The sequence below is a fragment of the Rhizobium changzhiense genome, assembly GCF_013087625.1.
GTDB classification, from domain to species: domain Bacteria; phylum Pseudomonadota; class Alphaproteobacteria; order Rhizobiales; family Rhizobiaceae; genus Rhizobium; species Rhizobium sophorae.
In genome coordinates this window covers 113,982-227,144 of record NZ_JABFCQ010000007.1, presented here as the reverse complement: position 1 = coordinate 227,144, position 113,163 = coordinate 113,982, and the positions used below count along the sequence as shown (strand labels likewise).

At 62.0% G+C, this 113,163-nt stretch carries 107 protein-coding genes and 1 riboswitch (2 of these 108 running past the window's edge); of the genes, 57 read left to right on the top strand and 50 right to left on the bottom strand.

Going from position 1 to position 113,163, the window contains the following annotated elements; all coding sequences use genetic code 11:
- Positions 1-416, top strand: the final stretch of a protein-coding gene (locus G9X68_RS28555) for an amidohydrolase family protein (RefSeq protein WP_171605250.1). Its footprint begins 874 nt before the window's first position; 416 of the gene's 1,290 nt are visible here — the last part of the coding sequence; its start codon lies beyond the left edge, outside the window; the stop codon is at positions 414-416.
- Positions 417-667: 251 nt separating this feature from the next.
- Here the strand turns inward: G9X68_RS28555 and G9X68_RS28550 are convergent, their stop codons facing one another.
- A complete protein-coding gene (locus G9X68_RS28550; protein ID WP_171605249.1) occupies positions 668-1,366 on the bottom strand; it encodes a ribonuclease activity regulator RraA in 699 nt (232 codons plus the stop codon).
- Between the two features lie 27 nt (positions 1,367-1,393).
- Positions 1,394-2,179: an SDR family oxidoreductase gene (locus tag G9X68_RS28545; RefSeq protein ID WP_171605248.1), complete on the bottom strand. Its 786-nt coding sequence runs from the start codon at positions 2,177-2,179 to the stop codon at positions 1,394-1,396.
- A 97-nt stretch (positions 2,180-2,276) separates the two neighbouring features.
- Here G9X68_RS28545 and G9X68_RS28540 point away from each other — a divergent pair, with 97 nt between their 5' ends.
- The gene (locus G9X68_RS28540; RefSeq protein ID WP_171605247.1) at positions 2,277-3,149 is read left to right on the top strand and encodes a LysR family transcriptional regulator; all 873 of its coding nucleotides are present in this window, start codon (positions 2,277-2,279) and stop codon (positions 3,147-3,149) included.
- A 6-nt stretch (positions 3,150-3,155) separates the two neighbouring features.
- On the opposite strand, the gene msrA is transcribed toward G9X68_RS28540, so the two are convergent.
- A complete protein-coding gene (gene msrA, locus G9X68_RS28535; RefSeq protein WP_171605246.1) occupies positions 3,156-3,665 on the bottom strand; it encodes a peptide-methionine (S)-S-oxide reductase MsrA in 510 nt (169 codons plus the stop codon).
- Between the two features lie 187 nt (positions 3,666-3,852).
- Between msrA and G9X68_RS28530 the strand changes: the two genes are divergently transcribed.
- From G9X68_RS28530 to G9X68_RS28515, 4 genes are read left to right on the top strand one after another with little or no spacing between them, the layout of a single operon-like run.
- On the top strand, positions 3,853-4,998 hold the full coding sequence (locus G9X68_RS28530) for an extracellular solute-binding protein (RefSeq protein ID WP_171605245.1): 1,146 nt from the start codon (positions 3,853-3,855) through the stop codon (positions 4,996-4,998).
- Positions 4,998-5,888 carry an ABC transporter permease gene (locus tag G9X68_RS28525; RefSeq protein ID WP_171605244.1) on the top strand — a complete coding sequence of 297 codons (891 nt, stop codon included), beginning with the start codon at positions 4,998-5,000 and terminating at the stop codon, positions 5,886-5,888. The genes G9X68_RS28530 and G9X68_RS28525 overlap by 1 nt, the downstream gene beginning before the upstream one ends.
- Positions 5,885-6,712: an ABC transporter permease gene (locus G9X68_RS28520; RefSeq protein WP_171605243.1), complete on the top strand. Its 828-nt coding sequence runs from the start codon at positions 5,885-5,887 to the stop codon at positions 6,710-6,712. Before G9X68_RS28525 ends, G9X68_RS28520 begins: the two co-directional genes overlap by 4 nt.
- Positions 6,713-6,746: 34 nt before the next feature.
- The gene (locus G9X68_RS28515; RefSeq protein ID WP_171605242.1) at positions 6,747-7,826 is read left to right on the top strand and encodes an ABC transporter ATP-binding protein; all 1,080 of its coding nucleotides are present in this window, start codon (positions 6,747-6,749) and stop codon (positions 7,824-7,826) included.
- Between the two features lie 19 nt (positions 7,827-7,845).
- Here G9X68_RS28515 and G9X68_RS28510 read toward each other — a convergent pair whose 3' ends face one another.
- The 16 genes from G9X68_RS28510 to pehA form a co-directional block, all read right to left on the bottom strand.
- Entirely contained in the window at positions 7,846-8,679 is an 834-nt protein-coding gene (locus G9X68_RS28510; RefSeq protein WP_171605241.1) for an inositol monophosphatase family protein, read from the bottom strand.
- 104 nt (positions 8,680-8,783) lie between these two features.
- Positions 8,784-9,677 carry a ribokinase gene (locus tag G9X68_RS28505; RefSeq protein WP_171605240.1) on the bottom strand — a complete coding sequence of 298 codons (894 nt, stop codon included), beginning with the start codon at positions 9,675-9,677 and terminating at the stop codon, positions 8,784-8,786.
- A gap of 23 nt (positions 9,678-9,700) precedes the next feature.
- Entirely contained in the window at positions 9,701-10,348 is a 648-nt protein-coding gene (locus tag G9X68_RS28500) for a TenA family protein (RefSeq protein WP_171605239.1), read from the bottom strand.
- A 2-nt stretch (positions 10,349-10,350) separates the two neighbouring features.
- Complete coding sequence (locus G9X68_RS28495; RefSeq protein ID WP_171376392.1) at positions 10,351-11,193, bottom strand: BtpA/SgcQ family protein; 843 nt, start codon at positions 11,191-11,193, stop codon at positions 10,351-10,353.
- Between the two features lie 35 nt (positions 11,194-11,228).
- The gene (locus G9X68_RS28490; RefSeq protein WP_168307755.1) at positions 11,229-12,002 is read right to left on the bottom strand and encodes a glutamine amidotransferase; all 774 of its coding nucleotides are present in this window, start codon (positions 12,000-12,002) and stop codon (positions 11,229-11,231) included.
- Between the two features lie 36 nt (positions 12,003-12,038).
- Positions 12,039-13,118 (bottom strand): phosphotriesterase family protein, encoded by a 1,080-nt coding sequence (locus G9X68_RS28485; protein WP_171605238.1) that lies wholly within the window; start codon positions 13,116-13,118, stop codon positions 12,039-12,041.
- Between the two features lie 4 nt (positions 13,119-13,122).
- The gene (locus tag G9X68_RS28480) at positions 13,123-14,127 is read right to left on the bottom strand and encodes an ABC transporter permease (RefSeq protein ID WP_171605237.1); all 1,005 of its coding nucleotides are present in this window, start codon (positions 14,125-14,127) and stop codon (positions 13,123-13,125) included.
- Positions 14,124-14,945: an ATP-binding cassette domain-containing protein gene (locus G9X68_RS28475; protein WP_171605236.1), complete on the bottom strand. Its 822-nt coding sequence runs from the start codon at positions 14,943-14,945 to the stop codon at positions 14,124-14,126. Before G9X68_RS28475 ends, G9X68_RS28480 begins: the two co-directional genes overlap by 4 nt.
- Complete coding sequence (locus G9X68_RS28470; RefSeq protein WP_171605235.1) at positions 14,942-15,895, bottom strand: ABC transporter substrate-binding protein; 954 nt, start codon at positions 15,893-15,895, stop codon at positions 14,942-14,944. Before G9X68_RS28470 ends, G9X68_RS28475 begins: the two co-directional genes overlap by 4 nt.
- Positions 15,896-15,933: 38 nt before the next feature.
- Positions 15,934-16,956 (bottom strand): LacI family DNA-binding transcriptional regulator, encoded by a 1,023-nt coding sequence (locus tag G9X68_RS28465; protein WP_171605234.1) that lies wholly within the window; start codon positions 16,954-16,956, stop codon positions 15,934-15,936.
- 133 nt (positions 16,957-17,089) lie between these two features.
- A complete protein-coding gene (locus tag G9X68_RS28460) occupies positions 17,090-17,959 on the bottom strand; it encodes an ABC transporter permease (RefSeq protein WP_171605233.1) in 870 nt (289 codons plus the stop codon).
- Between the two features lie 11 nt (positions 17,960-17,970).
- Positions 17,971-18,900 carry an ABC transporter permease gene (locus G9X68_RS28455; RefSeq protein WP_171605232.1) on the bottom strand — a complete coding sequence of 310 codons (930 nt, stop codon included), beginning with the start codon at positions 18,898-18,900 and terminating at the stop codon, positions 17,971-17,973.
- Between the two features lie 3 nt (positions 18,901-18,903).
- Positions 18,904-19,905 carry an ABC transporter ATP-binding protein gene (locus tag G9X68_RS28450; RefSeq protein ID WP_171605231.1) on the bottom strand — a complete coding sequence of 334 codons (1,002 nt, stop codon included), beginning with the start codon at positions 19,903-19,905 and terminating at the stop codon, positions 18,904-18,906.
- A complete protein-coding gene (locus G9X68_RS28445; RefSeq protein ID WP_171605230.1) occupies positions 19,896-20,903 on the bottom strand; it encodes an ABC transporter ATP-binding protein in 1,008 nt (335 codons plus the stop codon). The genes G9X68_RS28450 and G9X68_RS28445 overlap by 10 nt, the downstream gene beginning before the upstream one ends.
- Positions 20,904-21,093: 190 nt before the next feature.
- Positions 21,094-22,728 carry an ABC transporter substrate-binding protein gene (locus G9X68_RS28440; protein WP_027667137.1) on the bottom strand — a complete coding sequence of 545 codons (1,635 nt, stop codon included), beginning with the start codon at positions 22,726-22,728 and terminating at the stop codon, positions 21,094-21,096.
- A gap of 34 nt (positions 22,729-22,762) precedes the next feature.
- A complete protein-coding gene (gene pehA / locus G9X68_RS28435) occupies positions 22,763-24,307 on the bottom strand; it encodes a phosphoric/sulfuric ester hydrolase PehA (RefSeq protein WP_171605229.1) in 1,545 nt (514 codons plus the stop codon).
- 325 nt (positions 24,308-24,632) lie between these two features.
- Here pehA and G9X68_RS28430 point away from each other — a divergent pair, with 325 nt between their 5' ends.
- The 4 genes from G9X68_RS28430 to G9X68_RS28415 all read left to right on the top strand — a co-directional run bounded on the left by G9X68_RS28430 (position 24,633) and on the right by G9X68_RS28415 (position 27,563).
- Positions 24,633-25,382 (top strand): AraC family transcriptional regulator, encoded by a 750-nt coding sequence (locus G9X68_RS28430; protein ID WP_171605228.1) that lies wholly within the window; start codon positions 24,633-24,635, stop codon positions 25,380-25,382.
- Positions 25,383-25,509: 127 nt separating this feature from the next.
- The gene (locus G9X68_RS28425) at positions 25,510-26,472 is read left to right on the top strand and encodes an alpha/beta hydrolase (protein ID WP_171605227.1); all 963 of its coding nucleotides are present in this window, start codon (positions 25,510-25,512) and stop codon (positions 26,470-26,472) included.
- A gap of 20 nt (positions 26,473-26,492) precedes the next feature.
- Positions 26,493-27,017 (top strand): nuclear transport factor 2 family protein, encoded by a 525-nt coding sequence (locus G9X68_RS28420; RefSeq protein ID WP_171605226.1) that lies wholly within the window; start codon positions 26,493-26,495, stop codon positions 27,015-27,017.
- 45 nt (positions 27,018-27,062) lie between these two features.
- Positions 27,063-27,563, top strand: coding sequence for a nuclear transport factor 2 family protein (locus G9X68_RS28415; RefSeq protein WP_017957470.1), 501 nt, complete (start codon positions 27,063-27,065; stop codon positions 27,561-27,563).
- 2 nt (positions 27,564-27,565) lie between these two features.
- On the opposite strand, the gene G9X68_RS28410 is transcribed toward G9X68_RS28415, so the two are convergent.
- The 6 genes from G9X68_RS28410 to G9X68_RS28385 all read right to left on the bottom strand — a co-directional run bounded on the left by G9X68_RS28410 (position 27,566) and on the right by G9X68_RS28385 (position 33,780).
- Positions 27,566-28,636: an ABC transporter ATP-binding protein gene (locus G9X68_RS28410; RefSeq protein WP_171605225.1), complete on the bottom strand. Its 1,071-nt coding sequence runs from the start codon at positions 28,634-28,636 to the stop codon at positions 27,566-27,568.
- Entirely contained in the window at positions 28,633-29,460 is an 828-nt protein-coding gene (locus tag G9X68_RS28405; protein ID WP_171605224.1) for a carbohydrate ABC transporter permease, read from the bottom strand. The genes G9X68_RS28410 and G9X68_RS28405 overlap by 4 nt, the downstream gene beginning before the upstream one ends.
- Positions 29,457-30,359 carry a carbohydrate ABC transporter permease gene (locus tag G9X68_RS28400; protein ID WP_171605223.1) on the bottom strand — a complete coding sequence of 301 codons (903 nt, stop codon included), beginning with the start codon at positions 30,357-30,359 and terminating at the stop codon, positions 29,457-29,459. Before G9X68_RS28400 ends, G9X68_RS28405 begins: the two co-directional genes overlap by 4 nt.
- Positions 30,360-30,536: 177 nt before the next feature.
- The gene (locus G9X68_RS28395) at positions 30,537-31,769 is read right to left on the bottom strand and encodes an ABC transporter substrate-binding protein (protein WP_171605222.1); all 1,233 of its coding nucleotides are present in this window, start codon (positions 31,767-31,769) and stop codon (positions 30,537-30,539) included.
- Between the two features lie 62 nt (positions 31,770-31,831).
- On the bottom strand, positions 31,832-32,734 hold the full coding sequence (locus G9X68_RS28390; protein WP_171605221.1) for a TIM barrel protein: 903 nt from the start codon (positions 32,732-32,734) through the stop codon (positions 31,832-31,834).
- Between the two features lie 11 nt (positions 32,735-32,745).
- On the bottom strand, positions 32,746-33,780 hold the full coding sequence (locus G9X68_RS28385) for a Gfo/Idh/MocA family oxidoreductase (RefSeq protein WP_171605220.1): 1,035 nt from the start codon (positions 33,778-33,780) through the stop codon (positions 32,746-32,748).
- Positions 33,781-33,995: 215 nt separating this feature from the next.
- Between G9X68_RS28385 and G9X68_RS28380 the strand changes: the two genes are divergently transcribed.
- Positions 33,996-35,039 carry a substrate-binding domain-containing protein gene (locus G9X68_RS28380; RefSeq protein WP_171605219.1) on the top strand — a complete coding sequence of 348 codons (1,044 nt, stop codon included), beginning with the start codon at positions 33,996-33,998 and terminating at the stop codon, positions 35,037-35,039.
- 62 nt (positions 35,040-35,101) lie between these two features.
- Here G9X68_RS28380 and G9X68_RS28375 read toward each other — a convergent pair whose 3' ends face one another.
- On the bottom strand, positions 35,102-36,439 hold the full coding sequence (locus G9X68_RS28375) for an LLM class flavin-dependent oxidoreductase (protein ID WP_171605218.1): 1,338 nt from the start codon (positions 36,437-36,439) through the stop codon (positions 35,102-35,104).
- A 322-nt stretch (positions 36,440-36,761) separates the two neighbouring features.
- Here G9X68_RS28375 and G9X68_RS28370 point away from each other — a divergent pair, with 322 nt between their 5' ends.
- A complete protein-coding gene (locus G9X68_RS28370) occupies positions 36,762-37,979 on the top strand; it encodes an SfnB family sulfur acquisition oxidoreductase (protein WP_171605217.1) in 1,218 nt (405 codons plus the stop codon).
- A 78-nt stretch (positions 37,980-38,057) separates the two neighbouring features.
- Here the strand turns inward: G9X68_RS28370 and G9X68_RS28365 are convergent, their stop codons facing one another.
- Entirely contained in the window at positions 38,058-39,266 is a 1,209-nt protein-coding gene (locus tag G9X68_RS28365; RefSeq protein ID WP_171605216.1) for an acyl-CoA dehydrogenase family protein, read from the bottom strand.
- A gap of 77 nt (positions 39,267-39,343) precedes the next feature.
- Positions 39,344-40,390 carry a substrate-binding domain-containing protein gene (locus G9X68_RS28360; protein ID WP_171605215.1) on the bottom strand — a complete coding sequence of 349 codons (1,047 nt, stop codon included), beginning with the start codon at positions 40,388-40,390 and terminating at the stop codon, positions 39,344-39,346.
- A gap of 236 nt (positions 40,391-40,626) precedes the next feature.
- Between G9X68_RS28360 and G9X68_RS28355 the strand changes: the two genes are divergently transcribed.
- From G9X68_RS28355 to G9X68_RS28305, 11 genes are all read left to right on the top strand, one after another.
- Positions 40,627-42,111 (top strand): sugar ABC transporter ATP-binding protein, encoded by a 1,485-nt coding sequence (locus G9X68_RS28355; protein ID WP_171605214.1) that lies wholly within the window; start codon positions 40,627-40,629, stop codon positions 42,109-42,111.
- Positions 42,108-43,169: an ABC transporter permease gene (locus G9X68_RS28350; protein ID WP_171605213.1), complete on the top strand. Its 1,062-nt coding sequence runs from the start codon at positions 42,108-42,110 to the stop codon at positions 43,167-43,169. Before G9X68_RS28355 ends, G9X68_RS28350 begins: the two co-directional genes overlap by 4 nt.
- A gap of 17 nt (positions 43,170-43,186) precedes the next feature.
- Entirely contained in the window at positions 43,187-44,584 is a 1,398-nt protein-coding gene (locus G9X68_RS28345) for an LLM class flavin-dependent oxidoreductase (RefSeq protein ID WP_171605212.1), read from the top strand.
- A gap of 219 nt (positions 44,585-44,803) precedes the next feature.
- Entirely contained in the window at positions 44,804-46,423 is a 1,620-nt protein-coding gene (locus G9X68_RS28340) for an ABC transporter substrate-binding protein (protein WP_171605211.1), read from the top strand.
- Between the two features lie 40 nt (positions 46,424-46,463).
- Positions 46,464-47,453 carry an ABC transporter permease subunit gene (locus tag G9X68_RS28335; protein WP_171605210.1) on the top strand — a complete coding sequence of 330 codons (990 nt, stop codon included), beginning with the start codon at positions 46,464-46,466 and terminating at the stop codon, positions 47,451-47,453.
- On the top strand, positions 47,450-48,283 hold the full coding sequence (locus G9X68_RS28330; protein ID WP_171605209.1) for an ABC transporter permease: 834 nt from the start codon (positions 47,450-47,452) through the stop codon (positions 48,281-48,283). The genes G9X68_RS28335 and G9X68_RS28330 overlap by 4 nt, the downstream gene beginning before the upstream one ends.
- The gene (locus tag G9X68_RS28325) at positions 48,280-49,074 is read left to right on the top strand and encodes an ABC transporter ATP-binding protein (protein WP_171605208.1); all 795 of its coding nucleotides are present in this window, start codon (positions 48,280-48,282) and stop codon (positions 49,072-49,074) included. Before G9X68_RS28330 ends, G9X68_RS28325 begins: the two co-directional genes overlap by 4 nt.
- Entirely contained in the window at positions 49,071-49,850 is a 780-nt protein-coding gene (locus G9X68_RS28320; RefSeq protein WP_171605207.1) for an ABC transporter ATP-binding protein, read from the top strand. The genes G9X68_RS28325 and G9X68_RS28320 overlap by 4 nt, the downstream gene beginning before the upstream one ends.
- 11 nt (positions 49,851-49,861) lie before the next feature.
- Positions 49,862-50,956, top strand: coding sequence for a pyridoxal-phosphate-dependent aminotransferase family protein (locus G9X68_RS28315; RefSeq protein ID WP_171605206.1), 1,095 nt, complete (start codon positions 49,862-49,864; stop codon positions 50,954-50,956).
- A 70-nt stretch (positions 50,957-51,026) separates the two neighbouring features.
- On the top strand, positions 51,027-51,890 hold the full coding sequence (locus G9X68_RS28310; protein WP_171605205.1) for a glycerophosphodiester phosphodiesterase: 864 nt from the start codon (positions 51,027-51,029) through the stop codon (positions 51,888-51,890).
- A gap of 128 nt (positions 51,891-52,018) precedes the next feature.
- Positions 52,019-53,674, top strand: coding sequence for a GGDEF domain-containing protein (locus tag G9X68_RS28305; RefSeq protein ID WP_171605204.1), 1,656 nt, complete (start codon positions 52,019-52,021; stop codon positions 53,672-53,674).
- Positions 53,675-53,720: 46 nt separating this feature from the next.
- Here G9X68_RS28305 and G9X68_RS28300 read toward each other — a convergent pair whose 3' ends face one another.
- The 7 genes from G9X68_RS28300 to G9X68_RS28270 are packed head-to-tail and all read right to left on the bottom strand — an operon-like array spanning position 53,721 to position 60,904.
- On the bottom strand, positions 53,721-54,530 hold the full coding sequence (locus tag G9X68_RS28300) for an inositol monophosphatase family protein (RefSeq protein ID WP_171605203.1): 810 nt from the start codon (positions 54,528-54,530) through the stop codon (positions 53,721-53,723).
- A complete protein-coding gene (locus G9X68_RS28295; RefSeq protein ID WP_171605202.1) occupies positions 54,530-55,534 on the bottom strand; it encodes a LacI family DNA-binding transcriptional regulator in 1,005 nt (334 codons plus the stop codon). The genes G9X68_RS28300 and G9X68_RS28295 overlap by 1 nt, the downstream gene beginning before the upstream one ends.
- Positions 55,518-56,297, bottom strand: coding sequence for a glycerophosphodiester phosphodiesterase (locus G9X68_RS28290; protein ID WP_171605201.1), 780 nt, complete (start codon positions 56,295-56,297; stop codon positions 55,518-55,520). Before G9X68_RS28290 ends, G9X68_RS28295 begins: the two co-directional genes overlap by 17 nt.
- Positions 56,297-57,352: an ABC transporter ATP-binding protein gene (locus tag G9X68_RS28285; protein WP_171605200.1), complete on the bottom strand. Its 1,056-nt coding sequence runs from the start codon at positions 57,350-57,352 to the stop codon at positions 56,297-56,299. The genes G9X68_RS28290 and G9X68_RS28285 overlap by 1 nt, the downstream gene beginning before the upstream one ends.
- A complete protein-coding gene (locus G9X68_RS28280; protein WP_171605199.1) occupies positions 57,352-58,194 on the bottom strand; it encodes a carbohydrate ABC transporter permease in 843 nt (280 codons plus the stop codon). The genes G9X68_RS28285 and G9X68_RS28280 overlap by 1 nt, the downstream gene beginning before the upstream one ends.
- Positions 58,195-58,196: 2 nt before the next feature.
- The gene (locus G9X68_RS28275; protein WP_171605198.1) at positions 58,197-59,498 is read right to left on the bottom strand and encodes a carbohydrate ABC transporter permease; all 1,302 of its coding nucleotides are present in this window, start codon (positions 59,496-59,498) and stop codon (positions 58,197-58,199) included.
- A gap of 59 nt (positions 59,499-59,557) precedes the next feature.
- Positions 59,558-60,904, bottom strand: a complete 1,347-nt coding sequence (locus tag G9X68_RS28270) for an extracellular solute-binding protein (RefSeq protein WP_171605197.1) — start codon at positions 60,902-60,904, stop codon at positions 59,558-59,560.
- 940 nt (positions 60,905-61,844) lie between these two features.
- On the opposite strand from G9X68_RS28270, the gene G9X68_RS28265 reads away from it, so the two are divergent.
- Both G9X68_RS28265 and G9X68_RS28260 read left to right on the top strand, forming a co-directional pair.
- A complete protein-coding gene (locus G9X68_RS28265) occupies positions 61,845-62,303 on the top strand; it encodes a YbaK/EbsC family protein (protein ID WP_171605196.1) in 459 nt (152 codons plus the stop codon).
- 84 nt (positions 62,304-62,387) lie between these two features.
- Positions 62,388-63,410, top strand: coding sequence for a Tim44 domain-containing protein (locus tag G9X68_RS28260; RefSeq protein WP_171605195.1), 1,023 nt, complete (start codon positions 62,388-62,390; stop codon positions 63,408-63,410).
- An 18-nt stretch (positions 63,411-63,428) separates the two neighbouring features.
- Here the strand turns inward: G9X68_RS28260 and G9X68_RS28255 are convergent, their stop codons facing one another.
- On the bottom strand, positions 63,429-64,460 hold the full coding sequence (locus G9X68_RS28255; RefSeq protein WP_171605194.1) for a hydroxyacid dehydrogenase: 1,032 nt from the start codon (positions 64,458-64,460) through the stop codon (positions 63,429-63,431).
- Between the two features lie 275 nt (positions 64,461-64,735).
- On the opposite strand from G9X68_RS28255, the gene G9X68_RS28250 reads away from it, so the two are divergent.
- The 9 genes from G9X68_RS28250 to G9X68_RS28210 all read left to right on the top strand — a co-directional run bounded on the left by G9X68_RS28250 (position 64,736) and on the right by G9X68_RS28210 (position 73,484).
- Positions 64,736-65,335, top strand: a complete 600-nt coding sequence (locus G9X68_RS28250; protein ID WP_171605193.1) for a HupE/UreJ family protein — start codon at positions 64,736-64,738, stop codon at positions 65,333-65,335.
- Between the two features lie 296 nt (positions 65,336-65,631).
- Positions 65,632-66,210, top strand: coding sequence for a GbsR/MarR family transcriptional regulator (locus G9X68_RS28245; protein WP_018448951.1), 579 nt, complete (start codon positions 65,632-65,634; stop codon positions 66,208-66,210).
- A gap of 4 nt (positions 66,211-66,214) precedes the next feature.
- Positions 66,215-67,960: a thiol reductant ABC exporter subunit CydD gene (cydD, locus tag G9X68_RS28240; RefSeq protein ID WP_171605192.1), complete on the top strand. Its 1,746-nt coding sequence runs from the start codon at positions 66,215-66,217 to the stop codon at positions 67,958-67,960.
- On the top strand, positions 67,957-69,648 hold the full coding sequence (locus G9X68_RS28235) for an amino acid ABC transporter ATP-binding/permease protein (RefSeq protein WP_171605191.1): 1,692 nt from the start codon (positions 67,957-67,959) through the stop codon (positions 69,646-69,648). The genes cydD and G9X68_RS28235 overlap by 4 nt, the downstream gene beginning before the upstream one ends.
- Before the next feature lie 75 nt (positions 69,649-69,723).
- Positions 69,724-71,304 (top strand): cytochrome ubiquinol oxidase subunit I, encoded by a 1,581-nt coding sequence (locus G9X68_RS28230; protein ID WP_171605190.1) that lies wholly within the window; start codon positions 69,724-69,726, stop codon positions 71,302-71,304.
- A gap of 6 nt (positions 71,305-71,310) precedes the next feature.
- Positions 71,311-72,465: a cytochrome d ubiquinol oxidase subunit II gene (gene cydB / locus G9X68_RS28225; RefSeq protein WP_171605189.1), complete on the top strand. Its 1,155-nt coding sequence runs from the start codon at positions 71,311-71,313 to the stop codon at positions 72,463-72,465.
- A 99-nt stretch (positions 72,466-72,564) separates the two neighbouring features.
- The gene (cydX, locus tag G9X68_RS28220) at positions 72,565-72,687 is read left to right on the top strand and encodes a cytochrome bd-I oxidase subunit CydX (RefSeq protein WP_024320108.1); all 123 of its coding nucleotides are present in this window, start codon (positions 72,565-72,567) and stop codon (positions 72,685-72,687) included.
- Between the two features lie 183 nt (positions 72,688-72,870).
- Positions 72,871-73,149, top strand: a complete 279-nt coding sequence (locus G9X68_RS28215; protein ID WP_171605188.1) for a CopG family ribbon-helix-helix protein — start codon at positions 72,871-72,873, stop codon at positions 73,147-73,149.
- Positions 73,149-73,484 carry a type II toxin-antitoxin system RelE/ParE family toxin gene (locus G9X68_RS28210; protein WP_171605187.1) on the top strand — a complete coding sequence of 112 codons (336 nt, stop codon included), beginning with the start codon at positions 73,149-73,151 and terminating at the stop codon, positions 73,482-73,484. The genes G9X68_RS28215 and G9X68_RS28210 overlap by 1 nt, the downstream gene beginning before the upstream one ends.
- A 79-nt stretch (positions 73,485-73,563) precedes the next feature.
- On the opposite strand, the gene G9X68_RS28205 is transcribed toward G9X68_RS28210, so the two are convergent.
- From G9X68_RS28205 to G9X68_RS28185, 5 genes are all read right to left on the bottom strand, one after another.
- Positions 73,564-75,567 (bottom strand): aldo/keto reductase, encoded by a 2,004-nt coding sequence (locus G9X68_RS28205; RefSeq protein WP_171605186.1) that lies wholly within the window; start codon positions 75,565-75,567, stop codon positions 73,564-73,566.
- A gap of 36 nt (positions 75,568-75,603) precedes the next feature.
- On the bottom strand, positions 75,604-76,686 hold the full coding sequence (locus G9X68_RS28200; protein WP_171605185.1) for an ABC transporter ATP-binding protein: 1,083 nt from the start codon (positions 76,684-76,686) through the stop codon (positions 75,604-75,606).
- A gap of 12 nt (positions 76,687-76,698) precedes the next feature.
- A complete protein-coding gene (locus G9X68_RS28195; protein ID WP_011649800.1) occupies positions 76,699-77,535 on the bottom strand; it encodes a carbohydrate ABC transporter permease in 837 nt (278 codons plus the stop codon).
- Positions 77,532-78,392, bottom strand: a complete 861-nt coding sequence (locus G9X68_RS28190; RefSeq protein WP_129416998.1) for a carbohydrate ABC transporter permease — start codon at positions 78,390-78,392, stop codon at positions 77,532-77,534. Before G9X68_RS28190 ends, G9X68_RS28195 begins: the two co-directional genes overlap by 4 nt.
- 87 nt (positions 78,393-78,479) lie before the next feature.
- Entirely contained in the window at positions 78,480-79,754 is a 1,275-nt protein-coding gene (locus G9X68_RS28185; RefSeq protein WP_171605184.1) for an extracellular solute-binding protein, read from the bottom strand.
- Between the two features lie 86 nt (positions 79,755-79,840).
- On the opposite strand from G9X68_RS28185, the gene G9X68_RS28180 reads away from it, so the two are divergent.
- The 8 genes from G9X68_RS28180 to atzF all read left to right on the top strand — a co-directional run bounded on the left by G9X68_RS28180 (position 79,841) and on the right by atzF (position 90,758).
- Entirely contained in the window at positions 79,841-80,758 is a 918-nt protein-coding gene (locus tag G9X68_RS28180) for a helix-turn-helix domain-containing protein (protein ID WP_168307808.1), read from the top strand.
- Between the two features lie 201 nt (positions 80,759-80,959).
- A riboswitch (guanidine-I (ykkC/yxkD leader) is annotated at positions 80,960-81,068 on the top strand.
- Positions 81,069-81,142: 74 nt separating this feature from the next.
- On the top strand, positions 81,143-82,216 hold the full coding sequence (locus tag G9X68_RS28175; RefSeq protein WP_171605183.1) for a putative urea ABC transporter substrate-binding protein: 1,074 nt from the start codon (positions 81,143-81,145) through the stop codon (positions 82,214-82,216).
- Positions 82,217-82,281: 65 nt separating this feature from the next.
- Complete coding sequence (locus G9X68_RS28170) at positions 82,282-83,100, top strand: ABC transporter permease (RefSeq protein ID WP_171605182.1); 819 nt, start codon at positions 82,282-82,284, stop codon at positions 83,098-83,100.
- Positions 83,097-83,927, top strand: a complete 831-nt coding sequence (locus tag G9X68_RS28165; RefSeq protein ID WP_171605181.1) for an ABC transporter ATP-binding protein — start codon at positions 83,097-83,099, stop codon at positions 83,925-83,927. Before G9X68_RS28170 ends, G9X68_RS28165 begins: the two co-directional genes overlap by 4 nt.
- A complete protein-coding gene (locus tag G9X68_RS28160) occupies positions 83,924-84,745 on the top strand; it encodes an urea amidolyase associated protein UAAP1 (protein ID WP_171605180.1) in 822 nt (273 codons plus the stop codon). The genes G9X68_RS28165 and G9X68_RS28160 overlap by 4 nt, the downstream gene beginning before the upstream one ends.
- Before the next feature lie 12 nt (positions 84,746-84,757).
- Positions 84,758-85,408, top strand: coding sequence for an urea amidolyase associated protein UAAP2 (locus G9X68_RS28155; RefSeq protein WP_171605179.1), 651 nt, complete (start codon positions 84,758-84,760; stop codon positions 85,406-85,408).
- 3 nt (positions 85,409-85,411) lie between these two features.
- Positions 85,412-88,948: an urea carboxylase gene (gene uca / locus G9X68_RS28150; protein ID WP_171605178.1), complete on the top strand. Its 3,537-nt coding sequence runs from the start codon at positions 85,412-85,414 to the stop codon at positions 88,946-88,948.
- 1 nt (position 88,949) lies between these two features.
- A complete protein-coding gene (gene atzF / locus G9X68_RS28145) occupies positions 88,950-90,758 on the top strand; it encodes an allophanate hydrolase (RefSeq protein ID WP_171605177.1) in 1,809 nt (602 codons plus the stop codon).
- Positions 90,759-91,027: 269 nt separating this feature from the next.
- Here atzF and G9X68_RS28140 read toward each other — a convergent pair whose 3' ends face one another.
- Positions 91,028-91,702, bottom strand: coding sequence for an FCD domain-containing protein (locus tag G9X68_RS28140; protein WP_171605176.1), 675 nt, complete (start codon positions 91,700-91,702; stop codon positions 91,028-91,030).
- A 338-nt stretch (positions 91,703-92,040) separates the two neighbouring features.
- On the opposite strand from G9X68_RS28140, the gene G9X68_RS28135 reads away from it, so the two are divergent.
- Genes G9X68_RS28135 through G9X68_RS28095 form a run of 9 tightly spaced genes read left to right on the top strand, consistent with a single transcriptional unit; the run spans position 92,041 to position 100,605 of the window.
- Positions 92,041-93,168 (top strand): BMP family ABC transporter substrate-binding protein, encoded by a 1,128-nt coding sequence (locus G9X68_RS28135; RefSeq protein ID WP_168307817.1) that lies wholly within the window; start codon positions 92,041-92,043, stop codon positions 93,166-93,168.
- Between the two features lie 20 nt (positions 93,169-93,188).
- Positions 93,189-94,316: an ABC transporter permease gene (locus G9X68_RS28130; protein ID WP_171605175.1), complete on the top strand. Its 1,128-nt coding sequence runs from the start codon at positions 93,189-93,191 to the stop codon at positions 94,314-94,316.
- Complete coding sequence (locus tag G9X68_RS28125; protein ID WP_064654449.1) at positions 94,316-95,242, top strand: ABC transporter permease; 927 nt, start codon at positions 94,316-94,318, stop codon at positions 95,240-95,242. The genes G9X68_RS28130 and G9X68_RS28125 overlap by 1 nt, the downstream gene beginning before the upstream one ends.
- 12 nt (positions 95,243-95,254) lie before the next feature.
- A complete protein-coding gene (locus G9X68_RS28120; RefSeq protein ID WP_171605174.1) occupies positions 95,255-96,271 on the top strand; it encodes a formamidase in 1,017 nt (338 codons plus the stop codon).
- 11 nt (positions 96,272-96,282) lie between these two features.
- Positions 96,283-96,984: a biuret amidohydrolase gene (biuH, locus tag G9X68_RS28115; protein WP_171605289.1), complete on the top strand. Its 702-nt coding sequence runs from the start codon at positions 96,283-96,285 to the stop codon at positions 96,982-96,984.
- Complete coding sequence (gene atzD, locus G9X68_RS28110) at positions 96,984-98,039, top strand: cyanuric acid amidohydrolase (protein WP_003538537.1); 1,056 nt, start codon at positions 96,984-96,986, stop codon at positions 98,037-98,039. The genes biuH and atzD overlap by 1 nt, the downstream gene beginning before the upstream one ends.
- 1 nt (position 98,040) lies before the next feature.
- Positions 98,041-99,591, top strand: a complete 1,551-nt coding sequence (locus G9X68_RS28105) for an ATP-binding cassette domain-containing protein (protein ID WP_171605173.1) — start codon at positions 98,041-98,043, stop codon at positions 99,589-99,591.
- Positions 99,591-100,259, top strand: coding sequence for a cysteine hydrolase family protein (locus G9X68_RS28100; RefSeq protein ID WP_171605172.1), 669 nt, complete (start codon positions 99,591-99,593; stop codon positions 100,257-100,259). The genes G9X68_RS28105 and G9X68_RS28100 overlap by 1 nt, the downstream gene beginning before the upstream one ends.
- Positions 100,252-100,605 (top strand): cupin domain-containing protein, encoded by a 354-nt coding sequence (locus G9X68_RS28095; protein ID WP_171605171.1) that lies wholly within the window; start codon positions 100,252-100,254, stop codon positions 100,603-100,605. Before G9X68_RS28100 ends, G9X68_RS28095 begins: the two co-directional genes overlap by 8 nt.
- 48 nt (positions 100,606-100,653) lie before the next feature.
- On the opposite strand, the gene G9X68_RS28090 is transcribed toward G9X68_RS28095, so the two are convergent.
- From G9X68_RS28090 to G9X68_RS28075, 4 genes are all read right to left on the bottom strand, one after another.
- On the bottom strand, positions 100,654-101,445 hold the full coding sequence (locus tag G9X68_RS28090) for an amino acid ABC transporter ATP-binding protein (RefSeq protein ID WP_171605170.1): 792 nt from the start codon (positions 101,443-101,445) through the stop codon (positions 100,654-100,656).
- Positions 101,442-102,110, bottom strand: coding sequence for an amino acid ABC transporter permease (locus tag G9X68_RS28085; protein ID WP_171376432.1), 669 nt, complete (start codon positions 102,108-102,110; stop codon positions 101,442-101,444). The genes G9X68_RS28090 and G9X68_RS28085 overlap by 4 nt, the downstream gene beginning before the upstream one ends.
- Positions 102,107-102,748 (bottom strand): amino acid ABC transporter permease, encoded by a 642-nt coding sequence (locus G9X68_RS28080; protein WP_171605169.1) that lies wholly within the window; start codon positions 102,746-102,748, stop codon positions 102,107-102,109. Before G9X68_RS28080 ends, G9X68_RS28085 begins: the two co-directional genes overlap by 4 nt.
- Positions 102,749-102,845: 97 nt before the next feature.
- A complete protein-coding gene (locus G9X68_RS28075) occupies positions 102,846-103,673 on the bottom strand; it encodes a transporter substrate-binding domain-containing protein (protein WP_168316101.1) in 828 nt (275 codons plus the stop codon).
- Between the two features lie 225 nt (positions 103,674-103,898).
- Between G9X68_RS28075 and hutC the strand changes: the two genes are divergently transcribed.
- The 4 genes from hutC to G9X68_RS28055 all read left to right on the top strand — a co-directional run bounded on the left by hutC (position 103,899) and on the right by G9X68_RS28055 (position 107,577).
- A complete protein-coding gene (hutC, locus tag G9X68_RS28070) occupies positions 103,899-104,606 on the top strand; it encodes a histidine utilization transcriptional repressor HutC (protein ID WP_168308102.1) in 708 nt (235 codons plus the stop codon).
- Positions 104,607-104,636: 30 nt separating this feature from the next.
- Positions 104,637-105,575 carry a LysR family transcriptional regulator gene (locus G9X68_RS28065; protein WP_171605168.1) on the top strand — a complete coding sequence of 313 codons (939 nt, stop codon included), beginning with the start codon at positions 104,637-104,639 and terminating at the stop codon, positions 105,573-105,575.
- Positions 105,576-105,685: 110 nt separating this feature from the next.
- Complete coding sequence (locus G9X68_RS28060; RefSeq protein ID WP_171605167.1) at positions 105,686-107,038, top strand: LLM class flavin-dependent oxidoreductase; 1,353 nt, start codon at positions 105,686-105,688, stop codon at positions 107,036-107,038.
- Positions 107,038-107,577: a flavin reductase family protein gene (locus tag G9X68_RS28055; protein WP_171605166.1), complete on the top strand. Its 540-nt coding sequence runs from the start codon at positions 107,038-107,040 to the stop codon at positions 107,575-107,577. Before G9X68_RS28060 ends, G9X68_RS28055 begins: the two co-directional genes overlap by 1 nt.
- Here the strand turns inward: G9X68_RS28055 and G9X68_RS28050 are convergent.
- Positions 107,554-108,717, bottom strand: coding sequence for an aminotransferase (locus tag G9X68_RS28050; RefSeq protein ID WP_171605165.1), 1,164 nt, complete (start codon positions 108,715-108,717; stop codon positions 107,554-107,556). The two genes, G9X68_RS28055 and G9X68_RS28050, sit on opposite strands and share 24 nt — an antisense overlap.
- Before the next feature lie 96 nt (positions 108,718-108,813).
- Between G9X68_RS28050 and speB the strand changes: the two genes are divergently transcribed.
- The gene (gene speB / locus G9X68_RS28045; protein ID WP_171605164.1) at positions 108,814-109,869 is read left to right on the top strand and encodes an agmatinase; all 1,056 of its coding nucleotides are present in this window, start codon (positions 108,814-108,816) and stop codon (positions 109,867-109,869) included.
- Between the two features lie 67 nt (positions 109,870-109,936).
- On the opposite strand, the gene G9X68_RS28040 is transcribed toward speB, so the two are convergent.
- The 3 genes from G9X68_RS28040 to G9X68_RS28030 are packed head-to-tail and all read right to left on the bottom strand — an operon-like array spanning position 109,937 to position 112,484.
- Positions 109,937-110,347: a VOC family protein gene (locus G9X68_RS28040; protein WP_171605163.1), complete on the bottom strand. Its 411-nt coding sequence runs from the start codon at positions 110,345-110,347 to the stop codon at positions 109,937-109,939.
- 18 nt (positions 110,348-110,365) lie between these two features.
- On the bottom strand, positions 110,366-111,463 hold the full coding sequence (locus tag G9X68_RS28035; RefSeq protein ID WP_171605162.1) for a Gfo/Idh/MocA family protein: 1,098 nt from the start codon (positions 111,461-111,463) through the stop codon (positions 110,366-110,368).
- Positions 111,464-111,473: 10 nt separating this feature from the next.
- The gene (locus G9X68_RS28030; RefSeq protein ID WP_171605161.1) at positions 111,474-112,484 is read right to left on the bottom strand and encodes a Gfo/Idh/MocA family protein; all 1,011 of its coding nucleotides are present in this window, start codon (positions 112,482-112,484) and stop codon (positions 111,474-111,476) included.
- 363 nt (positions 112,485-112,847) lie between these two features.
- Here G9X68_RS28030 and G9X68_RS28025 point away from each other — a divergent pair, with 363 nt between their 5' ends.
- On the top strand, positions 112,848-113,163 hold the 5' portion of the coding sequence (locus tag G9X68_RS28025) for a fumarylacetoacetate hydrolase family protein (protein ID WP_171605160.1). Its footprint extends 845 nt past the window's final position; only the first 316 of its 1,161 coding nucleotides appear in the window; it begins with the start codon at positions 112,848-112,850; its stop codon lies beyond the right edge, outside the window.

The window sequence follows — 113,163 nt, the reverse complement described above, 5'->3', positions numbered from 1 at the left end:
CTCGCGTGCGGGAGCTGATGGATGCTGGGCTCAATGTTTCCTTCGGGCACGACTGCGTCATGGACCCGTGGTATTCGATGGGGTCGGGCGACATGCTGGAGGTCGGCCATATGGCCATCCATGTCGCGCAAATGGCCGGCATCGACGACAAGAAGAAGATCTTCGACGCGCTGACCGTCAATTCGGCGAAGACGATGGGGCTTGCAGATTACGGCCTGGAAAAGGGATGCAGTGCCGACCTCGTCATTCTCCAGGCCAGCGACACGCTGGAAGCGCTGCGGCTGAAACCCAACCGCCTGGCAGTGATCCGCCGCGGCAAAGTCATCGCCCGCTCGGCGCCGCGCATCGGCGAACTTTTTCTGGACGGGCGCCCGGCACGGATCGACGGCGGCATGGATTACGTGCCTCGTTATTGAGATGTGGCGGTAGCTTCCGGAACAGCTTTAGATCGGAGTCAAACAAAAGGAGCCGCGAAGCTGAGGCCTGTCAGACTGCTGACAAAGTCGGCCAACTTCTCTTCGTCATGCTCGGGCTTGTCCCGAGTATCTGCAGCCGGTCCAGCAGATCCTCGGCACAAGGCCGAGGATGACGTCGAGTAAATGGGGAGGTTCGTCAACAAATCGAGCAGTGGAAGCCGCGACCCTTTCGATTCGCCCTGGCCTGGAGATTACTTCTTCGAAGCCTCATAAAGCGCCTTGGTTTCGGCGTTCATCGGGTAGAGGCCGGGCAACGGCGTGCCTTCATCGATCCTGGTCATGATCCAGGCTTCCACGCGCTCCTGTTCCGGCGCTTCGGCCAGCACCACTTCGAGCAGATCGGCCGGAATCAGCACCGCGCCGTCCTGGTCGACGACGATGATATCGTCAGGGAAAACAGCCACGCCGCCGCAGCCGATCGGTTGCTGCCAGGCGACGAAGGTGAGGCCGGCGACCGAGGGGGGTGCTGCGACGCCGCTGCACCAGACCGGCAGGTTGGCATCGAGCACGCCGGCAAGGTCGCGCACGACGCCGTCGGTGACGAGGGCTGCAACGCCTCTCTTCTGCATGCGGGCGCAGAGGATATCGCCGAAGATGCCGGCATCGGTAACGCCCATCGCGTCGACGACGGCGACACAGCCTTCCGGCATCGCTTCGATCGCGGCGCGTGTCGAGATCGGCGAGGCCCAGGATGCCGGCGTCGCCAGATCTTCGCGAGCCGGAACGAAGCGCAGGGTGAAGGCCGGGCCGACGATGCGCGGCTGGCCGGGCTTCAGGGGAACGGCGCCGCGGATCCAGACGTTCCGCAGGCCCTTCTTCAGAAGAACGGTCGTCAGGGTCGCCGTCGAGACGGTCTTGAGAATTGCTATCGCTTCAGCGCTGAGGGCCATCGGTGTTCGGTTCCAATTCGGTTTCTGTCAGATGCTCTGGATCATGCCGCCATCGACGCGGATCACCGAGCCGGTCAGATAGGAGGCAGGCTCGCTCGCCAGGAAGGTGACGACATTGCCATATTCTTCCGGCCGGCCATAGCGGCCGAGCGGAATGCTGCCGGTGCTCTCAGTGACAACGTCATCGATGGAGCGGTTTTCGCGTTTGGCCTTCTGCTCGTCGAGGAAGGTGATGCGGCCGGTGGCGATCCGACCCGGCAGGACGATGTTGACGGTGATGCCGTCGCGTCCGACCTCGCGCGCCAGTGTTTTCGACCAACCGACCAATAATAGGCGCAGCGCGTTGGAGATACCGAGATTGGGGATCGGCGCGACCACGCCCGACGAGGTCGAGGTTACGATGCGTCCCCATTTGCGCGCCCGCATCTGAGGCAGCACGCGATCGGTAATCGCGATGACAGAAAGCACCATGCTCTGGAAATACTGGTTCCAGACCGCCGGATCCTGGCCGGAGACAGTGGTCGGCGGTGGGCCGCCTGTATTGTTGACGAGGATATCGACCGGTCCGAACTGCCGTTCGATTGCAGCGACATGCGCATCGATCGAACCGAGATCGGAAAGGTCCCATTGCAGTGCCAGCGCCTTGCCGCCTTCGGATTCGATCGCAGCCGCGGTCTTCTCAGCGGCGGCGAGATCGATATCCGCCGCGGCAATTCTGGCGCCTTCGCGCGCAAGTTTGACGGCAATCGCGCTGCCCAGTCCGCCGCCGGCGCCAAGCACCAGGGCCGTCTTGTCCTTCAGGCCGAAATCCATTTCATCCATCTCCTCATAGGGTCGGGCCATCTTTCGGAGCAATGGATCGTAAATAAAATATGGCTTCTGCTTTGTTCAGGAGATAGAAAAACTATCGATGGACACACGTTTTCTCGAAACCTTTATCGTCGTTGCCGAGCGACACTCGCTGGCGGAGGCCGCCCAGCGGCTGAACCTTACGCCTGCCGCCGTTGCCCAGCGCATCCGCGCTTTGGAGGCCGAGCTCGGGGTGCGATTGCTGGTGCGCTCCGGCCGCGTGATGCGGCCGACGGAGGCGGGTTTTGCCATTCTCGAACGCTGCAGGGATCTGGTGCGCGATACACGCGACCTCAAGGCGATGGCCGGTACCGCGACGATTTCGGGCGAGATGCGGATCGGGGCGATCAATACGGCGCTGACCGGCCTCGTTCCCGGCATTCTCCACCGTCTCGCCCAGGAGTACCCGCTGATCGAAATCTTCCTCAAGCCGGGGGCGTCGATGGACCTCTATGCCGAGGTCCTGAACGGCGCGCTGGATGCGGCCTTCATCATCGAACCGCGATTTCCGATGCAGAAGACGCTGACCTTCAACAAGCTACGCCAGGAGCCCCTCGTCTTGATCGCTCCGCGGGACTGTGAAGGGGCGGATCCGCTCGAGCTGCTGCAAACCGCGCCGTTCATCCGCTACGACCGCAACCAGTGGGGTGGTCACATCGCAGACGAATATCTGCGCGAGATCGGCATCCGCCCGGTCGAACGTTATGAGCTCGACGCGCTGGAGGCGATCGCGGTGATGGTGGACCGCGGTCTCGGGATCTCGATCGTGCCGGATTGGGCGCCGCCGTGGCCGGCGGGATTAGATATCGTCAAGCTGCCCCTGCCCCGCTCGTCCGCTATGCGCACGGTCGGCATCGTTGTGACCCGATCCTCGCCACGGGCAAATCTCGTCGCCGCGCTTCTGGAAACCAGCCGCGCGGCGATGGGGCTCTGATCAAGTTCAGGCGATCTTCTGGCGGACCGGCAGTTTCCAGCCGGGCCGGACGAAATGGCAGGTATAGCCGTTCGGAATCCGTTCCAGATAATCCTGGTGTTCGGGTTCGGCCTCCCAGAAATCGCTGACCGGCACGACTTCGGTGACGACCTTGCCGGGCCACAGGCCGGATGCATCGACGTCCGCGATCGTATCCCTGGCGACGCGCTCCTGCTCAGGACTGACGTAGAAGATCGCCGAGCGGTAGCTCAAGCCGACGTCGTTACCCTGGCGGTTGCGCGTGCTCGGGTCGTGGATCTGGAAGAAGAATTCGAGAATTTCCCGATAGCTGATCCTTGCGGGGTCGAAGATGATCTCGATCGCCTCGGCATGGGTTCCGTGGTTGCGGTAAGTGGCATTCGGCACATCGCCGCCGGTATAGCCGACGCGGGTCGAAATCACGCCCTTGTATCGGCGGATCAGGTCCTGCATGCCCCAGAAGCAACCACCGGCGAGGACTGCACGTTCTTCGGTCATTGGATATCTCCTTTTCCGCAAGACATAGTATCTCCTGCCGCCGATTTCCACACGGCGCAATCAGCACAGCTGTGCAATTTCCCTGCCGATACGCCCGATCCTGTCATGTCGATGTTACGCGCCGGCGCTAGCAAGGCCTTGGACTATCCTGCGGAGGCTGAGCCTCGACACCTGATGGAGACGGATTATGAATAGACGCGAATTTCTGATCACATCGTCGGCGGCAGCCGGTCTGCTGGCTCTTCCGCGTTTCGCATCGGCTGCGGCCGGCACGATCGATCTCTACAGCGGTTCGGATGCCAACATCGTCGACCTCTGGAACAACGTCATCCGCCCGGCCTTCGAAAAGGCGCATCCCGGCGTTGCCCTGAAGGTGACCGATGCCGGCGACAATAATGGCCTGCGCGCCATCGCCGACCGTGCGCTCGCCGCGCTGAAGACGAAGACCGATCCGCAGGCCGACCTTTTCGAGCAGTTCGATCCGCGTCTGCCGTCCGGAGGCATCGATGCCGGGCTCTGGGTGAAGTTCTCCGCCGAGAACATCGAAGGCTACGACCATATCAACCCGCTAGCCTTCGATACCCCCTACTCCCTTCCCTATCGCGGTTCGCAGGTCCTTCTCGCCTACGACACGACCAAGCTCGATCCGAAGAATGCACCGAAGAGCTGGGATCAGCTCACCGCATGGATCAAGGCCAATCCGGGCCAGTTCATCTACAACCGTCCCGACAAGGGCGGTTCTGGCGGCAACTTCGTCCGCCGCGCTATCCATGAGGCCAATGGCCGCGATCCGAAGAAGTTCAAGGTCGACAATTTCACCGCCGACTTCGCCACTGAGACGCTGACGCCGGCCTGGAAGATCCTCAACGACCTCGCGCCTGCGCTCTACGACAAGGGCGCCTATACGGCCGGCAACACCCAGTCGATCCAACTGCTCGCCCAGGGCGTCGTCACCATGGTGCCGGTCTGGTCGGACCAGGTGCTGCAGGCGATCTCCCAGGGCGTGCTGCCTGATACGACCGGCCTTGTGCAGCTTACCGATCTCGCCCTTTGCGGTGGTTTCTCCAGCATCGCCGTGTTCTCGAACGGCGCCAACAAGGATGCGGCGCTCAAGCTTGCCGCATTCATGCTGACGAAGGAAATGCAGGAAGCGATCATCACCGAGATCGGCGGCTTCCCCGCCATCTCGTGGGATCACATCTCCGACGATCTCCGCAAGAAATATGCCGACGTCATTCCGGCGACCATCCCGACCTTCCCGGGCGGCGATTGGGAAAAGGCGATCGCCGACGGCTGGTACCGCAACGTCGCTCCGGGCATCAGCCGCACCTGATGTCCACGGATACTGCGCCGGCGGTTCTGCGCCGTCCCCGATCCATCAACAGGGGGAGCTCTATCGGGCTCCTCCTCGTTGCCCTGCCGGTCCTCCTGCTCGCATGGCTGATCGTCTTTCCGATCTTTTCGGCGGTCGTCGGCACGATCTTCGTTCGAGGTCCTGACGGCGCGACGGAATTCTCGCTTGCCTCCTATCGCTTCTTCTTCACCGATGGCTACAGCCTCGGCAATCTGTGGCTGACGCTCTGGACCACCGCCGTCTGCGGCATTCTGCTTCTGGCGATCGGCCTTCCGATCGCGCTATACCTCCGGTTCTCGCAAGGGCGACTTGCCGCCTATGTGCAGGCTCTTGCGATCTTCCCGATGTTCGTGCCGTCGATCATTCTCGCCTATGCGCTGATCAGGACGATCGGGCCGAACGGCACCGTCGACCTGTTGCTGAATTCAGTCGGCCTGCCCAAGCTGCGCACGCCCTATCTGACGCCGTGGGGGCCGGTCATCGGCCTCGTCTGGGACAACCTTCCGCTAACGGTGCTGATGCTGACCGCCGGGCTTTCCTCCGTCTCGAACAGCGCTATCGAAGCCGCCCGCGATGTCGGCGCAAGGCCGCTTCGGGTGTTCATCTCGATCATCCTGCCGCGCATGGGCAATTCCCTGCTGGTGACCGCGTCCTTCGCCGTGCTCGGCATCTTCTCCGCCTTCACCCTGCCCTATGTGCTCGGCTCCGCATCGCCGGAAATGATGGGGCCGTTCATGCAGCGCACCTTCGCCGATATGAACGACCCGCTGAACGCCATGACCCAGGCCGTCATCACATTCGGCTTCTGCCTGATCTTCGGCATCCTCTACATCAGGTCGATCGCCCGCAACCGCGAGGCCCGGCCATGAGTGCCGACAGATCGAGCTTCGGCCTGCGCTTCGACTGGATCGGCCTGCTCTTCGCCTGCCTGCTGACGCTGTTCATCGCGCTGCCGCTGATCGTCGTCGGCACATGGGCCTTCACCGAGGTCTGGCGTTACCCCTCGGTGATCCCGCAGCAGTTCGGCCTGCGCTTCTGGGGCCAGACGCTGGCGCGCGGGGATGTCTGGGACGCACTCTTCCTCAGCCTGCGGCTGACGACGACGGTCACCATTCTTTCCGCCGTCATCTGCCTTCCCGCCGCCTATGCCTTCGCGCGCATGCGCTTTCCCGGCAGGAACATCCTGTTCCTGTCGTTTCTGGCATCGCATGCCTTTCCGAAATTCGGCCTGCTCGTCGCCATTGCCGGTATCTTCCTGCAGCTCGGCCTGATCAGCACCTTCTGGGGCGTCGTGCTGATCCAGCTCGTCGGCACGCTGATGCTGATGATCTGGATTCCGGTCGCAGCCTTCCAGAATGTCGACCGGCGCATGGAAGAGGCAGCACGCGACGCCGGTGCAACGCCGCTGCGCGTCTTCTGGTCGATCACGCTGCCGCAGGCCGCACCGACGATATCAGCCGCGCTGCTTTTGACCTTCGTCGGCACCTTCTACGAGACCGAAGGCGCCTGGCTGATCGGCGCGCCCGAGATTCGCACCATGCCGGTGCTGATGATTAGCTTCATCAACAACCAGATCGTCGTGCAATACGGCGCAGTACTGTCAGTCATGCTGTGGGTGCCCTCCTTCATCGCGCTGATGTTTGCACGCCGCGTGATTGGCACCGGTGCCTTTGCGAGAGGCTTCGGCGCATGAAGCTTTGCGCGTCAGTTCAGGGAAGGGTTTGAGAATGGCACATCTGGCGATCGAGGGCGTTTCGAAGCTGTTCGGGACCACCTTTGCCGTTCGCGACTTCTCGCTCGAAGTCGGCGACGGTGAGCTCGTCTGCCTGCTCGGCCCATCCGGTTCCGGCAAGTCGACGCTTCTCAGAATGATCGGCGGCTTCGAGCGCCCGAGCGGCGGAACGATCCGCATCGACGCGAAGGATGTGACGACGCTGCCGCCCGAGCGGCGCCCGACCGGCATGGTGTTCCAGAGCCATGCGCTCTGGACGCACATGGACGTCTTCAACAATATCGCCTTTGGCCTGAAGCTCCGCCGGCTGCCGAAAGCGGAAATCCATGAGCGTGTCGAGGCTGCATTGGCGCTTGTCGGTCTTGCCGATTACGGCCGCCGGATGACGATGCAACTGTCAGGCGGCCAGCAGCAGCGTGTCGCCCTTGCCCGCTCGCTCGTGCTCGAGCCGAAGATCCTTTTGCTCGACGAGCCCTTCGCCAGCCTCGACCAGCATCTGCGTGAAAGGCTGCGGGAGGAGGTGCGCGATATCCAGCAGCGCCTCGGCATTACCACGCTCTTCGTCACCCATGGCCAGGACGAAGCCTTGGCGCTCGCCGACCGCATCGTCGTCATGCGCGACGGACGCACCGAACAGATCGCGCCGCCAAGCACCATCTACCGGCAGCCGCAGACGGCCTTCGTCGCCGGTTTCATCGGCTCGATGAATTTCGTCCAGAGCCGCGTTAGAAACGGTGTCTGCGAGCATCCGCTTTTCTCGCTTGCAATCCCCGTCGAGGACGGACCGGTGACGCTGGCCGCCCGGCCAGAAGCGCTGACGATCCGTCCCTCGGATCGGGCGGATGCCGCGACAGTCCATCGCGCCGTCGATTTCGGCACCCACAAGATGGTCGATATCGATCTTGCCGGCGGCAGCCGTCTGAAGGCGATGGTGGCGCCGGACGATCGCATCCGGGCCGGGATGAGGGTCGAGCCGAGTTTCGCCGGCTTTTTCGTCTTCCGCGACAACGAGCTCGTCCATCAGTCGATGCCGGCAAAGGGCGACGTTGAGATCGAAGAGCTGCTGCGGGTTTAACCGGGAGGAATGCGCCCGTTTACGCCTTGCTTTGGAAGCCTTCGAGCAGCCAGGGATGCAGCGCCTTGCTGGCGGCAAGGATATCGCTCTTTCCGACAACCTTAGCGCCGGAAAAACGGGTGACGATGCCGCCCGCCTCTTCGACCAGCAGCGCTGAGGCGCCGAAATCATGGATCGCGAGTCCGTCCTCGAAGAATCCGTCCAGCCGGCCGCAGGCGACATAGGCAATCGACAGTGCCGCCGAGCCGAGACGGCGCACACCCGCCGTATTCGCCATCAGCCGTTTGATGGCTTCGAAATAGGTTTCTTCCGCAACCGCCTTGACTTGGCCGGGGATCGGCAGGCCGGCGCCGACGAGCACATTCTCGATGTCGCCGACATTGGCGCAGTGGATGCGTTCGCCGTTGAGATAAGCGCCGCCGCCGATTTCGGCGCTGAAGAGCTCGTCCAGCATGGCGTCATAGACGACGCCCATGACGAGCCTGCCGCTTTCGACGATCGAGATCGTCATGCCGAAATGCGGAATGCCCCAGGCGTAATTGGTCGTGCCATCGATCGGGTCGATGTAGATAACAGGCGTGTCCGGACTCGCCGTGCGGTTGCCGACGGCTTCCTCGCCCTGGATGGCATAGTCCGGGAAGGCCTTCGCCATCTCGTCGACGATGATCCGCTCCACGGCGACATCGATTTCGGTCTGATAGTCGCGCGGCGCCTTGGCGAGCATTTCTGCCGACGTTCGTCGCCGCAGCGAGCCACGGGCAGTTTCGCCCGCCTTCAATACCGTTTCGGCAAGCACGACGAGACGGGACGAGGCGGTCGGGGAAAGACGCGCGGAAATCGGGGAAGATGTCATGAGAAAAGTCCGGATGCTGCTGATATGACGGAGTGAATCGCGAGGAGCCCATCCCTTCGCAGAGGCCGATGATGATTTTATGAAGCGCGCTCATACCGAGCGGATTATCTCAGGATCGCTTCAAGCTCGGAAATGGTCGGAAACGCCTTTCTTGTTCCATGTCTTGAGACGGTGACGGCCGCGGCTGCAACTGCGTGTTCGATGGCTAACCTGTCCAGCCGCTGTCCGCGCAGCGCGCAGGATGCAAGTGCTGCGGCCATGAACGTATCGCCTGCGCCCGTTGTATCCACAACATCGCAGATCTGGGCGGGCACTTCGATGCTATCGTGCCGGTTCACGAGCGTCGCGCCGTCGCCGCCCAGCGTCAGGACGATTTCGCGCAGCCCCCAGCTCAGCAGATATTCGGCTGCATCCCTGCCCGTGGCTCCCGTCAGGGCCTGCGCCTCACCCTTGTTGAGGAAGGCGATGTCGATCAGACCCCAAAGATCGGAGAAAAAGGAGCGCACCGGCGAGGGATTGAACGCGGTGATCATGCCGATCTCTCTTGCATGCTCCAGGATATCGCGGGTCGTCTGGTCGGACAGATTGCCCTGCAGCATTATGAAATCGCCGCGACCGGCCGTCGACAGGATCCGTCTGACATGGGACAGGGATAGGCTCTGCGCCGATTCCGTCGTCGTGACGATGGCATTTTCACCGCACGGCAGCCGGAAGATGATCGAGACGTCGCTCGATGCATTTTCCATTTCGATCAGTTCGCTCCGAAGCGGCTCGTCCGCGAGGTAATGGCGTATCATATCGGCCCTCGCATCCCTGCCGACGGGCGCCACCAGCGTTGTCGGCACGCCGCAGCGGGCCATGACGACCGCCTGGTTCGTGCCCTTGCCGCCGAGATCGCTTCCGCCGGCATTGCCGAGGATGGAAGCGCCGATAACGGGAAGTTCGGAAACGGCGATGGTTTCGTCGATAGCGACGTTACCGACTATGTAGGCGCGCATGTATCCGCTTTCGCAAGGTGAGGCTAAAGGTAAGGCGCATCGTGAAAATCGATCTCGAGTTGCATTGCCCGGCCGAAGATCGCGCTGAGCCGCGCTTTTTCATCCTCTTCCAGCGTTTCTCCTGCCATGTCGAGTTCATTCTTCAGCCAATGTGCCTGGGCGGCGAAATTCGGATCGACATGCATGTCGACCCATTCCTTCAGCAGCGGATCGCTGATCGGGCGGTTAGCTGCTTGCCTACACCAGGTCCAGTACATCCACTCAGCCGCAAACATCGCCGCGACCGTATCGAGGAAGCCACCCCGGCGGGCGATGTCAAGCATGCCCACGCGAAAGGCCTCGACTTCGGGAATGCGGGTATCGAAGGATGAGGGGTCGATCCCGCGGCTGGCGAAAGTGCGCTCGAAATAGGCGATCTGCTCGTTGGCAAGCGCGTCGAGAACCGCGATCAGCCAGCGCTTCTGCGGCATCGTCCTGGCGGTCGCTGCTGCATAGGCAAAGATCGAGATGGCGCTGTCGACAAAGGCGCCTTCATAGACGAGATAACGCTCGAAAGCTTCCTTGCTCAGCCTGTCGTTCTTGACGTCCTCGACGAAGCGGTGGCTCAGCATCGCGCCGAGGACGGCGTCGTTCTCGCGCAGGATACGGTCTGAAAGGCTTTCTGCTGCCATGCTCAGCCCTCCAGTCCCGGTTCGGCCGCCGCCCGGAAGGCGCGCACGCGCTCTATGTCGACCGGGTTCCACCAGACGCCGCCATGTTTCAGCGAAGACGCGACGATGACGCCATTGGTGCGGCTCAGAATATCGACGATATTGTCCTTGTTGACGCCGGAGCCGACGAGCAGCGGCAGGTGCGTCGCCCCGCCAATTTCCTCGATTTCCTCCATCGTGGCGGAATTGCCGGTTCGCTGGCCGGTGGCGATGACGCCGTCGGCATCGAAGAAGGCGAGATCTCGTGTCAGCTCTTGGATCGAGCGGTCGGCGACGATGGCGTGGCTGCCATGCTTGACGTGGCTGTCGGCAAAGACCTTGATGTGCTCGGCCCTCAGAAGCGAGCGGTAGCGCATGGCTTCGGCGGCCCTGCCCTCCATGAAACCTTCATTGGCGACATAGGCATTGGCCCATTGATTGACGCGGATGAATTTGGCGCCACCGGCCATGGCAATGGCGAAGGCGGGGATCGGCGCATTGGCCAGCACGTTGACGCCAAGCGGAATGCCGGCGGCGCGTGCGATCCGGTCGGTGACGACCGACATGAAGCCTGTCGTCTCGGGGCCGATATCCTCGGGCTTCGAGAACGGCACATCGCCGTGATTTTCGATGATCAGCCCATGCAGGCCCCCTTCCACGCAGGCTTCGGCGTCGCGCATGCACGCGTCGTAGATCGCATCCATCGCAGCTCCCCGGTAGCGCGGCGCGCCCGGAAAGGCCGGGCAATGGATCATGCCGATCAGAACCTTGTCCGTGCCGAAGATATCCCTGATGGCGTTGGACGGCCTGTCCGAAATTTCCTGCATGTCCTTCCCTTTCCAATTCCTGCGGCGCGCTGACTTCACGCCTGCTTTTCGGTGAGCCAGCCGAGGATGTTCTTCCAGAGCCGGCCGTAACCTTCCCATTCGCAGAAAGCGGGCGAGAGCCAGTGCGGGCCGATATCCGACGTCCAGGCCGCCGTCCGGCCAGTGCCATGCGTGCCGACGACGAGCAGCGGATGGCCGCCCTGATCCTCAGGCAGCCGGGCGACGATCTCGACATCGGCACGGTCGCGCACTTCGACCTCGTTGACGCCGAGAAGCACCGGCCAGGCGCCGTCGAGACCCCGCATCGTCGGATGCTCCGGCTTCACCACCTCGGCAATCGTGCCCTCGGGGATCTCGACGCGGTCGTCGTAAGGCAGGCAGGTGACGGGCAGCGTGTCTTCGACCGGGGTGCGCCGCCAGCGCGCCTTGCCGTCGATGCCCTGGAAGGAGAAATAGCCGCCGACCATCAGCAGGCCGCCGCCCTTCTCAACCCACGCCTTCAGAAGCTTCAGACGGTTCGGCACCGTGCGCGAATGCAGCCACACATCCGGCGGCAGCAGCAGCGAGTTGGCGCCGATATCGGAGAGAATGATGGCGTCATAGGCGTCGAGCCCGGCCATATCGAAGGGGAATTTCTCCACTGCCTCATGCGCCGGCATATAGGTGAGCTCGAAGGCGCTGCCGGCGAGCGCCTTCACCAGCGGTTCGGCGCCGAGATGGAAGGTAACGCTGCCGAACTGGTCGAAGCCTTTGTAATGCGTGGCCGAGCTGACCCAGCTCTCGCCGACAAGGAGGATTTTTTTTGTCATGGTCTGCCGTACCTGTGATCGATTGAATGGATGGAGCTACGCTCCGGCATGAAAGACGCGGCGCGGATTGCTGCGCATCATCTCGTCGAGAACCGTCCTGTCGAGCCCGTGCCGCTGAAGACGGGGAAGGAAGTGGCGAAGGATATAGGCGTAGCCGTTGCCGCCGTAATGCGTCAGCATCATCTTCAGAAAGACGTCATGAGACAGAAGAATCCGGTCGAGATAACCGGCCTCGACGAGACGAACGATCGCGCGCGCCGCTTCCTCGTCGCTCGGGCACTGCACCTGCTGGTCGGCATAGAAGAAATCCATGCCGATCATGTCGTATTCAATGAAGGCGCCACGCTCTGCCAACTCGCTCTGATAGGCAATGTCGTCATGTGACGGGTTCATGTGGCAAAGCACGGTGTGGCGGAGATCCGCCCCTTCTTCTGCCACCACGTCGAGCACGCGGTGGCCGAGGCGGAACCAACCTGGCAGATGCACCATCAAGGGAAGCCCGGTCAGCACTTGCGCCCGCGCAGCGCCGCGCAGCGATTTTTCTTCCTCGGCGGTGAAATCCGAGGAGATGCCGATCTCGCCGATCAGGCCGATCCTGACGCCGGTGCCGTCGACGCCTTGCCTCGCCTCGCGGACAATGTCCCGTGCGATGTCATCGACGCTCATTGCCGCGACGCCTTCCGGATGCGAGGAGCCGAGGTAATAACCCGCCCCCATCACGATGTTGAGACCGGATGCTTTCGAGATGCGTTGGAGCGCCAGGGGATTACGGCCGATGCCCTTGCAGGTTGGCTCCACCACGGTGCGGCCGCCTTCTGCTGCGAAATCCTTGAGCTCGGAGATCGCCAGCTGTTCGTCGTCGAGCGTGATATTGTGCTTGTTGACGAAGGGATCCTGCCTGAGTTCGCCGAGGATCTCCATGCAGACGAAGCTTTCGGCGAGATATTGCCGTTCCGGCGTCTTCGGCGCGTGCCACCAGCAGCGGCAGTCGTTGAGGATATGCTCGTGCATCAGCGTCACGCCGAGCGCATCCGCCGAAATCGGACCGGTGACGGTCATCACCTTGCCGGAGCGGACATGCGCTTCGGACAGGCTTTCTGCTGTCTGCTCGCTCATTGCTTCATCCTTTCCTGCCCAGCCGGAAATGGAAATTGGCGGTGAAGATGCGCGTGTTCAACCAGATCGCAACGAGGATGATGGCGCCGGTGACGATCTGGGTGAAGAACGGCGATATGTGCATCAGGATCAGGCCGTTGCCGATGACGGCGATGGTCAGCGTGCCGAGCACGGTGCCGAGGATGGTGCCGCGTCCGCCCATCAGCGACGTTCCGCCGAGCACGACGGCGGCGATCACCTGCAGCTCGAAACCGACGGCCGCATTGGACGAGCCGGAACCGAGGCGAGCGGCGATCAGCAGCCCGGCGACCGCGCAGGCGACGCCGGAGATGATATAGACCGAGGCGATGATCCATTTGGCGGGCATGCCGACGCGCCGCGCCGCCTCCGCATTGGAGCCGACCGCCACGACCTGCCGGCCATATTTGGTCGCGGTGATGACGACGTAACCGAGAATGGCGATGACGACGGCAATGACCGCCGGGATCGGGAAGCTGAGGATTTCACCCCGGCCGAGCGCGAAGAAGCCCGGCGCATCCTTGATCGGGATGGAATAGCCCTGGGTCAGATAGAGCGCCAAGCCGCGCAGGATCGAGAGGCCGGCAAGCGTGACGATGAAGGCGGGAATGCCCTGATAGGCGGTGAACCAGCCCTGGACCAGCCCCATGAAGGCGCCGAACACGAGCATGCCGATGACGACGGATGGCCAGGGAACACCCATTGCCATGATGATCGCCGCGACCGCATTGACGAGGGCGACCTGCGAGCCGACCGAAAGATCGATGCCGCCGGTGATGATGACGAAGGTCATGGCGATGGCAACGATCAGGATGGGGGCGGCCTGCCGCACGATGTTCAGGATGTTGCCGAGCGTGAAGAAGGTTTCGCTGCCGATCGAGAAAAAGATCATGCAGGCCAGAAAGAAAATGGCGATCGACAGGACCTGTGCGTGTTCGCCGAAGAAATCGGCGACGCGTGAGCCGTGGCCGCGTTCCGTATAAGCCGTCATTGTCTGGCTCCTTCACCGACGATCAGCCTGACGAGGTCTTCGAGATTGGTGCTGCCGATCTGCCGTTCGGCCACCTTCGTGCCCTCGTACATCACTGCGATACGGTCGCAGACCCGGAAGAGGTCCTGCAGCCGGTGGGTAATGAGGATCACCGAGACCCCGTTCGCCTTGACGCGATTGATCAGGGCCAGAACCGCTTCGACCTCGGCGACGGCAAGTGCTGATGTCGGCTCGTCCATGATCAGTACCTTCGGCTTGAAGGAGGCGGCGCGCGCAATGGCGATCGCCTGACGCTGCCCGCCGGAGAGCTGAGCGACCTTGCTGGTCAGTCTCGGAATGCGGATCTCAAGCGAATCCAGCATCTTGCGCGCTTCCGACAGCATCGTCCTGGTGTCGAGAAACGGCCCGCGGCTGAGCTCGCGGCCGAGGAAGAGATTGCCGACGACATCGATATGATCACAGAGGCTGAGATCCTGAAACACCATTTCGATGTTGCGCCCACGCGCATCCGCGGGGCCGGAAAAACGGACCTCCTCACCTTCCATGGTAATCGTGCCGGCATCGGGAATGTAGGTTCCCGAGATGATTTTCGTCAGCGTCGATTTGCCGGCGGCGTTGTCGCCGACAAGGCCCAGGCATTCGCCGGGGAAGATGTCGAGATCGACGCCGCGTAGCGCCTGGTGCGAGCCGAACGACTTGCGGATACCGCGCAGCGAGATGCGCGGGTCGGATCGGGTGCCGCCGGATGTGCCGGTTCCGAAGGGTGCGACCCCTCCGGAACCGGCGGCAGCGATGTCACGCTGTCCGCTTTCGATCATTTGAAGACAGCCCGGTATGGCTCGACATTCTCCTTGGTCACGATGGTGATCGGCACCGAGATCGTCTTGGTAACGGCTTCGCCGGCCGAGGCCTTGACGAGCGCGTCGACGGCGGCACCGCCCATTGCGGCCGGATCCTGCTGGACCACGGCGACGACGAAGCCGGCATCGATGCCAGCAATGGCTTCGGCAGTCAGATCCCAGCCGAACACCTTGATCTTGTCCTGCTTGCCCTGGCTCTGGACGGCAGCGATCGCCCCCATCAGGGCCGGCTCGCCGGTGGCGTAGATCGCGGTCAGATCAGGATTGGCGGTGATCAGGTTTTCGGCCGCCGCAAGCGCGTTGTCCTGGATGTTCTGTCCGTCGACGACGCCGGCCATTTCAATGCCGTCGACACCTTTCAGGGTCTTTTCAAAGCCCTCCTGGCGGATGTTCTGGATGAACGAGTTCAGCGCGCCGACAACGCCGAGCTTGGCTTTGCCGCCCATGTTCGCCTTGACGTAGTCGACGAAGTATTTGCCCATGTCGGCGCCGGCCGCGGCATTGTCCACGCCGATCTGTGCCTTCTGCGGACCATCCGGCAGAATGGCGTCGATGGCGACGACCGGAATGCCGGCATCGGCCGCCTGCTTGACCGCCGGCATGATGCCGTTGACATCGATCGCCACGACGGCAAGGCCGGAGACCTTTTCCTGGACGTAGGTTTCGATCGCGCTGTTTTGCGCGGTCGTCTCGTTGTTGGCGTTGAAGATCACCAGCTTGACGCCGGCGGCATCGGCTGCCTTCTGCGCGCCCTCATTCATCTGATTGAAGAAAAGCGCCTGCTGGTTGATCTGCACCAGTGCGATGGTCTTCTTTTCCTGTGCCGCAGCACTGGACAGGCCGATGAAGGTCAATGCCGTAAAGCCGGCGGCTGCGATCATCGTTCGTCTTGTCAAATTCAGTGTCATGTTCTCATCCTCTTTTGGTTTTTTGACGTTGCTGATTATTATTTCGCAGGCGGCGCAACGGAGTTCCGCACCACGATTTCGACAGGCAGGAGTTCTTCCGAGGCGGATGGTTTCCACTCGTGCCAATTGGTTTCCAGAAGCAGCTCCAGCGACCGCCTTCCGATCTGGCGCACCGGCTGGCGGATGGCCGTCAGCGGCGGCGCAAAGAGATGAAGCGGACCGACATCGTCGAAGCCGATGACCGAGATGTCGCCTGGGATCGAGATGCCTCGGCTTCTGAAGACCTCGACCAGCCCGATGGCGATCTCGTCGGAGCTGGCAAATATCGCCGTCGCCTTTCGGTCTCCGGAGAGATAGTCGAGCGCAGCCGCACGGCCGTATTCGATCGTATATTCGCCGGCATAACGATCGGCCCGGGCCCCGTCGCCATGCTGTTCCCTGAGCGCCTTCAGCAGGCCATCATAACGCCTGCGGGCGCTGATCATGCGCTCGTCGCCGCCGATGAAGAGGACATGGCGATGGCCTTGTTCGGCCAGATGCTGGCCGGCGAGATAACCGCCCTGCTCATTGTCGCAGAACAGCTTCGGCGCCTTCGAATCGGGAATGTCCTCGTCGACGATGATGACCTTGCCGCTGCCGTTGATCAGCGCGGCAAGCGCGCCGTCGTCGGGATGGTTGGTGACGAAAATCAGGCCGTCGACGTGATTGCGCTCGATCAGCTGCAGATATTCGATTTCGCGCCCCGGCCGGTTGAGCGTCGCGTGCAATGAGACGGCGAGCTTCTTTTCATCGGCCGCCTGCTCCACGGCGGCGACAAGGGTCGCGAAGAAGGGATTGGCGATATCGGGCACGACGAGGCCGATCGTGTCCGAGCGCCCCCTGCTTAACCGGCGCGCATGCGGGTTCGGCCGGTAGTTCAGTGTCTTGATCGCATCCTCGATGCGCTTCTTGGTCTGAAAGGGAAGATCGAGGCTGCCGTTGACGAAGCGAGACACTGTCGTGACCGACACGCCGGCGGCCGCCGCAACATCCTTCAAGCTTGGTGTCGTTCCCTTGGCCATTGACTAGACCTATTGTAAAGCGGTTTAGTAAAGCGCTTTACAAGACAATATCGATTACTCGCTGTTGTCAACAGCGATGAATGTTCAAGATCTGTTTTTCTTGCGAGCTGATGGAAGTCTCGACCGGAGGCCCTCAGGCGATCGTCGGGTCGAGCTTGTCGCGCAGCCAGTCGCCGGTGATGCTGATCGACAGCGTCGTCAGCATGATGACGAAGGACGGCGCCAGCATGATCCAGGGTGCACGGGTCAGATATTCGCGCCCGTAGCCGACCATATTGCCGAGGCTGGTCATCGGCGGCTGCACGCCAAGGCCGAGGAAGGAAAGGCTGCTTTCCATCAGGATGATCTCAGGAAAGGTCAGGGTCATCGAGACGATCAGCGTCGAGGCGATGTTCGGCAGGATATGCTTGAGATAGACATGGGCCGGCTTGGCGCCGAGTTGCGTGACGGCGGCGGCGTAACCTTGGCCACTGGCGGCGATGGCAAGGCCGCGGGCGATGCGCGCATAGCGTTCCCAGCCGTAGAAGCCCATCAGGCAGATAAGCAGCGGCAGTGAACTGCCGAAGAAGGCGAGCACGGCAAGTGCCATGATGAGGAAGGGCATGGCCGCCTGGAAATCGGCAAGCATGACGACGAGCTGCTCGACGACGCCACGGAAATAAGCCGCGAGAAAGCCGAGCGTCGTGCCGACGAAGGCTGAGATCAGCGTTGCCCCGAAGGCGATCAGCAGCGAGATGCGGATCGACACGATGAGGCGGGAGAGAACATCGCGGCCGAGTTCGTCGGTTCCAAGCCAATGCGCGGCATTGCCGGGCAATGACAGGCGGCTCTTCAGGTCGAAGGCGGTGATATTGTAGGGCCGGATCCAGTCGGCCGTAAGCGCGATCAGGATCACGACGGCGATCCAGGCAAAACCGATCATCACGAAAACGGGCACGCCGCGCTTCTTCTTCTCGCGCACTTCGTGGATGACGGTTGTCGGTTGAGCAGAGATATTTGTCATGATTCCGCTCCCTAATGCCTTGCCTGGTTGCTGCGCAGACGCGGGTCGAGATAGCCGTAAAGGATGTCAACGACGAAATTCGAAAACACCATGGTTGCTGCCACCAGCAGCAGGATGCACTGGACGACGGCGAGATCGCGGTTGGAGACGGCAACGACGAGAAGCCGGCCGACGCCCGGCCAGGAGAACAGCGATTCCACAACCACGGCCCCGGCGATTAGCGTGCCGACCATGAAGCCGGCGATCGTCACGATCGGGATCGCCGCATTCGGCAGCGCATGGCACCAGACGACGTTTCGCCAAGCAGTGCCTTTGGCGCTGGCGGTGCGGATATAGGGCTGGCCAAGCACCTCGATCATCGCGCTTCGGGCAAAGCGGGCAAGAATGCCGGCACCGCCGATGCTCATGGTGATGATCGGCAAAATGGCATGCATCCAGCTGTCCTGGCCGCCTGATGGCAGCAGGCCGAGCGTTACGGAGAAGATCAGCACCAGCACGAGGCCGAGCACGAAGCTCGGCATGGTGAAGCCGACCACCGCGCTCGCCATAACGGCGCGGTCGGTCGAGCTGTCGCGATGGAGGGCAGCGTAGACGCCAGCCGGAATGCCGATCACCAGCTTAAGGATGAGGGCCGGGATCGTCAGCTCCAGCGTTGCCGGAATGCGGTCGAGCACGAGCTGGATTGCCGATTGGCCGTCGCGCATCGAGATACCGAGATCACCGCGGGCGATCGCGCCGAAATAGCGCAGATACTGCACCCAGATAGGCTGATCGAGACCCCAGGCGGCACGGAAGGCGCGGATCGCTTCCGGCGGCGCTTCCGGACCCATGATCGTCAGGGCCGGGTCGCCGGAAAGGCGCAGAACGACGAAGGCGAAAGTCACCACCAGCACGATGGTCATCAGCGCGCGGAACGCCCTTATCAGGAAGAAACGGATCATGGCTCAGCTCTCCATGAGCGTTGAGACGGATGCGGGCGTGACGAGGTGGCAGGCAGCTTTGCGACCCGCCTCGATGGTGACGAGTTCGGGCGTCTCGACGCGACAGCGCTCGACCGCATGGCCGCAGCGGGGATGAAAGGCGCAGCCAGCAGGCCGGGCAGCGGGGTTCGGCGGTTCTCCCTGCAGGATGATACGGTCGCGCAGCGCCGTGCCGGGAACCGGAACGCTGGAGACCAGTGCCTGCGTATAGGGATGCAACGGGCTGCGAAAAATATCCTCCGAAGCTGCTTCTTCGACGATCCGGCCGAGATACATCACCGCGACTCGATCGGCGATGTTGCGTACGACCTTCAGGTCATGGCTGATGAAGGCCATGGCGATGCCGCGCTTTTCCTGCAGGTCGCGCAACAGGTTGATCACCTGCGCCTGGATCGAGACGTCGAGAGCCGAGACCGGCTCGTCGCAGACCAGAAGCTCCGGATTGGTGGCGATGGCGCGCGCGATGACGACGCGCTGGCGCTGGCCGCCCGAAAGCTCGTGCGGATAACGCTCCGCCTGATCGCGGCGAAGACCGACGGCGACGAGCAGTTCATCGACACGTTCGCGCCGCCCCTCCTCGCTTCCGACGGCATGGATGGCAAGCGGTTCGCCGATCTGAGCGCCGATCGAGATGCGCCGGTCGAGGGCTGCCAGCGGATCCTGAAAGACGAGCTGCATGCGCGCCCTCAGGCTACGCCAGCGCGGCGTTCTGAGTGCCGGCATCGCCTCGCCGTCGAAGCGGACGCTGCCTTCGGTCGGAGTTTCGAGCCCGAGCAGTAGCCGGCCCATCGTCGATTTTCCTGAGCCGGATTCACCGACGATGCCGAGCGTCGTCTTCGGTGCGACCGACAGTGAAACGCCGTCGACCGCCCGGACATGGCTCGGCTTTCCGAAGACGCCGCGGCGCACCGTATAGGTCTTGACGAGGTCGTTCGCTTCGATTAGCTGAGGTTCGCTCATGCCCATGCCACTCCCTGCTGTGCCTGCATGAGGTTCGGCTTCGATGCGGTGGCGCCGCCACTGAGCGGATGGAAGCAGGCGGTTGCACGGTCGTCGTCAAGTGCGACGAGCGGCGGCACCTTGTTATGACAGAGTTCCGAGGCATGGCCGCAACGCGGCGCAAAGGCGCAGCCGCCGGGCATCCGGCCGGGCTGCGGCACGGTGCCGGGGATCGGTATCAGCCGGTCGCGGCCGGCATCGATACGCGGAATGGCATCGAATAACCCGCGCGTATAGGGATGGCGCGGCGACCGGAACAATGATTCCGTCGGGCATTTCTCGACAATGTTGCCGGCATACATGACGCAGACGCGCTCGCAGATCTGCGACACCGCCCCGAGATCATGACTGATGAAGACGATCGCCATGCCGGTTTCCTCGCGGATCGAAATCAGAAGATCGAGGATCTGCGCCTGGATCGTCGCGTCCAGCGCCGTCGTCGGCTCATCGGCGATCAGCAGATCAGGATTGCCGGCGAGCGCCATGGCGATCATCAGCCGCTGGTTCTGGCCACCGGAAAATTCATGCGGAAAATTGTCGAAACGGCGCACCGCGTCGGGAATGCCGACCATTTCCATCAGCCGGACTGCCTCGTTGCGGGCGGCCCTGCCGGTCAGCCCGCGGTGCAGTTCGACGGCTTCGGCGATCTGGCGCCCGGCGCGGATGACAGGGTTGAGCGAGCTCGACGGATCCTGGAAGATCATGGCGATGCGGCCGCCGCGTATACTTTCGAGCTTCGTGCGCGACGCGCCGATCAGCTGATCGCTGCCGAGACGCACACTGCCGGAGACGGAAGCCTTTCCAGGCAGGAGCCCGAGTGCCGCCAGCCAGGTGACCGACTTGCCGCAGCCGGATTCGCCGACGAGACCCACCGCCTCGCCCTTCCCGATTGCCAGATCGACGCCGTGCAGGACTTCGACGCCGCTGAACGCGACCTTCAAATTGGAAATTTCGACCAATGACATTTCAGCCTTTCCTTCTTGCATTCCCGCCGGCCGTCAGATCCGAACGAGAGCATGATGTCGTCTGAAAACCGCTCACACTTTTCGGCATCATGCTCGTGTCTGTCGGGCTGGCCTGGTTTCCGGATAGCCGGTGCACCAAATGGCAGCGAGCCGGAGTTTCCCCCGGCTCGCTGATGTCGTCAGATCTTGATCAGGACCAATTGCCCTGGCGGAAGTCCATGGCAAAGGCCGATGCGGCCTTCCAATTGATCGACTTCGACTTGGCGGTGAAGACGGCGTTCTGGTGGAGAACGGTATAGGCGGGGTCTTCGCGCTCGCAGATCTGCAGCATGCGGGCGAAAGCGTCATGGCGCTTGGCGCGATCGGTGCTGGTCTCGAGGAAGGTCGACAGCGTGTTCATCTCGGCGTTGGTCCATTCGCCGACCTGTTGCTGCTGGCCGTTCGGACCGTGCTGGGCGACGATCGAGGAAACCGGATCGGGGAAGCTTGCGGAGTTCGACCAGTCGCGGACGGCGCGCGTCGGCGTCTTTTCGAGGATCTGCTGCCAGTTTTCCTTCATCTCGATCTGCACGTTGAGGCCGACCTGCGCCCACATTTCGACGAGGATCTGCGCCGTCGGGGTCTGGTTGGTATAGTAGTTGTTCAGCAGGCGATACGGGATCGGATCGCCCTTGTAGTTGGCTTCCTTGAGGAGCTGGCGGGCGAGATCAGGATTGTATTCCGGCACGGTCCAATCCTTGACCAGCATGTCGCCATAGAAATCCCACTGCAGGCCGGCCGGAACGCGCGTGCGGCCTGCCCAGAGCGAGTCGACGATCGCCTGACGGTCGATGGCATGCGTGAAGGCGCGGCGCACCAGCGGGTTGCCGAGCTGGGCATGGGTCTTGTCGAACACGGTCAGGCGGTGGTTGGTGATGATGCCGCCCTGGACTTCGAAGGCAGCGTTCTTTTCGATGCCTTCGATCTGGTCCGGCGGGATGTCGCTGGCGAGGTGATATTCGCCGGACAGCAGGCCATTGACGCGCGAGGCGACTTCCGGAACTTCGACGAAGCGGATCTGCTTCACCGGAGGACGGCCGCCCCAATATTCGTCATGCGCTTCGTAGATCAGGTAGGTGTCCGGCTTGAACTCGGCGACGCGGTAGGGACCGGTCGTGATCGGTGCGCGGGCCCAGTCGAGATAGCTCTTTGCCTCATCCCAGCCGCGGCGATTGGCGATGGCGCTGGCGGCAACTGAGATGCGGCCTTCCATCGTCACGTCAGGCGAACCGTTGACGAAGCGGACGGTATATTTGTCGACGATTTCGATGCCGAGCAGGGCTGGCCAGATACGGCGGGCGACGGCTGGAATTTCGACCGGCAGTTCCTTGCTTTCGCGGCCGAGCGGGTTCTTTTCGGTGACGAAGATCGTCTTGCCGGTGCTCGGCTGCGTATCGCCGAACATGCGTTCCTTGCTGAAGGAGAAGGCGACGTCTTCGGCCGTCATCTCGTCGCCATTGTGGAATTTGACGCCCTGGCGCAGTTTCAGCTCGACGGTCTTGTCGTCGATACGGCGCCATTCGGTGGCGAGCGACGGAACGGCCGAGAGGTTGCCGAGCCAGTCGAGGCCGATCAGGCTTTCCCACAGCGACGAATTGAAGATGCGCTGGCCGACATTCGACTGTTCGCGCAACGTATCCAGCGTGTTCGAGTTCGAGATCTTCTGGACGGCGATGGTGATCGAAGGACGGTTGTCGGCCTGGGCGATGGAAAAGCGCGGCAGGATCAGCGAGCTGGCGACGCCGGTGGCAAGGCCGAGAGCACCGCGACGGGTGAAGGTGACCATGGGAATATCTCCTTGGGTTCTCTGGTAAGTCGGATCAATGGCTGCGTTCGATCAGGCCTTCGGGGCCGGAGCGATAATGGGTCAGGGTTCTGTCGGCATGTTTCAGGCGCCAGGAGAGCGCCTTCTGCGCATAGTCCCGCACGAGCGCGGCATAGGCCGGATCGTCGGCGAGATTGGTGAATTCGTTCGGATCGTGCTGCAGATCGAAGAACAGCGGCGGCAGCGCTGCGAAATGAACGTATTTGTATCGCTCGTCCTGGATGACGCAGAGGCTGCAATCATTCATGCCGAGGCCGAGGAAACTCTGCGACTCGGAATAATAGACATCGCGGAAGTCGTATTCGTAGTGCAATTCGGTACGCCAATCCTGCGGCCGGCCCTCGCTCAGGAAGGGCAGCAGCGACAGGCCGTCACAGGCGTGCGGGATCTTTCCGCCGAGCCAGTCGAGAATGGTCGGCATGACGTCGATGCTCTCGGTGAAGCCGCTTTCGATCGCACCGGCGCGTGCATTTTCGCCGGCGTCCTTGATGACCAGCGGAATGCGGAAGCTCGGATCGTTGTAGCCGATCTTGCCGAGCAGGTGATGATCGCCGAGCTGCTCGCCGTGGTCGCTGGTGAAGATGATCAGCGTATCGTCCCACTGTCCGGTCTCATCGAGATAGTTAAAGACCCGGCCAAGGCAATCGTCGACCTCGGTGATCAGGCCGCAATAGGTTGCGCGCATCTGGCGCAGTTCCGCTTCGTCGAGCGTCGCACCTGACCCTTCGGCGCCCTGGAAGAAGGAGCCGCGGCGGATGCTGTCGACATAGAATTTCATCAACGGATGTTGTGCAGCCTCAGTGTCCGGGTTGGACGCGCGGATTGGCGCCGGCATGTCTTCCGGCCGGTACATGGCATGATAGGGAGCAGAGGCGACGAAGGGCGGATGCGGCCGGTAATAACCGAGATGCAGGAAGAAGGGCTTGCCGTCGCGGCCCTTGAGATAGGTCAGCGCCCGCTCGGTGAAGAAGGTCGAGTCCGAAAATTCCTTCGGAATGCGTGACGGACGGTCGGTGGCGCCGGCAACGGCATCTTCGCCCTCGGGCAGCCAGATATCAGGACGATGCTCCGGCAGCTCGAAGCCGTTCTGTGCCACCCAGCCGAAATAACCCTCCATATTGGGCTCGAAGGCGCCGACTGGATGGAAGCCGTCCATCAAGTCGCCAAGCACCCTGAAGCGCGGATCGTTTGGCGAAGTGGTGCGCGGATCCGGCACCGTCGTCGTATAGCCGATCAGCGCCGGGTCGTAGCCGACGCCGCGCAACGCCTTGCCGAGGTTGAGGTGGCGCTGGTCGAGCGGCACCGTGTTCTGCACGGCGCGATGGTTCATCAGATAGAGGCCGGTGAGCAGGCTCGCACGGGCCGGGCCGCAGGGAACGCAGGTCGTCACATGGTTCCTAAAGGTCACGCCCTCGCGACAGAGCCGGTCGAGATTAGGCGTCTTCAGGAAATCGTTTTTCCCGTCGGCACGCAGAACGTGCGGAACGAAATCGGCTCGCCATTGGTCAACGACGATGATGAGAACGTTTTTCTTTCGCATGGAGCCCCCATTTGTGCGGGGCTGTTTGAACCGCGATTATTGCAGCGCGATGACCACTTTTTCAACGTTCCATGACATTGAACGGATCGTGGGTTTCTTCGCGTTTATTCCATGGGCGTCATAAAATTGTAATACTTGCGACACAACAGCCGTTCACCGCGTGAGGCGGCTCCCCGGCTCTCGCTATCGGGCTTTCTTCGTCTTGCGGCTAATAACAATTGCTTTCCGGCGCCAAGGCAGCCGAAATCTGCATGGTTGAATTCCCGGCGTGACAAATTAGATTTGTCCCATGAGCGGACCGCGAGGAGTTTCGAGCGGAGATTGGTTGACGGCGGGCAGGCTGGATCTGCCTGCTGGCGGTGGTGCGTTCGCGATTCCCCGGCTGGCCATCGGCTTATTTCTGGTTGATCAGGCCCGGCACCGCATCGCCGTCGGTTCCGATCGTAAGCGGGTCGTGCCGCTGCGTGCCGGCGACGGCTGGATTCTGCCGGCCGGTTCGTCGGGCACCTGCGAATATGACGATAAGCTCTCGTTTCTGAGGGTGGATCTGTCGGACGCCTTGCTCAAGGATGTCGGTTTCGACAGGGCCGTCTTCAATCCCGTCGTCGGCAGCCTCGATCCGCTGCTGGTTCAATTCGTCCGTCACGCGGCCTCTCTTCGGGATGCACCGCAATCCCTCTATCGCGATACGATGCACCTTGCGGTTGCAGCACATTTAGCTCAGCTGCTCTCGCCTGCCCCGCTGTCATCCATTGGGGTCGAGGACCGGCGGCTGCGCCGTGCACTGGCATATATCAATGACAATCTTGCCGAGGATCTTTCCCTTGACGACATGGCTTCCGAGGCGGCAATGAGCCGGTTCCATTTCGTGCGCATCTTCACCGCGGCGCTCGGCACGTCGCCGCTACAATATGTCATCCGTGAGCGAATGGAACGGGCCAAGGTGCTGCTCAGGACCACGGGCGTTCCGGTTGCCGCCGTCGCCATCCGCGTGGGTTATGACGACGTGTCCCGCTTCGGTCGGCATTTCAGGCGCAGTACAGGGCTCACGCCGGCAGCGTTTCGCAGACGATAGCGCTCCGACCCAGAATGACAATAAACACATAATAAATGCCAAGTATCGCTCCGGCGCCTGCGCGCCGATGCTGCGAAACTCCTCCTCGTACCTGATTAAACCGGCGGTGACGGCGAGGAAATCTTCGATGAGACTATCGACCCTTTCTGCAATTGGGGCAGCCCTGCTGCATTCGACGGCTTTTGCGGCCGGCATCGAGACGCGTCCCGTCTCCTTCCAGAACGAGGGAGTGACGCTTGCCGGCACGCTCTATCTCCCGGCCGACTACAAGCCGGGCGAAAAGCGCCCCGGCGTTCTGGTGACTGGCGCCTGGACCTCGATCAAGGAGCAGATGTCCGGCCTTTACGCGGAGGAGATGGCCGAGCGCGGCTTCATTGCCCTCGCCTTCGATTTCCGCGGCTGGGGCCAGTCTGGCGGCAATATCCGTTTCAAGGAGGATCCGGCGGCCAAGACCGATGATATCGTGGCGGCGGCCGACTTCATGGCAACCTTGCCGGAAATCGATGCCGGCAAGATCGCCGGTCTCGGCATCTGCGCCTCGGCCGGTTATATGGCGGCGGCGGCTTCGGGCAATCCCGATTTCACCGCCATATCGCTGGTGGCGCCTTGGCTGCATGACAAGGCGATCGTCGAGCGGATCTATGGCGGCGCGGACGGCGTCGCCAGGCTGATCGCCACGTCCCGCGAGGCTGAGGAAGCCGAGCGCAACGGCCAGCCCCGGATGATCGTTGCCGCAAGCGCCAATGACAGCACGGCGCTGATGTACCAGATCCCCTATTATACCGAGCCCACTCGCGGCCTCACCCCGCAATATGACAACAAGTTTAATCTCGCCTCCTGGGAGCCATGGCTGACCTATGACTCGGTTGCCACCGGTGACCGCCTCGACAAACCGACGCTGATCGTCCACTCGGAAGCGGCCGCCGTTCCGCAAGGCACACATGCCTTTTTGGCGCGCCTTCATGGTGATGCGTCCGAAATCTGGCTCGACGGCGTCACCCAGTTCGACTTCTACGACAATCCCCAGCATGTCACGCGGGCGGCCGATGCCGTGGCCGCGCATTTCGAACGGATCAACAGAGGCTCCTGATAGCTGACAAGGAGATGACTATGAAAACCCTCGTTCTCACCGCGGCAGCCGGCGTGTTGCTGGCGTCGTTTACCACCAGGGCCGAGCCGATCGGTCCAGACGACCGGGTGGCCATCATCGATGCCATTACCGACATTGCCGCTGGCGCCGACCGCCACCAGTGGGACCGCGTGCGCGGCGCCTTCGCCGACACGGTGACGCTGGATTACACCGGCCTCTGGGGCGGCGAGCCGACCACCCAGCCGGCCGAAGCCGTCATCCGGCAATGGTCTGCCTTTCTGCCGGGCTTCGATCGCACGCTGCATCTCGTCAGCAACCACGCCATCATCGAAAGTGCCGGCCCGACAGCGGTGGCCGAGGCCGATTTCCAGGCAGTCCATCGGATCGGCGCGGAGAGCTGGGTACTGATGGGACATTATCGATATGACCTCACCAAGATCGACGGCACCTGGAAAGTCTCCCGGCTGGTGATGACGCCCGCCCACGAGACCGGCGACCGGACTCTGGTCAACAGGGCCGCGGAACGCGCCGGGCAGCCGGGCTGATCCGGCCTGCCACTCTCATTCCAATATACCTTCAAGGAGATCCGCATGCGCAGACCATCGCTCGTTCGAGCACTCTTCGTTTCAGTCGCACTCTTTTCCGGAGGAACCGTCATAGCCGCAAGCCCGGAAGAAAACCGCAAGGTCATCACCGACTACTACGCCGCCTACGGCAGCGGCGACATGAGCCGTGTCGCCGCGTTCTTCGCCGACGATATCGAATGGCACATTCCCGGCCATCATCCGCTGGCCGGCGTCAAACGCGGCAAGGAAGAAGTGGCGGCATTCTTCCAGCAGCTGGGCAAGGCCGGTTTCCGCGCCGAGCTGATCGCGTTGACGGCCGACGAGTACTGGGTGATCGACATGCATCGCGGCTGGTCGGGACGAGACGGCCTGGCCAATGTCGACACCATCTGGGTGCTCGCCTTCCGCATCGAGAACGGCAAGATCAAAGAGGCGCGCAACTTCTCCTATGATCAGGCGGCCGCCGACACCTTCTTCTGGCAGGCCTACCCGCTGAAACCCCTGCCCGACCGGCTGCTCGAATGAGCTTATACCAGGTGATTCGTCGACGCGTCGAAGAGATGGATTTGGTCCGGATCGACCGAAAGTCCGATCATATCTCCTGCCTTGACCCTGTCGCGGCGCGTCTCGACGATCGTCAGTTCCGGCTGGGTCTCTGCGACGATGAAGGTTGACGAGCCGGTCGATTCGACGAAGGCGATCGGCACATCGAAGCTGCCATGTCCAGGCTCGACGACGCCGATATGCTCCGGCCGGATGCCGGCGATGAGCTTACGCCCAGGCTCGATGGCGCGGGTGATCGCAAGCGTCTGCTTCACTGCGCCGAAATCCAGGATAAGGCTCTTGCCGCCTTCCGCGGCAATCGCGGGAATGAAATTCATGGCCGGCGAACCGATGAAACCGGCGACGAAGCGGTTTGCCGGGCGGTCGTAGAGGTCCAGTGGCGCACCCTGCTGTTCGATGATGCCATCGCGCATCACCACCACATGGTCGGCCATCGTCATCGCTTCGACCTGGTCGTGCGTGACGTAGACGAAGGTTGCGTGCAGCCGGTCGTGCAGCGACCGGATTTCCTTACGCATGTGGACGCGGAGTGCGGCGTCGAGGTTGGACAGCGGCTCGTCGAACAGGAAGGCCTTGGGATGGCGGATGATGGCGCGGCTCATGGCGACGCGCTGGCGCTGACCGCCGGAAAGCTCGCGCGGATAGCGCTTCAGGAGATGCGAAAGACCTGTCGTCGCCGCCACGTCCTCGGCGGCCTTTTTGGCCTCTGCCTTGGCAATGCCGCGGATGCGCAGGCTGTAGGTCAGGTTCTCCTCGACCGTCATATGCGGATAGAGCGCATAGGACTGGAAGACCATCGCGACGTCGCGCTTGCGCGGCGGCACGCCGTTCATCAGCTCGCCGGCGATCCTGAGATCGCCCGACGAAATGCTTTCGAGGCCGGCAAGTGAGCGCAGCAGCGTGGACTTGCCGCAGCCCGACGGGCCGACAAGTGCGACAAAGGTGCCCTTGGCGATCGAAAGGTCGATGTTCTTCAGGGCGTGGAAGGCGCCGTAATATTTGTTGACGCCGCTGAGCTCGATCTGCGTGGTCATTTGAGGGCTCCAGAGGTGAGGCCGGATACGATGCGGCGCTGCAAGAGAACGAAGATGGCGAGGATTGGCGTCACATACATCGTGGCGTAGGCCATGATGTTGTTCCACTCGTTGGTGTTCGGCCCCATGAAGGAGTTGAGGCCGACGCTTGCCGGCTGAAGCTCGGCCGCCTGGATCATCGACTTCGAATAGACGAATTCGCCGAAGGCCTGCATGAAGATCAGGATGGCGCTGACCAGGATGCCGTTGCGGGCGAGTGGCAGCACGATGTTGAAGAAGGCGCCGACGCGTGAATTGCCGTCGACGAGTGCCGCTTCCTCCAGTTCCTGGGGAACGCTCATGAAGGTGGCGCGCACCAGGATGACGAAGAAGGGCATGCTCTTTGCCGCGACCGCGATGATGACGGCAAGGCGCGGAGTGGAAAGCAGACCGATCTGCGAGAAGCCGACGAAGATCGGCGTGATCATCAGCGATGCCGGCAGGACCTGCAGCATCAGGATCAGGAACAGGCCGATATCCACCCAGACGTTGCGGTATCTGGCGAGCACATAAGCGCAGCCGACGCCGAGCAGCGTGATGAGCGCGACGGAGCCGAGAGCGATGACCAGCGAGTTCCAGAGGTAGCGGCCCATATTGCGGCTTTCCCAGACAGCGGCATAGGTGCCCCATTGGGGTGCCGCCGGCCAGAAGCTCGGCGGCGTCGCGAACATCTCCGAGCCGCTTTTCAGCGCGGTGATGTACATCCAGTAGAGCGGGAAGAGATAGATCGCCGCCATGACGATCGATATGGCGAGCATCAGGCGGTCGCGGTTCGTCGTATTCATCCGCGCACCTCGTGGCGCGTGGACCGGACATAGACGACCGACGCGAACATGACGAAGACGATCATGATGACGGAGATCGTCGCGCCCTTGGCGAAGTCGTATTGGCGGAAGGAGAGATCCCAGGCCCAGTATTGCGTGACATTCGACGAATTGTTCGGCCCGCCCGACGTGATCGCGGCGAAAAGATCGAACTGCTGCAGGGTGAAGATCAGGCCGAGTGCGATGATGGCACCGATGGTCGAGCGCATCATTGGCAGCGTGATCGTCCAGAAGCGCTGCCAGACATTGGCGCCGTCGAGTTCGGCCGCCTCAAAGAGATCGGCAGGAATGCCGGCGAGGCCGACGGAGAGCAGGATCATGTTGAACGAGGTGCCGAGCCAGATATTGGCGATGATGACGGCATAGAGCGAATAATGCGGGTCCGAGCGCCAGAAGATGTTGCCGGAGATGATGCCGCTTTCTTTCAGGATGAAGTTCAGCACGCCGAAATCGCCTGAGAGAATCCAGTTCCAGATGGCGCCGACGACGAGGCCAGGCATGACCCAGGAGACGAGGAACAGGCCGCGCATCCATGAGGCGCCGGGAAAATTGACCCAGAAGAACAGCGCCAGGCCGAAGCCGATCAGGAACTGGCCGGCGATGGAGCCGGTGACGAAGATGACGGTATTATAGAGGATCGGCAGCGTTTCTGGCTGCGCGAAGAGGTCGGTATAATTCTTGAAGCCGACGAAGGGACGCGAGAAGGTGCCGAGGCTGAACATGTCGACCTCCTGGAAGCTCATCACGACATTGTAGATCAGCGGCAGCCCCGCCATCAGGAACAGAAAGCTGAGCGGGAAGGCGACCAGCACGATATCGAAACCGCGACCGTCCCTGACGCTCATCAGGATCCTTTTCATGCGTCCTCCGATGCTCCGAACGGGGCCGCCTGGCGCATGATGCGGAAGACGGCCCCTGCCGGGAGGAAATGATGAGATGAACCGAGGTTCATCCGGTTAAAAGACGCGTTGCTTCCGGGTTCCTCTTCTCCCCGCCGGGGGAGAAGAGGGAGCAAGCGGCTCGCTCGCAGCCAATGATCAGCCTAGTACTGCCTTGATCTTGTCGGCTGCCTGGTCGAGCGCGTCTTTGGGGCTCATCTGGCCGGTGAGTGCCGCCTGGATGGCGTCCTGGATCGCCTTGGAGATCTTCGGCCATTGCGGATGCGGGCCGCGCGGCTTGGCGTATTTCAGCTGTTCGAGGAAGACCTTGAGGGCGGCATCCTTCAGCGGCTGGCCGGTCTCGGGGATCGAGATGTCGGAACGCGCCGGAAGCTGGCCGAAATTCTTGAACATCTTGTCGTCTTGCGAGGCGAAAAATTCGAGCGCCTTGAAGGCTTCGGCCGGATGTTTGCTGGTGGCGAAGATCGCCCAGTTGAAGTCGCCCATGGCCGACGAGCGTTCAGCCCCTTCCTTCGGGACCGGAAGCAGGGTGACGCCCCAGTCGAACTTCGCTTCCTGGCTCATGCGGTCGAGCTCCCAGGGACCCGAGATCGCCATTGCCGCATTGCCTGAGTTGAAGGTGCCGGTCGAATCCCACTGGCCGCGCGTCAGTGTATCGGGAGAAGCGAGCTTCTCGTCCATGATCGTCTTCCAGACCTCGAGCGCCTTCACCGCGCCGTCGGCATTGATGTTTTCATAGCTGCCGCCGCCCATCTGGGCCCAGGGAAGGAACTGGAAAGTGCCCTCCTCGTTGGCTTTGGCCGAGAAGGCGAGACCGTAGACGTTCTTGGCGGGATCGGTCAGCTTGCGCGCATCCTCGACGAGCTCGTCCCAGGTCTGCGGCGGCTTGTTCGGATCGAGGCCCTTCGCCTTGAACATGTCCTTGTTGTAGTAGAGCGCGATCGTGTTGGTCGCCTTCGGCACGCCAAAATACTTGCCGTCCCACTCGACCGATTTCAGCGGTCCCGGGAAATAGTTCTCCGGCTTGATGACGGTCGACTTGGCGATCATGTCGGTGAGATCGAGGAAGGCGCCGCGCGAAGAAAACAGCGCATGCTCCGGATTGTCGACGGCGATGATGTCGGGCGCCTGGCCGGTCGCATAGGCGCGCATCGCCTCGGTGACGACGTCGTCGAACTGGATCAGCCGATATTCGATCTTGATGCCGTTGTTCTGGGCATTGAACTCCTTGACGAGGTTCGGCGCCGGCTGGATGTCCCTGTCCAGCGACCAGAGCGTCAGCGTGACGTCCTCGGCCTTGGCCGAAAGGCCGGTGAGCGAAACGCCTGCAAGCGCGAGAGCGCCCAGAATTGCATATTTGCGGATAGCCATGGTTCTCCTCCTTTGTGGTTATCCCCGTTTCCGGCAATTCCTCCTTGCCGGCCACGATATCATCAGATCGGATCGACGACGAATTCGCCGCCCCGGGCATGCTTGAGGTGGTTCAGCGCATAGACCTGGCCGGTCATTTCAAGCGCATCGCGATAGACCGGGTCGTGCCAGCCTTCGATATCGATCGAGCCCGACCAGCCGGCAAGGCGCAGCTCGGAAATGATGTCGGTCCAGTTGCTGTCGCCGAAGCCCGGCGTGCGCATGAAGACGAACTTTTCCTTGCCGAAGATGCCGTGTTCCTTGATGACTTCCCAGCGGATGGTCGCGTCCTTGCCGTGGACGTGGAAGAACTTGTGCGCCCATTTGCGGATCTGCGGCAAAGGGTCGATCAGATAAACCATCTGATGGCACGGTTCCCACTCCAGCCCGATATTATCATCCGGCGTCTCGTTGAAAATCAGTTCCCAGGCATCGGGATTGTGGGCGATGTTCCAGTCGCCGCTTGCCCAGTTGCCATCCATGGCGCAATTCTCGAAGGCGATCTTGACGCCCTTGTCGGCAGCACGCTTGGCAAGCTCGCTCCAGATCTGTTTGTAGCGAGGCAGGCTGTCGGTCAGCGGCTTGCCGCGGATGCGGCCGGTGAAGCCGGCAATGCAGGTGGCGCCGAAATGATGGGCATTGTCGATGCAATCCTTCCAGCCCTGCAGCGTCTCAAGGTCGATTGCGGTCTCTTCCAGCGGATTGCCGAACATGCCGAGCGTCGAGATGGTGATGTCGCGGTCACCGATCGCATCGAGGCAGCGCTTGCCGAGTTCGGCAAGGTCCTGGCCCTTCGTCGTCTGCCAGAAGAAAGGCTCGAAGCTTTCGAAGCCCATGTCGGCGATCTCGCCGATGCGGGTTGCGGCATCGCCTTTGTTACCGCTGACCATGGTGCCGATACGAATGGATTTTGCAGAGTTGCTCACGTCACTTGATCCTATGCTGAAATTTCGACGCGCCTGCCCGTCTTGGCGCTTTCGATCGCGCCGAAGACCATGGCAAGGCTTCGGATATTGTCGGAATTGACCGTCTCGGGCCGTTTGCCGGTGCCGATCGCCGCGATGAAGTCGGCGATGACGCTGGCATGGCCATGGGTTTCCTCGTCATGTTCCGGACCGGGAACGTTTACGGCAACAAAACCGCGTAGAAGGCCGGGCTCTTCGCCGGCGATGGACGCCTTGAAATTCTCTTCGCCATCCCAGGCGAGCATTCCGTTCGAACCGACGAGGCGCCACTGGCTTTCCCAGCTGGTGCGCTCGCCCTCGGCGCACCAGGAGCCGCGATAGGTGAAGACGATGTCGTCGGAAAATTCGAAGATGGCATTGGCCGAGGCGCCGTGGCGGTACCATGAACCCTTCGGATTGCGCTCGACGCAATAGACGGCAAGCGGCTTCCTGTCGGCGACGTAACGGGCGGCATCGAAGGTGTGGATCGCCATGTCGAGAAGCAGCACGTTGTCCATCTCTTCGCGGAAGCCGCCGAAATGCGGCGCCAGGAAGAAGTCGCAATGGATGCCGGTGAGTTCTCCGATCGCCCCGCTGTCAACGAAACGGCGCAGGCGCCTGATGCCCGATATGAAGCGACGGTTCTGGATGACGGCATGGATGCGGCCGGTCTCGGCGGCAAGATCGATCAGCGCGGCACCCTCGGCAAGCGAGGCCGCCATCGGCTTTTCGCTAAGCACATGGCAGCCCGCCTTGAGGGCGGTGGAAACGATGTCGTAGCGTGCGGCCGGAATGACGATGTCGAAGACCAAGTCGGCCTTTGTGGCCGCGATGACGTCGGACAGGTCCGAACCGATGACGGCGCCTTCAAGGCCGAACTCCGCGGCGAGCTTCTCCGCCGTCTCCCGGTTCAGGTCGACGAGGCCGACGATGGTGATCGAGTCGGCCAGCAGAGGGTTGGAAGCAATGGCTCGCAACCAACCTTTGGACATAGCTCCGCACCCGCACAGAATGGCACTGAATTTCACGATTTCCTCCAGGGGAACGGTGTCAACTCTCCTCGTGACACGCACTCCGTAAACGTTTACGACTGTAGGCGAAAACATTTTGCGGTGTCAATAGACGGCAAATGGGAAATTACGGGCCCAGATCCGGACGGATCTGAATTATAGAAATGGAGCATGATGTCGTCCGAAAACCGCGCACACTTTTCGGCATCATGCTCCCGGGAAAATCGTCAGCGATGAAGGGGATTCGCCAGCTTGCCGAACACCTAAATATCTCGATCGGCACGGTCTCCCGCGCGCTGAACGGCAAGCCCGATGTCAATCAGGAAACCCGCCGGCGGGTGCTGGCGGCGGCCGAGGAGCTCGGCTATGTCGCGAACCAGTCTGGGCGGAGCCTGCGGCAGGGAGAGACGAAGGTCATCGGGTTGATGATCGAATCCAGCAAGGAGACGGTCGAGAATGCCGACAACTTCTTCCTTGGCGTCACCAGCGGCCTGCAGAGCGTCTTTGCCCGCCACAAGCTCGACCTCCTCATGCTGCCCTGCCCGAGCGATGAGGACCCACACGAATATCTGAAGCGGATGGTGGCGCGGCGTATCGTCGATGCGATGATCATCTCGGACACGCAGCGCGTCGACCGGCGCATCGACTTTCTGTCGCGGGCGAAGATCCCCTTCGTCGCGCTCGGCCGCAGCCTTTCGGCCAGCAATTCTCCATGGATCGATCTCGATTTCGAGGGCGTGGCCGACCACGCCGTCGAGCGGCTGATCGCGCTGGGCCACCGCCGGATCGTGATCACCGCGCCGTCGAGCGAGGTCAACCTCGGCTATCTCTTTATCGAAAGCTATCGCCGGGCGCTCGAGCGGCACGATATTCCCTTCGACTCGTCACTCGTCATCCGCGTCAAGTCGAGTGAACAGGGCGGCTATCAGGCCGCCCATGAGCTGCTGCTGCTCGAAGAGCGGCCGACGGCGGTGATCCTGATCTACGAGCTGATGGCGATCGGCCTTTACCGCCGCCTGATGGAATCGGGCGTCATGCCCGGCCGCGACCTTGCGGTGATCGGCTTCCGCGACGCTCCGCGCGCACGGTTCCTGCAGCCCTCGCTCAGTTGCTTTCGCATGTCACTCTACGATCTCGGCGTCGCGCTCGGCCGGATGCTTCTCGCCAACATGCCGGCCTATCGAGATTTCTATCCGGGAGGCGAGCGCAACATCATCTGGCCCCTCGAACTGATGCCGGGCGAAAGCGACGCGTTTCAGGTCCGGGTTACAGCTTGAGCGCTATGGGTTTGCTTCCGGAAGCGGAAGCGTGGCCCGTCCATTCCAGCGGTAGCGACGCTTCATGTGCCAGCAGGGAAGAACCGGTTCTCCGGCCGCGGCAATCCGAGATGTTCGCGCAGCGTCGTGCCCTCGTATTCGCTGCGGAACAGGCCGCGGCGCTGCAATTCGGGAACCAGCCGTTCCGTGACGTCGGTGAGACCCTGCGGCAGATAGGGGAAGACGATGTTGAAACCGTCCGAACCCTCCTCGTCAAGCCAGCGCTCCATCTCGTTGGCGATGCTGGCCGGCGTGCCGACGAAGGCGAGGCCGGCATAGCCGCCGTAGCGCTGTGCCAGCTGCCGCACCGTCAGATTTTCTCCGGCGGCAAGCTTCAGCACCTGGGCGCGGCCGGTCTTGCTGGCATTGGTGTCGGGAACATCGGCCGGCAGCGGCGCGTCGGGATCGAAGCCCGAAGCGTCATGGCCGAGTGCGATCGAAAGCGAAGCGATGGCGCTGTCGTAATGCACCAGGCTGTCGAGGGTGGCGCGTTTGGCACGTGCCTCGTCGATGCTGTCGCCGACGATGATGAAGGCGGCGGGCAGGATCTTCAGATGGTCACGGTTGCGGCCGTTGGCTTCCATGCGGCCCTTGATATCGGCATAGAGCGCCTTGCCGGCGGCAAGATCGCGCGGCGAACAGAAGACCATCTCCGCGGTCTCGGCGGCAAGCTGGCGGCCGGGGTCCGACTGGCCGGCCTGGACGATGACAGGCCAGCCCTGCGGCGGCCGGGCAATATTGAGCGGCCCGCGCACGCTCAGCTCCTCGCCCTTGTGGCCGAGCACATGCATCTTTTCCGGATCGAAGAACAGGCCGCTTTCCCGGTCGCGGATGAAGGCATCGTCGGCGAAACTATCCCAGAGCCCGGTGACCACATCATAGAATTCCCGGGCGCGATGATAACGCTCGCCATGCTCCACATGTTCGTCGAGGCCGAAATTGAGCGCGGCATCAGGGTTCGACGTCGTGACGATGTTCCAGCCGGCGCGGCCGCCGCTGATATGGTCGAGCGAGGCGAAACGCCGGGCAATGTGATAGGGCTCGTCGAAGGTTGTGGAGGCCGTGGCGACGAGGCCGATGCGCTCCGTCACCGCTGCCAGCGCCGAGAGCAGCGTGAAGGGCTCGAAGGAGGTCACGGTGTGGCTGCGCCTGAGCGCCTCGACCGGCATGTTGAGCACGGCAAGGTGATCGGCCATGAAGAAGGCGTCGAATTTCGCCCGCTCCAACGCTTGTGCGAAGGACTTCAGATGGGCGAAATTGAAATTGGCGTCGGGATAGGAACCGGGATAGCGCCAGGCGCCGGTATGCAGGCTGACGGGACGCATGAAGGCGCCGAGGCGCAACTGCCGTGAACGTGTCATGATTTTCCTCATGGATCGGGCAAGGCGGCCGCCCTGCCCCGCATTGGCGTTCTTTCTGCAACCGGCGCGGTGACGCACCTGACATCGGTTACGTAGGAGGTCCCCGTCGTCAAAACGAGACCGGGAGCGCCAGTTCTGGGCAGGAATTTTATTGCTTCCCAGGCGACCTCGTTGCATGAGTGTCGGACCGCAACACTAAACGGGGGCGGTCGAAGCCTGATAAGCAAACACTTTTTATTTTCCATTGCATCTATAGAATTTGTGCTCTTATCTCGACGCTTAATTTCTTTCACCGATAGGCTCGTCAGAATTGGAGACATCGATGAACACAGTGCTGAGGCAAGCAGATCAGATCCGGCCCGTGGCCGACCGTATCGGCAGCGATGATGAGGCGATCGCCACCGCCCGCAGACTGGCGGCGCAATTCGCCGCACGTGCCGCCGAGCGCGACGCCGACCGGATCCTGCCATTTAGCGAACTCGATCTTCTCGCCCAGTCCGGCCTTCTGGCGATCACCGTGCCGGCGCAATATGGCGGGCTTGACGTTTCCAACGCCGTGCTTGCCGAGATCACCGCGATCCTGTCTGAGGCGGACGGTTCGATCGGCCAGATCCCGCAGAACCATTTCTATATCCTCGAGGCGCTCAGAACCGACGGCGGCGAGGAGCAGCAGCGCTATTTCTTCGGCCGCGTGCTGGCCGGCGATCGTTTCGGAAATGCGCTATCCGAGCGCGGCACTAAGACGGTCGGCCACTACAATACGCGCATCACCCGCGACGGTCCCGGTTATCGGATCAACGGCCGCAAATTCTATTCGACCGGCGTCCTCTTCGCCGACTGGATCACCATCTTTGCGCTCGATCCGGAGGATCGGCTGACCATGGCCTTTGTGCCGAAGGGCACCGAAGGTGTCGAGATCGTCGACGACTGGGACGGTTTTGGCCAGCGCACCACCGGCAGCGGCACGACGATCCTCGACAATGTCTATGTCAGCGCCGATTCCGTGGTTTTCCATCACAAGGGCTTCGAGCGGCCGACGACGATCGGCTCCGTCGGTCAGATCATCCATGCCGGCGTCGATCTCGGTATCGCACGGGCGGCCTTTGCCGAAACGCTGGAGTTCGTCAGGACGAAATCGCGCGCCTGGATGGATAGCGGCCTTGAGCGAGCCTCAGACGATCCGCTGACGATCGCCAAGGTCGGCCAGATCGCCATTCGCCTGGAAGCTGCAACGGCTCTCGTGGAGCGCGCCGGGCACAAGGTCGATGCGGCGCAGGTCGAGACGACGGAGGAAAAGGTGATCGCGGCAACGCTGGCCGTCGCTGCGGCGAAGGTGCTGACCACCGAAGTGGCGCTGGAGGCCTCGAACACGCTTTTCGAGCTTGCCGGCACCTCGTCGGTACAAACAGGCCTCAACCTCGACCGCCACTGGCGCAATGCCCGCACCCATACGCTGCACGATCCCGTGCGTTGGAAATATCACGTCGTCGGCAACTACCATTTGAACGGCGTAACGCCGCCGAAGAACGGCGCGCTCTGAAATCTCCCCTCTTCCAACCGAAAACCCCACCGCCGGTGCCGGCAGTGGGGTTTTTGCTTTCGATGAATGATGGCCGCCTCAGCTATAGAGGCTGACCTCCGGTATCTTGTCGTTCAGCACGAATTCACCGACTTCCTTCGCCTTGTAGAAGACGGGATCGTGCAGCGTATGGGTGCGGACATTGCGCCAGAACCGGTCGAAACGGTATTTGTCGGCCGTTGAGCGCGCGCCCGTCAGCTCGAAGACGCGCGAGGTGATGTCGAGCGAGACATGAGTGGCGTGGACTTTGGCGGCATAGGCTTCCGCCGCCGCCTCGCCGCGCTCGCGCGCCGTCACATCGCGGCCGCGGGCAAGGCCCGCCTGCACGGCTGATGCCGCACTGTCGGCAAGGGCTGCCGAAGCCTTCAGCGCGGCGGTGAATTCGCCGACGCGTTCGAGGATATAAGGATCATCCGCCGCCCGCTCGACACCCGAGGTGATCCATGGCCGGGTCGTGTTGCGGACGTAATCGACGGCCGCCTGCAGCGCGCCTTCCGCGGTGCCGAGATAGAAATTGACGAAGACCAGTTGGATGAACGGCGTATTGAAGGTCGACAGCACCGGCGGCGCCACATCGGGTGCAGCCGGCGCGCCGACGAAATCCTCCTCGTAGACGGGGAAATCATGAAATTCGACGCTACCGCTGTCCGACAGGCGCTGGCCGATATTGTCCCAGTCGTCGTTGGCGACGTAACCTTGACGATTGGTCGGCACGGCGAAACCGGCGATCTTGTCGTCGAGCGTCGCGTTGGCATTGATATAGTCGGAGACCCGAGCCGCCGTGGAAAAGGACTTGCGTCCGTTCAACACATAGCCGTTGCCGCGACGGGTGAGCACCAGCCCGGGATCGCGGGGATTGACGGCTGCCCCCCAATAGAGGTTCCTGGCGACCGTATCGCTGCCCAGCGCATGGGCGCGCGCCGCATCAAGCGCCCAATAGATGTACTGGCTATTGACGTAGTGGTAGCCGAGCAGCTGGCCGATCGAGCTCTCGCCGCGGGCGAGAATGCGCACCAGCCTCAGCCCGTCGACCCAATCGAGGCCACCGCCGCCGATTTGCGTGGGATGCAGCGCATTGAGCAGCCCGGCATTCTTCAATTTGACGATCTCGGCGAGCGGTGGACGGCCTTCGCGGTCGAGGTCGGCGGCGCGCCGCGAAAGGTCGGCAGAGATCTCCTCGGCACGGGTAAAGAGGTCTTCTCGCGTCGGGTTGCGGCTGGCCGCAAAGATGACATTGGATTGGCTCATGGGCGGAACTCCAATTCTTCAAAAGATGATCCGGCGGGAGCCGCACGCTTCCGCCGGAAGGATCGAAGTGCGAGTTCTCAGAACAGCTTGTCCGGGATCCAGCTGGCGGTCGCCGCATCGCTCGTGCTGAAGGCCGGGATCTTTTCGGCCAGTTCCTCGATCGTCTTGACGCCGGCTGCGCGCAGGCTTTCCTGCGTCAGAAGCGTCGGCTTCACGGTGATTTGGTGAGGAACCGTCTGCCCGGCGATTTCGAGGGCGGCGGCGCGAATGGAGACGGCGCCGACGACGGCAGGATTGGTCGCGACGGTCGCAACCCAAGGGCTGCCTTCCTCGGTGATTTCCTGGATATCGGCCGTCGAGACGTCGGCCGAATAGATCTTGAGCTTGTTTGCTATGCCGAGGTCGTTGGCGGCAAGCTTCACGCCGCGGGCGAATTCGTCATAGGGGGCGAAGACGACCGAAATATCGGGATTGGCGGTCAGCACGGCCTTCGCCTGATCGGCAGTCGAGGTCGCCGTCGTGTCGCTGACATTGCCGAAGCGGGCCTTTTCGACCACCCCTTTATTGTCCGACTTGAACTTGTCCCAGACTTCGTTGCGGCGGTCGAGCGGCGCAAAGCCGGCGACATAGACATAACCGGCGTTGAAGTTCTCGCCGTTGTCCTTCACCACCTGTTCGAGCGCCAATGATGCGAGTTCGTGATCGCTCTGCTCCACCTGCGGAATCTTGGGATTGTTGAGGTTGACGTCGAAGGCCACGACCTTGATGCCCTTGTCGAGCGCCTGCTGCACGACGTCGCCGAGCGATTCCGGCAGGCCGTGGTCGATGATGATGCCGGAGACGCCGAGATTGATCGCCTGCAAGATCTGCTCGCGCTGTTCGGCGGCATCCTGCCGGCCGGGGAAGATGCGCAGGTCGATATCCAGCGCCTTGGCCTGGGCTTCAGCCCCTGCCTGGTAGGCCTGGAAGAAATCGCCGGCCGAAATGTAGCTGATCAGAGCCACCTTGACGCCGCCCTTGTCGAAGGGGGCCGGAGCGCCGGACAGGCCGTCGGCTTTTGCGCCTTGAATGAAAATGAACGGAATGACGGCGGCAGACAGTGCGAGCCGTGCGAGGGATTTCATCGTCGCGTTCCTTTTAGCAATCGGGAGCGTCGTCTGACAGGTCTGGCAGCCCTCGCGACGCATCGGATTATTTAGATATAATCTCTATGTTTTTAGTAGAGTAAATGATCCGATTTTATGGGCTGCGGGAGATTCTTTGTTTCCCGGGGACAGATTGTGAGGGAAAGGCGTGCCTGGAGTTCGACCGCCGGGACAGGGCACACTCCGGCTTCGATTGCAGTCCCGGACCTTTGTCGATGCCGCTTCTTCACATTGAAAATATCACCCGCAGTTTCGGGTCGACGCGGGCGCTGGCCGGTGCTGATCTTTCGATCGAGCGCGGCGAGATCGTGGCGCTGATGGGGGCAAACGGCGCGGGCAAATCGACGCTGGTAAAGATCCTTTCCGGCGTGCTTCCCGCCGATGGCGGCACGGTCAGCCTCGATGGCCGTCCCTTTGCGCCGCGCAGCCCGGCCGAAGCGGCAAGGGCCGGTGTCGTCACCGTGCACCAATCGACAGATCTCGTCGGTGCAGCCGGCCTGAGTGTTGCCGATGCCCTGCTGCTCAACCGCTTCGCCGATCGCAGCACGTCTTTCTTCGTTTCGCGTGCCGGCATCCGCCGTGCCGCGCAGTCCATGCTCGATGTCGCCGGCTTCAGCCTGCCGCTCGACCGTGATTTCGGTGAACTCACCAGCGCCGACCGGCAGCTGGTGGCGATCGCCCGGGCGCTTGCCAACCGCGCCGATCTCCTCATCCTCGACGAGCCGACGGCAAGCCTTTCCGGAGAGGAGAGCCGCCGGCTCTTCGACATTCTTCTCAGCCTGCGCAAGCGGGGCCTGGCGATCCTCTATATCTCGCACCGCACTGCTGATCTCGAAGCCATCGCCGACCGCGCGCTCGTCATGCGCGGCGGCCGCGTCGTCGGCACCTTCTCGCGGCCGATCGATTTTTCGAGCGCCATCGAGACGATGATCGGCCGCAGACTGGAGGCGGCTCGGCCGGATGCGCGGCCTGCGACCGGACCAGTGATTTTCGAGATGCGCGACGTCCGCCTGCTCTCTGGGGCCGCCTCCTTCGATCTGTCATTGCATGAGGGCGAGGTGGTGGCGGTGACCGGTGTGCTCGGCGCCGGCAAGAGCCGACTGTTGTCGGCAATCTTCGGGGTGACGGCGCTTGCCGGCGGCGCGATGTTCCTCGGCGGCCGGCCCTACCGGCCGAAAAACCCCGCCGAAGCGATCGCCGCAGGTGTGGCGATGGCAGCCGAAGACCGTCATCGTTCCTCGCTGATGCCGCCCGCATGGCCCGGTCATTCGCTGTCTGCGACGATCAGCTTGCCGCATCTTGGCAAATGGTATCCGCGCGGTTTCCTTGTCGGCGGCCGTGAACGACGCGAGGCCGAGCAGGCGATCGCCCGTCTCGGCATCAAGGCCGCCGGTCCCCTCGCCTCGGTCTGGTCGCTCTCCGGCGGCAACCAGCAGAAGGCGGTGATCGCCCGCTGGGAGGCGGAGCCGAGCCGGCTGCTACTGCTCGACGAACCCTTCCAGGGTGTCGACGTCGGCGCCCGTCACGACATCATCCGGGCAATCCGCGCCCGCACCGACCGGGCGACGCTGATCGCGACCTCCGATCCGGAGGAGGCCTATGAGGTGGCCGACCGCATCCTCGTCATCGACCGCCACGTATTGAGGCCTGCGGCAGACGGGGCCGCTCTTGCCTCCGCAATCCAGGGAATATCCGCATGACGACGATCGACGACGACACTCTTCCACAGGCAAGCGCCCGGCCGAAGGCATCGCCGCAAGCCGATAATGGTCGTCTTGCCGCCTTCGGGGCATTTCTCCGGGCGGGCGCGGTGTTCATCCTGCTGGCGCTGCTCGTCATCGCCTTCACCATCGCCGAGCCCGCCTTCATCAATATCGCCAATCTGATGAGCATCCTGCAGGCTGTGTCCGTCGTCGCCATCCTCGGCGCCGGCGTCACCGTCACACTGGCCGTCGGCGGTTTCGACCTGTCGATCGGCGCGGTCGCCGCATCGAGCGTGATGGCGGCGAGTTATGCGATGATCGTCTGGCACCTTGATGCCTATGCGACGGTGCCGCTGGTGCTCGCCTTTGGCGCCCTGATCGGCCTCGTCAACGCCTTCCTCATCGTCCGCCTGAAGGTGCCGGATCTGCTGGCGACGCTGGCGATGATGTTCCTGCTTTCCGGCTTACAGCTGATCCCGACCGCCGGCCGATCGATTTCGGCCGGCCTCACCCTGCCTGATGGATCGAAGGCGACCGGCGCCTACGACCCGGCCTTCCTGCTGATCGGCCGCTACAGCATCCTTGGCACCCTGCCCGTTTCCGTGGTGCTGATGGCGGTGGTCGCCGTCGTCCTCTTCATCCTCACCGAGCGCACCCGCATCGGCCGCTTGCTCTTTGCGACCGGCGGCAACGAGGTCGCCACCCGGCTTGCCGGCGCCTCGACGGTGCGGCTGAAGACGCTCGCCTATGTCCTATCGGGCACGCTGGCATCGCTCGGCGGCATCGTCATCGCTGCCCGCGTCGGGCGTGGTGATATCTCGTCCGGCGGCTCGCTGCTGATGGATTCGGTTGCCGCAGCCCTGATCGGCTTTGCCGTCTTCAATTTGCGCCGTCCGAACGTGCTTGGCACCATTGCCGGCGCCGTCTTCGTCGGCGTGCTGCTGAACGGCCTCACCATGCTGAACGCTCCCTATTACACCCAGGATTTCGTCAAAGGCGCCGTGCTCGTCGGCGCCTTAGCGCTGACCTACGGCCTCGGCCGCAGCAATCCCTAATTTCAAGGAAGAAAGACATGACCCGCGAAATCAGGCTGAACGCCTTCGACATGAATTGCGTCGGACACCAGTCGCCGGGGCTCTGGCGCCATCCGCGCGACAAATCCTGGACCTACAAGGATCTCGACTACTGGGTGCATCTGGCAAAGACGCTGGAGCGCGGCAAATTCGATGGCCTGTTCATCGCCGACGTGCTGGGCGTCTACGACGTGCTGAACGGCAATGTCGATGCCGCCCTTCGCCATTCGGCGCAGGTGCCGGTCAACGATCCTCTGCAGCTCATCCCGACCATGTCCTACGAGACCGAGCATCTCGGCTTCGGGCTGACGGCATCGCTCTCCTTCGAGCATCCCTACACTTTCGCCCGCCGCATCTCGACGCTCGACCACCTGACCAAGGGGCGCGTCGGCTGGAATATCGTCACCTCCTATCTCAACAGCGGCGCGCTCAATATCGGCCAGCCGGCGCAGACGAAGCATGATGACCGCTACGACCTCGCCGAAGAATATCTTGAGGTCTGCTACAAGCTCTGGGAGGGAAGCTGGGAGGACGACGCGGTCGTCCGCGACCGGGAAAGCGGTATCTTCACCCATCCTGACAAGGTCCACCCGATCCGCCATTCCGGCAAGCATTTCAGCGTACCCGGCATCCACTTGAGCGAACCCTCGCCGCAGCGCACGCCAGTGCTCTACCAGGCCGGCGCTTCCAGCCGCGGCAAGGATTTCGCTGGCGCCCATGCCGAGTGCATCTTCGTCGCATCCCCATCGAAAGCCGTGCTGAAACGTTACGTTGCCAATGTCCGCGAGGCGGCCGAACGCGTCGGCCGCAACCCGCGTGAAATCCTTGCCTTCAACCTGCAGACGGTGATCCTCGGCGAAACCGATGCGGAGGCGCAGCGGAAGTTCAACGAATACCGCAAATACGCCTCCTTCGAGGGCGCGCTGACGCTGATTTCCGGCTGGACGGGCATTGATTTCGGCCAGTTCGGGCCGGACGAAGTGCTGCGGCACCGCCATACCAATGCGGTGCAATCGGCCGTCGAGACCTTCACCACCATCGATCCCACCAAGGAATGGACGGTGCGCGAAATGGCCGACTGGGTCGGCGTCGGCGGTTTCGGCCCTGTTTTCGTCGGCTCGCCGCAAACGGTCGCCGATCTGATGCAGGAATGGATCGAGGATACCGATGTCGACGGCTTCAACCTTGCCTATGCCGTGACGCCCGAGAGTTTCGAGGATGCCGTCGATCTGCTGGTGCCGGAACTGCAAAAGCGCGGCGTCTACAAGACCGACTACGCCAAGGGAACGTTGCGGGAAAAACTCGGGGGAGCGGGGCCGCGGCTCGTCGCGCCACATCCGGGGGCGGCCTATCGCAACCTCGCCGGAGAACCGGTCAGACTTGCCGCCGGCGGCTGACCGGCAGTGATTGCCTACAGCACCGCGCGTCTTTTAGACGCGCAAAGGTCGCTGTAACACTTTGAATTACTGCATAATTCCTTAGAATTATGCAGTGGCGAATGCGCACAGGACAGAAAAATATCTCGCCCGGTCGGCGCATTCGAATTTAATATCTGTCGCAATGATCTTTTCGCCGCGAATATAGTGCGGCGAATTGTTCACTGATCAGGAGGGGTCATGACCGTACCATCTATCTCGCGGCGCACGCTGATGAAGGGCACCGCCCTGCTGCTTGCCTCGACGGCGCTCGCCCGGCAGGCGCTCGCCCAGACCGCGCAGACCACTCCCGCCGGCGGCCGGCTGATCGTTGCGGCCGATTCCGAGCCGAAGAACCTCAATCCTGCCATCGTCGCCTCGAACGGCGTCTTCTTCGTCGCCAGCAAGGTGATCGAGCCGCTCGCCGAAGCGTCGTTCGACGGCAAGGACGGGCTTTCACCGCGCCTCGCCACCTCCTGGGAAGGCTCGGCCGATGGCCTTTCCGTCACCTTCAAGCTCCGCGACGGCGTCACCTGGCACGATGGCAAGCCGTTCACCTCGGTCGACGTCGCCTTCTCGGCACTCAACATCTGGAAGCCGCTGCAGAATCTCGGCCGCCTGGTTTTCGCCAATCTCGAAGCCGTTGATACGCCCGATGATTACACCGCCATCTTCCGCTTCTCCAAGCCGACGCCGTTCCAGCTGATCCGCAACGCACTGCCTGTCGTCACCAGCGTCGTTGCCAAGCACATCTTCGACGGTACCGATATCGCCACTAATCCGGCCAACAATAAGCTCGTCGGCACCGGCCCGTTCAAATTCGCCGAACACAAGCCCGGCGAATATTACCGGCTGACGCGCAATGAAAACTATTGGAACAAGGAGCAGCCGAAACTCGACGAGATTGTCTTCCGCATGCTGCCCGATCGCGAGTCGGCGGGTGCTGCACTCGAAGCAGAGGAAATCCAGCTTGCCGCCTTCTCCGCGGTGCCGCTCGCCGATCTCGACCGCATCTCCAAGGTCGACGGCATCAAGGTGATCTCGAAGGGCTATGAGGCTTTGACCTATCAGCTCGTCGTCGAGATCAATCATCGTCGCAAGGAATTGGCCGATCTCAGGGTCCGTCAGGCGATCGCGCAGGCGATCGACAAGAAATTCGTGGTCGACACCATCTTCCTCGGTTATGCCGCGGCCTCGACCGGCCCGGTGCCGAAGAATGCGCCGGAGTTCTATACACCCGATGTCGCGACCTATGCGTTCGACCCTGCGGCCGCCAACGATATCCTCGACAAGGCAGGATACAGCCAAGGGCCTGACGGCAACCGCTTTACGCTGAAGCTTCGCCCCGCGCCCTATTTCAACGAGACGCGCCAGTTCGGCGATTACCTTCGCCAGGCGCTCGCGGTGATCGGCATCAATGCGGAGATCGTCAATGCCGATGCGGCCGCGCACCAGAAGGCGGTCTATACCGACCACGACTTCGACCTTGCCGTCGGTCCGCCGGTCTTCCGCGGTGATCCGGCGATCTCGACCACCATTCTCGTCCAGTCCGGCACGCCAGCCGGCGTGCCCTTCTCCAATCAGGGCGGCTACGTCAATCCGGAACTCGACAAGATCATCAAACAGGCCTCGGAGACTGTCGACACGGCGGCGCGCACCGATCTCTACCGCAAGTTCCAGCAGCTCGTCGTCGCCGATCTGCCGCTGATCAACGTCGCGGAATGGGGTTTCATCACCGTCGCACGCGACAGCGTGCTCAACGTCTCGGATAACCCGCGTTGGGCTGTCTCGAACTGGGGCGATACGGCGCTGCAATCGTGATAGGATCGACGGCAATTCTCTTCCAGAGGCCCTGTCCGGCGTGAGACGTGCAATCATCCTCCTGAGGCGCAGGGCGATCAGCAGCATTCCAGTGCTGCTGATCGTGGTGATCTTCACCTTTTTCCTGCTTGAATCCGCCTCGGGCGATGCCGTCGACGCCTATCTCGGCTCGATCGGCGGCGGCGATGCCGCACTTAGGCAATCGCTGCGCGAGAGCTACGGCCTCGACCAATCGATGTTCGCGCGCCTCTGGCTCTATCTTTCCTCACTCGCACGCTTCGATCTCGGCTGGTCGATCGCCTTCAACAGGCCGGTCGGTGCGCTCATCGCCGAACGCCTGCCCAATACGCTGCTTTTGATGGGCAGCGCAACAGCACTCTCCTTCGGCCTCGGCTCGGCGCTCGGCATCCTTGCCGGCGCGCGGCCGGGCAGCCTGCGTGACCGGCTGCTGTCGATCGGCTCGCTGATCGTCTATGCCATTCCGAGCTTCTGGCTCGGCCTGGTTCTGAGCATCGCCTTTTCAGTGAAGCTGCGCTGGTTTCCGATCGCCGGCGTCGAGACGATCGCTTCGGGAAAGACAGGATTTTCGCGCGCACTCGATATCGCCGATCATCTCGTTCTGCCGGTCGGCGCGCTCGCCCTGATCTATCTCGCTCTGTTCCTGCGGGTGATGCGCAGCGGCATGGCCGAGGCCTGGAAGCTCGATTTCGTGCTCTTCGCCCGCGCCAAGGGTCTGTCGCGGAGCCGGATCGTGCTGCGCCATGTCGCGCGCAACGCGTTGCTGCCCCTCGTCACCATGCTCGGGCTGCAATCGGCGGCCATGCTCGGCGGCAGCGTGGTGATCGAGAGCATCTTTGCAATCCCGGGTTTCGGGCGGCTAGCGCAGGAGGCGGTCAACGGCCGCGACGCGCCGTTGTTGATGGGCATCATCGTCACCAGCTCCGTCCTGGTCATCTCGGTCAATTTCCTCGTTGATCTCGTCTATGCCGCACTTGACCCGCGCATCGGGGCTTCGGAGGGCGGCGCATGAGCTGGCTGCGGCGCCTGCTACGCACGCCGGAAGGTGCGGCCGGACTTGCGATCCTTCTCGTCCTGCTTTTGGCCGGGCTGCTCGCTCCCGTTATTTCGCCGGGCGATCCGCTGAAAATTGCCGGCCGCGCCCTGCTGGCGCCGTTCACCGATCCGGGTTTTCCGCTCGGCACCGACCGTCTCGGCCGCGACGTGCTGGCGGGCCTGCTCTATGGTGCCAGAACCTCGCTTGCCGTCGGCCTGGCGGCTGCGTTTGCGGCCATGGTGCTGGGGCTCTGCGTCGGCATGGCGGCCGGTTTTGCCGGCGGCCTCGTCGACGAGGCGCTGATGCGCGTGGTCGATGCCTTTCAGATCGTGCCGGGCTTCCTGCTCGCCCTTGCCTTCGTCAGCACCATCGGCGTGTCGACACCCATTGTCGTCCTTGCCATCGCACTCGGCACCTGGGCCGATCCGGCCCGGTTGACGAGAGCGCAGGTGCTTGCGATCCGCGAGCAGGATTACATCGCCTCTGCAAGGGTGATCGGCATGCATCCAGCCGAGATCGCCTTCCGGGAAATACTGCCGAACGCGCTGCCGCCGGTGTTGGCGCTCTCCGCCACCATTGTCGCTGGCGCGATCCTCACCGAGGCAGCGCTGTCTTTCCTCGGCCTCGGCAATCCCAATATAGCCACCTGGGGTTCGATGATCGCCGAGGGTCGCAGCGTGCTGCGTTCGGCATCCTATCTCTCGATCATACCGGGTGCGGCCCTCGCCGTGACCGTGCTTGGCGTCCATCTCTTCAGCGAGGGTCTAGGCAAGGCGCTTGGCGATGACGGTGTGAGGGCGGCATGAGTAGGATTTTTGTGAGCCTGCGACAGCTTTCGGTCACCTACGGGCGCGGCAGGAGCGGTGCGGCCGCGCTCGACAATATCGACCTTGATATCGTCGCCGGCGAAAGGCTGGCGATCATCGGCGAAAGCGGTTCCGGCAAGAGCACGCTTGCCCGCGCGCTTGCCGGTCTGCTGCCGGAGGGAACGAAGGTCGGCGGTGAGATGTTCTGGCCCGGCCTTGGCCATCCGCCCCGCCCGGGGCGCGATTTCGGCTTCGTCTTCCAGGATCCGGGTTCCAGCCTCAACCCCGTCCTCACGGTCGGCGAGCAGGTTGCCGAGGGCGCCAGGCGCCATCTCGGCCTCAGCTGGAAACAGGCCTATATCAGGGCCGAGGAATTGCTTGAGCGGGTGAGAATACCGCAGCGGGACAGGGCGATGCGGTCTTTTCCGCATCAGCTCTCCGGCGGCCAGCGCCAACGCGTGGCGATCGCCGCTGCCATCGCTGCGAAGCCTGCGCTGCTGATCGCCGACGAGGCGACCAGCGCGCTCGACGTCGTCGTCCAGGCCGAGATCGTACGCCTGCTCGACGGGCTGGTGCGCGAGGACGGCATGACGCTGCTCTTCATCACCCACGATATCGCGCTGGCCTCCGGCTTTGTCGATCGCATCGCCGTTTTCCACAATGCGAGGCTGGTCGAGGCAGGCCCCGTCCGTTCGGTGCTTTCGGCGCCTGAGAGCGACTATACCGCCGCCCTCATCGCCAGCCATCGCGATCTCGCGACGCCACCGCTGATCGCTGAGGCGCTGCCATGAACGATGTGCTGCTCTCCGTCGAACACCTGTCGAAAGGATTTTCTTCTGCGGGTCGCCAGGTTGCCGCTCTCGACAATGTGTCGCTGACGATCGCGCCTGGGGAAACGCTCGGTCTCGTTGGCGCCTCCGGCAGTGGAAAATCGACGTTATCGCGCATCCTGCTGCGGCTTGTTGCGGCCGACGCCGGCTCGATCCGTTTCGAGGGAGAGGATTGGCTCGCGCTGAACGGCGCGCCTTTGCGCCGCCGGCGGGGGCGCATGCAGATGGTGTTCCAAGATCCGCTCGCCGCCTTCAATCCGCTGGCGACCGTCGGTGCGGCACTCGACGATCCGCTTCGCATCCACGGCGTCGCAAAAGACCGGCGCCCCGGGGAGATCGTCGAGCTGCTGGAGCGAGTCGGCCTCACCGCAGATCATGCCGGCCGTCCGGTGCGGGCACTCTCCGGCGGCCAGCGGCAGCGCGTGGCGATTGCGCGTGCGATCGCAACACGGCCCTCGCTGCTGGTGCTCGATGAGGCGGTCTCGGCGCTCGATGTGACCGTGCGCGGCAGGATCCTCGAGCTTCTGGTCGATCTGCAGAAAGAACAGGGCATTGCCTGTCTGTTCATTTCGCACGATCTTGCCGTGGTGCGCGCCGTCTCCCACCGCATCGCCGTTATGGATGGCGGGCGGATCGTCGAGACCGGCCCGGCAGCGGCGGTCGTTGCCGGGCCGCAATCGGAGGCCGCCCGTGCGCTCGTTGCTGCCGTCCCCCGTCTCGTGACCGATCCTTGCTGAAGGAAGTATCCATGTCCGATCTTGGTTGGAATCCCCTGCATGGCGTGCCCTCCTATCCCGCGGAGCGTTACGCCGTCCTTGCCGACAGGATCGGCGGCATATTGCGCTGCCGCAACGACATATTGCTGGTGCAGGCCGAGGCGGTGGTGGCGCTGGAGGCGGCCGCCGTCAGCCTTGCACGCCCCGGCCTTTCAGCACTCAATATCATCACCAGCCCCTATGGCGGGTGGTTCGGGCAATGGCTGCGGCGGGGTGGCGCGACGGTAGAGGATGTTGTCGCCGAGCCGGGCCTGCCGATCGAGATCGAAGCCGTTGCAAAAGCGCTCGACGCCGGTCCTCACATCGATGTGCTGGCGCTGGTTCATGCCGAATCCGCAAGCGGCATTCTCAACCCCCTGCCCGAAATACTGGCGCTTGCCCGGGCTCGCAACATCGTCACCGTCGTCGATGCGGTCGCCTCGGTCGGCGGCCATCAGTTCGAAGTCGGCGATCTCGGCATCGACATCGTGGTGATTGGGCCACAGAAGGCGCTTGGGGGCCCGGCCGGCGTGTCCGCAATTTCGGTCAGCGGCCGCGCCTGGGATCTGATCCTCAGAGACGGCGCCCCGCGCGAGTCGATCTTGTCTTTGGCCGATCTGAAGACCTGGATCGACGGCGGCCGGCGCGGCCTTCCGGGAACACCAGCGCCGCTGGAATTCTTTGCGCTGGAGACTGCGCTCGATCGCATCGAGGCCGAAGGCCTGGAGAATGTAGTCGCCCGCCATGTGCTGGCGGCATCGGCGACACGGGCGGGGCTTGCCGCACTCGGAGCCCCGGCATGGGTGTCGGCAGCAAAGGCTTCGAACTTGGTCACGGCAGTGCCGGTGCCAGAAGCGCTGCCGCCTGCCGCGCTGATCACCGCCGCCGAACGGCTGGGCGTCGAACTGACCGAAGGTGTCGGAACCGCGCCGGCCCGTCTCGTGCGGCTGAACCATACTGGTCCGCGCGCTGCATTCCAGCCGGTGCTCTCGAATGTCGTGGCGTATGGCGCGGCCCTCAGGCAGTCCGGCCACCCCGCGGATATAGCAGCCGCTTCGGAGGCGATATCCGCGGCCTATAGTCGATGAAATCCATATCGGCCCTTGATAATCACGTCTCGTCAAGGCAGGAAAGTGGCATCGCGGAGACTTGGTGCAAATGACGAGATTGCTGGATGCGCAGGGGCTGGAGATTTCGCATGAGGGGCATCGCACCCGCCTGAAATGGCACCGGTTGCGCAAGCGGTTTTCCGACCCGCTGTTTTCCGCCGAAGTGATGGCGGAGGGTTTTGCGGCGGGCGCCTCAATGGAGCTCGATCTGCGCGTCCGCGCCGACGGCGGTTTCGTCGTGCTGCACGACAGGGAACTCGAAGGCGAGACGACAGGACATGGGCCGGTCGCCGAAAAGAGCATCGGTGACCTCGGCGATATCAGGATGCAAGAGGGCGACCGGCCGCTGATCTTCAGCGAGGATCTCGCCGCCATGATGCAATCGACGCATCCAACCGCATTGCTGCAATTCGACATGAAGGACGACTACGAAGCGATCGGCGCCAGGGGCATCGCGCATCTGGCCGCGCATTTCCGGGATATCGCCGCCTCGGTGATCGTCAGCGGCGGCAGCCTCGATGTCATCGTCGCGGTCAAGGAGAAGCTTCCCCATCTCTTGCGCGGCATCGATCCGACGGACAAGCTCTACGACATCAGGAAGGCCAACGGCTGGAAGGCTGTCGAGGCGGAATTGCGTGCCGACCTGCGCGGCCCGACCGAACCGGACACGATCTATCTCCACTGGCCGCTGATCCTTGATGCCGCCAATGAAGGCCTCGACATGATCGCGCTCTGCCAGGACGAAGGCAAACGCGTCGATGCCTGGACCTTCACCCTGAAGGATCCGGAGGCCGGTTTCAGCGAGGAGGAATGGCTAGACTTTTCGACGCTGATGGCCCTGAAGCCGGATCAGATCACCACCGACGAGGCACCGGCGACCGAACGCGCCTGGCGCCGCCGCATGGCGGATTAACCGGCGAGCGTTCGAGCTTGATGTCGTCCAAAAACCGATCACACTTTTCGGCATTATGCTCTTAGTCGTATGTTTTGCGTAATTTGCATCATTTTAAGCTTCTGATGCTATGCATATCCAGCAGACAAATGTTGGTGTTCGATATGCAAGTTGTTGATACTAAAGCAATTGCGCCACAAGCACATTCCAGCTTGCAGGAAGCGTGGCATCTTGGGTGTACGGGCCGTTCGGTCGAGGCACTCACACTGGCCGGCGAAATTCTTGCCGATGCCAAGGCGCGGGGCGACGATCGGCTCGCCGCTCAATGCGACACCGACATTGCCTGGTACTGTTTTCAGATCGGCAAGGCCGAACTTGGACTGACGCATGTCCGCCGGGCGGTAGATTTCTGGAAATCAAACGAGGAACCCAAACAGGAATCTTATGCCCGGGCTTATTCCGGATGGTTGCTCTTGGAACTGGGCCTGCCCGAGGAAGCGATCGCAGAAGCCACCCGCGCGTTGGATCTGGCCGACAAGACCGCAGATTTGAAAGCGCAAAGCCTGGCGACCAACGTCATTGGAATTATCTTCTGGTACAACAAGCAGCCCGACCGAGCCATTTTGATGAGCGAGAGGTCCGTCGAGCTCGCAAGATTGATCGGCAACAAGACCTATGAATGCTGGTGGCTCATCAATCTCGGCGGCGCTCATTCGGAAGGCGGATATATCGCGGAGGCGCTTGGTCAGCCAGGGGAAGGACGCCAGATGCTGGTGAGAGCGCTGGAACTGACCGAACAGGCGCTCGACATCGCAACCAAGACCGGCGACAGCTGGGCTGCTCGCATCTGTCTCGGCAATAAAGCCGAGTTCCACAGTCACCTGGGCGAGCATGACAAGGCGCTCCAGTGCATGGTCCGCTACCGGCTATTCCAAGAGAGCAGCTATGTCAGGGACAGGCAGCAATATCTCTACACCTTGGGCCAGATCTACAACAATTCCGGAAAATTCGCGGAAGCCCTGTCGCCGCTGCTCGAGGCGGTGGAGCTGATCGACGACGGCGGCAGTTTCGATTCCTGTATCCAGATCTATCTTTATCTGTCGCAGGCCTATGAGGGGCTGGGACAGTTCGATCCGGCGCTGGCGGCCCATAAGAAATACCACCGGGCCTATTTGCGCAATAGCGCTGAGAGAACCCAGCAGCGCGCACGTCTCGCCGAAATCTACTATGAAACCAGGCGGTTCAAGGAAGTTGCCGAAACGGAGACGAAGCGCGCAGAAACGCTGGAGGCTTCCTATCAGAAATTGCAGGAGCAAACCGATATCCTTGCCAGTGCCGTCTATCTGGACACGCTGACCGGGCTTTATAACCGCAAATATCTCGACAGCCGCTTTAAGGAACTGACGTCTGAGAAGCGTCCATATTCCATCGCGATGTTGGATGTCGACCACTTCAAGTCGATCAACGACAACTTCTCTCACATGATCGGCGACCGGGTCCTGAGTACCATTGGAGCCATATTGCGCAGCCAGCTGCGGATTACCGATCAGGCAGTTCGCTTTGGCGGCGAGGAATTCGTCGTCCTGCTCGCCGGCGCTCCCCGAGGCGCCGCCGATGTCTGCCAAAAGCTGCGTTCGGCCATTGAACAGTGGGATTGGTCCGAGATCTGCAACGGGCTGCACGTCACCATCAGCATCGGTGTTGCCAGTGCCCTGTCTGGCAAGTCTCCGAACGAGATTTTGGCGATCGCCGATCAGAATCTCTACACGGCTAAAAAGAGCGGCCGCAATCGCGTTGTTTCGTAACGCTCGCAGTTCCCCAATCGGTGTCGCGTCTCTAGGAACGGTGTATCTAGAGCCCCTCGATGTCGAGGATGAAGGCGAATTCGCCGGCAAGCCCCGGCGAATGGGCGATGACAGGCCCGCCTTGCGCAAGTAGCTTGTAGACCGGCGGCATCGCCACCATCGCGCCGGCCTCCTCGGCGATCAGCGCGCCGGCGAGCATGTCCCAGGCATTGAGGTGGCGTTCGTAATAGAGATCTGCCGCACCCTCGGCGACGCGGACGAGGTCGATGGCGGCCGCGCCGGTGCGGCGGTAGTCCATGCCGCTTTCGTGAAGCCGCCGCAAGAGCGCCAGATGGTCGTCGAAACTCGTCTTGCGGGAATGGCCAAGAATAACGAGCGCATGGGCCGGATCGGCGGTCGCAGCCGCATGGACCGGAAGCCCGTCCTTGAAGGCCCCGCCGCCGCGGATGGCGTGAAAGACCTTGTCCTCGGTGGCATCGTAGACCACGCCGATCTCGACCGTGCTGCCGGCGACGAAGGTGATCGAGACGCCCCAGTGCCGGAAGCCTCTGATATAGTTGGTCGTGCCGTCGATCGGATCGACAACCCAGGTGCCGCTCTCACCCGATCCTCCGCCGCTCTCCTCGCCCATGAAGGTATCATCGGGAAAGCGCGAGATGAGCCCGTCGCGGATCGCTTGTTCGGCCCGCCTGTCGGCGATGGTGACGAAATCCTGCAATCCCTTGTTCTCGATGGCGAGCGTGCCGGGGTTGGAGTCGCGCCGAAACCGGGCCGCTTCCCGTCCGACCTTGAGGGCGACTGAGATGGCGACCTCTGATCGTGCGCGGATGGCGGCGGCATCGAATGCGGAACTCATCAGGCAGTCCTTCTTTTGATCAATGTCACCGGCGTGAATTCGACGCGCGCCGTCAGATCAGGTTCGGCCATCCGGCTCATCAGCATGTCGACGGTCTGTTCGGCCTGGAGGTCGCAGGGTTGGCGGATGGTCGTGAGGTCGTAGGCGGTCCAGCTCGCCTGGGGAATGTCGTCATGACCGATGATGGAGAGCGGCGGCGCATCATCACGGCTGCGGCCCTGCATGACGCGGTCGACCACGCCGCAGGCCATGTAGTCGTTGGCGCAGAACAGCCCATCGATGCCGGATGCGGCAAGTTCGGCTGCCGCATCATAACCGCTCCGGTAGTCGTTGATCCTGACCTGCAGGAATTGCGCCTCGACGCCGAGCTGCTTGCAGCGCGCGATGAAGGCCTCGCTGCGCCGCCGCGCCGTATAGGATATGGCAGGGGCGGCCATCACGGCGGGCTTTCGCACGCCGCTGTCGATCAGGTGGGTGGCGGCGAGATGGCCGGCCATGCGGTCGTCAGAGATGATGCGGTCGACGAAGGGGATATCGTTGCCCTTGTTGATCAGCACGATTGGTACGCCTTCGGCCGCACATTGCTCGCAAATCTCGGTCGGCGGCGCGTCCGAGGTGACGATGACGCCTGAGACGGCGTAATGCAGCAGCTGGCCGATGACCGTCGAAGTATCCGCCTCCGGCGAGGTCGGCAGCAGGATGGGGCGGAAATTGCGGGCGAGCAGCATTCTTGCCAGATGCTCGATCTGCAATGTGCGGAACGGATTGTCGAGGCCGGCGGCGACGACGCCGACGAGATCGGAGCGTTTGTTGGTCAGGCTTCGGGCGAGATAGTTCACCCGGTAGCCAAGTTCCTTGGCGGCCTCAAAGACCTTCTCGCGCGTCTTCGGCGAGACGCTGGCATCCGGCGTGAAGGCGCGCGACACGGCGGCGCGCGAGACGCCGGCCACACGCGCCACGTCGAAGGAGGTTACCTTGCGCGGTCCCTTATCCCTGTCTGCCAACTGCTTTTTCCTTGACTGCCGACGGCCGCATCAGATCGGGCAGATCCGTGCAGATGCCGAGAACCGGAAGCTTCATGAGGTCATCGAGAACGGCCGGCCGTTCCTCGTGCCAGAGCACGATCTCGCGGCCCGCATCGAAGGCGCGGCGCAGCAGCGCCTCGGTCACCAGATCCTGCGGCCGCTCGCCTGCCCTCTCCCAGCACAGATGCAGGATATCGGCGCCGGCCTCGTCGCCGAGCGTATGCGGATCGTGGCCGACGCGGATCAGCACCGAAAGCGGAAAATCGCAGGCCTCGTCGCTAAGTTCGCGCACCTGTGCCGTGTCGAACGAGCCGAGACAGGCGAAACGCTGGTTCATCTCGGCAAGGTGCTGCCAGCAGCGCATGCCGGTCCCAGGCGCCTTCAGCTCGACATAGAGACCGGTCCCGGTCTCGAGGCCGAGCGCGGCCACCTCCGAAAAACTCGGCACGTCGACACCGTCGAGCCCGGCAAGCTCGGCGGCCGTCATTTCCGAAATGCGGCGGTCGATGCCGAAGACGCGCTCGAGATGGTCGTCATGCGAGACGACGACCACGCCGTCGCGGGTCAGCTGCGTGTCGAGCTCCCACATCTCAGCGCCGAGTTCGGCAGCGCGGCGGAAGGCGGCGATCGTGTTCTCGCGTTCATGGCCGCTGGCGCCGCGATGGCCGATGCAGAAGGGAAGCCGGCCCTTGCCCGATGGCCAGCCGTAACGTTGGAAAAATGCCGAGAAATCACGGGTCATCAGAGCCTCCTGCCGGTTTCGTCGAAGACGAACACGCCGCGGCTGTCGATCGCCCAGCGGACATCGTCGCCGACATGGATATCGTTGCGCACCGGCTGGATCGAGCGCAGCAGCGGCCCGCCTGCAAGAGCCACGTCGTAGAGGTTCTCGCGGCCCTGCGTTTCGGCAAAGGTGACCTTGCCCGGCACGGCGATGTCGCCTGCCGGCGTAAAATGCTCCGGCCGGATGCCGAGCATCAGCCTGGTGCCCTCGGCGGCAGCGACGGTATCAGGCAAAGGGACTCGGATTTCGCTTTCCGGGATTGCGAAGGCGCCCTTGTCCACGACGCCGCGCAGGAAGGTGATCGGCGGATTGCCGAGGAAGCCGGCGACGAAGGCGGTCTTCGGATCATTGTACATTTCGGCCGGCGTGGCGATCTGGACGATCTCGCCTTCCTTCATGATGGCGATGCGGTCGCACATGCTCATCGCCTCCACCTGGTCATGGGTGACGAGGATGGCGGTGATGCCGGTCTCGCGCTGCAGGCGGCGGATTTCCGAGCGCATTTCGAGGCGCAGCTTGGCGTCGAGATTGGCGAGCGGCTCATCGAGCAGCAGCACGTCGGGCTTGCGGATCAGTGCGCGCGCCAGCGCCACGCGCTGCTGCTGGCCGCCGGAAAGCTCGGCCGGCCTGCGGCCCATCAGGTTGCCGATGTGAACGAGGGCGGCGATGCGGTCGACTTCCTTGCGGATCTCTGCTGCCGGCATGCCCTTCACCTTCAGCGGAAAGCCGATGTTCTCGGCAACCGTCATGTGCGGATAGAGTGCATAGGACTGGAAAACGACGCCGACATTGCGGGCCTGGCTCGGCAGATCGGTGACGTCGCGGTCGCCGAAGAGGATGCGTCCGCTGGTCGGCCGGTGAATGCCGCAGACCGCAAAAAGCGTCGTCGATTTGCCGCAGCCGGAAGGGCCGAGCAGCGCCAGCATCTCGCCGTCGCCGACTTCGAGCTGCATATTCTCGATGACCTTGGTGGAGCCGAAGCTCTTCGAGAAATTGTCGAGGAGGATGCGCATCAGCCTTTGCTCCCGCCGCCATAGATGTTCATGAGGTATTTGTTGAAGAGCGCGTAAGCGATCAGCACCGGAAAGAGGTAGAAGAGGCCGACGGCCTTGAACATGTTGAAATCGTAATTGTTGTCGTCAGCGAGGAAGCCCGCGAGATAGACCGACAGCACCTGAACCTGATTGCCCGGCGCCAGCACCTGCGGCAGGATGAATTCGCCCCATCCGGAGAGGAAGGAGAACAGGCCGAGCGCCATGATGCCGGGCTTGACCTGTGGCAGCACCAGGCTGCGCCAGACGCGGAAACGCGAGGCGCCGTCGACGACGCCGGCCATTTCGATTTCCCAGGGCACGGTGTCGTAGAAGCCCTTCATCAGCCAGATGCCGAGCGGCAGGTCGATCGCTGCCTTCACCAGGATGACGCCGATCAATGAATTGTAGAGCCCGATCATCTGCAGCACGATGAAGATGGCGATGATCAGCGTTACCGACGGGAAGGCGTGCAGCACCATGACGCCGGCAAGGAAGAAGCCGCGTGCCGGCACGTTCAGCCGTGACAGCACATAGCCCGCCATCGACGAGACGATGAGCACGACGCTGGTGGTGCAGGTTGCAAAGAGCAGCGTATTCACAGTCACCTGCCAGATGTTCGCCTTGCCCGCCGTCGTCTGCCACAGGAAACGCCAGTGATCGAGCGTCACGCCGGAGGGCAGCAAGGCATCCGGCTGCTTCACCGTCACGGTGTCGAGGAAGAGATAGACATACATCAGGAGCAGCGGCAGGCTGACGATGGTCAGCGCCGATATGACAGGCCAGCTGCGATAATTTGCCGAGGGCTGCGATCGTTCGGCCATGGTCAATCCTCGATCAGGGGCTTGGCGACAAGCGTGCCGTAGTTGAACACGCGCAGATAGAGGAGCGACAGCACCACACCGATGACGACGAGCACCAGCGCCATGGCGGCGCCCAACCCGTATTCCAGGTTGCCGGCATAGTTCCTCAGCGCAGTGTGATAGGCCGACAGTGCCCAGACCTCGGTCGCATTGCCCGGCCCGCCATTGGTGGCGAGCAGGATTTCATTGAAGGAGGCAAGCAGCGACAGCGTCTGATAGCAGGTGACGAAGAGGATCGGCCAGCGCATCTGCGGCAGGATGATGTAACGGATCTGCTGCCAGCGGGAGGCGCCGTCGACCTCGCTCGCATAGAACTGGCTTTTCGGAATGGCCTTCATCGCCGAGGAGAACACCAGCATGCCCATCGAGGCGCCGATGAAGCCGTTGATCAGCACGACGAAGAACCAGGCATTATAGGCGGTATCGAGCAGGTAGTTCTTCGGCGGATAGCCGAACTTGCCCATCAGGATAGAGATGAATCCGCTGTCCCAGGCGAGCCACTTCCACAGCATGACGTAGATGACGACGGGCGTGATGCGCGGCAGGAGCCAGATGCCGCGGAAGATCGAGGCAGGCGTTGGCGGCATGTAATGCGTCCAGATGGCGAGCAGCAGCGCATAACCGACGTTGAAGAGCATCAGCACCAGCGCGACGTAGAGGACGGTATTGAGAAGCACACGCGCCATGTCGGGCGAGCTGGCCATGCGTGAGAAATTGTCGGTCGTCCAGGTCCAGCCGGTATAGGTGACCCTGGCGACGGTTTCCTTCTGCTCCGGCGTCAGCGCGAAACCCAGACTGTCCAGCGCCGAAAACAGCTGCTCCTTGCTGTCGAAACGGGTGTTGAGGACGGAGCGGTTGAACTGTTCGGAGATCTGCTTGACCTCGCGTGTCGAAGGTCGCTCGGCAAGATCCTTGATCATGCGCTCGACGTCGCGGCGTGCCGGGAAGACCTCGCCCATATGTTTGGTGCGCAATTCCGCGGCAATCCCCGGCGCCATCCCGAGGCCCTCGACGGCCGTGAGGCCTGCATCGTCGATCGTGTAGCGCGGTTCGGCCATCTCGGCAGCGATGTCGGGCATTGCCGATTTCAGCGCGACCAGGGAATTGGGTGCGATCTGGTAGGCACCGCCGGAAATGCCTGTCGCCGTCGTCATGTTGGTCATCGAGAAGACCGCCGTCAGAACCACCGGCATCAGGAAGAACAGGACGATCATGATCGCCGCAGGCGCGATCATCACCAGCCCGAGCGTTCTGGACGATTTCATGGAAGCCCCCTCATCGCGAACCGTCCGGGCGGCGGTGCCGCCGCCCGGAAGAGTCGATCTTAGCGGATGACGATCTTGTCGCCGAGCGTGCTCTTCAGCTCGCTCTCGGCATCGCCGACCGCGGCGTCCACGGTCTTGGCGCCGGTCCAGGATGCTTCGAGGTTCTTCCACATGATGTTCCAATATTTGCCGAAATCGGAATTGTTCGGCATCGCATTGGCATGCGGCAGCAGGCGCTCGGTGGCTTCGCGGGTCCAGCGGTCGGCCGCGTAGAAGTCGACCGTGGCTTCCGACTTGGAGATGCCGAGATGGGCTGATTTGACCGCATGCAGCGCGTTGGTGCGTGGCTCGGAGGCGATCTTGACCAGTTGAGCGGCGATCTCGGTGTCTTCCTGGCTGTGACCTGCGGTCAGCAGGTAGACGAGCGGATGGGTCAGCGTGTTGGCCTTGCCGCCTTCGCCGGCGGGGATCAGCGTGAAGATCACGTTGCCGAAGAAGTCCTTCAGGCCTTCCTGGTTGACGAGGCGGGCATAGTGCCAGGTGCCGCCGTCCCAGATGCCGGCCTTGCCGGTGGCGACTTCCTTCCACCACTGGTCGCCCGGCATGCCGATGTGGTTCTTCTTGGTAACACCGGTCTTCACGGCGTCGGTGAAGAACTGATAGGTGCGGGTCATCGCGGCCTTGTCGAAAACGAGCTTGCCGCCTTCTTCCATCGTGCCGCCGAAGCTGGTGTAGAACTGCCAGTAATCAGGGCCGTTGCTGGTGCGCGGATAAAAACCGTAGCCGGCCTGGACGAGGCCCTTGTCCTGCATCTTCTTGGCGTCTTCGAGCAGGTTCTTCATGGTGTACTTGCCGTCCTGGACGCTCTGCGGCAACGCGTCCAGATCGGCATCGCTGTAACCGATCGCCTTCATGTAAGGCTTCCAGAAGAACATCGGGCGGGATTCGGCATCCTGCGGGATACCGTAGACGGTGCCGTTGTAAGAGGCGATCTCCAACAGGTTTTCATAGATGTCGCTGAGCGGCCAGGAGTCGAGATCGACATAATCCTCGATCGGAACGATAAGGCCTGCCTGTGACCATGGCGCTATGTCTTCATGGCCGCTGACGACGATATTCGGGGCGGTCTTGGCTTCGGCGGCAAGGGTCAGCGCCTGCTTGAAGTCCTCCCAAGCCGAATAAGGCTTCTTTTCGACGGTGATTTTCAGATCTTCGCCCTTGAGAGCGGCTTCACGCTGCAACTGCTGGGCTGCGATCTCGATGGCGTCGAGGCGATAGACGTCGTTCGGGCCGGTACCGCCGGCCCAGACGCTGATGTGAACGTCCTTGGCGAGTGCAATTGCGGTGGTCGAAGCCAGGATGGCGGCTGCGACGGCAAGGGATTTCAATGTCGGCAAAATGGTCATCTTCTTCGTCTCCCTGGAAGAGCAGTGTGAGGCCTCTTGACGGGTCATCACTGTTGCGTGACGGCCGTTCCGAAAACCCCACGAAAACGTGGCGTATCCCGCTCTAGGGATTGAACGTAACGGCCGAATGACAAAATTGAGCACGTGTGCAAAATTATTATGACGATGTTCTCGGCGTGGTCAATTACCGATGAAGAGGCCTCATCGGTTCTTGATGAAAATCAGCATCGATGGCGGTGTTGAAGACCTGAATGGTGCCCTTGCCTGCGTTTTCTCAATCAGCTATGAGTAGTGCAGGAACCAACCAACAATGGAGGCGTGCAATGACAGATATTTCTTCGTCTAACGCCTCTTTGGCATAGGCCTCCGAAGCTCCTTACCCCTCGATCATATCCGAGACCTTTCAAGCTTCACCATCCGAAGACGGCACGCGTTTCGCACGCAGCCTCTGCGCACGGCGACGTCCGTGCGACACGGCGCTGCGCTCTTCAGGTTTGAAAGAAGGGCGGTTCAGAATTCTGACCGCGATTGATCATGAACAATCAGCACGCCGGCGAGAGCCTGGCGACATCCATGAGCGAGCTTTGCTCGCGATTTAGCTTTCGAGAGATTCTCCTCGCAATCATCATTGCCCGGTGGAAACGTCGTCGCATGGTGAACAGCTTCGACTCCTTTCCATCATGGCTGCGCTGTGACCTCGCTTTGTCCGATGAATAGATCGGCGTCCTCGCTCATCTTGAGGGAATAGCCGGCCGGGATGGTTCAAGGCAAATCATCCCGACTGGCTTGTCGCCATGAAATCAGATGGAATTCGAACTCACTATCGCCAAGCGAACGCGCCGCGCCTTGATTGAATTGCCCGGAACTTTAGGCTACGGAATCATGCTTGGATTTCTGCATCCATCATATCCTCCGATCATCGTTTTTGCACGTCCATCCCATGAGCCTTGAATCCGTTCGCGCCTTCCTGCACGCCCACGCACCCGATATTGAAATCATCGAAACCGCCGAGAGCTCCTCGACGGTGGCGCTTGCCGCCGAAGCCCATGGCGTCGAGCCGGCCCAGATCGCCAAGACGATCTGCCTGCGCGTCGGTGAGAAGATGATGCTGGTCGTTGCCGGCGGCACGGCGCGGCTCGATAATCGCAAGTTCAAGGACACCTTCGGAGCCAAGGGGCGCATGCTCGATGCCGAAGAGGTTGTGGCAGTCACCAGCCATCCGGTCGGCGGCGTCTGCCCCTTCGGCCTGCCTTCGCCGCTGCCTATCTATTGTGACATCTCGCTGAAACGCTTTGATGAAGTCGTGCCGGCGGCCGGCTCGACGAACTCGGCCGTGCGCATCGCCACCGGACGGCTGGCGGAGCTGACCGGCGCCAGCTGGGTCGACGTCTGCCAGTAATGGCGCCGAAGAGCTTCACACGGCGGAAAGAGTCCCTATATTACATCTCGACATGCCGTGATTGCGCATGACAGGAGATCAGGAATGCCGAGTGCCGTTTCGCGTTTTGCCAAGATCGCGGCCATTGCCGCTCTGACGAGCGCTACCGTTTTTGCTTCCCTTGACGATGCCGAGGCGCGCCGCGCCGGAAGCGGCGGTTTCGGAAGCCGCGGCACGCGCACCTTCCAGGCCCCGCCTGTCACCAGCACCGCGCCTGGAACCGCAGCACCGATCGAACGATCGATGACGCCACGTCCGCAGACCACCGCGCCGGCTACCGCGCAACAGCCCCTCGGCGCTCAGCGCCCTGGAATGTTCGGCGGATTCGGCCGTTCGATGATCGGCGGCCTGATTGCCGGTGGCCTTCTCGGCATGCTGCTCGGTCACGGTTTCGGCGGCGGCTTCGGTTTTCTCGGCATGTTGTTGCAGATCGCCTTGATCGGCGGTGCCGTCATGCTCGCCATGCGTTATTTCGCCAACCGGCGCCAGCCTTCCTACGGCGTCGGCGGCCAGAGCCGATCCTCTCCACAATCCTATGGCCAGCCATCCTATGGCATGTCGCCTGCCGGCAACTCGTCCTTCCAGATTCCGGCGATCGGTTCGGGCGCCGGTTCAGCTTCGTCCTCGCGCGGCAACCGCCCGAGCGACGAGATCGGGCTGGCTCAGGCCGATCTCGATCAGTTCGAGGAACTGCTGACCCAAGTGCAGACCGCCTACGGTGCCGAAGATTACGGCACGTTGCGTCGGCTGACGACGCCTGAGGCCATGTCCTATCTTGCCGAGGAACTCGGCGAAAACGCCACCAACGGCGTGCGCAACCGCGTCTCCGACGTCAAGCTGCTGCAGGGCGATATTGCCGAGGCCTGGCGCGAGGATGGTCAGGAATATGCGACGCTCGCCATGCGCTATTCCTCGATCGATGCCATGGTCGAACGCGACAGCGGCCGGATGGTTTCCGGCGACGATCGCCACCCGAGCGAAAGCACCGAGGTATGGACCTTCGTGCGCAAGCCGAGCGCCGACTGGAAGCTCGCCGCGATCCAAGGCGCCGAGCAGCGCGCCGCCTGAGTGGCGCGCCTCTTCTGTCTAATTCACCGCGACCGGTTTGGAACGCATGCGCGAAACCGTTTCGCGTTCCGCTCGCTTGCAGCGCATCGGCGGCAGGCCGCGATCCATCAGGTCCATGTCTTCGAGCACCATGTCGCCCATCTTCTTGAAGGCGCTGTCGAGCGCGCCGGCCCGGTGCGCCGAGCGGATGAAGCCCTTCAGGCTCCGCACCGGATGATCGGAAGGCAGCGGCTCCTCGGGGTAGACGTCGCTCGCCGCGACGATATGGCCTGACGAGACGGCCGCCATCAGCGCATTGAAATCGACGACATCGGCGCGGCTGAGCAGGATGAAGGCCGCGCCCTTGCGCATGCTGGCGAAGGCGTCCGCGCCGAGAAATCCCTTGTTTTCGCTGGTGACGGCCGCGACGACGAAGACGAAATCACTCTTCGTCAGCACGTCCTCCATGCTTGCCGGCTCTACACCGTTTTCCTCGAGGATCGATTGCGGCAGCCAGGGGTCGAATACCCGGATGCGCGCCCTGAAGCCGGAAAGCACCCGGCGCAGCGCCTTGCCGAGATCGCCGAAGCCGACGATGCCGATCTCGGAGCCGGCGATCAGCCGCGCACTTGCATTCCCCTCCCCTCCCCAGAGTTCGTTGCCTTGGCGAAAAGCGACATCCGCGTCGACGATGCCGCGCGCCAAGGCCAGCGCGAAACCGACACCGATTTCGGCAACCGGCTCGGCAAAGACCTGGCCTGTGGTCACCACATGGATGCCACGCTCAAAGAGCACCTCATAGGGCATGTTGTTGAGAAGATTGCTTTCGACATTGAGGATCGAACGCAAGGCCGGCATTCTGGCCAGCGTTTCCGCCGAAAGTGGCGGTTGGCCGATGATGTAACGCGCCTTGCCGAGGACTTCGTCGCCGAGACCGGCGATATTCTCGGGATCTGCCTCGACGATCTCATATTTCGCCTGCAATTCGGCGCGCGCCTTGTCGCTGAAAATCAGATCGAGCGTGCGCGGCTCGGGCGCGCTGATCGCCAGCGGCCGTTCGGTATTCGTCATGGCGTCTCCTCCATCACGGCGGTCTGCGCCGTCTCTGCCGGACGATTGATAGCCTCTGTGGGGGACCGTTTCCAGTTCGATCTTGAGTCCCTGGGGCGCTGGGAGGCGCTATCGAAAGCGGCATCTGCCTATCAGATAAGCAATTGAATTGGCTCGGTATTTCATGGCATTTTCGTTGACGGCGCGAATTCTTTGAACTAGCGTGATGCACGCGACTTGGAACCATGCCTGTGTTCGGCGGCCGCAGGATATTCGAACTCACGAGGGAATGAGCAATGAAATCAGCACTCAAGAGCGGTCTGCTTGCCTTGGCTGCCGCAGCGCTTCCAGCCGTCGCCTATGCCCATCCCGCCATCGGCGAAGCTGCCGGCTTCAGCCATGGCTTTGCCCATCCGATCTCTGGCCTCGATCATGTCCTCGCCATGGTGATGGTCGGTGTTTTCGCATTTCAGCTCGGTGGCCGCGCCACCTGGCTCGTGCCGACGACCTTCGTTCTGGTAATGGCACTCGGCGGTGCGCTCGGCGTTGCCGGGATCAATGTTCCCTTCGTTGAAATTGGCATCGCGCTTTCCGTCGTCGTCCTCGGCGCCGTCGTTGCGCTCAATGTCAAGGCGCCGCTCGCTGCAGCACTTGGCATGATCGGCCTCTTCGCCATCTTCCACGGTCATGCACATGGCGCCGAAATGCCGGAAAATGCCGCCGGTGCCGCCTATGCCGCCGGCTTCATGGCCGCGACGGCGCTGCTGCATGTCGCCGGTCTCGTCCTTGGTTACGTCATCGGCCGCGCCGGTGAAGGCCAGGGCGTCTTCGTGACGCGCACGGCAGGTGGCATTGCCGCCATTGCTGGCGTCGGCATCCTGGCCGGCTTGATCTGAGCCGGACGGCATTCCTGAACGAAAACTGGGCAGCAGCGGCGGCCTAGACATCTCAATCAGACCAGAACGCCCGGCAGGCAAGCGCATCGCCGGGCGTTTCTGCGTGATTGCGGTAAAGTGCTGTGGACTTGACCCAAGTCAAGCCCAGCCACGTCGCACCCGGCTATAGCTAGCCAACGATCAACGAACGGACATCCAAATTGACGCAGGCATGCCTTGCCGATTGCCGGCAAGACGCGAAAGTCAGTATAGTGATTTCAGAAATTTCTGAAATCACAGACACAACGGAAACGACCATGAACCTTCCGCCTCTCGTTCAGTCCTTCGTTCTCCACTTCGGCGAAATGGGGTCGCGCTGGGGAATCAACCGCACGGTCGGCCAGATCTATGCCCTGCTCTTCGTCTCGCCCGCTCCGGTCTGCGCCGAGGAGATCGCCGAGTCGCTCGGCATCTCGCGCTCGAATGTTTCGATGAGCCTGCGCGAATTGCAGGCCTGGAACCTCGTCATCCTGAAACACAAGCCGGACGACCGCCGCGATTTCTTCACCACGCCGGATGATGTCTGGCACATATTGAGGACGCTTGCCGAGGAGCGAAAGAAGCGCGAAGTCGATCCGACGCTGTCGGTCCTGCGCGAAATCCTGATGCAGCGGCCGGCCAGCGAAGCCGAGCGCCATGCGCAGCAACGCATGAGCGAGATGCACACGCTGATCGAGCAGCTGACACATTGGTATGAAGACGTAAAACAACTTGAAACAGAAAGGCTCGCAACGTTACTCTCGCTAGGCGCGAAAGTGACCAAGCTTCTGGAGGCCAAGGACCGGGTCGTTTCGCTCGGCCGCAGCCGCCGGCCAAATCCTGCGAACAAGAGTTAGCGCCATGGGCACTGCTTTCTTCGAGGCGAAGGACGGACAAGAGGCCGAGCCGTTGCCGGACGGCGATACAGTCTCGCCTGTCACCGGCCCAGGTGATGCGAAAGGCGGGCTGCGCAGAGCGGCGATGCTGCAGGCGCTGGCCGCTGCCGTCTGGATCCCGCAGGCCGGGTTGCTGGCCATCTCGGTCGGCCGCATCGCCGATGGCGGCGGATTGCATGACGTTGTCTGGCCAGCCCTCGGCATCCTCGCCCTCGGATTTGCAAGAAGCTGTCTCGACGCAGCCGGCGGCCGCCTGGCTTTTCAAGCCGCCCGCGCCGAACTCAGCCGCAGGCGGCAGATCGCCGTCGCGGCAGTATCCATGTCATCGCCGGTCGACCGCGGCCGGCCCGCCTCCGGCAAGGCAGCAAGTGTCATTGGTGAACAGGCCGAACTGATCGTGTCTTACCTCGCCCGTTTTCAGCCGGCGCGCATGAAGGCGAGCTTCGTGCCGCTCGTCATCCTTGCCTTTATCCTTCCGGTCTCCTGGATCGCTGCGTTGGTTTTGCTATTCGCCGCGCCGCTGATCCCGATCTTCATGGCGCTGATCGGCTGGCGTGCTCAGGCTGCCAGCGAAAGGCAGCTGGTTGCGACCGGCGGCCTCAACGGCTTCCTGCTCGATCGGCTGCGCGGACTGGCGACCATCCGCGCGCTCGACGCCGTGGATACAACCGCCCTGCGGCTGCGCTTGGAAGCGGAGTCGCTGCGTGCGCGCACCATGGCGGTGCTGAAGATCGCCTTTCTGTCCTCGGCGGTGCTCGAGCTTTTCGCAGCCCTCGGCGTGGCGATGATTGCCGTCTATGTCGGCTTCAGCCTGCTCGGTGAGATCCGCTTCGGCACCTGGGTAGGCCGGCTCGACCTGACCGAGGGACTGTTCATTCTGCTGCTGGCGCCGGCCTTCTTCGAGCCGCTGCGCGAACTTTCGGCCGTCTGGCACGATCGAGCGGCTGGCGAAGCGGCGCTGAAGGCCCTGGACACCCTCGCAGCCGGCGGCCTGTCCATCCGAGGAGCAGCCGACGTCGCGCCAGCGGTATCTGCCTTCGCCGAAGCGCCGGCCATTCGTCTTGAGAATGTCGACTTCCGCTATAACGCCGCCGAGGCGTTGGTCCTTGACGGTTTCAACCTCGATATCGCGGCCGGCGAACATCTGGCGCTTCTCGGCGCCAGCGGTTCCGGCAAGTCGACGCTTCTTTCGCTCATATCAGGGCTGGCGCCCTGTACCGGCGGACGCATCGTCATCGGCGGCATCGAACTTGCGGATCAAAGCGCCCATGCCTTGCGCGCCGGCATGGCATGGATCGGCCAAAGACCGCATATTTTTGCCGGCACCATCGCCGGCAATATCGCGCTCGGCAGGCCTGATATCCTGCGCGGCGACGTGACGGATGCGCTCGACGCCGCCAGGCTCGGAAAAGTCGCAGCCGCCTATGGCAACCGGCCGCTCGGCGAAGGCGGAATCGGACTTTCCGGCGGCGAGGCGCTGCGGCTGGCGATCGCGCGGGCCGCCTGCAATCCGCATCTGCGGATCATCCTCGCCGACGAGCCGACCGCGCATCTCGATGCCGCCACCGCCGCCGAGGTGACCGAGAACCTGCTTTCGCTCGCCAGGGGCCGCACTTTGATCGTTGCGACCCACGATCCGCTGCTTGTCGCCCGCATGCATCGCATCATTCGCGTCGATAGCGACATCGTTATGAGGGAGGCCGCCGAATGAGCACATTTGCTGCCGACCTCAAGCCGATCCTGCGCCTGTTCCTTGCCGAGCGCCGGCGTGCGCTGCTGCTCGGCGCAGCACTTTCGGCGGCGACGGTGACGGCCGGCATTGCGCTGCTCGGCCTGTCCGGCTGGTTCATCACCGCCACTTCGCTCGCCGGCCTTTCGGCCGCTGCCGCCATCACCTTCGACGTTTTTGCGCCGTCAGCCGGCATCCGCCTGCTCGCCATCGTCCGTACGGCCGCGCGCTACGGCGAAAGGCTTGCGACCCATGACGCAACGCTCGGCGTGCTCGCCGCCTTGCGCGAAAGGCTGTTTCGCGGTTTTGCCGAACCGAGTGCTGCCCGCGCGCTGTCACATCGTCCCGCACGGCTGCTCTTCCGGCTGACGGCCGATATCGATGCGCTCGATTCCCTCTACCTGCGCATCCTCGTGCCGGCTGCTGTCGCGATCGGTGCAGCGCTGGTGGCAAGCCTCGTGCTGGGGCTGATGCATCCCGTGTTCGGCCTGTGCTTCGGCCTTTTTCTCGCCGGTGCCGGCCTCGGCTTGCCGTTGATCGCTGGCCGGGCGGCGCGCAAACATGCCCGCCAACGCGCCCATGGCATCGAGGCGCTGCGGTCGCGGACGATCGATCTCGTCGCCGGTCAGACCGATCTGCTGATGGCCGGCCGGCTTGCCGCACAGAGGGAGACGATTGCCGCGGCAGACCAATACTCCGCCCGCGCCGACGACCGGCTGAACCGCGTCGAGACCGGCCTGACATTCGGCTTCGGCCTCGTATCCACCCTGCTGCTGACGGCATCACTGCTTGCCGTCGCGGCACTTGCGGAAACGAAGATGATTACCGCTCCTGTCGCCGCACTCGGCCTGCTCGTCGCCTTTGCGGCAGTCGAACCCTTCGCTGCGCTGCGCCGTGGCGCCCTGGAACTTGGGCGGACGCTGCTTGCGGCAAGGCGCATCGCGCCGCAGCTTGCCGTCGCGGCGGCACCCGAACCATTGGCGGCGTCGTTGCCGGGATACGCCTTTTCGCTGGCGAAGGTGTCGGCCTTCCATGAAAACTCCGCCGTGCCGGCGCTCCAGGGCATTGAGCTTGCGCTTGCAAAAGGCGAACACGTGGCCGTGATTGGCAGCAGCGGCGCCGGCAAGTCGAGCCTGCTTGCTCTCCTTTCCGGCGAATTGCCAGCAAGGACCGGAAACGTTGCCGCGATGACGGCGACGCTGCTCACGCAACGGACAGAACTTTTCGAGGACAGCCTGCGCGGCAACCTGCTCCTTGCGAACCCGGATGCGAATGAGGCTCGTCTTCGCGAAACGCTCGCTGCCGCCGGCCTGCTTGCCGATGTCGAGGCCATGCCGCGGGGGATCGATACGCCGCTCGGCGAAGGCGGGCTCGGACTTTCCGGCGGCCAGTCGCGCCGGCTGGCGCTTGCCCGGCTCTTCCTGCGCGACACGCCACTCTGGCTGCTCGATGAGCCGACCGAGGGACTTGACGGCATCACCGCTCGCGACGTGCTCCTCCGGCTGTCGGCAATGGCGGCGGGCCGCTCGCTGGTGATCGCCACGCATATCCGCCGGGAGGCGGCGATCGCGGACCGCATCGCCGTCATCGAAGGCGGTCGCATCACAGAAATTTCGCGCCGCGGAGAGGCGGCGTTCGAAAAGGCGCTCGACCGGCTTCGGCCGGACTGAGCGAACTGCATGCCCTCACGCGCCGGTCGGCGCTGAGGAACGCCCTGTACCCCGTGGGACCGTGGGAGAAAGACAATGGAACTAGATATCGTCGCGTTATCGCGCTTCCAATTTGCGCTGACGGCGCTTTACCACTTCCTGTTCGTGCCCTTGACGCTCGGCCTGTCCGTGCTCTTGTCGATCATGGAAACCGTCTATGTGATGACCGGCCGCCAGATCTGGCGGCAGATGACGAAATTCTGGGGCACGCTGTTCGGCATCAACTTCGTGCTCGGCGTTGCCACCGGCATCGTCATGGAATTCCAGTTCGGCATGAACTGGAGCTATTACAGCTATTATGTCGGCGACATTTTCGGTGCGCCGCTGGCGATCGAAGGCCTGATGGCCTTCTTCCTCGAGGCGACCTTCGTCGGCCTGTTCTTCTTCGGTTGGGACAAGCTGTCGAAGGTCGGCCATCTGGTCGCCACCTGGGCTGTCGCGCTCGGTTCGAATTTTTCCGCCCTCTGGATCCTGATCGCCAATGGCTGGATGCAGAACCCTGTGGGATCGGCGCTCAATCCGCAGACGATGCGCATGGAGATCACAAGCTTCTTCGACGTGGTCTTCAACCCGGTTGCCCAGGCGAAATTCGTCCACACGGTATCAGCGGGATATGTCTGCGCCTCGATCTTCGTGCTTGGCGTTTCTGCCTGGTATGTGCTGAAGGGCCGGCATATCGAGCTTGCCAAGCGCTCGATGACGGTCGCCGCCTCCTTCGGCCTCGCCTCGGCTCTATCAGTCGTCGTCCTTGGCGACGAGAGCGGTTATCTCGCGACCGAAAACCAGAAGATGAAGCTCGCCGCGATCGAGGGCATGTGGAAGACGGAACCGGCTCCGGCGGCGTTTACCGCCTTCGGCTTCCCTGACCAGGAGGCGCGTGAGACGCATTTTGCCGTGCATATTCCCTGGGTGATGGGCCTGATCGGCACGCGATCGCTGACGACCGAAATCCCCGGCATCGACAAGCTCGAACAGCAGGCCGAAACCCGCATTCGCGACGGCATCAAGGCTTACGACGCTCTGATGCAGATCCGTTCGGCACCGGCACAGGGTCAGGTTGCGCAGGAAGTGCGCACTTCGTTCGAGGATCTCGGCCATGATCTGGGCTACGCTCTTCTTCTGAAGCGCTATGTCGACGATCCGCGTCAAGCGACCGAGGAACAGATCGTTCAGGCCGCACGCGATACGATCCCGCACGTGCCGACGCTCTTCTGGTCGTTCCGCATCATGGTCGGTCTCGGTATCTTCTTCATCCTGTTGACCGCCACCTTCTTCTGGCTGTCGGCGCGGCGCCATCTCGACAAGTACCCGCTGCTTTTAAGGATTGCCGTGATTGCCATTCCCCTGCCCTGGGTTGCCATCGAACTCGGCTGGGTCGTCGCCGAGTTCGGCCGCCAGCCCTGGGTGATCGAAGGCGTGCTGCCGACGGCTGCCGCCGTCTCCAGCCTCGGCGCTGGCACCGTGCTTCTGACCATCATCGGTTTTGCGGCACTCTACACGACGCTGATCGTCATCGAGATGGGCCTGATGATCAAGGCAATCAAGCAAGGACCGGAGCCGGACGACGAGCCGGAAGCGGTTCTGATTTCCGAAACCCTCGTCCCGGCCGCGGAGTGACCTGCCATGATCCTTCACGAACTCATCGACTATGAAACCCTGCGTCTCATCTGGTGGCTGCTGCTCGGCGTCCTGCTGATCGCCTTTGCGACGACAGGCGGCTTCGATCTCGGCGTCGGCACACTTTTGCCTTTCGTCGCCAGGACCGATACGGAACGCCGCGTGGCGATCAACACCATCGGCGCCACCTGGGAGGGCAACCAAGTCTGGCTGATCCTCGGCGGCGGCGCCATCTTCGCCGCCTGGCCGCCGCTTTATGCTGTCTCCTTCTCGGGCTTCTATCTGGCGATGTTCGCGATCCTCTTCGCGCTCATCCTGCGCCCGGTCGGTTTCAAATACAGGTCGAAGCGGGAAAGCGCCAATTGGCGCAATGGCTGGGACTGGGCGCTCTTTATCGGCGGTTTCGTGCCGTCGCTGATCTTCGGCGTCGCCGTCGGCAATGTGCTGCAGGGCGTGCCCTTCCGCTTTGCTGACGATATGCGGATCTTCTACGAAGGCTCGTTCTTCGCCCTGCTCAATCCCTATGCGCTGCTCTGCGGCCTGCTTTCGGTCGCCATGCTAACGATGCACGGTGCGGCCTGGCTGGTGCTGAAGGCGAGCGGTCCGGTGGCCGAACGGGCCAGAAGCTATGGCAGCATCGCCGCCCTTGCCGTCATCGTGCTGTTCGCGCTCGGCGGCCTCTTCCTCTGGATCGGCGTCGGTGGCTACCGCATCACCAGCGATATCAGCCCGATCGGCCCTTCCAACCCGCTGCTCAAAACCGTGGCACTGGAGAAGGGCGCATGGCTCACCAACTACGGTGCCCATTCGTGGATGATCATCGCGCCCGTCCTCGGCTTCGTCGGCGCGGCATTGGCCTTCATTGCCATGCGGGCAAAGCGCGAGGTCATGACACTGCTCTTCAGCAAAGTCGCGATCTTCGGCATCATCTCGACGGTCGGCCTGTCGATGTTCCCGTTCATCCTGCCCTCCTCGCTCGATCCGCGATCGAGCCTGACGGTCTGGGATGCATCCTCCAGCCACATGACGCTGTTCATCATGCTTGTGGTGACGGTGATCTTCCTGCCGATCATCTTCGCCTACACAACCTGGGTCTACAAGGTTCTGTGGGGCAAGGTCGATGAGAAGTCCATCACCGATGAAAATAGCCACGCTTACTAGAGCGATTCAGTAGAACCGCTCTAACCTTTTGTTTTTACGCAATTCCGGACGGAAAACCGCTTCGCACTTTTCCTGGATTGCTCTGAGGGAGACCAAACGATGTGGTATTTTGCATGGATGCTCGGCCTGCCGCTGGCCGCTGCCTTCGCCGTCCTCAACGCCATGTGGTATGAGTTGATGGACGATGCGGCCAGGAAGAAAGCTTCCGAGCCGCGCAAATAGAATGTAAGGGGCGCGGCTCAAACCGCGCCCCTTACCTAAATGTGGAATCGGCGGAATGGGCGGCATCGCCCTTCCCGGAGATGGTGCAGCTGAAGCTGATCGCGCCACCGCGAGGGTCACGGCGCCTTGACTTCGTCGGGGTGTGGGTTACGGTGTAATTCGCTGTATTACGGAGCGATAATTATGCTGAACAGTGAAAAATCTCAAGTTTCTCTGAGACTGCCGACGTCGCTGGTTTCGGAGTTTGATCGTATCGCCGCAATTCTCGAACGTGATCGTACCTGGGTAATGCAGAAGGCGCTCAGTCAATATCTTGCAATTGAAGGGGCCGAAATCCTTGCAGATGCTCAAGGCCTTGATGAACTGGATCGAGGGGACAGCGTCGATCTGGAGGACGTGCTAGAGAAGGCTCGGGCAATCGTCGATGCCGCCGAATATCGACGCCGTATGCGGGTGCGTTGATGCCTCGCGTTCGCCTTTCCAAAAGTGCAGAACGCTGGTTTTTGAGCAGGATTGCCGAACTCGCAGAGGTTAACCCAGCCGCGGCAAAGAAACTCGTTGAACGCCTGGAAAGGCAAAGAGAGCTTCTTTCATCGTTTCCCCAAATGACCGAAAGGGGAATCCTGGAAGGAACGCGCAAGGTAAGTATGCCTCCCTTGGTGCTCACAATTCGCTCGCGAGACGGTATTGTTGAAATTGCGGCAATCAGAGATGCACGGCAGAAGGATGCTTACGCTCCAGTCGAGATGCTGTCCGTAGACGACGATGATGAAATCCACCATGCGAAACACCCCTGATAACCGAGGTTACAAGGGGTGTTGATGAAGCAACGGCTAAGAGGGCTGGCGGCTCGCACCGCGCCCCTTGCCTGTCTCGTCAGCCTTCAAGCCACTTCACCTGCTCAGGCGTCAGCTTGATGTCGAGCGCCGAGAGGCTGTCTTCCAATTCGGCGACGGTGCGCGGACCGATCAGCGGAATGACCGGGAAAGGCTGGGCGATCACATAGGCAAGTGCGATGTGGATCGGATTGCGGCCGAGCTTGTTGGCAAGCTCGATAGCGCGGTCGCGGCGTCCGAAGTTGCGCTCGGAATACCAGACCCGCACGATCTCCTCATCGTCCCGTTTGTCCCGGCCGGCGCGGTCGGTAAAGAAGCCGCGGCCCTGGCTCGACCAGGCAAAGTTCGGGATCTGCTTCTCGTTCAGCCATTTCTTCCAATCGTCATCGGAAGCGGCAACGCAGCCGGCCCAGATCGGGTCGAGCATCTCGGCGAGCGAGAAGTTGTTGGAAAGTGCCGCTGGCGCCGTCTTGCCGGTCTTTTCGGCATAGGCGATCGCTTCGTCGAAGCGGCCCCGCGTCCAGTTCGAGCCACCGAATATGCCACGGATGCGTCCGCGCTTGACCTCGGCATCCATGGCATCGACGAACTCGCCGACGGGCACGTCGGTATTGTCGCGATGCATGAAATAGATGTCGACATAGTCAGTCTTCAGCCGGGCAAGCGACTGGTCGAGCTGCTTTGCGATCATATCGGGATAGCAGAGCGGCGAATGAGCGCCCTTGCCGATCAGCACGATCTCGTCGCGCGGCACCTTGCGGCTCGTGTGCCAGTCGCCGAAGATCGCCTCCGTCTTGCCGCCGCCATAGACATAGGCCGTGTCGAAGGTATTGCCTCCGGCTTCGTAGAAAGCGTCGAGCGTCAGCGAAGCCGAAGCGAAGTTCGGGAAGAACTCGAAGCCGAGTGTGACGACCGAGGCGGGCTTGGAAATGCCGGGAATCTGACGCTGCGGAACGCTGTTGCCACGCGCGACCGTTCCGCCGGCAATGTTTGCCGTGCGTTTGCTGGCTTTCTCAACACCGTATTCGAGCCCGACTGAGGCGCGCCACTGGTCGAGTACCCTGAGGTTTCCGATCGAATCTGCCCAGCTCATGCCGGGAGAGCTGAATTCCGTCTTACCGGCGCGGATCGCATCACCCGCCGCGTCGGCCTCGAAGGAATAGAGCCAGCGGTCTTCCTTCACCTCGACGGTCTCGCGGCTGCCGCCCTTGAAGATCTCGATCTTGCCGACGCCGCCCTTGTGGCCGGAGGCAAACCAGAAGTCCTGGACCTCGATCCGGCCTTCCGAGCCGATGATGCGTAGCACATTGTCCTGATTCGCCATGATCGAGCAGGAGACTTCGGCGATGATCTCGTTCGGGAACTTCAGCACGGCAGAGGCCCATTCATCGACGCCGCTCTCTCCGAGATGGGCGACGCCCGATACCTTCTCCGGTTCGAGGAAGGACTTGCCCTCTGCGGCGCCGGCGATCAGCCGGGCCATCGAGACCGGATAACCGCCGACATCGAGAATGCCGCCGCCGGCAGTATCATTGGCGAAAAGCCGGTGTTCCGGCCTATAGCTGCCCATGTTGAAGCCGAAGCTCGAGCGGATGATGCGGACGTTACCGATGACGCCGCTTTTAACGAGCTCGACCAGTTTTTCCGTTTGCGGATGTACGCGGTACATGAAGGCCTCACCGGCAAAGACGCCGGCCTTCTTGGCTTCGTAATAAACGGCTTCGGCATCATAGGCCGAAAGCGCGATCGGCTTTTCCACCAGGATATGCTTGCCGGCGCGCGCGGCCTTGATCGCCCATTCGGCGTGGCCGGTATGGGGCACGGAAATATAGACCGCATCGATCTCGGGGTCGGAAAGCAGCGCCTCGTAGCCGTTGACGATACGGGCGCCGGGGAAGTTTTCCTGAAGTCCCGGTTTGGAAGGATTGCGCGTGGCGATCGCCACCAGTTTGCCGGTACGCGAATGGGCGACGCCATCGGCAAAGGTGCGGGCGATGGTGCCGGGGCCGATGATGCCCCAGCGGATCGGTTGATCGGAAGTCATGGAAACCTCTTTCGTCTTTCTGCCTTGGGATTGCGTTTAGCGAAGCCGTTTGCCGGCGCCGTCGAAAAGGAATGTGCGGTTGGCGGGAAGGCCGACTGTCAGCGTTTCGCGATTGCCGGCGACGCGCGATTCCGGCCGCTCGATGATCAGTTGCTCGGGGCCAATGGTGGCGTAGATGTAACTGGTATTGCCGAGGTGTTCGGCGACGTCGATGGTGACGGTGAGGTCGGAATCGCCCGTGCCCGCATCGACGAAATGTTCGGGACGGATGCCCAGCGTCACTTTTGCGCCGGCTTCGATGGGATCGGCGACCGGCAGCGTCAGGCGGGTATTGGCGTCACTTTCCAGTGCGATCACCGCCCTGCCCGGCTGCGTCTCAACCACCACGGCCTTGAGGAAATTCATCTTCGGCGAGCCGACGAAGCCGGCGACGAACTGATTGGCGGGATCATCGTAGAGGTCGAGCGGTGCGCCGATCTGCTCGATATTGCCGGCGCGCAGCACGACGATCCTGTCGGCGAGCGTCATCGCTTCCGTCTGGTCGTGGGTGACGTAGATCATCGTCGTCCCCAGCTGTTTGTGCAGCCTGGAGATTTCGACGCGCATCTGCACCCGCAGTTCGGCGTCGAGGTTCGACAAAGGTTCGTCGAACAGAAAGACCTGTGGTTCGCGCACGATGGCGCGGCCGATCGCGACACGCTGGCGCTGCCCCCCGGAAAGCTGCTTCGGCCGCCGCTTCATCAACTCGGTAATCTGCAGGATCTCGGCGACATGGCGCACGCGCTGCTCGGTGTCGGCCTTCGGATTGCCGTTCATGCGCAGGCCGAAGCTCAAATTTTCCTCGACGGTCAGATGCGGATAGAGCGCATAGGACTGGAAGACCATGGCGATGCCGCGATCGGCCGGTTCGACATCGTTGACGACCCTGCCGCCTATCTGAAGCTCGCCTGAAGTAATGTCCTCGAGGCCGGCGATCATTCTGAGCAGCGTGGACTTGCCGCAGCCGGAGGGGCCGACGAAGACAACGAATTCGCCGTCCTTCACCTCCAGATTGGCGCCGTGGATGATCTCAAAGCCGCCGAAGCGCTTGACGATGTTGCTGAGTGAAAGCTCTGCCATGCAGCCTCCCGATTATTTAATTGCGCCGGCCGCGATGCCGGCGATGAAATGGCGCTGAAGAGCCACGAAGATGACGAGGATCGGCGCCGTCAGCAGCACCGCGCCAGCCATGATGCCGCCCCAGGAAACTTTGGTGAGGCCGATCAGCGTTCCCAATGCCACAGGCGCCGTCATCATCCCCGGTCTGGAATTGATCAGCAGCGGCCAGAGGTAATTGTTCCACGAGTGCAGGAAGAGAATGATCGCCAATGCCGCCATGGTCGGGCGTGCCAGCGGCAAGGCGATGCGCAGGAAGATCTGCCATTCCTTGACGCCCTCGACCCGGGCCGCATCGAAGAGTTCGCCCGGCATCATCGAGAAGGATTGCCGCATGAACAGCACGCCGAGCGAATTGAATAGCGGCGGCACGATCAGAGCCACCCAGGTGTTTGCCAGCTTGAACTCGCGCGCCACCATGATGAATTGCGGGATGACGACCACGGAGAAGGGAAGCGTGATCGTGCCGAGGATAATAGCGATGACGACGGAGCGGCCGACGAAACGGTAACGTGCCAGTGCCCAGCCGGCCATTGAGGTCAGCAGCACCGAGAGCACTGTATAGATGAGCGCCACTCCGATGGAGATCACCATTGCTCCGATGAAATCGGTATCGGCCTGCAGGTTTTTGAAATTCTCGACGAAGTTGGTCGATGGCCACAGCACGATGTCAGGGCTGAAGATGCCGTTGTCGGGCATTGTCGAGAAGACAAACATCATCCAGAGCGGAAACAGCCAGATCAGTGCCAGCGGTGCCAGTGCGGCATGCAACGCGATCTGGCGCAGCAGAAGGGATTGCGATTTGGATTTCATTTCGGATCCCTCCCGACCCAGAGATTGAGAAGCGAGATCGCCACGGCAAGGGCGGCCATCGTATAGGCGATCGCCGAGGCATAGCCGAAGTTCAGCGAGGTGAAGCCCTGGCGATAAAGCAGCAGACCGAGCGTCTCGGTGCCGCCGCCGGGACCGCCACGATTGGTGATCAGGAAGGGCTCGGTGAAGAGCTGCATGGTGCCGATCACCGAAAGAACCACGCAGAAGAGGATGATCGGTTTCAGCAGCGGCAGGGTGATATGAAAGAATTGCTGGACCTTGCTCACCCGGTCGAGGGTCGCTGCCTCGTAGACATCATCGGGAATCGACTGCAGACCGGCGAGGATGATGATGGCGTTGTAGCCGGCCCAGCGCCATGTGACGGCGAGGATGATCAGCGCCATGGCGGCATTCGCATTGTCGAACCAGGAGACCGGGCTGAGACCGACGGCCGAGATCAGCTTGTTGATGATGCCGAAATCGAGGCTGAACATCAGCCGAAATACCGCGGCATAGGCGACTTCGCCGACGACGACAGGGGCAAAGAAGGCGAAGCGGAAGAGCGGGCGCGCTTTCAGCAGTGGCGAATTGAGCATTACGGCCATAACGGTCGCAAGCGCGATCATGACGGGCACCTGGATCACCAGGATGATCAGCGTGTTGTAGAGGGCATTGTAGAAGGCCGGGTCGTAAAAGAGCCGGCCCCAATTGGCCTGGAAACTATATTTCCACGGGTTGATGCGGGTGTTCTGAAAGGAAATAAGGAACGAATTGATGATCGGCCAGACCCAGAAGGTGGCAAAGACCAGCAGATATGGGGCGAGGAACGCATAGGCGCTCCGGGTTCTGAACGGCATCGAGCCTCCTCCTCACAAAACCAACGAATGACCAGCCGCCTTGCGGCGGACGGAGAGCCGGGCGCGTCAAGCGCCCGGCTTCGTCATTCACTGCGCGATCGGAAGGCCGGTCGCCGAAGCGATCTGGTTGGCGGCATCGTCGAGAGCCGCCTTCGCATCGGGATAGCCGCCGGAGAAGAACTTCGTCTGCGTCGCCTTGAAGATGGCTTCGGCATCGCTCTGGAAGGCGGTGCCGCGGCTCGGCACGATCTTCGGCAGCGTCGCGAGGATATCGGCCCAGACCTTCTGACCGCCCCAATAGGGCTGCGCTTCGTTGACAAAGGGATCTTGTACGGCCGAGAGCAACGATGGCACCAGACCGAATTCCCTCAGCATCGTAACCTGGCCCTCGTTCGTGCCGAGGGCGTAGTTGACGAATTTCCAGGCCGCTTCCTTATTTGCGGAGGTCGCCGAAATAGCGAGAGACGAACCGCCGAGATTGGCGGCATGCGGGCCATCGGCCGTCAGGCTCGGCATCTTGTAGACGCCCCACTTGCCCTTGAGATCGGGCGAGGTCGAGCGAACGGTTCCCTCGTACCAGCCGCCATACAGTTGGCTCGCGGCTTTGCCGGCGGTATTGGCCTGGATCTTTTCGTCCCAATTGGCTGCCGTCAGCGTGCCGGCATCCTTCATTTCCTTCACCTTTTGCAGCGAGGAGACGCAGGCCGGCTGGTTAATGGTGATGGACTGGCCGTCGGTCGAGTAATAGCCGCAGCCCTGCTCGTTGGCGATCATGCGAAACCATTCGCTGTCGCCGTTAAAGTCGGCCTGCGCCATGACGACGCCGGGATTGGCGGCGGAAATCTTTTTGCCTGCAGCGATGAAATCGTCCCAGGTGCTGATGGTGCTCGGATCGACGCCGGCCTTTTCGTAGAGATCGCGGCGGTAGAAGACGGCGACAGGACCGGAATCCCACGGCATGGCATAGGCGACATCGCCGACTTCAAGCTCGGTGCGCTTGAATTCGGGGAATTTCGCCTGGATCTCGGGTGTGTAACCGAGCTCTTTCAGATTGGCGAAGCAATCGGGAAAACGGCTCCAGAAGATTTCAGCTTCGAAATTCTCGATGCTGACGATGTCGGGCAAGCCGTCGCCGCCGGCGGCGCAGGCCGCGAGCGTCTTATCGAAGACCTGGGCGTTGCCAAGGTCCTCGACGGTGATCTTGATATCGGGAAACTGTTTATTGAAGCCTGGAAGCGTGGATTTCAATGCCGACGCGGCGACATTCCAGCTCCAGATGGTGAGATTGGCCGACTGCGCGAATGCGGAGCCGGAAGCAAGCACTGCGACAGCTGCGGTCGCAGCGAGAAGTTTGAAGCGCATTGAAAATCCTCCCTTTTCAATTGCCGATCTTTCACGAACGCGGTTAGACTATCTGCAAGGGAGCGGGTGTCTCCTAAAAAGGGAATATGAATTTGGCGGAAAGTAAGGTCGGCACACGTGCAATCTATCAGCCCGGCGCGAGCAGCATCGAGGGATTGCCAACGGCGCTGCAGATGTTCCATGCCCATCCGCCCGTCATGGCCATGCCGCACTGGCACGCGCAGGTCGAGGTCAACTATGTGATGCGCGGCACCGTGCATTACCGGATGAGCGATCACGAATTCCGGCTGAACGCCGGCGAAATGTGCCTCTTCTGGGGTGGTCAGCCGCACCAGATGGACGAATCCTCAGACGATTCGCTCTATGCCGGCGCCCATCTGCCGCTCGTCTATTTCTTCCGGTTGCGCCTGCCGATCGGTATTTCCAGCCGGCTGATGAAGGGTGAGACGCTGGTGACCTCGGCAACGGATGCCGCCGACAACGAGAACTTTACCCGCTGGTTCCGCTATGCCAATTCCGGCGATTCCGCCAAGGCCCAGCACGCCGTCGACGAGCTGCTGCTGCGCATCGAGCGGATCGCGCTCGAACCCTATTCGATGACGTCGCAGGCGATCGTCAATCTCGAAGGGGATCACCCGCATCCGCATTCCTCGCGCAGCGTCGCGCGCATGTGCGATTTCATCGCCGCCAATTTCCTGCAAGACATCGATTCGGTCGATATCGCCCGCGCAGCCGACCTGCATCCCAAATATGCAATGAACCTGTTCAAGCGATCGACCGGCATGACGCTCAGCAAATATGTGACGCTGCTACGGCTGTCGCGCGCCCAGGCGATGCTGATGAGCGAAGGCGCCAACGTGCTGCAGGTGGCGATGGACAGCGGCTTCGGCTCGATCAGCGCCTTCAACAAATCCTTCCGCCACATCGCCGGCATGTCGCCATCGAATTTCCGCCGTGATATCCGACTGGTAACGACGATCCCCTCCGGCACCTTCCGGAACTAGCCGCAATTCGGCGTTTGCGTCCTCTGCCGGTTGCTTGTTCTTAAACTGGGCAAAAAAGAACCAGCGCCTAAGCCGGCGGCAGAATGCGCACATTTTCTGGGCAAGTGCATGCACTATACATCCTCAAGCGAATTGAGACCATCGCCCTCTCAACGAAATCAATGATTTATAATTTGGCACGCACTTTGCTTCGATAGTTGCAGAGTTGGTGGCTAGGGTTCCGGCGTCGCAAGGCGTGGCTGGTCCGAGAGCTGCCACCGGTAGGGGAGACATCCCGCCGGGTGCACGGCGGGACAAAAGCCCGGGAGACCTCGTAAGCCAAGGGATTGGCGGCACGATGGTCATTGCCGATCCCTTTTGAAGAAAAGCAAAAGGGGAATTTCAATGCAGACTTTTTCGAAAATCCTATCGATTACCGCCCTGACGGCGTCCCTGGCGCTCGGGCTCGGCTCCATCGCCAAGGCCGAACAGAAGACCGATTTCAAGGTCGCCTGGTCGATCTATGTCGGCTGGATGCCATGGGGTTACGCTGCCGATCACGGCATCGTCAAGAAATGGGCCGACAAATACGGCATCAAGATCGAGGTCACCCAGTTCAACGACTACGTCGAATCGATGAACCAGTATACCGCCGGCGCCTTCGATGCCGTGACGCTGACCAATATGGACGGCCTGTCGATCCCGGCTGCCGGCGGCGTCGATACGACAGCCGTCATTGTCGGCGACTTCTCGAACGGCAATGATGCCGTCATTCTCAAGGACAAGGCGAGCCTTGCGGACATCAAGGGACAGAACGTCAATCTCGTCGAATTTTCCGTCTCGCACTATCTGCTGGCCCGCGCGCTCGAAAGCATCAAGATAACCGAGCGCGACGTGAAGGTGGTCAACACCTCCGATGCGGATATGGTCGCAGCCTACAAGACGGCTGACGTGACCGCAGTCGTCACCTGGAACCCGCTGGTCTCGACCATCCTCGAGGACCCCACGGCCAAAAAGGTCTTCGACAGCTCGCAAGTGCCGGGCGAGATCATCGACCTGATGGTCGCCAATACCGGTGTGCTGAGGGACAATCCGAACTTCGGCAAGGCGCTCGCCGGCATCTGGTATGAGACCGCAGCACTGCTGACTGCCGACAGTGCCGACGGCAAGGCTGCCCGCGAGGCAATGGGCTCGGCATCCGGTACTGATCTGAAGGGCTACGAATCCCAGCTTGCCGTCACAAAGCTTTTCGACAAGCCGGCCGATGCCGTTGCCTTCACCGCCTCGGACGGCCTGCCGAAGACGATGGATCTCGTTCGTAACTTCCTGTTCGAAAAGGGCCTGCTCGGCAATGGCGCGCCGTCGGCCGACGTTATCGGCATCGAAATGCCTGACGGCAAGGTTCTCGGCGACAGCGGCAACGTCAAGCTGCGCTTTACCGAGACCTACATGAAGGCGGCCGCCGACGGTTCGCTCTGAGCGATGTCCAAGCAGCGGTGCGGCCTTGACTGCACCGCCCACACTTCATCAGCGGAGCTTTCCTCATGCGCTGGATCAACACGAGGCCGAGCCGAGGCGCGCAGCTTGCCTTGACGCTGCTGCCCTTCGTGCTGCTGATCGTTGCCTATACTTTCGGCTCGGCGGCACGGCTGGCGGAAAACGCCAACGACAAGCTGCTGCCCGGTCTTACCGGTTTTGCCGATGCGATCGACCGCCTGGCCTTCATCGCCGATCCGCGTACCGGTCAATACCTGCTCTGGTCCGATACGGGTGCGAGCCTGGTCCGCCTGTTTGCCGGCCTTGGGATCTCCACGATCACCGCGCTCGTCATCGGCATGCTGATCGGCATGCTGCCTTATCTCCGGGCGCTGCTCTCTCCTTTCGTTGCGGTCATTTCCATGGTGCCGCCGCTGGCGCTGCTGCCGATCCTCTTCATCGCCATGGGGCTTGGCGAAGCCTCGAAGATCGCGCTCATCGTCATCGGCGTTGCGCCGACGATGATCCGCGACCTTGCGCTGAAGGCGCTGGAGCTGCCGCGTGAGCAGATCGTCAAGGCTGAAACGCTCGGCGGCTCCTCCTGGCAGATCGGCCTTCGTGTCGTGCTGCCGCAGATCCTGCCACGGTTGATCACCTGCCTCAGGCTTCAGCTCGGTCCTGCCTGGCTGTTCCTGATCGCCGCCGAAGCGATCTCGTCGGATTCCGGCCTCGGCTACCGCATATTCCTCGTCCGCCGCTATCTCTCGATGGACGTCATCTTTCCCTATGTCGTCTGGATCACGCTGCTCGCTGTGGTCATGAACTACATTCTCGATCGCATCCGCATCGCCGTCTTCCCCTGGTCCGAACTGGAGAAGCAGGCATGAGCGAACTGGTGATCGAAAAGGTCTGGAAGGAATATGGCGACCAGATTGTGCTCGAAAATGTATCGCTGACCGTTGCCTCGCGCGCCTTCGTCGCCCTTGTCGGTCCGTCCGGCTGCGGCAAGTCGACGTTCCTGCGCATGCTGCTTGGCCAGGAGCGGCCAACGCGCGGCGCGATCCTGCTCGACGGCGAAGCTCTGCCGCAGGAGCCGGGGCCGGATCGCGGCGTCGTCTTCCAGCGTTATTCCGTCTTCCCGCATCTGACCGTCCTCGGCAATGTGCTGCTTGGGCGCGAACTCTCAGGGTCTCGCTATAAAGCCAAGCTTTTCGGCGCTGCTCGTCGCAACGCCGTCGACGAAGCCCGGCGACTGATCGGCGAGGTCGGCCTTTCCGGCGCCGAGGGCAAATATCCGGCGCAACTATCAGGCGGCATGCAGCAGCGCCTGGCGCTGGCCCAGGCCCTGATCATGAAGCCGAAGGTGCTGCTGCTCGATGAGCCCTTCGGCGCACTCGACCCCGGCATTCGCGCCGAGATCCACACGTTGATGAAGCGGCTCTGGCACGAAACCCAGATGACCGTCGTCATGGTGACGCACGATATGCGCGAGGCCTTCACGCTGGCGACGCGAGTCGTAGCCTTCGAGCGCCGGCGCGACCGCCCGGAGGAGAAGGAGCGCTACGGCGCGACGATCACCAAGGACATCTCCATCTGGCCGCCGAGGCTTGCCGGCGCGCCCACCATCTTCAGCCCCGACCGGGACGGCCCGGTCATTTCTCTGGGCCTTCGCCGGGACGACCCGGCTTCCAGTCCGTCAGGAGAAAAATCATGATGCATGTCAGACGTTCGCCCGAAGAGATCGCCGCCAACCGGCAGCGTTATGAGGAACATCAGAGGAAGGGGCTGGAATTTGCGCCGAAGGCCTTGCCGGCGCCAAGCCCCCTGCCCGCCCCCGCAATCGATGCGGCTGCGATCATCCATCAGGAGACCATCCCCGGCGGCTGGTACTGGTCGACTGCGCTGAAGCGCGGCGAGGCGCTCCGCATTGACCAGGGCGAAGGCGGATCGACCGTGGCGCTCGTTGCCTGGAACGCCACTGACACCAGCGAAAGGCTCAATCTCGTCGATACGGTCAAGGTGCAGTGGACGACCGCCCTCGGCAAGGGCCGCGTTATCTTCTCGGATATGGGCCGGGTGATGTTTTCATTGATCGAGGATAGCTCCGGCGCCCATGACTGCCTGATGGGTGGCTCGACGGCAGCTTCGAACGCCGCAAAATATCCTGGCGTCAAGACCCGCAACACCCGCGACAATCTCGTGCTCGTCGCCGGCAAGCTTGGTCTCACCAGACGCGATATTCCTGCGATTCTCAATCTCTTCGCCCCCGTCCGCGTCGACGATGACGGCGGCTTCCATTGGCGCGGCAAGCTTTCCAACAGCGGCGATTATGCTGAGCTGCGCGCCGAGATGGACATGATCGTCGGCTTCTCGAATTGCCCGCATCCGCTTGATCCCGACCCAATCCATGCGCCGAAGCCTGTTGTCGTCACCCGCTTTCGCGCACCCGCGCCCGCAGCCGACGATCTCTCGCGCACGGCGACCGCCGAAGCCCTTCGCGGCTTCGAGAACAACGCCTCGATGCTGGCCTGAGGGAGGATGACGATGACCGATTTCATCAAGACTTCAGCTTCGCGCAGCCTCGAAAACGCTGTGCAGGATCATTTCATCCCGGCCGAAGCGCCGTGGTCCGGCATCGTGCGCAAGGACCAGACGATCCGCATCGAAGACAGCTACGGCCAACAGGCAATCGATACGCTGTTTTATCGCGCCGATGATTTTGCCGAGCGTTATTCCAACCAGGATACGATGCGGGCGCAAGGTGGCGCCTATATCGGCACCGGCACGAAGATCATCTCGAACGAAGGCAACGTGATGCTTGTCATGACGGCCGACAGCTGCGGCCGCCATGATACATCAGCCGGCGCCTGCTCCTGCGAAAGCAACACGGTGCGCTTCGGCCACGGCACGAAATACCTGCATGCCTGCCGCGACAATTTTGTGCTCGAGGTGACAAAACACGGCATGAGCAAGCGCGACATCGTGCCGAACATCAATTTCTTCATGAACGTGCCGATCAAGCCGAATGGCGAGATGACGATCGTCGACGGCATTTCCGCGCCTGGTGACTATGTCGAGCTGGTGGCGGAGATGGACGTGCTTTGCGTCATCTCCAATTGCCCGCAGATCAACAATCCCTGCAACGGTTTCGATCCGACACCGATCCGGGTGCTGATCTGGGACGGCGAGGACTGATCGATGTTCACCAAGGTCCTTATCGCCAATCGCGGCGAAATCGCCGTCCGCGTCATCCGCACATTGAAGAGGATGGGTATTGCCTCAGTTGCCGTCTATTCCGATGCCGATCGATTTTCGAAGCCGGCGCTGACCGCCGATGAAGCCGTCCGCCTCGGCCCGGCACCGGCCGCCGAAAGCTATCTCAACGTCGATGCCGTCATCGCCGCCTGCAAGGCGACGGGCGCCGAAGCCGTGCATCCGGGCTATGGCTTCCTCTCGGAGAATATCGGCTTTGCCGAGCGGCTCGCTGCCGAAGGCATCGCCTTCATCGGTCCACGGCCGGAGCATCTCTCGGCCTTCGGCCTGAAGCATACGGCACGCGAACTGGCGAAAGCGAGCGGCGTGCCGCTGCTGCCCGGCACCGATCTGCTGCAGAGCGTCGAAGAGGCGCTTTCGGCCGCAGAGACCGTCGGTTATCCCGTCATGCTGAAAAGCACGGCCGGCGGCGGCGGCATCGGCATGCAGCTCTGCGCCGACGCAGCAAGCCTGAAGGCCTCCTTCGAAAGCGTACAGCGGACCGCCCGCGCCAGCTTCGGCGACGCGCGCGTCTATATCGAGCGCTTCGTTGCTGACGCACGCCATGTCGAGGTGCAGATCTTCGGCGACGGCAAGGGCGGAGTGATCGCGCTCGGCGAACGTGACTGCTCGCTGCAGCGGCGAAACCAGAAGGTCGTCGAGGAGACGCCTGCGCCTGGCCTTTCCGCGGAGATACGGGCGCAGTTGCACAAGGCGGCGGTCGATTTGGGAAGCTCGGTCTCCTATGAATCGGCCGGCACTGTCGAATTCATCTATGATCCCCAGCGCGAGGAATTCTATTTCCTCGAGGTCAATACCCGCCTGCAGGTCGAGCATCCTGTCACGGAAGCCGTCTTCGGCATCGATCTCGTCGAATGGATGATCCGCCAGGCGGCCGGCGAAGACGTGCTCTCAGGCGCCAGAGGCCTGACGCCGAAGGGTGCGGCGATCGAGATGCGGATCTATGCCGAGATGCCGCATGCCGATTTCCGCCCGAGCGCCGGCCTGCTGACCGAAGTGATTTTTCCGGAGAGTGCCCGCGTCGACGGTTGGATCGAGACGGGAACCGAGGTGACGCCCTTCTACGACCCGATGCTCGCCAAGCTGATCGTGGCGGCGGAAGACCGGCCGGCGGCGATCGAGAAACTGAAGGCCGCGCTTGCGGCGACATCGATATCAGGCATCGAGACCAATCTCGATTATCTGAGAACTATTGCCGCTTCCGAACTGCTTGCCAGCGCCAAGGTGGCGACGACGGCGCTGCGCGACTTCGCCTTCGTTCCCGATGTCGTCGAGATTCTCGCCCCCGGCGCACAGTCGAGCATCCAGGAACTGCCGGGACGACTCGGCCTCTGGCATGTCGGCGTGCCACCGAGCGGTCCGATGGACGAGCGCTCCTTCCGCCATGCCAACCGGCTGGTCGGCAATGACGATGTGACGGCCGCACTGGAACTGACGGTCTCTGGCCCGACGCTGCGGTTTTATGCCGACCAGACGATCGCGCTCGCCGGCGCTCGCATGGCGATGACATGCGACGGCACAAGGCTGCCGCATGATGCGCCGGTGCTGATCCGGGCCGGCCAGGTTCTGTCAATCGGTACGATCGAAGGACCGGGACAGCGCGCCTATCTCGCCGTCGCCGGTGGTTTTGCCGCGCCCGTCGTGCTCGGCTCGCGCGCGACCTTCGGCCTTGGCCAGTTCGGCGGCAACGCCACCGGCACCCTGAAGACAGGGAATGTGCTGCATTTTGCCCGCCAAGCGCCGGTCGAACCAGCCAAGCTCGTGGAGCCGGCCGCCTTGACGCGCGAATGGGATGTCGGCGTGGTTTATGGCCCGCATGGCGCACCGGATTTCTTTCAGGATAGCGATATCGAAACGCTGTTTTCGACGGCTTACGAGGTGCATTTCAACAGCGCCCGCACCGGTGTGCGCCTCATCGGCCCGGCCCCGCTTTGGGCGCGCAGCGACGGCGGCGAGGCGGGGCTGCATCCCTCCAACCTGCACGACAATGCCTATGCGATCGGGGCGATCGATTTCACCGGTGATATGCCGATCATTCTCGGTCCCGACGGTCCGAGCCTTGGTGGCTTCGTCTGCCCGGCGGTGATTGCCCGCGACGAGCAGTGGAAGATGGGTCAGTTCAAGCCCGGCGACCGTATCCGTTTTCATGCCTTAGCGCGGCCGGAAGACCCGATTGCCGGTCCAGCGGTGCGGCGGCCCACGGAAGAGACGGGTTCGCCGATCCTTGGCATCAGCGAGGATGGCCCGGTTTCTGTCGTCTATCGCCGCCAGGGTGACGACAATCTGCTCGTTGAATATGGGCCGATGACGCTCGATATCGCCCTTCGGCTGCGGGTGCACTTGCTGATGCAGGCAGTCATAGAGGCCCGCTTGCCCGGCGTCGTCGACCTCACCCCCGGTATCCGCTCGCTGCAGATCCATTACGACGGCACGCAGCTGACGCGCCGGCGCCTGCTGGGGCTGCTCTCCGAGATCGAAGCGACGCTTCCGGCAGCCCAGGAGGTCAAGGTGCCGAGCCGCATCGTCCATCTGCCGCTTTCCTGGAATGATCCGGATGCCGAGCTTGCGATGCGCAAGTATCAGGAACTCGTGCGCCCGAACGCGCCCTGGTGCCCGTCGAATATCGAGTTCATCCGCCGCATCAACGGTCTTCCCGACGAACAGGCCGTGCGCGATATCGTCTTTGATGCCAGCTACCTCGTGCTGGGACTCGGCGATGTTTATCTCGGTGCGCCGGTTGCGACCCCGACCGATCCGCGTCATCGCCTCGTGACGACGAAATACAATCCGGCCCGCACCTGGACGCCGGAAAATGCGGTCGGCATCGGCGGCGCCTATATGTGCATCTACGGCATGGAAGGACCGGGCGGCTACCAGCTCTTCGGCCGCACGATCCAGGTCTGGAACACATGGCGGGAGACACCGGCTTTTGCCAGGGGAAAACCCTGGCTGCTCAACTTCTTCGACCAGATCCGTTTCTTCCCGGTCAGCAATCAGGAGCTGACGGAGGCGCGCGCCGCCTTCCCGCATGGCGGCTATCCCATCCGAATCGAAGAGACGGAATTCTCCTATGCCGCCTACGAGAAAGAGTTGCAGATCAATTCGGCGTCGATCAGCCGCTTCAAGGCAACACAGCAGGCCGCCTTCGATACTGAGCGCCAGCGCTGGAAGGAAGCCGGGCTCGACAGCTTCGTCACTGACGAAGGCACGGGCGAAAGCCCGGACGGGGATATTCCCGACGGCTGCTTCGGGGTTGCCAGCGCCGTACCCGGCAATATCTGGAAATTGCTGGTCGAGCCGGGCGCCCCGGTTGCGGCCGGCGATACACTTGCCATCATCGAATCGATGAAAATGGAAATCAACGTCACCGCCCATGCGGCAGGCCGCGTCCGCGATCTGCGCGCCGGGCCGGGAAGAAACGTCAAAGCCGGCGATATCATCGTCGTTCTGGAGGAATGCTGACATGCTGCCGACCATCCTCGATCTCTCAAGCCTTCGCGCCGCCTATCAATCCGGCCTGACGCCGCTCGACGCCATCGAAGAGGTGATTGCGCGGCGCGCCGCCTCGAAAGATCCGGCAATCTTCATCACCCCGGTGCCGGATGAGGAGCTGCGCGCTGCCGCGAAAGCCTTGATGGCATGCGCGCCTGAGGCAAACAGCCTACCGCTCTGGGGCGTGCCCTTCGCCGTGAAGGACAATATCGATGCCGCCGGCCTGCCGACGACCGCCGCCTGCCCGGCCTATGAGTATCGGCCGGAGGCCGACTCCACCGTCGTTGCACGGTTGAAGGCGGCCGGCGCCATCATTATCGGCAAGACCAATCTCGATCAGTTCGCGACCGGCCTCAACGGCACGCGCTCGCCCTATGGCGCGCCGCGTTCGGTCTTCGATGCGGCCTATATCTCAGGTGGTTCGAGTTCCGGATCGGCGGTCACGGTGGCTTCCGGCCTTGCAACCTTCGCCCTCGGCACCGATACGGCGGGCTCCGGCCGCGTGCCTGCCGCCTTCAACAATCTGGTCGGCATCAAGCCGACGCCGGGTCTCTTGCCGAATACCGGCGCTATACCGGCGTGCAAGAGCGTCGACTGCATCACGATTTTTGCTGCGACCGTCTCTGACGGTGTTGCGATCCGCAAGGTCGCCGAAGGCTTCGATGCCACCGATGCTTTCTCGCGTCGCGCCAAGCCGGCGAACCTGCCTGTGTCGGGCTTGCGCATCGGCGTCCTCACCGACGCCGAGCGGGAGTTCTTCGGCGACAAGGAGGTGGAGGCGCTCTACGACCGGGCGATCGAGCGGGCCAGAGCGCTCGGCGCGACCATCGTGCCGTTCGACTACGCGCCATTCCGCGAGGCCGCCGCCCTTCTCTATGACGGGCCGTGGGTCGCCGAGCGCCTGGCGGCGGTCGAGACCTTCCTCGCCACGAATGCCGCCGATTTTGATCCGACCGTCAGAGGCATCATCGAGGGCGCCAAGGGCAAGACCGCAGTCGAGGCCTTCAACGGCCGATACCGGCTGGAAGAATTGCGCCGCAAGACCGAGGCCGAATGGGAAACGGCCGACGTGCTTCTGCTGCCAACGGCGCCGACTACCTACACGGTCGCCGATATGCTGGCCAATCCCGTCGTGCTCAACGGCCGCCTTGGCCGTTACACCAATTTCGTCAACCTTCTCGATTGCGCGGCGATCGCCGTTCCGGCCGGCTTCGGAAAAGGTGGGCTGCCGGGCGGCGTTACCGTCATTGCACCTGCCTTCACCGACGATGCGCTGGCGCCGCTTGCCGATGCGCTGCACCGCGCAGCAAGCTCCGGCATGGGCATCGACCGGCAGGCTGCGATCCCCGAAGCAAGCCCTGTTGTGCATGGCGATGACGGCCTGGTGCCGATCGTCGTCGTTGGGGCGCATCTGACCGGTATGCCTCTCAACCACGAACTGACCCGACCGGGCGGCAGGCGCATCAAATCCTGCCGTACTGCACCGGATTACCGCCTTTTCGTCCTACCCGATACCGTCCCGCCGAAGCCAGGCCTAATCCGCGAACCCGGCTTTGACGGCAAAGGCCTCGAAGTTGAGGTTTGGAAAGTCACCGCGGAAGCTTTCGGGCGCTTTGTCCAGAGCATCCCGGCGCCGCTCGGCATAGGCAAGGTAACGCTCGATGACGGTTCCCAAATTTCAGGTTTTCTCTGCGAGGCTCATGCAATCGAAGGGGCGCGCGAAATCACTGAATTGGGAGGCTGGCGCGCCTACGTCACGGATCAAAGGATCCCGAAATGAAATGAGCACGAAGTATCATCTCAAAAAGATCCTCCTGGCGATACTTGAAGGCCTTGAAGCACGAAGCGACGCGCGCCGGTTCGGTCGCGCAAGAAGGTGATTGACCATCGGTCAAACCCTTCGCCGCAGGATCACGTGACGGGCCGTGCCGGGGCGGGGCGCGCTTTTTCGTCCTGAATTACGCAAAAATAAGAGCTTAGAGCGGTTCTGCGCTTCCGTTAAAAGCTGAACCGCTCTAGCAGCGCCTGATATTTGGCGCAGTGTCCTTGTTACTCCCCGGCCGTTGCAAACACCGCGCTGGCATCGCTGACAATTTCCACATGAGAATATGCCGCCTGCCCCGCAGCCGCGGTGTCCGCGCGCATGATCGCGGTCACGATCCGGCTGTGCTCCTCATAGGATTTCGCCAGACGCCCGGGCAGACGGAACTGCGCCCGCCGAAAAGGCGCCAGCCGCGCCCGCGTCTGCGTCACCATCTCGAAGACATGGTCGTTATGCGCGCCGCGATAAAGTCGGGTATGGAATTGGGTGTTGTAAGCCGAATATTCCTCTTCCGCGCCGGCATGCACGAGCCTTACTGATGCCAGATGCTCCAACTCCAACGCACGCCGCTCATCCACCGTCATGCGCTCAGCCGAGAGCCTGGCGCAGATTGCTTCAAGCTCCGCCATCGCCTCGAACATCGAATGCAAATAGGCCTCACTGACATTGGTAACGAGGGCACTGCGGTTTGGCTCGCGCGCAATCAATCCCATGGCGCCCAGCTCACGCAGAGCCTCTCGTACCGGTGTGCGCGAAACGTCGAAACGAACCGCGAGCGACACCTCGTCCAACTTCGCGCCAGGCAGGATTTCACCTGTGACGATCATATCGGCAATCGCCCGCACCATCTGTTCGACGGTGGTTCCGCTACGGATCACTTCTTTGCGCCTCGTCTGCTTCACAATACGAATCTGCTCACATCACCACTCTGCATACAGATGACGTTCGGGACTCGATAAGTCAAATCGAGGAGCGAAGCTATTGTTAAATTTCCGCTTTCTGATGAGTAAGAGAGCTTGAGAAGGACGGCGTAGTACTGCCTGACAATGCAGAATGAATAAGAAATACCTTTTGATTACTTTTTACGCAGCAATTCGAATAATCTGTATGCACTTTGCAGCGTGCAAACTTTGCACAAAGAAATAAATCATAAAAACCAATAGATTGGTTTCTGGCATGCACATTGCATGCACTTTTCTGTACCGTTCGCAACCGGCCCAGCGCCGCAAGGAGCATTCCGATGACCAAACTCCTTTCCATGAACCGCCGCAATTTCCTCCAGGCTTCCGCTGCCGGTGCGCTCGCCGGCGCCATGCCCGGCCTGATCGGCTCCTCCGCCGCAGCCCAAACCGCGCTGACCGTCGGCTTCATCTATGTCGGCCCCAAGGACGACTACGGCTATAACCAGGCGCATGCGGAAGGTGCGGCCGTTATCAAGGCGATGCCTGGTGTGACGTTGGTCGAAGAAGAGAATGTGCCGGAGACCGTCGATGTCCAGAAGACCATGGAATCCATGATCAACCTGGACGGCGCGACCCTGCTCTTTCCGACCTCCTTCGGCTACTTCGACCCGCACATGCTGGCCATGGCCGCCAAACATCCGGACATCCAGTTCCGCCACTGCGGCGGTCTCTGGCAGGAAGGCAAGAACCCGGCCAATACGGGCTCCTATTTCGGTTATATCTTCCAGGGCCAGTATCTGAACGGCATCGCCGCCGGCCATGCGACGAAGAGCAAGAAGATCGGCTTTGTCGCCGCCAAGCCGATCCCTCAGGTTCTGCAGAATATCAACGCCTTCCTGCTCGGCGCGCGTACAGTCGATCCTGGTATCACCTGCCAGGTGATCTTCACCGGCGAATGGTCGCTCGCCGTCAAGGAGGCCGAAGCCACCAATGCGCTGGTCGATCAGGGCGCCGACGTCATCACCTGCCACGTCGACAGCCCCAAAGTGGTCGTCGAGACGGCTGCCGGCCGCGGCGCCTTCGTCTGCGGCTATCATGCCAACCAGAGCCCGCTTGCTCCTGAAAAGTATCTCACCGGTGCCGAATGGGCCTGGGGCAACGTCTATAGCGATTTCGTCAAGAAGGCGCAGGCCGGCGAAAAGCTCGGCAACTTCGTGCGTGGCGGCCTGAAGGACGGCTTCGTGAAGATGAGCGCGCTCGGCTCCGCCGTCTCCGCGGAGGGCCGCAAGGCCTTCGAAACCACGCAGGCGGAGATGATGAAGGGCGGCTTCTCGGTCTTCAAGGGTCCGTTGAAGGACAATAAGGGTGACACCGTCGTGGCTGCCGACAAGAGCTACGCCGAAGACGCGATCGAGCTCGAAAGCATGAATTATCTGGTCGAGGGCGTGGTCGGGTCCACAGCGTAAACCACAAAGGGAGAAGCGCCATGACCATCGAGGCCAATGATCCCGCACTAGCCATCGTGGAAAAACCGGCTTCGCTGCGCCCCGTCCTTGAATGGATCGCGCGGCGAGCCGAGCCTGTTGTCATCGGCCTCGCGGCCATCCTGATCGGTCTTGCGCTCTTCTCCCTCTTCATCCTGGCGGTCGGCAAGTCGCCGACCACCCTCTTCCAACTGATGTATACCGGCGGCTTCGGCAGCTGGTTTTCGGTGCAGAACAGCTTAAGTCGTGCCGCACCCCTTCTCCTGACGGCACTCTGCGTCGCCCTGCCCGCCCGTCTCGGCCTCGTCATCATCGGCGGGGAAGGAGCGGTCGTGCTGGGCGGCGTTGCTGCCGCAGCCATGGCTCTGCCGCTCGCCGGCACCACGCCTGTTTTCCTCACCCTCATTCTGATGGCAATCGCTGCCATGGTGGTCGGCGGCATCTGGATCGGCCTTGCCGGTTTCCTGCGCCACTACCGCGGCGTCAACGAAACCATCTCCTCGCTGCTGCTCTCCTATATCGCCATCGCCCTGATGAACCAGTTCGTCGAAGGGCTGCTCCGCGATCCTGCAAGCCTCAACAAGCCGTCGACCAGGCCGCTGCCGGCGGACTACATGCTCGGCAATATTCCCGGCATGGACGTGCATTGGGGCCTGGTCATCGGCATCCTCGCCTGCATGGTCTCCTGGATCGTGATCGAAGCGACGAGCTACGGTTTTGCCGCCCGCATCGCCGGCGGCAACGTGCGCGCCGCCCAGATCCAGGGACTGCCGGTCGGCAAGCTGATCGCCGGATTTACCGCGCTTGCCGGCAGCTTTGCTGGTCTGGCGGGCATGATCGAAGTGGCGGCAGTGCAGGGAAGTGCCAACGCCTCGCTTGCCGCGGGCTATGGTTATACCGGCATCCTCGTCGCCTTCCTCGCCAGGCACAATCCGCTGGCGATCATTCCGGTCGCGATCCTGCTCGGCGGCATTGACGCCTCGGGCGGCCTCATCCAGCGGCGCATGGGCCTGCCGGATGCGACGGTTCTGGTGCTGCAGGGGACGCTCTTCATCGTCATTCTGTTCTGCGAAACCTTCTACGGCCGCTTCAAGATATTCAATCCCGACCTATGGAAAAGGAGCCTCTGATGGAAGAGACAGGCATCGGCATCTGGGGCGTGCCGCTGGCGATCTTCGCGGGCGCCATCCGCGTTTCCACCCCATTCATCTTCGTCAGCCTCGGCGAGACGATCACCGAACGCTCCGGCCGCATCAATCTCGGGCTCGAAGGCACGCTCGTCTTCGGCGCCATGACGGCCTATGCGGTGGCCGTCATGACCGGCTCGCCGACCCTCGGTGTGCTGGCTGCCATGATGGCGGGCGCGATCTTCGGCCTCATCCACGGCTGGATTTGCAAGTTCCCCAAGGTCAACGACATCGCCATCGGCATCGCCATGATGCAGTTCGGTCTCGGCATGGCGTTCTTCCTCGGCAAATCCTTCATCCAGCCGGTTGCCCCGAAACTACCCTCGATCCCGCTCGGCGGCTGGTCGAGCACTCCGCAGGTCCAGGCGGCGCTCAATATCAACGTGCTGTTCTTCATCGGCGCGGCACTTGCCCTCTTCCTGTTCTGGGCCTTCAAGAACACCCGCATCGGCCTGATCCTGCGCGTCGTCGGTGATAGCACCGACGCGGCCCGGGCCATGGGCATCCACCCGGATCGGGTTCGCTTGCTGGCAACGGCAGTGGGCGGTTCGCTGGCGGCAATCGGCGGCGCCTACCTCTCGCTCTATTATCCGGGCTCATGGAACGAAGGCATCTCGTCGGGCCAGGGCCTGATGGCCGTGGCTCTCGTCATCTTCGCTCGCTGGAATCCGATCGGCTGTTTCCTGGCTGCCCTGCTTTTCGGCGGCGCCGGCGCGCTCGGCCCGGCGCTGCAATCGGTCGGCGTCACACAAGGCTACTACCTTTTTTACGCCGCGCCTTACGTGCTCACCCTCATCATCCTGATCGCCACGTCCTCGCCCACCCGTTCGCTCGCGGGTGCGCCGGGTGCGCTGTCGCTCACGAAATAACGGAGCATTCCGATGAACGGACTTGGCGGTCTCAACAAATCCGAACACGGCGTCGGTATCGGCCTCGTTCAGCTCCAGCTGCCGGTGACCGTCACCAAAGCGGACTTGGCAAAACAGACGCAGGTGATCGTCGATCTGGTGGCCAAAGCACGGCGCAATCAGCCGGGCATGGACCTCGTCGTCTTTCCCGAATACGCGCTGCATGGCCTTTCCATGGACATCAATCCGGAGATCATGTGCACGCTCGACGGGCCGGAGGTCGCGGCCTTCAAGCAGGCCTGCAGGGACAACCGGATCTGGGGCTGCTTCTCGATCATGGAGCTGAACCCTGGCGGCATGCCCTACAATTCCGGCATCGTCATCGACGATCAGGGCCAGTTGAAGCTCTATTACCGCAAGATGCATCCCTGGATCCCCGTCGAGCCCTGGGAGCCCGGCGATCTTGGCATCCCTGTCATCGAAGGCCCCCGAGGCGCCAAGCTCGCGCTGATCATCTGCCATGACGGCATGTTCCCGGAGATGGCGCGCGAATGCGCCTATAAAGGCGCCGAAATCATGATCCGTACGGCCGGCTACACGGCGCCGATCCGCGACGCCTGGCGCTTCACCAACCAGGCCAACGCCTTCTGCAACCTGATGGTCACCGTGAATGTCTGCATGTGCGGCTCGGACGGCACCTTCGATTCCATGGGTGAAGGCATGATCTGCAATTTCGACGGCACGGTCATCGCGCACGGCACATCCGGCCGCGTCAACGAGATCATCACCGCCGAGGTGCGCCCTGACCTGGTGCGCGAGGCCCGGCTCGGCTGGGGCGTGGAGAACAATATCTATCAGTTCGGCCATCGCGGCTACGTCGCCGTTGCCGGCGGCGCCCAGGATGCGCCCTACACTTACATGCACGACCTTGTCGCCGGCAAATACCGCCTGCCTTGGGAAGACGAGATAAAGGTCAAGGATGGCACGTCCTGCGGATTTGACAAGCCGATGCGCCGTTACGGCGAACCCCTCAAACCTGCCGCGGAATAGGAGAGAGAATGATGGACGCGATGGTCGAAACCGAAGGGCATTTTATCGACGCCGATCCGTATCCGTGGCCCTATAACGGCGCTCTGAGGCCTGACAATACCGCCCTCATCATCATCGACATGCAGACGGATTTCTGCGGCAAGGGCGGCTATGTCGACCATATGGGCTACGACCTGTCGCTGGTGCAGGCGCCGATCGAACCCATCAAACGCGTGCTTTCCGCCATGCGGGCCAAGGGCTACCACATCATTCATACCCGCGAGGGCCATCGCCCCGACCTCGCCGATCTGCCGGCCAACAAACGCTGGCGCTCGCAGCGGATCGGCGCCGGCATCGGTGATCCCGGCCCCTGCGGCCGCATCCTGACGCGGGGCGAACCCGGCTGGGACATCATTCCCGAACTCTACCCGATCGAAGGCGAGACGATCATCGACAAGCCCGGCAAGGGTTCGTTCTGCGCCACCGACCTCGAACTCATCCTCAACCAGAAGCGCATCGAGAACATTATCCTCACCGGGATCACCACCGATGTTTGCGTCTCGACGACGATGCGCGAGGCGAACGACCGCGGTTACGAATGCTTGCTGCTGGAGGATTGCTGCGGTGCGACCGACTTCGGAAACCATCTCGCTGCCATCAAGATGGTGAAAATGCAGGGCGGTGTCTTCGGCTCGGTCTCCAATTCCGCGGCTCTAGTCGAGGCGCTGCCCTGATGCCGTCATTGCGGGCCCATGTCTTTCGCGTGCCAGCCGACGGCCCCGATGACGTTGCCGGCGTCGAGGCGCTCTTTGCCAGCGGCCTTCAGGCGAACAACGTCGTCGCCGTTCTCGGCAAGACGGAAGGCAACGGCTGCGTCAATGATTTTACCCGCGGTTATGCCACCCGCAGCTTCGAGACATTGTTCAGTAGATATGGCGTCGACGGCGTCTCCATCATCATGTCCGGCGGCACCGAGGGGGCGCTCTCGCCGCATTGGACGGTTTTTGCGCGTGAAACCGTAGAAACCCCGGGCGAACGGGCGCTGGCCATTGGTGTGTCGCGTACCCCCGCGCTGCCCCCCGAACATCTCGGGCGCCGGGAACAGATCCTGCTCGTTGCCGAAGGCGTGAAGTCCGCGATGAGGGATGCCGGCATCGATGATCCCGCCGATGCCCATTTCGTGCAGATCAAGTGTCCGCTGCTCACCTCGCGCCGGATTGCCGAGGCCGAGGCAGCAGGCAGGACGGTCGCAACCCACGACACGCTGAAATCCATGGGCCTCTCGCGCGGCGCTTCGGCTCTCGGCGTCGCCGTGGCACTCGGCGAGATAGATGCGACATCGATCAACGATGCCGACATCTGCACACGTTTCGATCTCTTTTCCCGCTGCGCCTCAACCTCGTCCGGGGTCGAACTCACCGATCACGAAATCATCGTCCTCGGCATGAGCGCAAAATGGTCCGGTCCGCTGTCGATCGACCACGCGGTCATGCGGGATGCGATCGACGCGCATTCCGTCAGGAAAGCCCGCGAACGCCTGCCGGAAAACAGCCGGCTGGCGGCGGTTCTCGCCAAGGCCGAGCCGGACCCGTCCGGCAGGATCGGCGGCAGGCGCCACACGATGCTCGATGACTCGGATATTGCAGGCACCCGCCATGCCCGTGCCTTCGTCGGCGGCGTTCTCGCCGGCATCTTCGGCATTACCGATCTCTATGTGTCCGGCGGCGCCGAACACCAGGGTCCGCCCGGCGGCGGTCCCGTCGCCATCATCGTCGAAAAGGAGCAATGAAGTGAGCACAGTCCGCGACACGCCCCTTCCGCAAGCCGGCAAGGCCGTCGGCATCGAGACGCTCGATATGACCATGCGTTTCGGCAGCTTCACCGCGCTCGACAACGTCTCGATCGCCGTTCCGGCCGGGTCTTTTCACGCGCTTCTCGGCGAAAACGGCGCCGGCAAGTCGACACTCGTCAAATGCATCATGGGCTTCTATCACGCAACGTCAGGCTCGTTGTCGGTCGACGGCCGCGAGGTGGCGGTGGCCTCACCCAAGGATGCCGCGGCCTATGGGCTCGGCATGGTCTACCAGCATTTCACACTGGTTCCCTCTCTGACCGGCGCGGAAAACCTGGTCATCAGCCGCACCGAAGTGCCCGCGGTGATCAACTGGGCCAGGGAACGCAAGGATCTGGCGGATTTCATGGAGCGCATGCCGTTCAAGATCCCGCTCGACAGGCCGGTGAGCGAGCTTGCCGCCGGCGAAAAGCAGAAGCTCGAAATCGTCAAGCAGCTCTATCTCGGCCGTTCCTTCCTCGTCCTCGACGAGCCGACCTCGGTGCTGACGCCCGCCGAAGCCGATGAGATGCTCGGCATCGTCCGCGGAATGACCGAGCGCGGCGAGCTCACCGTGCTGATGATTTCCCACAAGTTCCACGAGGTGACCAAGTTCGCCGATGCCGTCTCGATCCTGCGGCGCGGCAAGCTGGTCGGCACCGGCAAGGTCGGCGAGCTCTCCACCGCCGAGATGGCGGCGATGATGATCGGCGACGTCAAGCTCGCCGAGCTCGACAGCCGTCTGCCGGTGGCGGAAGCGGCAAGGCCGGTGCTGACCGTCAGCCAGGTGAAGGCCCCGGATCGCTCCGGGCTGAAGACGATCGAGATCGGCGCGCTTACGGTCCGCTCCGGCGAGATCGTCGGCATTGCCGGCATATCGGGCAACGGCCAGAAGGAACTGACGGAGATTCTGGCCGGCCAGCGCCCGACCGATAGCGGCCAGGTCATGGTCAATGGCGAGGCTTACGGCGCCACCCGCGATGAGACCCGCAAGAATAAGGTGCGTTTCATCCCCGAAGAGCCGTTGCAGAATGCCTGTGCACCCAAGATGACCGTGGGCGAGAACCTTGCGTTCCGCACCTTCGACTTGAAGCAGGACGGCAAGGACGCGATCTGGCTGAACAAGGGCAGCATGAAGAAGCGTGCCTCGGCGCTGATCTCCGACTTCAAGGTCAAGACGGCCTCTTCCTCCTCGCCGATCGCAGCGCTTTCGGGCGGCAACGTGCAGCGGGCGGTGCTCGCCCGCGAACTGACCGGCGATGTCGATCTGCTGATCGTCTCGAACCCCTGTTTCGGTCTCGATTTCTCGGCCGTTGCCGAAATCCGCGCCCGTATCATGAAGGCACGCAATTTGGGCGCCGCCGTGCTGCTGCTTTCCGAAGACCTCGACGAACTGCTCGAAATGTCCGACCGCATCATGGTCATTTCGGAAGGCAAGCTAGTTTACGAGACACCGGCGCTCTCGGCCGATATCGGCGTGATCGGCGCCCACATGGCGGGGCATCATTGATGGCGAAGATCAAAGCCGAACCTTTCGCCTTTCCGGTGAAGCACGATGAGCTCGCCCTCATCGTCATCGACATGCAGCGCGATTTCGCCGAGCCCGGCGGCTTTGGCGCCAGCCTCGGCAATGATGTCAGCCGCATCACGAGGATCGTGCCCGATGTCAAACGCCTGATCCAGGGCTTCCGCAATGCCGGCCTGCCTGTGATCCATACGATGGAGTGCCATCGGCCTGATCTCTCCGACCTGCCGCCGGCCAAACGCGACCGCGGCAATCCGTCGCTCAGGATCGGCGACGAAGGCCCGATGGGCCGCATTCTGATCTCGGGCGAACCCGGCACGGCAATCCTGCCGGAACTCGCTCCTGTGAAGGGCGAAGTCATCATCGAAAAGCCTGGCAAGGGCGCCTTCTACGCCACCGAACTCGGCACAGTGTTGCAGCAGAAGGGCATCAAGCAGCTCGTCTTTGCCGGTGTCACCACCGAAGTCTGCGTGCAGACGACGATGCGCGAAGCAAACGATCGCGGCTATGAATGCCTGCTCGCCGAGGAGGCGACGGAAAGCTATTTCCCGGAATTCAAAGCCGCCGCCATCGCCATGATCCGTGCCCAGGGCGCGATCGTCGGCTGGACCGCCCATGTCGACGACATTCTGGAAAGCATCGCCCATGCCTGAAACGACCCGAGAACGCCTGATCTCAGGCGGCTGGAAGGAGCTGGAATTCGGCCCTTTCCGCGATGCTGTCACCATTCACTGGATCCGCCCCTTCGAGGGCGATCAGCCCGGCGTGGCGCTGTTGAAATATGAACCCGGCGCCTCCGTTCCCCGCCATCGCCACGAGGGGCTCGAGACCATCCTGGTGCTCGACGGCGTTCAATCCGACGAGACGGGCGATTACATCAGCGGCAGTTATATCGTCAATGCGCCGGGCAGCGAACACTCGGTCTGGAGCGATACCGGCTGTGTCGTGCTCATCCAGTGGGACCGGCCCGTGAAAATACTCGAAGAGGAAATTGCCTGAACCCGACATCCGCCGAGGTCTGCCCGACGATCCGGAAGGACATGAACGTCACAGCAGCATCGAGGCCCCGCGATCGATATAGGTGTCCAGGAATTGTTCGAGGCGGGGGTTTCTCGGTCGTTTGAAGACGTCCTGCGGCGGGCCGGTGAACAGCACCTTGCCGTGATCGAGAAAGACGATCTGCTGGCCGACCGTTGCGGCAAATCCGATCTCGTGGGAAACGACGACCATCGTCATGCCCTCGGCGGCGAGATCGCGCATGACGTTCAGCACTTCGCCGGTCAGCTCGGGATCGAGTGACGAAGTCGGCTCGTCAAACAGCATGATCTTCGGGTTGAGGGCAAGCGCCCGGGCGATGGCAACGCGCTGCTGCTGCCCTCCCGAGAGCTGCGACGGATAGTGCCCCGCCCGGCCCTCGAGACCGACCTTGACGAGTTGGGCCATGGCCCGCTCTTCCGCATCCCTGCGGCTCATCTTGTGAACCGTCTTCAGCGCCTCGCTGACATTGCCGAGGGCCGTCATGTGCGGCCAGAGATTGAACTGCTGAAAAACCATCCCGATCTGCGATCGGATCTGCCGGTTCACCGCCGCCGGCACCCGCTCCCGGACGCCCTTGGTGTTTTCCGCAAAGCCAAGCACCTCGCCGTTGACGGTGATCGTCCCCTTCGTCGATTCCTCTAGAAACGCCATGCAGCGCAGCAGCGTACTCTTGCCGGATCCCGACGGGCCGATGACGCAGGAAACTTGTCCCTGCTCGATTTCGAGGTCGATGCCGTGCAACACGGTGGAACCGCCGAACGTCTTGACAAGATTTTTGACTGCGATCGCAGGAACGCTCATATGTTGAAAAACCTGAATCTGGTGAGTTTCGTTTCGGCGAGATGGCCGAGCCAGCCGGTGATTTCGACCAGTACCCAATAAAATAGCGCAAGGACGAAGAGCGCCTCGACGAAAGCATATTGCTGCGAGCCGATGGCGCTGAGTGTCGCCGTTAACTCCGGCACGGTGATGATGGACAGAACGGCCGTCTCCTTCATGAGAATGATCGTCATGTTGACCGAAGGCGGCAGCACCAGCATGGTCATCTCCGGCAGCAATATGCGCCGGATGATCTGCCCTTGTGTCAGGCCAACGCACAGGCCGGCCTCGATATGTCCCTTCGGGACGGCGGCAAAGCCCGAGCGGAAGATCTCACTGAAATAAGCCGCGCCGTAGATGGAAAGGCCGACGATGCCGGCCGGGATCGGATCGAGCGACAATCCGACGAAGGGGCCGCCATAGTAGACGAGGAATATCTGAATCAGGAAGGGCGTGCCGCGCAGCACTGCGATGACAATGCCGAACGCTCTGTCCAGCAGCACGCCGCCAAAACGTCGCGCGACAGCGACAAAGAAACCCAGTACGGCAGCGGCTAGAGTGGTGACGATCCAGATGAGGATGGTGACCCACGCACCGTTGAGGATCTCCGGCAAGTTGCTGAAAATCACATTGGTGTCGAAGGTCATCGCGGCACTCCTGGCAGGGAGCGTTCGATCAGGCCGCCCGCAAGGGCAACGATCCAATTGATGATGAGATAGATCAGACCCGCGGAAGCAAAAATCTCGAGCGGCAGGAAGGTGCTGCCGGCAAGGTCCTGAGCCATGCGCGTCAGCTCGACGATTCCGACGACGGAGACGAGCGAAGACGCCTTCAGAATAAGGATCGCTTCATTGACGAGCGCCGGGAAAGTCAGGCGCAGGGCGATCGGTGCCCTGATACGGCGGAAGATCTGAATGGGAGTCATGCCGACCATTTCGGCAGATTCGACGAGGCCCACGGGAACGCTGGCAAAACCACCGCGCAGATTTTCAGCCTGATAGGCCGCAGTGCACAAGGACAGGCCAATGACGGCCGCAACGATGCTCGGCACGTTGATGCCGATCACCGGCAGCAGATTGTAGATCAGCAACAGCTGGACCAGCAGCGGTGCACCACGAAAGAAACTGATGAAAATCTGCGCCGGCAGCCTGAAAAGCCGTTGCCGTGAGAGCAGCATGGCTGAAATGACGATCGCGATCGCAAAGCCGATCAGGATGGAAACCACGCTGATCGTCACCGTGTAGATCGAGGCTTGCAGAAGCAGTTCGAATAGCTTGATGGACATGGGCGGTGTTTGCCTGGGCGCTGCGGCCGTGAACTCTGATCCCACGGCGGATTGCGCCCCGACCACAGGCGGGGCGCGTTCGTTTCACCGGCGGCTATCAGAATGCCGGATCCTTGACAGCATCAGGCGTCTCGAAAGACGCACCAAACCACTTCTTTTGCAGCTCTGCCATACGTCCGTCTGCCTTGATCTTGAGCATCGCGGCATCGATTGCATCCATCAGGGGCGCATGATCGGCATCCTTGAGACCGATGAAGCCGAAATAGGACTTCTTGCCGAATGGCGGCAGAACAACTTCGAACGTGCCTTTTCGCTGGCTCGCGACGAAGGCGATATTCGGCAGCGAGTTGGCAACGCCGGCAATGCGGCCGGCGGCGAGATCGGCGTAGGATTCGGTAAAGGCTGGATATTCGCGCACGTCGACTTTGGTAGGCAGGGTGCCGGAGAATTCCTTCAACTGGTCGAGCTGGGCGGTTGCCTTGCCGACACCGATCGTTTTGCCGGCAATATCTTCCGGCTTGCTGATCGTCGTGTCGCCAGCCTTCTTCAGAATGGCGATCGTTGCTTCGGCGATCGGCGGCGTGAAGCGATAGCGCTCCAAGCGCTTCTTGGTGATTGTTGCAGGACCTGCGACGACATCGAACTTGCCGGCCTCGAGCGCGGGGAAGACGCCGTCCCAGGGAAGGGCGACCCACTCGATCTTGACGCCGAGTTCCTTGCCGATCTCGGCAAAGAGGTCGACGTTCAAGCCGGTATGTTCGCCGGCATCGATATAGTCGAACGGTGCGAAAGCCGTTTCGGTGCCAACCTTGAGGGTGCCGGCTGCCTTGACGGCTGCCAGCGTGTCGGCTGCGTGGGCGGAAACGGCTGCTCCGATGAGGAACGCAGCGCCGACCAGACCCTTCAGCAGTGAATTTGCCTTCATGATCATCTCTCCAGTTTTATTCCCCCGGCGGAGGAGTTTTGGTTCCGACTTCGATTTCCTCTGCGCGGATTTCTATGTTCCGCTTTTGACTATACAAATAGATATAGGCGGGCCTAGAGTGTCAATGTAAAAGACGAGGAACGCAAAATTTGTGCCGGGTGGCGTCGATGTCGCTGGCATGGCCGTTCCGCATTTATGATCGTTGTCGCCGGATGAGGTGCGGACCTGGTGTCGATTTATCAGCGTATTTTCACGGATATCGAGACGAAGATCATCAGCGGCGATTGGCGGCCCGGCGACCGTATTCCCGTCGAGCATGAACTCGCGGCGGAATATCGCTGCTCGAGGATGACCGTCAGCAAGGCGCTGTCGGCGCTCGCCGAGCGCGGCATGATCGTCAGACGGCGCAAGACGGGTTCGTTTGTCGCATCGCCCCAGATCGACCGCACGGTGATGGATATCCAGGATATCAGCACCGAAGCGGAACTGGCCGGGCACGAACACCGCTTCGAAATCCTCGCCCGCAAGATCGAGCGTCTTGGAGAGGCGGAGGCGCAGCAGCTGTCGGAGCCTGCCGATGCGGAAGTCCTCAGGCTCCAATGCCTGCATATCGTCGATGGCAGGCCGAATGCCATCGAGCGGCGGATCATCATGCTCGATGCTGTCCCACGGGCGAGAGAGGAGAGCTTTGCTTCAATCCCGCCCGGCAAATGGCTGCTTGACGAGGTTCCCTGGTCCAAGGCCAAACATGTCATTCGCGCCGTCTCAGCCGACACCACGACGGCGCGGATCCTGCAGACGGAACGCGGCGAGGCCTGCCTTAGCCTCATCCGCCAGACCTGGCAGAACGGTCGTACGGTGACATATGTCGAGTTTACCCATCCAGGCGACCGGTTCCAGTTTGCGGGGACATTTCATCCGGCAGCAAATTGAATTCGACGCAAATCACGAGAGGTTCTGCAAGTGACCGATGAGCGCCTCAAGGCGATCCCGCTGAAAAGTTTGCAGGCGTTCGAGGCGGTGGGGCGCTGCGGCGGCGTGACGGCCGCGGCACTGGAGCTCAGCGTTTCGCCGGGGGCCATCAGCCAGCAGATTCGCAAGATCGAGAGCTTTCTTGGAATTTCGCTTCTGGAGCGCAGCGGACGAACCGTCGAGCTGACTGCTTGGGGCAGGCTCTACCATCAGGAGATATCGAAGGGGTTCGAGCAATTTGCGCTTGCCCAGCAACTGCTGGAAAAGGCGCGCAACGAGACGGCCTTGGTGCTCAGTGCGCTTTCCTCCGTCGTCAACAAATGGATCGGCAGGCGCATCTTCGACTGGCAGGCGCTTCATCCCGACGTTCCAGTGAGGATTATCGGACGCGACAGGGAGCCTCGGATCGGCTTCGACGATGTCGATTTCCGCGTCAGCTATGGATCGGACGTTCTCCAGCACGAACATTATACCGAACTGTTTCGCGATTGGGTGGTGCCGGCCTGTTCGCCGGCGCTAATGCAAGATCGCGCGCATGCGGCTCGCGATCTTTTCGAACAGCCCCTCCTTCACGTCGAGTGGGAACGGCACTTCACCCCCTACCCCAGCTGGGCGGAGTTTGCCGCCAAAGCCGGCGTCTCCTTCGATGCGTCGACGCCCGGCCTCTCCTTCACCCTGTCGAGCAGTGCAATTGACGCAGCCGTCAACAAGCGCGGCGTCGTGCTTGCACAAATGTCGATGATATCAGATGAGCTTGAGGCGCAAACGCTCGTCATTCCGGTCGACATGCGCATTGCACTGCGTGAAAGCTATTTTCTCGCCTGGGATCGGGCCGCCTTGCAGAAGCCCCACGGGCGCGAATTCCGCGATTGGCTCGTCGCTATTTCTCGTCAGCAGGCCGTGGCGTCCGCGCCTAAGTCGATACTTTAGAAAAACTAAAACGGAACCTAGCTGAGCGATATTGATGAAAATTTGCGCCTGGCGATAATTTGCGCAGTCGCCTTTCCTTGGCGGCATGGCCGACATAGCAGGAGAGCTCGATGGCGCGGACCGACAAGATGAAACTCGGGACTTTCGTCTATACGTTCGGCTTTCATCCGGCCTCCTGGCTGCATCCGGCAAGCGACGTCAATGGGGCCAACGACTTCGCTCATCTGCTCGATGTCGCCAAGCGATCCGAGGCGGCTAAATTCGATTTCATGTTCATGGCGGATTCTCCCGCTGCTGCCGTCGGCGACGCCAATGCGCTTGCCCGCATTCCGACCAAGATGAACCGTTTCGAACCCCTCTCGCTGCTTTCGGCTCTGGCGGTTACCACCAATGATCTCGGTCTGGTGGCGACGGTCTCGACGAGCTATTACGAGCCATACAATGTCGCGCGTCTGTTCGCCTCGATCGACCATCTGAGCAAGGGTCGCGTCTGCTGGAATGTCGTCACCTCCGATCACGACGAAACCGGCTATAACTTCAATCGCGAGGGGCTCGACCCGCATGCATTACGCTATGAGCGCGGCAACGAATTCGTCGATGTCGTGTTCGGCCTTTGGGACAGCTTCGAGGATGGCGCACTGCTTCTCGACCGTGAAAACGGGGTCTACTATGACAAGGACAAGCACCACACGCTTAACCACAAGGGCAAACATTTCCAGGTTCGCGGCCCCCTCAACATCGCGCGAACACCCCAGGGCCGCCCCGTCATCGCCCAGGCGGGCGGTTCGGAACCTGGAATGGACATGGCGGCACGCACCGCCGAAATCGTCTTCAGCCTCGCATCGAATATCGATCGCAACCGCGCCTTCTACGAAAACGTCAAGAACCGGATGCCGGCCTATGGGCGCGATCCGGACGATCTGAAAATCATGCCGGGCATCGTCATCAACGTCGGTGAAACCGAAGCCGAGGCAAAGGCGAAGGTGGATTATCTGATCGACAAGATGCATCCTGATGTTGGCCGGCTGATGCTTTCCGAATTCCTGGAAGCGGACCTGCGCGACGTGGCTCTCGACAAGCCTTTCCCCATGGATCGGCTGCCGCCGGCGCCCAAGGGATCGCGCGCTTTGTTTGACGAACTGGTCGATTTCGTCAGAAGCGGCCGCACCGTCGGCGAACTCATCCGGCACTATGCCGAGAAGCATACCGGCAATGGCATGACAGGCACGCCGGCCCAGATTGCCGACTACATGGAGGAATGGTTCGAAACGCGCGCCGCCGACGGCTTCATCCTGATGTTCCCGACCTTGCCGTCCAGTCTCGACGACTTCGTGCGGCTTGTCCTGCCGGAGCTTCGCCGCCGCGGGCTGTTCCGCGAGGAATATGAGGGCAATACCCTGCGCGAAAACCTCGGTCTCTCAATGCCTGTCAATCGCTTTGCCAAGACGCAAGAGCCGGCCTGATGAGTGCCGGGGCTTTGATCAGCGAAGCGGACTTCAAGCTTTCGATGCGTCATCTGGCGGGTGCCGTCAGCGTGATTACGGTCGGCGACGGTCAAGACCGGACCGGTTTTACCGCAACGTCGGTCTCCTCGCTTTCGGCGGAGCGGCCTTCCGTCATCGTCAGCGTCAACCGCGCATCTTCCTCATGGCCGGCGCTGCAACGATACGGCTGCTTCTGTGTCAACGTGCTCGCCGCCGACCAGCAGCAGGTGGCACAATCCTTTGCCGGTCTTGACGGGCGAAAGGGCACGGAGCGCTACGGCAACGCGGGATGGTATCGCCTCAAGACTGGCGCCGCCGCCCTTGAAAGGGCCCTGACGGTGCTGGACTGCGAGCTCGAAACCGCATTCCACTACCATTCCCACGCCATTTTGGTCGGGCATATCTGCGCGATCGAAATCCGGCAGGGCATAGGGCCGCTACTCTACTGGCGCGGTGGCTATCATGAACTTCCGCCGGAGGTTGATCGCAGCGGCCTAGCAAAGGCGTTCGGACAATAGCCCGATCGAGGCGACATCCGCATTGGCAAAGGCAAGTCTGAGGTAACGCTCCTGACCTTCGCCGAAATAGGCGCCGGGCAAACAGACGATGCCGGACTCTTTGGCGAGTTTTTCGGCGACCTCTGAAGACGATCGATCGGCATAGGGATGGCGGACAAAGGCAAAATAGGCGCCGATCGCTCCGATCTCCCAATCCGGCAACCCGGAAAAGACCTGCCTCATCGCCTGAGCCCGGCGGGCGATCTCCAGCCGGTTGCCGGCCCGCCAGTCAGCGAGCGCCGGGATCGCCGATGCAACGGCGACCTGAGGCGAGCGCGGCGCGCAGATCTGCATATTGTCCATCACCTTGGCGATCTCGGCGACGAGTTTGGGGCCTGCCGTGATCGCCCCCAGTCTGTGACCGGGGATGCAGAAGGATTTCGAGAAGCTGTAGAGAAGGACGAGCGTGTCCTCCCAGCCCGGCTCGGAGAGAAGAGAGTGCGGCCGCCCATAATCCTCGCCGAGGAAGTCGCGATAGGTTTCATCGAGGATCAGCCAGGCGCCATATTTCCGACAGAGAACAAAAAGCTCGTGAAGCAGGCTTGGTGGATACACGGCCCCGGTGGGATTGTTGGGTGTGACGACGGCAAGCACCTTCGCGCCGGCCGCAAGGGCCGCTTCGGCCGAACGCGGATCGGGAAGAAACCCATTGGCAGGGTCGCAATCGACCGATCGGCGCTCGATCCCCAGCATCGACAGCGTCGTGTCGTAATTGAAATAGAAGGGATTGGTGAGCGCCACCGTATCGCCGGCGCACGCAAGCGCGATCGCTGCGCACATGAACGCCTGATTGCAGCCGGCGGTAACGTGGATATTGCCGGCGGAAAGGTCGGCGCCGTAAAGCTCGGCGAGGTGAGCCGCGTAGGTCTTGCGTAACAGAGGCTCGCCCTCGATCGGCCCGTATCCCGTCATCGCCTGTTGTCCGGCCGCCTCGGCAAGAAGCCGAAGCATCTCCGGATGCGCGGGATAGCCGGGCACGGCTTGCGACAAATCGATGAGCGGCCCTTTTTCGCCCTTGTATTCGCGGCTCCAGGCGACGACGGAGGGAATGGGCGGGGCAGAGAGGCGGGCAACGAGCGAATTGGGTTTTGCAGCGATCATATCGATTTCTCTTTGATACCGATTGCTACAACGATACCAATTGTTTTCTCAACCTCTTTGTCTGGTAAGACGGACCTGAAGCGGAGACACGTGCGCATGGTGTGGGACAAAACGCGGCTGGAACAGCTGCGCACAGAATTTGCAGATGCCAATGGCGGCGAGATATTCGATGAGAAGTTTCGCAAAGTGGCGGAGAAGATCATCTCCAAGAGCGGCACGAGACTGGCGCCATACGCCGGAATACCGACCTTCCTCAGCGCACCCTACATGCAGGTCGCGGCCGATGATCCGGACTTCGGCAATCTCCAGGTCGCGATCACCGGAATCCCCATGGATCTTGGTGTCACCAATCGCCCTGGCTCCCGTTTCGGACCGAGAGCGCTTCGCGCCATCGAAAGAATCGGCCCTTATAATCACGTTCTCGCCACGGCGCCGGTCTTCGATCTTCGGGTCGCCGACATCGGTGATATCCAGTTCCAAAGCCGTTATCGGCTGGAGCTCAGCCACGACGACATCGAAAAGCGCATCACCCAGATCGTCGATGCCGGTGTCGCACCGCTTTCGGTCGGAGGCGATCATTCCATCAGCCATCCGATTTTGAAGGCGATCGGCCGGCAGCAACCAGTCGGCCTCATCCATATCGATGCCCATTGCGATACAAGCGGCGCCTTCGATCAAACGAAGTTTCATCACGGGGGGCCGTTCCGCAATGCGGTGCTGGATGGCGTGCTCGATCCGACAAGGACAATCCAGATTGGTATCCGTGGTTCGGCGGAATATTTGTGGGAATTCTCCTATGCGTCAGGAATGACTGTGATCCATGCCGAGGACATCAGCGGAATGGGGATTGCGGCTGTCGTTGCCAAGGCAAAATCCATCGTCGGCGATGGCCCGACTTATCTTTCCTTCGACGTCGACAGCCTCGATCCAAGTTTTGCGCCCGGCACGGGCACGCCCGAGGTCGGTGGATTGACCACGCGTGAAGTCCTTGAACTGATACGCGGGCTGAAAGGCATAAATCTGGTCGGTGGTGACGTCGTCGAAGTTGCCCCGCAATATGACGCAACGACCAACACAGCGCACGCGGCAGCACAGGTGCTCTTTGAGATCCTGAGCATCATGGTGTTTAGTCCATCGATCGGCAAACGCTAAGGCCGACCTCGCGTACTGCTGCGGGACGGTCTGACCGCCCGCAGCGAAGCAATCGGCAGCACCTGCATCAGCCCTGGCGGGTCTCAGAGCGTTCGGAAAGCTCGACGATGATGCCGTCGGGATCGCGAACGAAGGCGATCTTGTTCAGCATCTCGGAGTGGACGGCGAAGCGCGGCCGCTCCTTGATCTCGACGCCCGCCTGTTCAAGGCGGGTGAAGGCCTCGTCGACATTGTCGAAATGGAAGGTGAGGTGCCGGACACCGGCCGCATCGTCAGGCACGTCGACCGCCCTCGACGCGCCGCCGGGCGGCGCAAAGACCTCCAGCATGCCGCCGCCTGCATCGAGGAACGCGACCTGCATGCCATTCGCCATCGTCTTTCGCAGCACGAGACTGAGGCCGAGCAGGCCACAGTAGAAATCGACGGTGCGATCCATGTCGCTGACCGTCATGCCGACATGCTCGAAGGATTTCAGCATGGGAGAGCCCTTCCCGGTTCAGACGGTGGCCGCAGCACGCCATTCCCCTGCCGGAAGCCAGGAGCGATAGAGCGGATGATCGGCGGCGATCGGCATAGGCGTCGGTTGTCCGGTTCGCTGCGAGAAATAGGCGGCCGTTACCAGTTCCAGCGAATTACGGGCATCCTGCAGCGTCACCGGTGGGTCGGTGTCTTCGACGATCGCCTTGTGGAACAGCTCGAACTGCCGGGTGTAGCCATCCTCGCCGGGCACATAGCCGGCGAGCACTTCGTCGATCCGCGCCTGATGTTCCTCCGTCCCGGCCACGAACGTCCACGGATCACGACCCATCGTATAGGGTTCGATGATGCTTTCGGCGACGAGGTCGTTGAAGCAGAAACGCAGCCGCGAGATCTCCTTGCGCGAACCGAGCGTCATCGACAGCGTCGCCAGCGAGCCGTTCTGCATCTTCACCGAAAGGGCTGCCGTATCTTCGACCTCGATCGGATTGACCAGCGTCGCCCCATAGGAAAACACCTCGGCGCAGGGGCCATGCACATAGTTCAGCATGTCATGGGCGTGGATGGCGTGGCCGAGAAGGCCGCCGCCGAGTTCGCTCGCCCATTTCCCGCGCCACGGCACGGCATAATAATCCGGACCGCGCCACCAATGGGTTTCGATCGTTGTCAGGAATGGCTTGCCGGCCAGGCCACGTTCGATCAGCAGCTTCAGCTTCTGCAGGCCGGAGCCGTAGCGATATTGGAAGATCGGCATCAGCTTCCTGCCGGGGTAACGATCGAGGATGCGCCCCATCTCGTCGACCTCGGCGATCGAGCCGAAGAGCGGCTTCTCGCAGATCACGTGCTTGCCGGATTCGATACCCTTGCGGCAGAGTTCGAAATGCGAGCTCGGCGGCGTCGAAATGTCGATGATGTCGAGATCGTCACGGGCAAACAGCGAATCGGCATCCTGGGTGTATTCGGCAATGCCGTACTCCTCGCACAGCGCCTTGCCACGTTCCTCGTCGAGCGAGCAGAGCACGGGGACTTCGAAAAGCTCCTTGTTCCAGCCGAAGCCGGCCAGATGCCGCGCAGCGATGCCTGCGCCGATGACGCCGACGCGCAATTTCCTGGTCATGATATCCTCCTCACCGAGCGCCGATGCGCGCGGCTTTCGCCTGGGCTTCGAGCGAAAGACGGCAAACTTCAAAAACGTGATCCTGGGTCATCGCCGTCTGCGTGCGGTTGCCGACGTCGGCGGTGAAAGCGTCGAAATAATCGAGTTTTTCGCCGCTGCAATCGATATGGGTCATTTCCTTGCCGTTGACCAGGAAGAGGTGATCCTTGCCCGGTCGGCCGGCGATATCGATATATTTGCGCAGCTCGATGTAGCCTTCGGTACCGAGAATGGTCAGGCGCCCGTCACCCCAGGTCGGCAGCGCCTCCGGCGTGAACCAGTCGACACGGACATAGCCCGCCGCCTTGTCGGAGCGCAGAAGCACCTCGCCGAAATCCTCGAAGGCGGGCTTGTCTGGCATGCCGAAATTACCGATCGAGCTGGCGATGACCTCGCCTGTGGTCGAGCCGGTATAGAACAGGAACTGGTCGACCTGGTGTGAAGCGATATCGACGATGATGCCGCCGAAGGCTTCGGGATCGAAGAACCAGTTCGGCCGGGTTGGCAGTTGCAGCCGGTGCGGACCGACGCCGAGCGTCTGGATCACTTTGCCGATCGCGCCTTCGGCGACGAGCTTGCCGGCCTTGACGGCGGAGCGCACGCAGTGGCGCTCGGAAAAGCAGATCGAGAAGATCTTGCCGGTCTCGGCAACGGCGCGCCTGACGTCCTCGAGCTGGGCGAAGGTCGTCACGCCAGGCTTGTCGGTCATCACATCCTTGCCCGATCTCATCGCGCGGATGGCAAGCCCCGCACGATCGCGGGGGATTGCGGAAATGCAGATCACGTCGATCGACGGATCGTCGAACAACTTTTCCCGATCGATCTGCGGCGCGTCAGGATAGGTCTTCTCAAAGGCCTCGCGCAGTGCCGGCACCGAGGTCTGCGGGCAATAACCGACGAACTCGCCGCCTGACGCGAGCAGTCCTTTCACGTGATCGAACGTATGCCCATGGTCGATTCCGACGACGGCAAATCTCAACATCGCTGCAATATCCTCCCGGGATTTTCGTGCGGCCGGCTGACGCCGGCATCTCCATGTCGGGCAAAACAGATAACGAAAGCTGGCGCCTGTCAAGGCGAGATGGAGGGCGAAATCGTCACGGCCTGCATTTAAATATTTGAAATATAACAGTTATTTTGTATCTAAATAGTTATTTTGTGGGCTTTTGCAATTGGATTCCGGAGGAACCCCGCCGCTTGAGCCGATCGGGCGAAAGTCTTTTTCCCCAGCGCATCTTGCCCCGTCTTCATGAATGTGATCGATTTCGGCCGCCGCCGGGCTGGAGGGCGGCAACGCCGCAATTTCAAAAGAGCGCTCCCCGCTCGCCTTTGACGGAAGATCACCATGTCTCAACCTCTGCTCGATGTCGTCGCTTCGGATGGTCTTTTTGTCGGTCGCGCCTGGAGTCCCGAGGTTGCCGGGCCAAGCATCGTGACGCTTAGGGAGGCGGTGCTGGTCGACATCACCTCGCGCGAGGCGCCGACGCTGAGCGCGCTGCTCGAGCGGCAGGACACTGCTGATTTCGTCCGTGCAGCAAGCGGCAAGGCGGTTGGCTCGCTGGCGGACATCGCCGCCAATAGTACCGGAGCTCCGGATCAAACGCGCCCTTATCTCCTAGCGCCTGTCGACCTGCAGGCAGTCAAGGCCTGCGGCGTTACCT

What these genes read in the sequence shown, in the direction of transcription:
- G9X68_RS28270 (WP_171605197.1), bottom strand. Translation starts at nt 60,904, where the DNA reads ATGACCATTTTGCCGACATTGAAATCCCTTGCCGTCGCAGCCGCCATC.
- G9X68_RS28055 (WP_171605166.1), top strand. Translation starts at nt 107,038, where the DNA reads ATGAGTGCCGGGGCTTTGATCAGCGAAGCGGACTTCAAGCTTTCGATG.
- G9X68_RS28280 (WP_171605199.1), bottom strand. Translation starts at nt 58,194, where the DNA reads ATGGCCGAACGATCGCAGCCCTCGGCAAATTATCGCAGCTGGCCTGTC.
- G9X68_RS28500 (WP_171605239.1), bottom strand. Translation starts at nt 10,348, where the DNA reads ATGGCAGCAGAAAGCCTTTCAGACCGTATCCTGCGCGAGAACGACGCC.
- G9X68_RS28230 (WP_171605190.1), top strand. Translation starts at nt 69,724, where the DNA reads ATGGAACTAGATATCGTCGCGTTATCGCGCTTCCAATTTGCGCTGACG.
- G9X68_RS28125 (WP_064654449.1), top strand. Translation starts at nt 94,316, where the DNA reads ATGGAAGAGACAGGCATCGGCATCTGGGGCGTGCCGCTGGCGATCTTC.
- G9X68_RS28505 (WP_171605240.1), bottom strand. Translation starts at nt 9,677, where the DNA reads ATGCGCGCCTACATAGTCGGTAACGTCGCTATCGACGAAACCATCGCC.
- G9X68_RS28395 (WP_171605222.1), bottom strand. Translation starts at nt 31,769, where the DNA reads ATGGCTATCCGCAAATATGCAATTCTGGGCGCTCTCGCGCTTGCAGGC.
- G9X68_RS28380 (WP_171605219.1), top strand. Translation starts at nt 33,996, where the DNA reads ATGAAGGGGATTCGCCAGCTTGCCGAACACCTAAATATCTCGATCGGC.
- G9X68_RS28540 (WP_171605247.1), top strand. Translation starts at nt 2,277, where the DNA reads ATGGACACACGTTTTCTCGAAACCTTTATCGTCGTTGCCGAGCGACAC.
- G9X68_RS28455 (WP_171605232.1), bottom strand. Translation starts at nt 18,900, where the DNA reads ATGATCCGTTTCTTCCTGATAAGGGCGTTCCGCGCGCTGATGACCATC.
- G9X68_RS28465 (WP_171605234.1), bottom strand. Translation starts at nt 16,956, where the DNA reads ATGGCCAAGGGAACGACACCAAGCTTGAAGGATGTTGCGGCGGCCGCC.
- G9X68_RS28310 (WP_171605205.1), top strand. Translation starts at nt 51,027, where the DNA reads ATGACGAGATTGCTGGATGCGCAGGGGCTGGAGATTTCGCATGAGGGG.
- G9X68_RS28035 (WP_171605162.1), bottom strand. Translation starts at nt 111,463, where the DNA reads ATGACCAGGAAATTGCGCGTCGGCGTCATCGGCGCAGGCATCGCTGCG.
- G9X68_RS28195 (WP_011649800.1), bottom strand. Translation starts at nt 77,535, where the DNA reads ATGAAATCCAAATCGCAATCCCTTCTGCTGCGCCAGATCGCGTTGCAT.
- G9X68_RS28030 (WP_171605161.1), bottom strand. Translation starts at nt 112,484, where the DNA reads ATGTTGAGATTTGCCGTCGTCGGAATCGACCATGGGCATACGTTCGAT.
- G9X68_RS28170 (WP_171605182.1), top strand. Translation starts at nt 82,282, where the DNA reads ATGCGCTGGATCAACACGAGGCCGAGCCGAGGCGCGCAGCTTGCCTTG.
- G9X68_RS28320 (WP_171605207.1), top strand. Translation starts at nt 49,071, where the DNA reads ATGAACGATGTGCTGCTCTCCGTCGAACACCTGTCGAAAGGATTTTCT.
- G9X68_RS28305 (WP_171605204.1), top strand. Translation starts at nt 52,019, where the DNA reads ATGTTGGTGTTCGATATGCAAGTTGTTGATACTAAAGCAATTGCGCCA.
- uca (WP_171605178.1), top strand. Translation starts at nt 85,412, where the DNA reads ATGTTCACCAAGGTCCTTATCGCCAATCGCGGCGAAATCGCCGTCCGC.
- G9X68_RS28265 (WP_171605196.1), top strand. Translation starts at nt 61,845, where the DNA reads ATGAGCCTTGAATCCGTTCGCGCCTTCCTGCACGCCCACGCACCCGAT.
- G9X68_RS28135 (WP_168307817.1), top strand. Translation starts at nt 92,041, where the DNA reads ATGACCAAACTCCTTTCCATGAACCGCCGCAATTTCCTCCAGGCTTCC.
- G9X68_RS28480 (WP_171605237.1), bottom strand. Translation starts at nt 14,127, where the DNA reads ATGACGGCTTATACGGAACGCGGCCACGGCTCACGCGTCGCCGATTTC.
- G9X68_RS28300 (WP_171605203.1), bottom strand. Translation starts at nt 54,530, where the DNA reads ATGAGTTCCGCATTCGATGCCGCCGCCATCCGCGCACGATCAGAGGTC.
- G9X68_RS28245 (WP_018448951.1), top strand. Translation starts at nt 65,632, where the DNA reads ATGAACCTTCCGCCTCTCGTTCAGTCCTTCGTTCTCCACTTCGGCGAA.
- G9X68_RS28215 (WP_171605188.1), top strand. Translation starts at nt 72,871, where the DNA reads ATGCTGAACAGTGAAAAATCTCAAGTTTCTCTGAGACTGCCGACGTCG.
- G9X68_RS28470 (WP_171605235.1), bottom strand. Translation starts at nt 15,895, where the DNA reads ATGACACTGAATTTGACAAGACGAACGATGATCGCAGCCGCCGGCTTT.
- G9X68_RS28130 (WP_171605175.1), top strand. Translation starts at nt 93,189, where the DNA reads ATGACCATCGAGGCCAATGATCCCGCACTAGCCATCGTGGAAAAACCG.
- G9X68_RS28285 (WP_171605200.1), bottom strand. Translation starts at nt 57,352, where the DNA reads ATGCGCATCCTCCTCGACAATTTCTCGAAGAGCTTCGGCTCCACCAAG.
- G9X68_RS28525 (WP_171605244.1), top strand. Translation starts at nt 4,998, where the DNA reads ATGTCCACGGATACTGCGCCGGCGGTTCTGCGCCGTCCCCGATCCATC.
- G9X68_RS28165 (WP_171605181.1), top strand. Translation starts at nt 83,097, where the DNA reads ATGAGCGAACTGGTGATCGAAAAGGTCTGGAAGGAATATGGCGACCAG.
- G9X68_RS28495 (WP_171376392.1), bottom strand. Translation starts at nt 11,193, where the DNA reads ATGCAGGAAATTTCGGACAGGCCGTCCAACGCCATCAGGGATATCTTC.
- G9X68_RS28315 (WP_171605206.1), top strand. Translation starts at nt 49,862, where the DNA reads ATGTCCGATCTTGGTTGGAATCCCCTGCATGGCGTGCCCTCCTATCCC.
- G9X68_RS28340 (WP_171605211.1), top strand. Translation starts at nt 44,804, where the DNA reads ATGACCGTACCATCTATCTCGCGGCGCACGCTGATGAAGGGCACCGCC.
- G9X68_RS28275 (WP_171605198.1), bottom strand. Translation starts at nt 59,498, where the DNA reads ATGAAATCGTCCAGAACGCTCGGGCTGGTGATGATCGCGCCTGCGGCG.
- G9X68_RS28085 (WP_171376432.1), bottom strand. Translation starts at nt 102,110, where the DNA reads ATGACCTTCGACACCAATGTGATTTTCAGCAACTTGCCGGAGATCCTC.
- G9X68_RS28235 (WP_171605191.1), top strand. Translation starts at nt 67,957, where the DNA reads ATGAGCACATTTGCTGCCGACCTCAAGCCGATCCTGCGCCTGTTCCTT.
- G9X68_RS28290 (WP_171605201.1), bottom strand. Translation starts at nt 56,297, where the DNA reads ATGACCCGTGATTTCTCGGCATTTTTCCAACGTTACGGCTGGCCATCG.
- G9X68_RS28520 (WP_171605243.1), top strand. Translation starts at nt 5,885, where the DNA reads ATGAGTGCCGACAGATCGAGCTTCGGCCTGCGCTTCGACTGGATCGGC.
- G9X68_RS28490 (WP_168307755.1), bottom strand. Translation starts at nt 12,002, where the DNA reads ATGACAAAAAAAATCCTCCTTGTCGGCGAGAGCTGGGTCAGCTCGGCC.
- G9X68_RS28210 (WP_171605187.1), top strand. Translation starts at nt 73,149, where the DNA reads ATGCCTCGCGTTCGCCTTTCCAAAAGTGCAGAACGCTGGTTTTTGAGC.
- G9X68_RS28460 (WP_171605233.1), bottom strand. Translation starts at nt 17,959, where the DNA reads ATGACAAATATCTCTGCTCAACCGACAACCGTCATCCACGAAGTGCGC.
- G9X68_RS28445 (WP_171605230.1), bottom strand. Translation starts at nt 20,903, where the DNA reads ATGTCATTGGTCGAAATTTCCAATTTGAAGGTCGCGTTCAGCGGCGTC.
- G9X68_RS28205 (WP_171605186.1), bottom strand. Translation starts at nt 75,567, where the DNA reads ATGACTTCCGATCAACCGATCCGCTGGGGCATCATCGGCCCCGGCACC.
- G9X68_RS28255 (WP_171605194.1), bottom strand. Translation starts at nt 64,460, where the DNA reads ATGACGAATACCGAACGGCCGCTGGCGATCAGCGCGCCCGAGCCGCGC.
- biuH (WP_171605289.1), top strand. Translation starts at nt 96,283, where the DNA reads ATGGACGCGATGGTCGAAACCGAAGGGCATTTTATCGACGCCGATCCG.
- G9X68_RS28260 (WP_171605195.1), top strand. Translation starts at nt 62,388, where the DNA reads ATGCCGAGTGCCGTTTCGCGTTTTGCCAAGATCGCGGCCATTGCCGCT.
- G9X68_RS28545 (WP_171605248.1), bottom strand. Translation starts at nt 2,179, where the DNA reads ATGGATTTCGGCCTGAAGGACAAGACGGCCCTGGTGCTTGGCGCCGGC.
- G9X68_RS28100 (WP_171605172.1), top strand. Translation starts at nt 99,591, where the DNA reads ATGGCGAAGATCAAAGCCGAACCTTTCGCCTTTCCGGTGAAGCACGAT.
- G9X68_RS28365 (WP_171605216.1), bottom strand. Translation starts at nt 39,266, where the DNA reads ATGAGCCAATCCAATGTCATCTTTGCGGCCAGCCGCAACCCGACGCGA.
- G9X68_RS28530 (WP_171605245.1), top strand. Translation starts at nt 3,853, where the DNA reads ATGAATAGACGCGAATTTCTGATCACATCGTCGGCGGCAGCCGGTCTG.
- G9X68_RS28370 (WP_171605217.1), top strand. Translation starts at nt 36,762, where the DNA reads ATGAACACAGTGCTGAGGCAAGCAGATCAGATCCGGCCCGTGGCCGAC.
- G9X68_RS28360 (WP_171605215.1), bottom strand. Translation starts at nt 40,390, where the DNA reads ATGAAATCCCTCGCACGGCTCGCACTGTCTGCCGCCGTCATTCCGTTC.
- G9X68_RS28200 (WP_171605185.1), bottom strand. Translation starts at nt 76,686, where the DNA reads ATGGCAGAGCTTTCACTCAGCAACATCGTCAAGCGCTTCGGCGGCTTT.
- G9X68_RS28325 (WP_171605208.1), top strand. Translation starts at nt 48,280, where the DNA reads ATGAGTAGGATTTTTGTGAGCCTGCGACAGCTTTCGGTCACCTACGGG.
- G9X68_RS28060 (WP_171605167.1), top strand. Translation starts at nt 105,686, where the DNA reads ATGGCGCGGACCGACAAGATGAAACTCGGGACTTTCGTCTATACGTTC.
- G9X68_RS28120 (WP_171605174.1), top strand. Translation starts at nt 95,255, where the DNA reads ATGAACGGACTTGGCGGTCTCAACAAATCCGAACACGGCGTCGGTATC.
- G9X68_RS28040 (WP_171605163.1), bottom strand. Translation starts at nt 110,347, where the DNA reads ATGCTGAAATCCTTCGAGCATGTCGGCATGACGGTCAGCGACATGGAT.
- G9X68_RS28050 (WP_171605165.1), bottom strand. Translation starts at nt 108,717, where the DNA reads ATGATCGCTGCAAAACCCAATTCGCTCGTTGCCCGCCTCTCTGCCCCG.
- atzD (WP_003538537.1), top strand. Translation starts at nt 96,984, where the DNA reads ATGCCGTCATTGCGGGCCCATGTCTTTCGCGTGCCAGCCGACGGCCCC.
- cydB (WP_171605189.1), top strand. Translation starts at nt 71,311, where the DNA reads ATGATCCTTCACGAACTCATCGACTATGAAACCCTGCGTCTCATCTGG.
- cydX (WP_024320108.1), top strand. Translation starts at nt 72,565, where the DNA reads ATGTGGTATTTTGCATGGATGCTCGGCCTGCCGCTGGCCGCTGCCTTC.
- G9X68_RS28090 (WP_171605170.1), bottom strand. Translation starts at nt 101,445, where the DNA reads ATGAGCGTTCCTGCGATCGCAGTCAAAAATCTTGTCAAGACGTTCGGC.
- G9X68_RS28550 (WP_171605249.1), bottom strand. Translation starts at nt 1,366, where the DNA reads ATGGCCCTCAGCGCTGAAGCGATAGCAATTCTCAAGACCGTCTCGACG.
- G9X68_RS28515 (WP_171605242.1), top strand. Translation starts at nt 6,747, where the DNA reads ATGGCACATCTGGCGATCGAGGGCGTTTCGAAGCTGTTCGGGACCACC.
- pehA (WP_171605229.1), bottom strand. Translation starts at nt 24,307, where the DNA reads ATGCGAAAGAAAAACGTTCTCATCATCGTCGTTGACCAATGGCGAGCC.
- G9X68_RS28450 (WP_171605231.1), bottom strand. Translation starts at nt 19,905, where the DNA reads ATGGGCATGAGCGAACCTCAGCTAATCGAAGCGAACGACCTCGTCAAG.
- G9X68_RS28415 (WP_017957470.1), top strand. Translation starts at nt 27,063, where the DNA reads ATGCGCAGACCATCGCTCGTTCGAGCACTCTTCGTTTCAGTCGCACTC.
- G9X68_RS28400 (WP_171605223.1), bottom strand. Translation starts at nt 30,359, where the DNA reads ATGAAAAGGATCCTGATGAGCGTCAGGGACGGTCGCGGTTTCGATATC.
- G9X68_RS28175 (WP_171605183.1), top strand. Translation starts at nt 81,143, where the DNA reads ATGCAGACTTTTTCGAAAATCCTATCGATTACCGCCCTGACGGCGTCC.
- speB (WP_171605164.1), top strand. Translation starts at nt 108,814, where the DNA reads ATGGTGTGGGACAAAACGCGGCTGGAACAGCTGCGCACAGAATTTGCA.
- G9X68_RS28375 (WP_171605218.1), bottom strand. Translation starts at nt 36,439, where the DNA reads ATGACACGTTCACGGCAGTTGCGCCTCGGCGCCTTCATGCGTCCCGTC.
- G9X68_RS28440 (WP_027667137.1), bottom strand. Translation starts at nt 22,728, where the DNA reads ATGGTCACCTTCACCCGTCGCGGTGCTCTCGGCCTTGCCACCGGCGTC.
- G9X68_RS28160 (WP_171605180.1), top strand. Translation starts at nt 83,924, where the DNA reads ATGATGCATGTCAGACGTTCGCCCGAAGAGATCGCCGCCAACCGGCAG.
- msrA (WP_171605246.1), bottom strand. Translation starts at nt 3,665, where the DNA reads ATGACCGAAGAACGTGCAGTCCTCGCCGGTGGTTGCTTCTGGGGCATG.
- G9X68_RS28345 (WP_171605212.1), top strand. Translation starts at nt 43,187, where the DNA reads ATGACCCGCGAAATCAGGCTGAACGCCTTCGACATGAATTGCGTCGGA.
- G9X68_RS28075 (WP_168316101.1), bottom strand. Translation starts at nt 103,673, where the DNA reads ATGAAGGCAAATTCACTGCTGAAGGGTCTGGTCGGCGCTGCGTTCCTC.
- G9X68_RS28405 (WP_171605224.1), bottom strand. Translation starts at nt 29,460, where the DNA reads ATGAATACGACGAACCGCGACCGCCTGATGCTCGCCATATCGATCGTC.
- G9X68_RS28080 (WP_171605169.1), bottom strand. Translation starts at nt 102,748, where the DNA reads ATGTCCATCAAGCTATTCGAACTGCTTCTGCAAGCCTCGATCTACACG.
- G9X68_RS28330 (WP_171605209.1), top strand. Translation starts at nt 47,450, where the DNA reads ATGAGCTGGCTGCGGCGCCTGCTACGCACGCCGGAAGGTGCGGCCGGA.
- G9X68_RS28420 (WP_171605226.1), top strand. Translation starts at nt 26,493, where the DNA reads ATGAAAACCCTCGTTCTCACCGCGGCAGCCGGCGTGTTGCTGGCGTCG.
- G9X68_RS28475 (WP_171605236.1), bottom strand. Translation starts at nt 14,945, where the DNA reads ATGATCGAAAGCGGACAGCGTGACATCGCTGCCGCCGGTTCCGGAGGG.
- G9X68_RS28155 (WP_171605179.1), top strand. Translation starts at nt 84,758, where the DNA reads ATGACCGATTTCATCAAGACTTCAGCTTCGCGCAGCCTCGAAAACGCT.
- G9X68_RS28190 (WP_129416998.1), bottom strand. Translation starts at nt 78,392, where the DNA reads ATGCCGTTCAGAACCCGGAGCGCCTATGCGTTCCTCGCCCCATATCTG.
- G9X68_RS28350 (WP_171605213.1), top strand. Translation starts at nt 42,108, where the DNA reads ATGACGACGATCGACGACGACACTCTTCCACAGGCAAGCGCCCGGCCG.
- G9X68_RS28180 (WP_168307808.1), top strand. Translation starts at nt 79,841, where the DNA reads ATGAATTTGGCGGAAAGTAAGGTCGGCACACGTGCAATCTATCAGCCC.
- G9X68_RS28355 (WP_171605214.1), top strand. Translation starts at nt 40,627, where the DNA reads ATGCCGCTTCTTCACATTGAAAATATCACCCGCAGTTTCGGGTCGACG.
- G9X68_RS28425 (WP_171605227.1), top strand. Translation starts at nt 25,510, where the DNA reads ATGAGACTATCGACCCTTTCTGCAATTGGGGCAGCCCTGCTGCATTCG.
- G9X68_RS28410 (WP_171605225.1), bottom strand. Translation starts at nt 28,636, where the DNA reads ATGACCACGCAGATCGAGCTCAGCGGCGTCAACAAATATTACGGCGCC.
- G9X68_RS28095 (WP_171605171.1), top strand. Translation starts at nt 100,252, where the DNA reads ATGCCTGAAACGACCCGAGAACGCCTGATCTCAGGCGGCTGGAAGGAG.
- G9X68_RS28485 (WP_171605238.1), bottom strand. Translation starts at nt 13,118, where the DNA reads ATGAGCGAGCAGACAGCAGAAAGCCTGTCCGAAGCGCATGTCCGCTCC.
- G9X68_RS28510 (WP_171605241.1), bottom strand. Translation starts at nt 8,679, where the DNA reads ATGACATCTTCCCCGATTTCCGCGCGTCTTTCCCCGACCGCCTCGTCC.
- G9X68_RS28250 (WP_171605193.1), top strand. Translation starts at nt 64,736, where the DNA reads ATGAAATCAGCACTCAAGAGCGGTCTGCTTGCCTTGGCTGCCGCAGCG.
- cydD (WP_171605192.1), top strand. Translation starts at nt 66,215, where the DNA reads ATGGGCACTGCTTTCTTCGAGGCGAAGGACGGACAAGAGGCCGAGCCG.
- atzF (WP_171605177.1), top strand. Translation starts at nt 88,950, where the DNA reads ATGCTGCCGACCATCCTCGATCTCTCAAGCCTTCGCGCCGCCTATCAA.
- G9X68_RS28185 (WP_171605184.1), bottom strand. Translation starts at nt 79,754, where the DNA reads ATGCGCTTCAAACTTCTCGCTGCGACCGCAGCTGTCGCAGTGCTTGCT.